This window comes from Streptomyces sp. NPDC042371, assembly GCF_056437465.1.
Genome location: NZ_JBWKAP010000003.1, coordinates 344976 through 460318, shown reverse-complemented (window position 1 = coordinate 460318; position 115343 = coordinate 344976). Strand labels below are relative to the sequence as shown.

99 protein-coding genes (2 of these 99 cut by a window edge) are annotated in these 115343 nt (G+C 71.6%); 58 read left to right on the top strand and 41 right to left on the bottom strand.

Features of this window, described 5'->3' with window-relative positions:
- The 7 genes in view from AC068B_RS11585 to AC068B_RS11555 are tightly spaced (at most 29 nt apart) and all read left to right on the top strand, a layout consistent with a single transcriptional unit that may run on beyond the window.
- Nucleotides 1-367, top strand: partial view of a hypothetical protein gene (locus tag AC068B_RS11585; protein WP_478670814.1) — the 3' portion only. 14 nt of this gene lie to the left of the window's left edge; 367 of the gene's 381 nt are visible here — the last part of the coding sequence; its start codon lies off the left edge, out of view; it ends in the stop codon at nt 365-367.
- Entirely contained in the window at nt 360-791 is a 432-nt protein-coding gene (locus AC068B_RS11580) for a nucleotide exchange factor GrpE (protein WP_478670813.1), read from the top strand. The genes AC068B_RS11585 and AC068B_RS11580 overlap by 8 nt, the downstream gene beginning before the upstream one ends.
- Complete coding sequence (locus AC068B_RS11575) at nt 788-2929, top strand: Hsp70 family protein (protein WP_478670811.1); 2142 nt, start codon at nt 788-790, stop codon at nt 2927-2929. The genes AC068B_RS11580 and AC068B_RS11575 overlap by 4 nt, the downstream gene beginning before the upstream one ends.
- Entirely contained in the window at nt 2926-4890 is a 1965-nt protein-coding gene (locus AC068B_RS11570) for an Hsp70 family protein (RefSeq protein ID WP_478670809.1), read from the top strand. Before AC068B_RS11575 ends, AC068B_RS11570 begins: the two co-directional genes overlap by 4 nt.
- A gap of 29 nt (nt 4891-4919) precedes the next feature.
- A complete protein-coding gene (locus tag AC068B_RS11565; protein WP_478670808.1) occupies nt 4920-6386 on the top strand; it encodes a DUF5585 domain-containing protein in 1467 nt (488 codons plus the stop codon).
- Nucleotides 6383-6880, top strand: coding sequence for a hypothetical protein (locus tag AC068B_RS11560; RefSeq protein WP_478670806.1), 498 nt, complete (start codon nt 6383-6385; stop codon nt 6878-6880). The genes AC068B_RS11565 and AC068B_RS11560 overlap by 4 nt, the downstream gene beginning before the upstream one ends.
- A 3-nt stretch (nt 6881-6883) precedes the next feature.
- Nucleotides 6884-9010, top strand: coding sequence for a hypothetical protein (locus AC068B_RS11555; protein ID WP_478670804.1), 2127 nt, complete (start codon nt 6884-6886; stop codon nt 9008-9010).
- A gap of 25 nt (nt 9011-9035) precedes the next feature.
- Here the strand turns inward: AC068B_RS11555 and AC068B_RS11550 are convergent, their stop codons facing one another.
- The 4 genes from AC068B_RS11550 to AC068B_RS11535 all read right to left on the bottom strand — a co-directional run bounded on the left by AC068B_RS11550 (nt 9036) and on the right by AC068B_RS11535 (nt 14701).
- Nucleotides 9036-10385 carry a protein kinase domain-containing protein gene (locus AC068B_RS11550; protein ID WP_478670803.1) on the bottom strand — a complete coding sequence of 450 codons (1350 nt, stop codon included), beginning with the start codon at nt 10383-10385 and terminating at the stop codon, nt 9036-9038.
- Nucleotides 10379-11344, bottom strand: a complete 966-nt coding sequence (locus AC068B_RS11545) for a protein phosphatase 2C domain-containing protein (RefSeq protein WP_478670801.1) — start codon at nt 11342-11344, stop codon at nt 10379-10381. Before AC068B_RS11545 ends, AC068B_RS11550 begins: the two co-directional genes overlap by 7 nt.
- Nucleotides 11341-12000 carry a vWA domain-containing protein gene (locus AC068B_RS11540; protein ID WP_268775858.1) on the bottom strand — a complete coding sequence of 220 codons (660 nt, stop codon included), beginning with the start codon at nt 11998-12000 and terminating at the stop codon, nt 11341-11343. The genes AC068B_RS11545 and AC068B_RS11540 overlap by 4 nt, the downstream gene beginning before the upstream one ends.
- Nucleotides 12001-12139: 139 nt before the next feature.
- The gene (locus tag AC068B_RS11535) at nt 12140-14701 is read right to left on the bottom strand and encodes a GTPase-associated protein 1-related protein (RefSeq protein ID WP_478670799.1); all 2562 of its coding nucleotides are present in this window, start codon (nt 14699-14701) and stop codon (nt 12140-12142) included.
- Between the two features lie 203 nt (nt 14702-14904).
- Here AC068B_RS11535 and AC068B_RS11530 point away from each other — a divergent pair, with 203 nt between their 5' ends.
- From AC068B_RS11530 to AC068B_RS11495, 8 genes are all read left to right on the top strand, one after another.
- Nucleotides 14905-15681: an alpha/beta fold hydrolase gene (locus AC068B_RS11530; protein WP_478670798.1), complete on the top strand. Its 777-nt coding sequence runs from the start codon at nt 14905-14907 to the stop codon at nt 15679-15681.
- A complete protein-coding gene (locus AC068B_RS11525; RefSeq protein WP_478670796.1) occupies nt 15678-16982 on the top strand; it encodes a cytochrome P450 in 1305 nt (434 codons plus the stop codon). Before AC068B_RS11530 ends, AC068B_RS11525 begins: the two co-directional genes overlap by 4 nt.
- Before the next feature lie 318 nt (nt 16983-17300).
- Nucleotides 17301-18329, top strand: coding sequence for a LacI family DNA-binding transcriptional regulator (locus tag AC068B_RS11520; RefSeq protein ID WP_478670794.1), 1029 nt, complete (start codon nt 17301-17303; stop codon nt 18327-18329).
- On the top strand, nt 18326-19876 hold the full coding sequence (locus tag AC068B_RS11515) for a sugar ABC transporter ATP-binding protein (RefSeq protein ID WP_478670792.1): 1551 nt from the start codon (nt 18326-18328) through the stop codon (nt 19874-19876). Before AC068B_RS11520 ends, AC068B_RS11515 begins: the two co-directional genes overlap by 4 nt.
- Entirely contained in the window at nt 19866-21812 is a 1947-nt protein-coding gene (locus AC068B_RS11510; protein WP_478670790.1) for an ABC transporter permease/substrate-binding protein, read from the top strand. The genes AC068B_RS11515 and AC068B_RS11510 overlap by 11 nt, the downstream gene beginning before the upstream one ends.
- A 134-nt stretch (nt 21813-21946) precedes the next feature.
- On the top strand, nt 21947-22876 hold the full coding sequence (locus tag AC068B_RS11505) for a ribokinase (protein ID WP_478670788.1): 930 nt from the start codon (nt 21947-21949) through the stop codon (nt 22874-22876).
- Entirely contained in the window at nt 22873-23262 is a 390-nt protein-coding gene (rbsD, locus tag AC068B_RS11500) for a D-ribose pyranase (protein ID WP_478670786.1), read from the top strand. Before AC068B_RS11505 ends, rbsD begins: the two co-directional genes overlap by 4 nt.
- A 218-nt stretch (nt 23263-23480) precedes the next feature.
- Nucleotides 23481-24779, top strand: coding sequence for a M28 family peptidase (locus AC068B_RS11495; protein WP_478670785.1), 1299 nt, complete (start codon nt 23481-23483; stop codon nt 24777-24779).
- 82 nt (nt 24780-24861) lie between these two features.
- Here AC068B_RS11495 and msrB read toward each other — a convergent pair whose 3' ends face one another.
- From msrB to AC068B_RS11475, 4 genes are all read right to left on the bottom strand, one after another.
- Nucleotides 24862-25269 (bottom strand): peptide-methionine (R)-S-oxide reductase MsrB, encoded by a 408-nt coding sequence (gene msrB / locus AC068B_RS11490; protein WP_356249433.1) that lies wholly within the window; start codon nt 25267-25269, stop codon nt 24862-24864.
- 23 nt (nt 25270-25292) lie between these two features.
- Entirely contained in the window at nt 25293-26696 is a 1404-nt protein-coding gene (murC, locus tag AC068B_RS11485) for a UDP-N-acetylmuramate--L-alanine ligase (protein ID WP_478670784.1), read from the bottom strand.
- A gap of 128 nt (nt 26697-26824) precedes the next feature.
- Nucleotides 26825-27307, bottom strand: a complete 483-nt coding sequence (locus AC068B_RS11480) for an indole-3-glycerol phosphate synthase (protein WP_468558542.1) — start codon at nt 27305-27307, stop codon at nt 26825-26827.
- A 132-nt stretch (nt 27308-27439) separates the two neighbouring features.
- On the bottom strand, nt 27440-28240 hold the full coding sequence (locus AC068B_RS11475; protein ID WP_478670781.1) for a pyrimidine reductase family protein: 801 nt from the start codon (nt 28238-28240) through the stop codon (nt 27440-27442).
- Nucleotides 28241-28276: 36 nt separating this feature from the next.
- On the opposite strand from AC068B_RS11475, the gene zapE reads away from it, so the two are divergent.
- The 4 genes from zapE (at nt 28277) to AC068B_RS11455 (ending at nt 31844) form a co-directional block, all read left to right on the top strand.
- Nucleotides 28277-29368 (top strand): cell division protein ZapE, encoded by a 1092-nt coding sequence (gene zapE / locus AC068B_RS11470; protein ID WP_468558546.1) that lies wholly within the window; start codon nt 28277-28279, stop codon nt 29366-29368.
- Nucleotides 29369-29505: 137 nt separating this feature from the next.
- The gene (locus AC068B_RS11465; protein ID WP_478670780.1) at nt 29506-30867 is read left to right on the top strand and encodes a PhoX family protein; all 1362 of its coding nucleotides are present in this window, start codon (nt 29506-29508) and stop codon (nt 30865-30867) included.
- 57 nt (nt 30868-30924) lie between these two features.
- Nucleotides 30925-31491, top strand: a complete 567-nt coding sequence (locus AC068B_RS11460) for a DinB family protein (RefSeq protein ID WP_478670778.1) — start codon at nt 30925-30927, stop codon at nt 31489-31491.
- Nucleotides 31488-31844: a DUF4180 domain-containing protein gene (locus AC068B_RS11455; protein WP_478670777.1), complete on the top strand. Its 357-nt coding sequence runs from the start codon at nt 31488-31490 to the stop codon at nt 31842-31844. Before AC068B_RS11460 ends, AC068B_RS11455 begins: the two co-directional genes overlap by 4 nt.
- A gap of 21 nt (nt 31845-31865) precedes the next feature.
- Here AC068B_RS11455 and sph read toward each other — a convergent pair whose 3' ends face one another.
- The gene (gene sph, locus AC068B_RS11450; RefSeq protein ID WP_478670776.1) at nt 31866-32852 is read right to left on the bottom strand and encodes a sphingomyelin phosphodiesterase; all 987 of its coding nucleotides are present in this window, start codon (nt 32850-32852) and stop codon (nt 31866-31868) included.
- A gap of 320 nt (nt 32853-33172) precedes the next feature.
- Here sph and AC068B_RS11445 point away from each other — a divergent pair, with 320 nt between their 5' ends.
- Nucleotides 33173-33934: a class I SAM-dependent methyltransferase gene (locus AC068B_RS11445; protein WP_478670774.1), complete on the top strand. Its 762-nt coding sequence runs from the start codon at nt 33173-33175 to the stop codon at nt 33932-33934.
- On the opposite strand, the gene AC068B_RS11440 is transcribed toward AC068B_RS11445, so the two are convergent.
- The 6 genes from AC068B_RS11440 to AC068B_RS11415 all read right to left on the bottom strand — a co-directional run bounded on the left by AC068B_RS11440 (nt 33931) and on the right by AC068B_RS11415 (nt 39179).
- On the bottom strand, nt 33931-34983 hold the full coding sequence (locus AC068B_RS11440; RefSeq protein WP_478670772.1) for a cytochrome P450: 1053 nt from the start codon (nt 34981-34983) through the stop codon (nt 33931-33933). The two genes, AC068B_RS11445 and AC068B_RS11440, sit on opposite strands and share 4 nt — an antisense overlap.
- 117 nt (nt 34984-35100) lie before the next feature.
- Nucleotides 35101-35181 (bottom strand): tryptorubin family RiPP precursor, encoded by an 81-nt coding sequence (locus AC068B_RS11435; RefSeq protein ID WP_223828759.1) that lies wholly within the window; start codon nt 35179-35181, stop codon nt 35101-35103.
- A gap of 183 nt (nt 35182-35364) precedes the next feature.
- On the bottom strand, nt 35365-35943 hold the full coding sequence (locus tag AC068B_RS11430; protein ID WP_478670770.1) for a TetR/AcrR family transcriptional regulator: 579 nt from the start codon (nt 35941-35943) through the stop codon (nt 35365-35367).
- A gap of 53 nt (nt 35944-35996) precedes the next feature.
- Nucleotides 35997-37181: a Cmx/CmrA family chloramphenicol efflux MFS transporter gene (locus tag AC068B_RS11425; RefSeq protein ID WP_478670769.1), complete on the bottom strand. Its 1185-nt coding sequence runs from the start codon at nt 37179-37181 to the stop codon at nt 35997-35999.
- 107 nt (nt 37182-37288) lie between these two features.
- Nucleotides 37289-38452, bottom strand: a complete 1164-nt coding sequence (locus tag AC068B_RS11420) for a methyltransferase (RefSeq protein WP_478670766.1) — start codon at nt 38450-38452, stop codon at nt 37289-37291.
- A gap of 208 nt (nt 38453-38660) precedes the next feature.
- Nucleotides 38661-39179 carry a hypothetical protein gene (locus AC068B_RS11415; protein ID WP_478670765.1) on the bottom strand — a complete coding sequence of 173 codons (519 nt, stop codon included), beginning with the start codon at nt 39177-39179 and terminating at the stop codon, nt 38661-38663.
- 194 nt (nt 39180-39373) lie between these two features.
- Here AC068B_RS11415 and AC068B_RS11410 point away from each other — a divergent pair, with 194 nt between their 5' ends.
- The 3 genes from AC068B_RS11410 to AC068B_RS11400 all read left to right on the top strand — a co-directional run bounded on the left by AC068B_RS11410 (nt 39374) and on the right by AC068B_RS11400 (nt 41264).
- Nucleotides 39374-40066, top strand: coding sequence for an alpha/beta fold hydrolase (locus tag AC068B_RS11410; RefSeq protein WP_478670764.1), 693 nt, complete (start codon nt 39374-39376; stop codon nt 40064-40066).
- A gap of 141 nt (nt 40067-40207) precedes the next feature.
- Nucleotides 40208-41083 carry a polysaccharide deacetylase family protein gene (locus tag AC068B_RS11405; RefSeq protein WP_478670761.1) on the top strand — a complete coding sequence of 292 codons (876 nt, stop codon included), beginning with the start codon at nt 40208-40210 and terminating at the stop codon, nt 41081-41083.
- Nucleotides 41084-41093: 10 nt separating this feature from the next.
- Entirely contained in the window at nt 41094-41264 is a 171-nt protein-coding gene (locus AC068B_RS11400) for a hypothetical protein (protein WP_478670760.1), read from the top strand.
- A 34-nt stretch (nt 41265-41298) separates the two neighbouring features.
- On the opposite strand, the gene AC068B_RS11395 is transcribed toward AC068B_RS11400, so the two are convergent.
- Nucleotides 41299-41967, bottom strand: a complete 669-nt coding sequence (locus tag AC068B_RS11395; RefSeq protein ID WP_478670759.1) for an ABC transporter — start codon at nt 41965-41967, stop codon at nt 41299-41301.
- Nucleotides 41967-42881, bottom strand: coding sequence for an ATP-binding cassette domain-containing protein (locus AC068B_RS11390; protein WP_478670757.1), 915 nt, complete (start codon nt 42879-42881; stop codon nt 41967-41969). The genes AC068B_RS11395 and AC068B_RS11390 overlap by 1 nt, the downstream gene beginning before the upstream one ends.
- A 189-nt stretch (nt 42882-43070) precedes the next feature.
- Here AC068B_RS11390 and AC068B_RS11385 point away from each other — a divergent pair, with 189 nt between their 5' ends.
- The 16 genes from AC068B_RS11385 to AC068B_RS11310 all read left to right on the top strand — a co-directional run bounded on the left by AC068B_RS11385 (nt 43071) and on the right by AC068B_RS11310 (nt 61535).
- Entirely contained in the window at nt 43071-43739 is a 669-nt protein-coding gene (locus tag AC068B_RS11385) for an HAD family hydrolase (RefSeq protein WP_478670755.1), read from the top strand.
- A gap of 131 nt (nt 43740-43870) precedes the next feature.
- Nucleotides 43871-44929, top strand: coding sequence for a monodechloroaminopyrrolnitrin synthase PrnB family protein (locus AC068B_RS11380; protein ID WP_478670754.1), 1059 nt, complete (start codon nt 43871-43873; stop codon nt 44927-44929).
- Between the two features lie 9 nt (nt 44930-44938).
- Nucleotides 44939-46012, top strand: a complete 1074-nt coding sequence (locus tag AC068B_RS11375) for a GHMP family kinase ATP-binding protein (protein WP_478670752.1) — start codon at nt 44939-44941, stop codon at nt 46010-46012.
- Nucleotides 46009-46746 carry a class I SAM-dependent methyltransferase gene (locus tag AC068B_RS11370; protein WP_478670751.1) on the top strand — a complete coding sequence of 246 codons (738 nt, stop codon included), beginning with the start codon at nt 46009-46011 and terminating at the stop codon, nt 46744-46746. The genes AC068B_RS11375 and AC068B_RS11370 overlap by 4 nt, the downstream gene beginning before the upstream one ends.
- Nucleotides 46739-49189: a pyridoxal-dependent decarboxylase gene (locus AC068B_RS11365; RefSeq protein WP_478670750.1), complete on the top strand. Its 2451-nt coding sequence runs from the start codon at nt 46739-46741 to the stop codon at nt 49187-49189. Before AC068B_RS11370 ends, AC068B_RS11365 begins: the two co-directional genes overlap by 8 nt.
- On the top strand, nt 49186-50760 hold the full coding sequence (locus AC068B_RS11360) for a glycosyltransferase family protein (RefSeq protein WP_478670747.1): 1575 nt from the start codon (nt 49186-49188) through the stop codon (nt 50758-50760). The genes AC068B_RS11365 and AC068B_RS11360 overlap by 4 nt, the downstream gene beginning before the upstream one ends.
- Before the next feature lie 66 nt (nt 50761-50826).
- Nucleotides 50827-51969 carry a hypothetical protein gene (locus tag AC068B_RS11355; protein ID WP_478670746.1) on the top strand — a complete coding sequence of 381 codons (1143 nt, stop codon included), beginning with the start codon at nt 50827-50829 and terminating at the stop codon, nt 51967-51969.
- On the top strand, nt 51966-52985 hold the full coding sequence (locus AC068B_RS11350) for an ABC transporter ATP-binding protein (protein WP_478670745.1): 1020 nt from the start codon (nt 51966-51968) through the stop codon (nt 52983-52985). Before AC068B_RS11355 ends, AC068B_RS11350 begins: the two co-directional genes overlap by 4 nt.
- The gene (locus AC068B_RS11345) at nt 52982-53812 is read left to right on the top strand and encodes an ABC-2 family transporter protein (RefSeq protein WP_478670743.1); all 831 of its coding nucleotides are present in this window, start codon (nt 52982-52984) and stop codon (nt 53810-53812) included. The genes AC068B_RS11350 and AC068B_RS11345 overlap by 4 nt, the downstream gene beginning before the upstream one ends.
- A 13-nt stretch (nt 53813-53825) precedes the next feature.
- Nucleotides 53826-54671, top strand: a complete 846-nt coding sequence (locus AC068B_RS11340; protein ID WP_478670742.1) for an ABC transporter permease — start codon at nt 53826-53828, stop codon at nt 54669-54671.
- Nucleotides 54672-54789: 118 nt separating this feature from the next.
- Entirely contained in the window at nt 54790-55557 is a 768-nt protein-coding gene (locus tag AC068B_RS11335; protein ID WP_478670739.1) for a DUF4142 domain-containing protein, read from the top strand.
- A gap of 92 nt (nt 55558-55649) precedes the next feature.
- Nucleotides 55650-56969 carry an MbnB/TglH/ChrH family RiPP precursor modification enzyme gene (locus tag AC068B_RS11330; RefSeq protein ID WP_478670738.1) on the top strand — a complete coding sequence of 440 codons (1320 nt, stop codon included), beginning with the start codon at nt 55650-55652 and terminating at the stop codon, nt 56967-56969.
- A gap of 4 nt (nt 56970-56973) precedes the next feature.
- Nucleotides 56974-58062: a TIGR04222 domain-containing membrane protein gene (locus tag AC068B_RS11325; protein WP_478670737.1), complete on the top strand. Its 1089-nt coding sequence runs from the start codon at nt 56974-56976 to the stop codon at nt 58060-58062.
- A gap of 167 nt (nt 58063-58229) precedes the next feature.
- Nucleotides 58230-58985, top strand: coding sequence for a DUF4142 domain-containing protein (locus AC068B_RS11320; RefSeq protein WP_478670735.1), 756 nt, complete (start codon nt 58230-58232; stop codon nt 58983-58985).
- 116 nt (nt 58986-59101) lie between these two features.
- A complete protein-coding gene (locus AC068B_RS11315; RefSeq protein ID WP_478670733.1) occupies nt 59102-59854 on the top strand; it encodes a TIGR04222 domain-containing membrane protein in 753 nt (250 codons plus the stop codon).
- Nucleotides 59855-59933: 79 nt separating this feature from the next.
- On the top strand, nt 59934-61535 hold the full coding sequence (locus AC068B_RS11310) for an alpha/beta hydrolase (RefSeq protein WP_478670732.1): 1602 nt from the start codon (nt 59934-59936) through the stop codon (nt 61533-61535).
- Between the two features lie 29 nt (nt 61536-61564).
- Here AC068B_RS11310 and AC068B_RS11305 read toward each other — a convergent pair whose 3' ends face one another.
- The 3 genes from AC068B_RS11305 to hemG form a co-directional block, all read right to left on the bottom strand.
- The gene (locus AC068B_RS11305; RefSeq protein ID WP_356249502.1) at nt 61565-61939 is read right to left on the bottom strand and encodes an RNHCP domain-containing protein; all 375 of its coding nucleotides are present in this window, start codon (nt 61937-61939) and stop codon (nt 61565-61567) included.
- A 195-nt stretch (nt 61940-62134) separates the two neighbouring features.
- On the bottom strand, nt 62135-62854 hold the full coding sequence (gene hemQ, locus AC068B_RS11300; RefSeq protein ID WP_468558610.1) for a hydrogen peroxide-dependent heme synthase: 720 nt from the start codon (nt 62852-62854) through the stop codon (nt 62135-62137).
- Nucleotides 62855-62858: 4 nt separating this feature from the next.
- Entirely contained in the window at nt 62859-64340 is a 1482-nt protein-coding gene (gene hemG, locus AC068B_RS11295; RefSeq protein WP_478670730.1) for a protoporphyrinogen oxidase, read from the bottom strand.
- 123 nt (nt 64341-64463) lie between these two features.
- Between hemG and AC068B_RS11290 the strand changes: the two genes are divergently transcribed.
- Together AC068B_RS11290 and AC068B_RS11285 are read left to right on the top strand one after the other, a co-directional pair.
- Nucleotides 64464-65429, top strand: coding sequence for a DUF4349 domain-containing protein (locus AC068B_RS11290; protein WP_478670729.1), 966 nt, complete (start codon nt 64464-64466; stop codon nt 65427-65429).
- A 33-nt stretch (nt 65430-65462) separates the two neighbouring features.
- Nucleotides 65463-66863: an FAD-dependent oxidoreductase gene (locus AC068B_RS11285; RefSeq protein ID WP_478670726.1), complete on the top strand. Its 1401-nt coding sequence runs from the start codon at nt 65463-65465 to the stop codon at nt 66861-66863.
- A 118-nt stretch (nt 66864-66981) separates the two neighbouring features.
- On the opposite strand, the gene hemE is transcribed toward AC068B_RS11285, so the two are convergent.
- Nucleotides 66982-68055 (bottom strand): uroporphyrinogen decarboxylase, encoded by a 1074-nt coding sequence (hemE, locus tag AC068B_RS11280; protein WP_478670725.1) that lies wholly within the window; start codon nt 68053-68055, stop codon nt 66982-66984.
- A gap of 85 nt (nt 68056-68140) precedes the next feature.
- On the opposite strand from hemE, the gene AC068B_RS11275 reads away from it, so the two are divergent.
- From AC068B_RS11275 to AC068B_RS11255, 5 genes are all read left to right on the top strand, one after another.
- Nucleotides 68141-68800 carry a DUF3000 domain-containing protein gene (locus tag AC068B_RS11275; protein WP_478670723.1) on the top strand — a complete coding sequence of 220 codons (660 nt, stop codon included), beginning with the start codon at nt 68141-68143 and terminating at the stop codon, nt 68798-68800.
- Between the two features lie 290 nt (nt 68801-69090).
- Nucleotides 69091-69753: a response regulator transcription factor gene (locus AC068B_RS11270; protein ID WP_016643199.1), complete on the top strand. Its 663-nt coding sequence runs from the start codon at nt 69091-69093 to the stop codon at nt 69751-69753.
- Between the two features lie 78 nt (nt 69754-69831).
- Nucleotides 69832-71097: an HRDC domain-containing protein gene (locus AC068B_RS11265; protein WP_478670722.1), complete on the top strand. Its 1266-nt coding sequence runs from the start codon at nt 69832-69834 to the stop codon at nt 71095-71097.
- A gap of 1007 nt (nt 71098-72104) precedes the next feature.
- A complete protein-coding gene (locus tag AC068B_RS11260) occupies nt 72105-73331 on the top strand; it encodes a thiolase family protein (protein ID WP_356249517.1) in 1227 nt (408 codons plus the stop codon).
- On the top strand, nt 73328-75460 hold the full coding sequence (locus AC068B_RS11255) for a 3-hydroxyacyl-CoA dehydrogenase NAD-binding domain-containing protein (protein WP_478670719.1): 2133 nt from the start codon (nt 73328-73330) through the stop codon (nt 75458-75460). Before AC068B_RS11260 ends, AC068B_RS11255 begins: the two co-directional genes overlap by 4 nt.
- 73 nt (nt 75461-75533) lie before the next feature.
- Here AC068B_RS11255 and AC068B_RS11250 read toward each other — a convergent pair whose 3' ends face one another.
- Nucleotides 75534-76613, bottom strand: a complete 1080-nt coding sequence (locus AC068B_RS11250; protein ID WP_478670718.1) for a PLL family lectin — start codon at nt 76611-76613, stop codon at nt 75534-75536.
- A gap of 94 nt (nt 76614-76707) precedes the next feature.
- On the opposite strand from AC068B_RS11250, the gene AC068B_RS11245 reads away from it, so the two are divergent.
- Entirely contained in the window at nt 76708-77076 is a 369-nt protein-coding gene (locus AC068B_RS11245; RefSeq protein WP_306338569.1) for a PIN domain-containing protein, read from the top strand.
- A gap of 19 nt (nt 77077-77095) precedes the next feature.
- Here the strand turns inward: AC068B_RS11245 and AC068B_RS11240 are convergent, their stop codons facing one another.
- The 4 genes from AC068B_RS11240 to AC068B_RS11225 are packed head-to-tail and all read right to left on the bottom strand — an operon-like array spanning nt 77096 to nt 82443.
- On the bottom strand, nt 77096-78166 hold the full coding sequence (locus tag AC068B_RS11240; RefSeq protein ID WP_478670715.1) for a C40 family peptidase: 1071 nt from the start codon (nt 78164-78166) through the stop codon (nt 77096-77098).
- A 15-nt stretch (nt 78167-78181) separates the two neighbouring features.
- Nucleotides 78182-78664, bottom strand: coding sequence for a poly-gamma-glutamate biosynthesis protein PgsC/CapC (locus AC068B_RS11235; RefSeq protein ID WP_356249525.1), 483 nt, complete (start codon nt 78662-78664; stop codon nt 78182-78184).
- The gene (pgsB, locus tag AC068B_RS11230) at nt 78661-80193 is read right to left on the bottom strand and encodes a poly-gamma-glutamate synthase PgsB (RefSeq protein WP_478670714.1); all 1533 of its coding nucleotides are present in this window, start codon (nt 80191-80193) and stop codon (nt 78661-78663) included. The genes AC068B_RS11235 and pgsB overlap by 4 nt, the downstream gene beginning before the upstream one ends.
- Nucleotides 80194-80199: 6 nt before the next feature.
- Nucleotides 80200-82443, bottom strand: a complete 2244-nt coding sequence (locus tag AC068B_RS11225) for a cache domain-containing protein (protein ID WP_478670712.1) — start codon at nt 82441-82443, stop codon at nt 80200-80202.
- A 203-nt stretch (nt 82444-82646) separates the two neighbouring features.
- On the opposite strand from AC068B_RS11225, the gene AC068B_RS11220 reads away from it, so the two are divergent.
- Complete coding sequence (locus AC068B_RS11220; RefSeq protein ID WP_478670710.1) at nt 82647-83648, top strand: hypothetical protein; 1002 nt, start codon at nt 82647-82649, stop codon at nt 83646-83648.
- 20 nt (nt 83649-83668) lie between these two features.
- On the opposite strand, the gene AC068B_RS11215 is transcribed toward AC068B_RS11220, so the two are convergent.
- The 9 genes from AC068B_RS11215 to AC068B_RS11175 all read right to left on the bottom strand — a co-directional run bounded on the left by AC068B_RS11215 (nt 83669) and on the right by AC068B_RS11175 (nt 95710).
- Complete coding sequence (locus AC068B_RS11215) at nt 83669-85168, bottom strand: ArnT family glycosyltransferase (RefSeq protein ID WP_478670709.1); 1500 nt, start codon at nt 85166-85168, stop codon at nt 83669-83671.
- Nucleotides 85169-85252: 84 nt separating this feature from the next.
- Nucleotides 85253-86779, bottom strand: coding sequence for an amino acid permease (locus tag AC068B_RS11210; RefSeq protein ID WP_478670707.1), 1527 nt, complete (start codon nt 86777-86779; stop codon nt 85253-85255).
- 114 nt (nt 86780-86893) lie between these two features.
- A complete protein-coding gene (gene dxs, locus AC068B_RS11205; RefSeq protein ID WP_478670706.1) occupies nt 86894-88834 on the bottom strand; it encodes a 1-deoxy-D-xylulose-5-phosphate synthase in 1941 nt (646 codons plus the stop codon).
- 175 nt (nt 88835-89009) lie between these two features.
- Nucleotides 89010-90311 (bottom strand): sugar ABC transporter permease, encoded by a 1302-nt coding sequence (locus tag AC068B_RS11200; protein ID WP_356249536.1) that lies wholly within the window; start codon nt 90309-90311, stop codon nt 89010-89012.
- The gene (locus AC068B_RS11195) at nt 90308-91108 is read right to left on the bottom strand and encodes an ATP-binding cassette domain-containing protein (protein ID WP_356249538.1); all 801 of its coding nucleotides are present in this window, start codon (nt 91106-91108) and stop codon (nt 90308-90310) included. The genes AC068B_RS11200 and AC068B_RS11195 overlap by 4 nt, the downstream gene beginning before the upstream one ends.
- A gap of 193 nt (nt 91109-91301) precedes the next feature.
- Nucleotides 91302-92396, bottom strand: coding sequence for a substrate-binding domain-containing protein (locus AC068B_RS11190; RefSeq protein ID WP_478670703.1), 1095 nt, complete (start codon nt 92394-92396; stop codon nt 91302-91304).
- A gap of 122 nt (nt 92397-92518) precedes the next feature.
- Nucleotides 92519-93718, bottom strand: coding sequence for an ROK family transcriptional regulator (locus AC068B_RS11185; RefSeq protein ID WP_478670702.1), 1200 nt, complete (start codon nt 93716-93718; stop codon nt 92519-92521).
- Nucleotides 93719-93867: 149 nt separating this feature from the next.
- Nucleotides 93868-94806 (bottom strand): DMT family transporter, encoded by a 939-nt coding sequence (locus AC068B_RS11180; protein ID WP_478671266.1) that lies wholly within the window; start codon nt 94804-94806, stop codon nt 93868-93870.
- Between the two features lie 76 nt (nt 94807-94882).
- Entirely contained in the window at nt 94883-95710 is an 828-nt protein-coding gene (locus AC068B_RS11175; protein WP_478670700.1) for a helix-turn-helix domain-containing protein, read from the bottom strand.
- Nucleotides 95711-96009: 299 nt separating this feature from the next.
- On the opposite strand from AC068B_RS11175, the gene AC068B_RS11170 reads away from it, so the two are divergent.
- The 8 genes from AC068B_RS11170 to AC068B_RS11135 are packed head-to-tail and all read left to right on the top strand — an operon-like array spanning nt 96010 to nt 105529.
- Nucleotides 96010-97911 carry a non-ribosomal peptide synthetase gene (locus tag AC068B_RS11170; protein ID WP_478670699.1) on the top strand — a complete coding sequence of 634 codons (1902 nt, stop codon included), beginning with the start codon at nt 96010-96012 and terminating at the stop codon, nt 97909-97911.
- A 2-nt stretch (nt 97912-97913) separates the two neighbouring features.
- Nucleotides 97914-100916, top strand: a complete 3003-nt coding sequence (locus tag AC068B_RS11165; RefSeq protein ID WP_478670698.1) for a beta-ketoacyl synthase N-terminal-like domain-containing protein — start codon at nt 97914-97916, stop codon at nt 100914-100916.
- Nucleotides 100909-102051, top strand: a complete 1143-nt coding sequence (locus AC068B_RS11160) for a MupA/Atu3671 family FMN-dependent luciferase-like monooxygenase (protein ID WP_478670696.1) — start codon at nt 100909-100911, stop codon at nt 102049-102051. The genes AC068B_RS11165 and AC068B_RS11160 overlap by 8 nt, the downstream gene beginning before the upstream one ends.
- A gap of 3 nt (nt 102052-102054) precedes the next feature.
- Nucleotides 102055-102618: a gamma carbonic anhydrase family protein gene (locus tag AC068B_RS11155; RefSeq protein ID WP_478670695.1), complete on the top strand. Its 564-nt coding sequence runs from the start codon at nt 102055-102057 to the stop codon at nt 102616-102618.
- Entirely contained in the window at nt 102608-103369 is a 762-nt protein-coding gene (locus AC068B_RS11150) for a transporter substrate-binding domain-containing protein (protein WP_478670694.1), read from the top strand. The genes AC068B_RS11155 and AC068B_RS11150 overlap by 11 nt, the downstream gene beginning before the upstream one ends.
- Nucleotides 103356-103886: a flavin reductase family protein gene (locus tag AC068B_RS11145; RefSeq protein ID WP_478670691.1), complete on the top strand. Its 531-nt coding sequence runs from the start codon at nt 103356-103358 to the stop codon at nt 103884-103886. The genes AC068B_RS11150 and AC068B_RS11145 overlap by 14 nt, the downstream gene beginning before the upstream one ends.
- The gene (locus AC068B_RS11140; RefSeq protein ID WP_478670690.1) at nt 103883-105166 is read left to right on the top strand and encodes a homoserine dehydrogenase; all 1284 of its coding nucleotides are present in this window, start codon (nt 103883-103885) and stop codon (nt 105164-105166) included. Before AC068B_RS11145 ends, AC068B_RS11140 begins: the two co-directional genes overlap by 4 nt.
- 60 nt (nt 105167-105226) lie before the next feature.
- A complete protein-coding gene (locus tag AC068B_RS11135) occupies nt 105227-105529 on the top strand; it encodes a putative quinol monooxygenase (protein ID WP_478670689.1) in 303 nt (100 codons plus the stop codon).
- 62 nt (nt 105530-105591) lie between these two features.
- Here AC068B_RS11135 and AC068B_RS11130 read toward each other — a convergent pair whose 3' ends face one another.
- The 6 genes from AC068B_RS11130 to ngcE form a co-directional block, all read right to left on the bottom strand.
- Nucleotides 105592-106473, bottom strand: coding sequence for a carbohydrate ABC transporter permease (locus AC068B_RS11130; protein ID WP_468558656.1), 882 nt, complete (start codon nt 106471-106473; stop codon nt 105592-105594).
- Nucleotides 106473-107420: a carbohydrate ABC transporter permease gene (locus AC068B_RS11125; RefSeq protein ID WP_478670686.1), complete on the bottom strand. Its 948-nt coding sequence runs from the start codon at nt 107418-107420 to the stop codon at nt 106473-106475. Before AC068B_RS11125 ends, AC068B_RS11130 begins: the two co-directional genes overlap by 1 nt.
- Nucleotides 107421-107446: 26 nt before the next feature.
- Complete coding sequence (locus AC068B_RS11120) at nt 107447-108709, bottom strand: extracellular solute-binding protein (RefSeq protein ID WP_478670685.1); 1263 nt, start codon at nt 108707-108709, stop codon at nt 107447-107449.
- A 150-nt stretch (nt 108710-108859) separates the two neighbouring features.
- Nucleotides 108860-109753, bottom strand: a complete 894-nt coding sequence (locus tag AC068B_RS11115; RefSeq protein WP_478670683.1) for a carbohydrate ABC transporter permease — start codon at nt 109751-109753, stop codon at nt 108860-108862.
- A gap of 21 nt (nt 109754-109774) precedes the next feature.
- Complete coding sequence (locus tag AC068B_RS11110) at nt 109775-110737, bottom strand: carbohydrate ABC transporter permease (RefSeq protein ID WP_478671265.1); 963 nt, start codon at nt 110735-110737, stop codon at nt 109775-109777.
- A gap of 177 nt (nt 110738-110914) precedes the next feature.
- On the bottom strand, nt 110915-112348 hold the full coding sequence (ngcE, locus tag AC068B_RS11105; protein ID WP_478670682.1) for an N-acetylglucosamine/diacetylchitobiose ABC transporter substrate-binding protein: 1434 nt from the start codon (nt 112346-112348) through the stop codon (nt 110915-110917).
- Between the two features lie 518 nt (nt 112349-112866).
- Here ngcE and AC068B_RS11100 point away from each other — a divergent pair.
- Together AC068B_RS11100 and AC068B_RS11095 are read left to right on the top strand one after the other, a co-directional pair.
- The gene (locus AC068B_RS11100; protein WP_478670681.1) at nt 112867-113637 is read left to right on the top strand and encodes a phytanoyl-CoA dioxygenase family protein; all 771 of its coding nucleotides are present in this window, start codon (nt 112867-112869) and stop codon (nt 113635-113637) included.
- Between the two features lie 178 nt (nt 113638-113815).
- Nucleotides 113816-115343, top strand: partial view of a GH92 family glycosyl hydrolase gene (locus tag AC068B_RS11095; RefSeq protein ID WP_478670679.1) — the 5' portion only. It continues 2405 nt past the right edge of the window; only the first 1528 of its 3933 coding nucleotides appear in the window; its start codon is at nt 113816-113818; its stop codon lies beyond the right edge, outside the window.

The following is a 115343-nucleotide window of genomic DNA, read 5'->3' as shown; positions in this document are numbered from 1 at the left end:
TTCCGCGAACGGGGCAGGAACCGCCGGGCCCGCCCGGCCCTCTCCCTACGAGCTGCTCGCCCCGGCCGGTGTCACCCCCTGGACGTCCCACAAGGACATGCAGGAGGTGTCCTTCGAACTGCTCGCCCGGCATCTGATGACGCCGGTCACCCAGCAGGCGTGGGACGAGCTGCGGGGCGTACGCCGCCGCCTCCTCGTCGACCTGCTGCACTACGACGTGGACCTGGCCGCCGAACTCCCCCTGGCCATTGAGGAGATCGACCGCGCGCTCGCCGCGGCTCCCGACCCGCTCACCCGGACCGACGCGCGCCCGGACGACCTGACCGACCTGACCGGCCTGACCGACCTGATCCGGTTCGATGTCTGACCCGACGGCCCGGCTCGCCTACGAGCACGCCCGCGCCCTGGCCGCCCGCGACTCCGTCCACCGGGCGCTCACCGAACGGCTGTTGCTGCGCTGCGCCGACGCCCTCGACTCCTTCGACCGGCTCCTCGCCGAGGGCGCGGCGGGCGATGTGGACACGTATCGCAGGAGCCTGGCACTGATCGCCGGGCAGCTGGAGAGGGACCTGGCCGAGGAAGGGCTCGAACGCGTCGGGCAGGTAGGCGAGCGGGCCGAACCGGCCACGCACCACATCGAGGCCGTCCGCACCGCACCGCCCGGAACGGACGGCGACGAGGTCGTTGAGATTCTGCAGCGCGGGTATCGATACCGGGGGCAAGTGCTGCGCGCCGCCCGGGTGGTCGTCGCCGTCGGCGGCGGCACTGAGCAAGGGACGGAGCGGGAATGAAGGCCATCGGCATCGACCTCGGCACCACCAACAGCGCGGTGGCCGCCCACGATCCGCACCGCGCGGACATCGCCGTGCTCACCAACAGCAAGGGCGAGCGGCTCACCCCGTCCGTCGTCGGGGTCGCACACCGCGACGGCAAGGACCAGCCACTGGTCGGTGAGGACGCGCTGAACTGGGCGATCAGACAGCCCAAGGAGACCGTGGTCTCCGTGAAGCGCCTGATGGGGCGGGACTTCGCCGACGCGTCGGTGCTGCAGGCGCGCGACCGGATGAGCTACGAGATCGTGCCGGGGCCCGACGAGGACCCGCGCGCCCACGTGCTGCTCGGCGGGCGCGCCCGCACCCCGGCCGAGATCTCGAGCGTCATCCTGGACAAGCTGGTCAGGGACGCCTCGCGGGTCCTCGGCGAGCCCGTGACGCACGCAGTGATCACCGTGCCCGCCTACTTCCGCGACGCCCAGCGGGCCGCCACGCGCGAGGCCGCGGAGAAGGCGGGCCTCGTGGTCAAGAAGATCGTCGACGAGCCGACGGCGGCGGCGGTCGCCTTCGGCCTGCACAAGCCGGGCGGCGCCCGCAGCCGGGTGCTCGTCTACGACCTGGGCGGCGGCACCTTCGACATCTCGGTCCTCAACGCGGTCAAGGACCGGGAGGGCAGGAGCCAGTTCCAGGTCCTGCGGGCCGCCGGTGACATCTGGCTGGGCGGGGACGACTTCGACCTGGCGATCGTGGAGCGGATCATCGCGTGGATGCGCGAGGAGCACCATGTGGACCCGGCGGGCGACAAGGCGTTCCTGTTCCAGGCGAAGAAGGCCGCCGAGCGCGCCAAGCGCGAGCTGAACGACATGCCGGAGACGTACATCGTGATCCCGGCCGCGTACCGCAGCGAGAACGGCGTGCTCGACGTCGAGATGAAGCTGACCCGCAGCGAGTTCCAGGGGATGATCGCGCCGCTGGTGGCCAGGACGATGATCCTGGTCCAGGAGTCCCTGGCCCGCTACGAACTCTCCACGGACGACATCTCCGACGTCCTGCTGGTGGGCGGCGGCACCCTCACCCGCCCCGTGTACGAGGCGGTCGAGGCGTTCTTCGGCGCGGAGAAGGTCCGCAGGAACATCAACCCCATGGAGTGCGTCGCCTTCGGCGCGGGCGTGCTCGCCGAGACGCTGCGCGGTGTGGAGTGCTCGGACCCGGAGTGCGCCAAGGTCAACGAGTACGGGGCGGACGCCTGCGCGGACTGCGGCCGCAGCCTCGCCGACGGGCGCTCCAAGGGCGACACGGGGCTGTACGAGTCGACGCCGATGGCGATGGGCATCGCGGCGATCAAGGGCAGCCAGCGCGACGTGTTCGTCGAGATCATCGAGGCGGGCTCCCCCTACCCGCTCTCCGAGCCGCGCCAGCGCACCTTCCACGCCACCGACAGCCGCCGCATCCGCGTGCCGGTCTACGAGGGCGACAGCAAGGTGGCGAGCGAGAACCACGAGCAGGGCGTCGTCGAGTTCGAGCTGCCGCAGGAGATCGAGATCAACCGCCAAGTGGACGTCTCCTTCAACTACTCCGCGGACCGGATCATCACGGTGAAGATCTCCGTGCGCGGCACGGACATGGTCCTGGAGGCGACCCCCAACCGGGAGAAACCGCGCACGCCGCCGCCCGAGCCCGTCGAGGTCCTCGACAGCGCGGCGCTGCGCGAACAGCTGGGTTACGCCGAGCGGGAGGCCGACAACTTCCTGAAGCGGTACGGGCCCTACATCGAGCCCCTGCAGGCGATGAAGGTGCGCCGCGACATCGAGCAGGCGCAGCGGGCGGCCACGATGGGCGACAGCGGCGAGTACAAGCGCCTCACCGAACTGCTGCTCGACGACATGTACCGGCAGTGCGGTCTCGCGAGCCAGTTCCGGCAGGCCGAGCTCGCCTCGGAGGGCGCGCCGCCGGAGACGGTCCGGCGGATCAACGAAGCGGTCGAGTTCGTGAAGCAGGCGCACCGGCAGGGCAACACCGTCGGACGCGCCCAGCAGGCGCGCAACCTGGTGAACCTGGTGGCGGTCGCCCAGTCCGAGCGGGCCGTGCCGATGCTCCCCGACCGGCCCGACTACGAAGGCATCCTCCGCTTCGCCGAAGAGACGGCGGGCGGATGACACAGGCGCGCCCCGCGCGGGGGGCGGCGGCCCCCGTCAGCCTCGGCATCGACTTCGGCGCCACGGGCATCCGTGCGCTCTACGCACTGCCGGACCGGCCGGGGCGGCGCCTCGAGGCGGAGTGGGGCGACGGCCCGTGGCTGCTGTGCGAGCAGGCCGACGTGGGCGAACTGCCGGTGACCTTCCCGAGCCTCAAGAGCCGTCTGGGCAGCGGGCGTCCGGTGCACATCGGCAGCAAGCCGGTGGACGCGGACCAAGTCGTGGTGCGGCTGCTGCGGTCGGTGCGGGAGCGGGTGGAGGCGGCGGCGCCCGGCCGGGTGGCACAGACGGTGATCAGCGTGCCCGCGCGCTTCGGCTCGGCCCAGCGGGCGGCGCTGCGGGACGCGGCGCGCGAGGCGGGCCTGGACCCGACGCGGCTCGTCAGCGACTCCATGGCCGCGGTCATCGGCCACATGACGGAGCGGGACAGCGGTACGTGCCTGGTCTACGGCATGGGGTACGAGGGGTTCGAGATCGGCCTGATCCGCAGCGTGCGCGGGCACTTCCGCTCGCTCGGCTACGAGGGCGGGGCGACGTCGGGAGGCCGGGCGTTCGACGCGGAGGCGCTGTCGTCGGCGGTGCGGCTGCTGCGCAGACACCGTGGCGCGGGTTCGGTGCACGGGGTCGACGCGGCCGTGTGGCAGGGCCTTCGGGCGCGGGGGCAGGAGGCGCGGGAGGCGCTCGGGTCACCGGGTGGCCCGGAGGCGGCGGTGCTCGATCTGGAGCTGGGGGCCGGGCCCGCGCTGTGGGTGCGGTTCGCGCGGCCCGACCTGGACGCGTATCTGGAGCGGCACGTGGGGCGCACGCTCGACCGGGCACGGGCCCTGCTCGACCAGTCGGGGATGACGCCGACGGACGTCGACACGCTGCTGCTCGTGGGCGGCAACACCCGGATGGAACAGGTGCGTTCGCGGGTCGCCACACTCGGCAGGGAGAGCGTGCAGGCACCGCCCGAGCTCCTCGCGCTGGGCGCCCTGAAGCACGCGGTGCGACTGGCGGGCGGTGCTGCGTCCTCCGGCCCGGCGGCCTTGGAGGAGGGCCCGCTGGAACCGGCCACCGCCGCCCAGGACACCCTCTCCGACGCGCCTCCGCTCACGGCGACGCTGGTGGGCGCGGAGGGGCGGGGAGTGGAGGAACGGGGGCCGGAGCAGGGGGGTGTGCGGGAGGCCGGTGCTCATGGGGATCCGCGGGACGCGGGTGCGGTGCGGGGCGTGGGGCCGGGCGCCCGGGATGTGGAGGAGGCGCGGCGGCTCGTACGGCAGGGGCGGGAGAAGGAGGCGGCCGCGCTGCTGCGCGGGATCATCACCGAGGCGCAGGAGCTACTGGACGCCCTGAACCACCGCCCCTCACCACCACCGCTGCCTTCACCACCGGCTCTCCCCGCACCTGCGCATCCCCCTTCGCCCGACCCCATGCCGTCCGCCACGGCAGGGACCGCCCCCTCTCCCGCGTTCGACTACACGTCGCGGCGCCAGATCACCCGCGCCCGCGCCCTCCTCTCGCTCGGCCGGTACGACCACGCCGTGCAGGCCGCGCACATCGCCTGGCAGGACGCGGCGACCAGGCCCACCGGCGCCGACATGCTGGACGCGATGATCGACGTGCACTGCGCGGCCGCGATGGCGGACATGGCGCCCGAGCACTTCGCCGCCGCGGAGGAGTGGCTCAACTGTGCGTACAACCACGATCCGACGAATGTTCGGGTGCGGGGACTGCTCGCCGAGCGCACCTACCGGCACGCCGTGGAGCTGGACCGGCGCGGGGAGCGGGATGAGGCCATTGAGGCCCTCGGGAAGTGCTTGACGTGGGATCCTGAACACGCCGACGCGGATGCGCTGTTGCGGCGATTGAACCGTGACGGGAGGAACCGGCGCGGCAGGGGGGACGTCCTCGGACAGAGGCCCCTCGAACCGCCCCCGTGAAGCATCCCGCAAGTCAGGGAGGGAACCGTTTGACGCCCGCACAACTGCTCGACAAGGCCTTGATCGTCAAGGAGTTGCGGCGGCTGGCGACCCTGCCCGCACTTGCCCCGCGCTCACCCGAACTCACCGTGCTGCACCAGGACTTGGCCGGGTCGAACCAGCTCGACCGATGGGCGGAGATCGACCTCGTCCAGGCCTACGTACGCCCCGAGAGCGTCCGCGCGCCCGCGAACGGGGCGTCGGGGCGGCACGACCGCCTGCTGGAGGCCGCACTCGGCGTCCTCGTCTTCATCCCGCTGCTGATCACCTGGTTCGGCCTGCGGGAGGCCGTGCGGGCGTACGGGGAGCTCGCCGACGAGGACCCCAAGCAGGCCACGCGCCCCTTCCTGCAGCTGTGGCAGTCGGGCTTCGGCGGGCACCTGTCGTCGTTCGGGCGCTTCGAGAACGTGGCCCTGATGGCGGTCCTCCTGATCGCCCTGCTCGTGGGCCTCTCCGTGTGGCACGCGCGGGTGCGGGTGCGCACCGAACGCGCCGAGGACACCCAGGAGGCGGAGCAGGACCGGCTCCTCGCCGAACTGGCGTCGGTGCTCACACGTACGCAGATGCTGCTCGCGTCGCACCGCAGCGCGGCCCCGCAGCAGTTCACCGCGGAGCTCACGAAGGCCGCGCTGAAGATGCAGCAGGTGACGGTCAAGGCGGAGCGCAGCCACAACGCGCTCACCGGCGCCACGACGTCGGTCGGCCAGGCCACCGACGCGCTCAAGCTGGCGGCCCAGTCCCTCACGAAGGAAGTGCCGAAGCTCGGCGACGCGGCGGACCGCCTCAACACCACGCTGCGCACCGGCACGGAGGAGACCGCCAAGGCGGGCCGGGCCAACGCGCTCGCGGCCCGCGGCATCGTCGACCGCGTCAAGACGGCGGGCGACACGGTCGAGGCGTCCCTGAAGGCCCTGGTCGCGGCCCAGCAGTCGCTCGTCGCGAAGTCCGAGGCGGTGGCGAAGGCGACCGAGCTGGCCTCACAGGCCCTGGTGTCGAGCACCGGCCGCACGGGCGACGCCGTGGACGGCATGCGCGAGGCGACGGAGCGGTGGGACGCGGCGGCGGCCCACTGGCAGGACGCGGCGGCCCGGCTCGACGCCCGGATGGCCACGCTGGCGGGGGCACTGCCCGCGTCGGCACCGGTGAACGGGGCGTACGGCGCGGGCGGTGGGGCGTACGGCACGAGCAGCGGGGCGTACGACACGAGCAGCGGGGCGTACGGCACGAGCACTGGCACCTACGGCACGAGCGGCGGCGCCTACGACACCAACGGCGGCTCCGTGAGCGGCGGCCGCCCCCCTGAAGAGCCCTCCGGAAACAGCCGCACCGCCGCTCCGCCCGAGACGGGCCCCGTGCCCGCGCAGAGCCCGCCCGTCGAACCCCCGACGGACACGCCGCTCGACACGAGGACGACACGCCTGCCGCCGCCCAGCCCACGGAGCGGAGGGACCGCGTGAGCCGAGGGCGAGAGCTGCGACGGCGGCGCGGCGGCCGACTCGGGGTGGTCGTGCTCGCGGGCTGGCTCTTCGCCGATCTGCTGCTCGTGCTCGCCCTGGTGTCGATGGCCGACCGGCCCGACCCGAAGGCGGACGACCGGCCCAAGCCGGAGCCGTCCAAGAGCAGGTCGACCTCGCCACCGCGTCCGACGGGGCCGCGGTCGGTGGACCGCAACCCCCAGGAGTTCGAGGTACGGGGCCGCAACAAGGGTGACCTCGTCAAGCAGATCTCGAAGGACACGCGCGAGTGGTCGGGACGCGAGGCCGCGCTCGTCCTCACCTTCGGCGGCAGCTCGAACGGCACCGTCTACGCCCACCGCGTCAACGGCCTGCTCGACAAGGCCCGCCCGGAGATGTTCACCGACAAGACGGTGACGGACGACTACCACGCCCTCGGCGAGCGCGCGGAGACCGCCGTGGTCCGCGTCTACTTCTACACGGCGCCGGGCGGCTGAGCCATGGCGGTACTACGTCCCGGCGAGCACCCGAAGGCGAGCGGCGCGCGTCCGCCGCTGCCCACCCTGCCGCGCTGCCCCGGCCTGCGCGGCTACGTACAACTCCACGACACCATCCGCCGGTTGAAGTTCCGGCACGCGGCGGACGCCCTGCGCGCACCGGTCCCCGCCCCCGCGCACGACACCGTCTTCGGCACACTCCCCAAGGCCGCCACGGACGACGGTTTCCGCGTCCTGGACGGCCTCTGGTTCCCGGGCCGCGGCGGCATCTGGCACCGCGTCGACCTGGCGTACGTCCGGCAGGCGCGCGGCCGGTGGCTGTCCTCGTCGGATCCGCGCGCCGACTCGGCGGCGGCCGTGGTGGACACCCTGGAGACCCTCGTGCGGGACGACGCGATGGGGCTGCGGCGACTGGTCCTGTGGGAGGTGTGCTGCCTCCTCAGGGACGGCGGCGAGCACCCCGGCGAGGCCGAGGCCGTCGCGCTCGGCGTGCACCGCAGCGAGGCGGGACTGCTCACCTCCGCGCTCGCGGAGGGGTTCCCCGCGACCGGCCCCGCGCGGCATGCCGCGGAGACCCTCAATGACATCTGGCCCGGGGTGCGGCTGCGCGAGGCGCAGCGGCTCGTGACGCGGCTCCCGCGCGCCTCCGCCTACCCCGACGGACCCGACGACCACCGCCTCGCCGCACTCGTCGACGGCATCCGCGCGCGGGCCGCCGAGGTGGACCGGCTGACCGCCGACGGCGCCGCGGCGGAGGCCACCGGCGCGCTGCGCGCCGCGGCCGACGCCTGGCTGGGTGCGCTCCGCATCGCACGGGACGATCCGCGGGCCCAGACGGGCCTGCTGCGCGTGGCCGCCCTCCTCGCCGACGCCCCCTTCACGCCGGTGGACTCCGAGGTGACGGCCGTGCCGGACGACCGTGCCGTCCGCCTGTCCTGGTGCGCGCCAGAGCCTCGGGAGCACCGCCGCGGCCGCCGCCAAGAGCTCACGTACCGAGTCCTGCGCTTCCCCGACGGCGCGCCCGACCTGGCCGTCGAGACGGCGGCGGCCGAGCCGCGGCCCGGTGCCGTCGACGCGGACGCGCCCGTCGGACGCCCCCTGCGGTACGCCGTCGTCCCGCTGCTCGGGGAGCGCATCGCGGGGGTGCCGCGCGTGACGGCGCCGGTGCTGCTCACGCCGGTGGTGACGGGGCTGCGCTGCGCGGTCGTGCCGGGCGGGCTGCGGCTGCGGTGGCGGTCCGACCCGGCGGCGGCCGAGGTGCGGGTGACCCGGTCGGGTGCCGGGGCGGACACCGGCGGCTGGGGCGAGTCGTCGCTGGTCCGGGTGGCCTGCCAGCACGACGGGGTGCTCGACGTGCCGCTCGCCCCGGGGACGTACACGTACGAAGTGCGCTGCGGCTACCGCGATCCGGACGGCGACCTGGTGTGGTCCCGCGGCGTGACCGTCGCGGCCCGGGCCGAGCAGTGGCCGTCGCAGGTGGAGGAGCTCAGCGTGCGGCGACACGAGGACGGCGAGCGGGTGACGGTCGCGTGGCGGCCGCCCGCGCTCGGCGACGGTCTGCTGCTGCCGTGGACGACGGCGCCGGTCGCGCCGGGCACGGACGTGTCGGACCTCGTGGGCGGCGTGGACCGGATCCCGGCGACCGCGGTCGGCGCCGAGTCCCGCGCCGAGCTGACCCCGGAACCCGAGCGGCGGGTCCGCGTCACGGCGGTGAGCGTGCTGGGCGAGCGGGCGGTGTCCGGGCCGAGCGTCGTCATCGAACACCCGGCTGTCATAAGGAAGTTGCATGTACGGAGGGTCGGTGCGGACCGCGCCGAGCTGCGCTTCGACTGGCCGGAGCCCGCGGTCCTGGTCTGCGCGGCATGGACCGACGGACAGCGCGGCGGCGAGCGGCGCATCGCGCGCAGCTCGCACCGGGCGGGGCGCCCCGTCGACCTCGCCGTGTCGTCCGAGGAGTGCGTCATCACGGTGACGCCGCTCCCCCGCCCCGACGCCGTGTCGATCCTCCCGGAGCCGACCCGCGCGACCCTGCCCGCCGCACCTCCGCCACCGCCCCCGCTTCCCCAGGCGCCACCCGCGCCGCCCCGGTGGGGCACGTGGTGGCGTCGCTGGCGCCGGTGGTGGACCTGAACCAGCCCGCCAGCTGAGGGAGTTGCTACTCCTTGACCACCGCCTCCGTACCCCCGCCGAACTCGATCAGCAGCCCCGACCGCAGGGCGATCGTCTTGCCCGGGTCCACGTCCCGCACCGTCCCGTCGTCCTTGCGGGCCGTCCACACCGACTTGGTGCGGTTGGTCAGGCCGAACCGGCCGCGCTGCTGGGGGTGTTCGGTCACCTCGCCGACCACGGCGGTGAAGTCGTGGCGGTCGGGGTCGTCCCGCAGGTGGTGGGCGTAGACGCGGGCGCTCGGGGCGAGCCTGATGCCGCGCCTGGTGCGGAGGGTGCCGGTGCCGGTGACCAGTTCGAGGCGGGGCGGCAGCGTCAGGACCGTGCGGCACTTCCAGCAGCTGGGGGGCGCGCCGTCGGGCTGGGTCAGGTTCTGCTTGCCGCAGGCGCCGCACTGGGTGATGGCGTCGAGGACCTGGCTGAGCGCGTCGCGCCACTGCGACTCGCGCACCCGCAGCGTGGGGTTGCGCAGGCCGTCCGTGAAGGTCTGGACGAACAGGTCGCGCAGGATCTGCGGCAGCGCTCCCCACGTCGCCTCGACGGTCGGCTGCTCGCCGGGCACGGGGCGGTTGCGGGTGTCGGTCGGGTCGTAGACGAAGACCGGATCGGTGCCGTACAGGCGGCGCTTGGCGGCCTCGTCCATGCAGCGGATGCTGAGGGCGAGGGCGCCGTTGAACGGGTGGTCGTTCATCAGGAGCAGGAAGAGCAGCACGGCGAGGGAGTGCAGGTCGCTCTGGGTGCCGGGCTGGGTGCCCTTGTCGCCGCGGACCAGCTCGGGCGCCATGAAGTCCATGGTGCCCGCGACGGCGGCCTCGGCGCCCTCGACGACGGCGTTGTCGTTGTCGCAGACGAGGACGTCGCCGGTGCGCGGGTCGAAGAAGATGTTGCCCCAGTTGATGTCGCGGTAGGCGATGCCCCGGGAGTGCAGGGCGCGGTAGGCCTCGACGGTGTGCAGCGCCACGGTCACCAGGGTCCGCATCGTCGCGGACGCCACCGAGGGGTCGCGGCGGAAGAGGGCGGGCAGATCGCAGAAGCGTGCGGGCCGTACGTCCATGAGGTACCCGAAGCCGGGCTGTTTGCCCTCGGGGTCCATCACGATGGAGCAGGGCCACAGGAAGCGGGGGTCGTCCCAGCCCTTGGCGATGAGTCCTTCGAGGATCTCCCGCTGGCGGGCGTCGGCGAGCTGGGGGTAGTACCACTTGACCGCGCGGTCCCCGGTGGGCGTCTGGACGCGGTAGACCTCGCCCTGGCCGCCGGAGCCGAAGAGATCGGCGACCTTGAGCTTCTCCCCCGACTCGGCCACCAGGGTCTTTCCGGCGGCGAGCATGCCGTTCACCATTCTGTTCCTCTCTGCCCGTGAGGGTTCTGGTCGTGCTGGTTCCGCTCGCACGAGTCCTGCTCGTGCGGTTCGTCGCTGCGCTGTGCGGGCACCGCTATGGCGCCCACGAGGGTCGTGTCGTCCCCGGAGAACTTGGCGGCCCGCCCCAGCCAGTCCGGGAGCTGGGCCTGGACCGCCGCCACGCCCTGTCCGGCGGCGCGCTCACCGAGGCCGGTCGCGAAGTCCAGGAACCCCTGGTGGTCGGCGAAGCTCTTGGAGAGCCCGTCGGTGGACAGCAGCACGCACGGCGGCATGCCGCCGGTGAACGGCTGCCAGTGCGCCCGCATCTTGCGCCAGGGCTCCGGCTCGCAGAGGGAGTCGGTCTCGTCACCTATGTCGGGCCCGGTGGAGAGCGGCAGGTGCGGGGTGCCTTCACCGTCGACGAGCACGATGTCCCCGTCACCCAACTGCCAGCAGAACAACGTGTGTTCGGTCAGCACGGCGCCGACGAGGGTGCTGCCGTAGGCGGCGAGGTCCGGGGCCTCCGGGCGCTCGCGGGACCCGGTGCGCTCCGCCGCGGCGAGCCGACGAGCGCCGTGGGCGGGCGAGTTGGCCTCGTACAGCAGCGCCCACTCGTGCCAGCGGTGACCCACCTGCTGCGGCAGCCGCCGCGCCTCCTCGCGCAGGGCGGGCCAGCCCGCCGCGTCGCCGCCGACGCGCGCCGCCTCGCGCGCGAAGGCCTGCGCGCACACGGTGAACTCCGCCACCGCCCAGTGCGCCCCGAGGTCGCTGCGGAAGTGAGCTGCGCTGCCGTGTCCGTCGGCGACCGCGAGGACGACCGCACGGCCCCCGGCCACGGGCAGGGCCGCGCTGCGGTCCTGGCTGAACTTCTTCGCCACTCCCTTGACCGCGCCGCTGAGCAGCGCCCAGGGCCCGGCCGCCGCGGGACCGGGTCCGGTGGTCGTCTCCGGCCCGGTCACCAGATGTCGTCTTCGCCCTTGGTCATCGACGGCACGTCGATCGGCGTCGCGGGCTTCGCGCCGTCGTCGACCTTGGGAGTGGAGGCGTCCTTGACGACCGCGGTGGACATCCAGCGGATGGCGGCGGCGAGCTGGCGGGGGTTCTTCGCCTGCAGGGGCTCCAGTTCGGGGTTGCCGAGGAACTCCTTGAGCATGCTCTTGTCCGCGTCGTCGCCGATGGCCACCGCGACGCGCACGGCGCGCTTGCCCCACGGCGTGCTGTCGATGGCGCGCAGCCCGGCCCGCCAGTCGTCGGTGGGCTGCCCGTCGGAGGCGAGCGCGAGCACGGGCGGCAGGGCGCGCTGCGGCATCGGCGGGGTCTGCAGCGCACCGGCCGCCAGCTTGAACGCGGCGCCCATGTCCGTGCCGCCGTAGATGTGCACGTCCTCCCAGGAGAACCGGTCGACCGGGGTGGGCTCGCCGACGTGCCAGCTCGCGCCGCTGGCGAAGGTGATGGCACGCACCAGCAGGGACGCGGCGGGGTTGGACTGGGCGGCCTGCTGCATTTCGGGGATGGCTTCACGGATGGCGAAGTTCAGCTCGCCGATCTTGCCGTTCACGCCCATGGAGCCCGAGCAGTCGAGCATCCAGATGAAGTGCACGGGGCGGCTCGCCATGCTGCCACCGGGGAAGTTGTCGACGATGGTCTCGCTGGTATCGCTCACGCTGGTCCTTTCGTGGGGAGTTCAGTGGTGGGGTGCGGCGAGTCCGCAGGCGGTGGGCCGCCCCGCACCCGCGGGGTTCGGCGGCCGTCGGTCAGCTCCGCTCCTGGCCTGCCCGATGACGCCACGCTGTCCATTCCGGTACGTCCTGGCCCTCCCGGCGGAGGACGGTGGCCACCTGCCCGAGGTGATGGTCGTCCAGACGCACGACGATGGGCGCAAGCACTTGGTCGAGCAGTTCGGCGGCGACCCCGGACCATGCCGCGGTGACGCCGTGCCGTCGCCGGGGCCGCCAGATGTGGTAGTACGCGGCCAACTCGGCGGGCTTTCCGGGAAGTTCGCGTTCGAGTCGGTCGCACGTCCGCTCCTCCAGGAGGTGCGCACGGTAGGCCCCGAGGAGGTCCGGCCCCGCGGCGACGAGGATCTGCAGCCCGTGCGACTCGCAGATGTCGAGCGGGTTCGCCCCGGCGAGGGTGCGGCCCACCCGCTCGTCGATGCCCCTCCGCAGTACCGTGCCGAGCGGCGACACCTTGCGCCCCAGCTCCCTGAGCCGCCCGACGGAGGCCCTGCTGACGGCGAGCCGCCCGTCGACGAGGTCCTGGGCGATGACGAGGAGCTCGGCGGTGTCGCGGTCCTGGGCGCCGAGCTTGGCGTCCTTGCGCATCTCCCGTGCGAACTCGACGAGTTCGAGGTCGCAGTGGTCCGGCTCCCTGAGCCAGCCCATGATGCGGCGGCCGAGGTCCGCCTCGATGATCAGGCGGGGGGTGCAGGCGCGGGCCACCCGGGGCTGCTCGGCACGGTCCGGCGGGTCGTTGCGCCACACCATGCGCCACAGCAGTCTGAGCGTCCTGACGTCCTCGACCCGCTGTCCGGAGAGGAGTTCGGTGAGCCGCTCGAAGAGCTCGGCGCCCCGCAGCCGGTCCGGCGGGCCGCTCCAGTGCGCGGCGGCCGCGGCGAGGCGGACGGTGAGCGGCGCGTCCTCGATGTTGCGCCGCAGCCAGTCGCCCTGGGGCGAGTCGGCGAGGGCGCGCAGGCGGTCCAGTTTGCGCTCGTTGAAGCCGACCAGGAGGAGCCGGAGCACCCGGCGGGTGAAGCCGACGTGGTCGAGTTCGGAGAGGACCTGGACGGCTTGTGCGCAGTCGCGCAGCTCGGGGTGGAGCAGGGCGTCCGCGAGCCGGTCCATGGCCTCGGCGAGGCCGGGCCCGCCGTCGGCGCCCACGGCGAGGGCGAGGCGCAGCGGCGCCGTCCAGGTGGTGATGGGGTCGCGGAGCCGGGCACGGAGGGCGCCGTCGGCGCGGTCGCCGTACTCCTCGCGCAGTTCCCGCCAGGCCTCCTGACCGAGCGGCAGACCTTCGAAGGCGGCCAGGTCGGGGAGTGTGCCGCGGCCGCGGGACGCGTCGAGCCGGTGCTTGACGAGGGCGAGGGCGAGGGGCCGGGCCGCGAGGGCCTCGTCGCCGTCGAGCCCCCGGCAGAGCCTGTCGAGTTCGTCGAGGGCGCGCGCGTCGGCCTCGCCCCTGGTCACGGAGTGGGCGAAGGCGTCGAAGACGGCGTGCAGGGTCTCGCCGCTGAGGCCTGAGAGGCCGGTGAGTTCGTTGAGGCCATTCGGTTCGTTGAGGCCGGTGGGTTCGGCCTGTTCGGTGGTGTCACTGGTGCCGCCTGTGCCGCCTGTGCCGCCTGTACGGTCTCTACTACCTGTAACGCCTGTGCTGGCCGTACCGGCAGTGCATTCGACCCGTTCGGTGGCGCCGGAAGCCCTCTTCCCTCCACCACCCCCGGCCCCCAGGAACGCCCCCGAGACCAGCGGGATGAGCGCGAAGGGACCTTCGGGGCGCGCGGCCGCCCCCGGCGCGGGGCGCGGCGGGTTCCCGGCGAGCCACCGCTCGGCCGTCAGCCGGGCCCAGGCGTCGAGCTCGGCGGGCGGGCTCTCCGGTCCGCCGGTGCCGTCGTGCACGCGGTACAGGTACTCGACCGTCGCGTCGTCGGACCGGTCGAACTCCGCGTCCGGGCCGATGCCGATGATCTGCTGCGGGGCGCGGCGCGGGTCGGCGGTCCAGGTGGTGAACGTCAGTGCGGGAACGTACGCCTCGGGAAGCGAGGCACAGGCGAGCGCGACCCAGCGGGCCACGGTCTCGGAGTCCTCCTCCACGAGGACGATCTGCCGCCCCGCGGGGTCCTCGAAGAGCCTGCGCACATCGGCGAGGAAGGGCGCGACGCGGTCGGCGTGCGTCCGGGCGAACGCGACGAGCAGGTCCCGGTCGAAGTGGGCCTCCGGCACGGGCAGTTCGGACTCGACGAACCCGGCGCCCAGCGCCTGCGCCCTCTCCGGTTCCCAGGACTCGGAGCGCCAGGTGTCGATCGGCCAGACGGGACCGGGCCCGGGGGTGTCGGCGCTCAGGTGGAGTGCCTCCACGCGCTGTCCCGGGAGGGCGGCGCACAGGAGCCGTCCACCGTCCGGGAGCAGGCTGTAGCTCAGCTCGGTCCCTGTTTCCCCGGCACGCGGGACGCCTATGACGCGCGTGACGGTACTCGTCAACTCCCCTGTTTCCTCGTGCGGTTGGTGCGCCGTACCGCCCGCATCCGTATCCGGAAGGAACAGGCGGAGGGCTCCGGTGTCCGGCTCCTGGCCGAGCCGGTAGCTGAGGCGACGGATGGCCATGCCACATTCTGACCAACCGCGGCACCGCACCGCAGGCCGTCCGCCAAGTTCACCCCCGCCTCGGCACCCGCCCTTCACACCTGGTCGAACAGGGGCACGGAGCGCCGCACGCGCCCTTGCGCGGCACCGCGGTCGGGGGACACCGTTGTCAGGGTCCCGCACCGCCCGGTGCCGCCCGGACCCCGCCGGCGATCGGAGCCGCTGTGCCCCCTTTCCTCCTCCCCCACACCCTGCTCGGCGAAGGCCCGCATAAGGTGATCGCGGTCCACGGCTGGTTCGCGGACCGGTCCGCGTACGCGCCCGTGCTCGCGGACCTCGACGCCACCGCCTTCCAGTACGCGGTGGTGGATCTGCGCGGCTACGGCGAGGCCAAGGACGCCGTCGGCGCGTACACCACGAGCGAGGGCGCCGCCGATGTGCTGGACCTGGCCGACCGGCTCGGCTGGGAGCGGTTCTCGCTGGTCGGGCACTCCATGGGCGGCAGCGTCGCCCAGCGCGTCCTGGCCGCGGCCCCGCACCGGGTGCGCCGCCTGGTCGGGGTGTCGCCCGTTCCCGCGTCCGGTCTGCACCTGCCGCCCGAACAATGGGAGTTGTTCGCCTCGGCCGCGCACACTCCACAGAACCGCCACGCCATCATCGACTTCACCACGGGTGGTGTACGTCCCCGGGCCTGGCTCGACCGGATGGTGCGCCGCTCCCTCGCGGTCAGCGACGTCAAGGCGTTCCGCGCCTGGCTGGACTCCTGGACGGGCGACGACTTCCACACGGAGGTCGACGGCTCGCCCGTGGCGGCGCTCGCGGTCACCGGGGCGCTCGACCCGGCGCTCTCGGCCGACCTGATGCGCCGCACCTGGCTGCGCTCGTACCCCCACGGCGAGCTGGCGGAACTGCCCGGGGCCGGGCACTACGCGATGGACGAGGTGCCCCTCGAACTCATCCGCACAGTAGAGGACTTCCTGCACGGGGACACCGCCGCGTGAGCCTGCGCGGTGCGCCGCCCCGGACGCCGCCCGTCCCCGACGTCTTCGATCCCCGCCTGTACGCGGAAGGCGTCCCCCACGACCGCTACCGCGTCCTGCGCGACCACCACCCCGTGGCGTGGCAGGGCGAGCCGGAGGTGCTTGGCTGGCCCGCGGGCCCGGGGTTCTGGGCGGTCACCCGGCACGCGGACGTGGTGCGCGTCCTCAAGGACGCGGCGACGTACTCCTCGCACCTGGGTGCCACCCAGATCCGTGACCCGGCCCCGGACGACCTGCCGTTCATCCGGCGCATGATGCTCAACCAGGACCCTGTTGCCGCCACGGGCGGGGCAGGACCCGCCGGGCACGGCCGGTTGCGCAGGCTGGTCAGCCGCGCCTTCACCCCGCGGCGGATCGAGCGCTTCGAGGCGCGGGTGCGCGAGCGGGCCCGGACGCTCCTCGCGGCGGCCGTGGAGCAGGCGCGCGCCGGGGACGGCACCTTCGACGTCGTCACCACCGTCACCGACGACTACGCCCTGCTCAACCTCGCCGACCTGCTGGGCGTGCCGGCCGCCGACCGTGGCCTGCTGCTGCACTGGACGCAGCGCGTCATCGGCTACCAGGACCCGGACGAAGCACCCCCAGCCGCGCTCGGCCCCGACGGCGAACCGGTCAACCCGCGCTCCCCCGCGATGCTGGGCGACATGTTCGCGTACGCGCGGACGCTGGCCGCCCACAAGCGCGAGCACCCCGGCGACGACGTGCTCACGACGCTCGCCCACGATCCCGAACTCACCGCTGCCGAACTGGAGATGTTCTTCTTCCTCCTCACCGTCGCGGGCAACGACACCGTGCGCAGCGCCGCACCCGGCGGGCTGCTCGCGCTCGCGGAGAGCCCCGGCGAGTACGAGCGGCTGCGGGCCGGGGCGGTCGGCGTCGCCCCCGCCGTGGACGAACTGCTGCGCCGCCATCCTCCGGTGCTCACCTTCCGGCGCACGGCGGCCCGCGACACCGAGCTGGCGGGCACGCGCATCGCGGCCGGCGACAAGGTCGTCGTCTTCCACGCCTCCGCCCACCACGACGAGCGCGTCTTCGCCGATCCGCACCGCCTGGACCTGGCCCGCTCGCCCAACCCCCACGTGGCGTTCGGCGACGGCCCGCACGTCTGCCTGGGCGCCCACTTCGCCCGGCTCCAACTGCGCGTGTTCCACGAGGAGGTGACCCGCGCCCTGCCGGTCCTGCGCCTCGCGGCGCCGCCGCGCCGTCTGGTCTCGCACTTCATCAACGGCCTGAAGTCGTTGCGGGTCGAGGCACCCGCGTAGGGTGCAAGATCGCGAGAACCAGCGCAGCGCACACGGCTGGCGTGCTGCCCCGCCCGCACCCCGCCGTCGTCTACGAGTACGTCACGCTGGACTCCCTCGCCCGGGGCTGCGTCTCGGGGCCATGGGCCAGATCGGCAGCCGCAACCTCACGTACGTAGGGGTCGCGGCACCCCCTCTCGCCCCGCCTGATGCCCGGATCCCCTGATCATCACGATCAGGTCTCACTCGCACCTCCCGCCCCACCCACCCCTTGCCACGCCCCCGTGTAATCGTTTCCAATCCTCCGTGTAATCGATTCCACAAGGAGGTGGACCGACGATGACTCCGAGCTCGGTGGGCATCAAGGACGTCGCGGCCGAGGCCGGGGTGTCCGTCGCCACCGTGTCGCGCGTGCTGAACGGGCACCCCTCCGTCAGCCCCGCGTCCCGCACCCGGGTCCTCACCGCCGTCGAGGCGCTCGGCTACCGGCCCAACGCCGTCGCCCGCTCCCTGCGCACCGACCAGACGCGGACACTCGGCCTGGTCATCAGCGACGTGCTCAACCCGTACTTCACGGAGCTGGCCCGGTCCGTCGAGGAGGCCGCCCGCGCACTCGGCTACAGCGTGATCATCGGCAACGCCGACGAGCGCCCCGAGCTGCAGGACCACCACGTGCGGACCCTGCTCGACCGGCGGATCGACGGACTGCTCGTCTCCCCCGCCGACGGCGGCTCCCCGCTGATGCTCGACGCCGTGCGAGCCGGCACCCCGATGGTCTTCGTGGACCGGTGGATCCCCGGCGTGGACGTCCCCGTGGTCCGCTCCGACGGGCGCCGGGCAGTCCGCGACCTCGTCGCCCACCTGCACGGACTCGGCCACCGCAGGCTCGCCATCATCGCGGGCCCCGCGGCCACCACCACCGGCAGCGAGCGCGTCGAGGCCTTCCGGGAGGCGCTGCGCGAGCACGGCACCGCCCTGCCCGACGCGTACATCGGACAGGGCGACTTCCAGGCGGACAGCGGCCGCCGCGCCACCGAGCGCTTCCTCGCCCTGCCCGAGCCGCCCGAGATCGTCTTCGCCGCCGACAACCTGATGGCCCTCGGCGCCCTCGACGCGATCCGCGCGCACGGCCTGCGCGTCCCGGACGACATCGGGCTCGCCGCCTTCGACGACATCCCGTGGTTCGTGCACACCGATCCGCCGGTCACCGCGATCGCCCAGCCGACCGCGGAGCTCGGCCGGGCCGCCGTGCAGGCGCTGATCGACCGCATCGAGGGCAGACGCCCGCAGTCCGTGACCCTGCCCGCCCGGCTCGTCGTCCGCCGCTCCTGCGGCGAGAACACCCCCGTACGAAGGAGCAACCCGTGAGCAACCAGGACGAGTTGCTGCGCATCGAGTCGATACGCAAGACGTTCCCCGGCGTCGTCGCGCTCGACTCCGTCGACTTCGATCTGCGCCGCGGTGAGGTGCACGTCCTGCTCGGCGAGAACGGCGCGGGCAAGAGCACTCTCATCAAGATGCTCTCCGGCGCCTACCGGCCCGACAGCGGCCGGATCTTCGCCGAGGGGCGCGAGGTCCGCATCAACGGCGCGCAGGACGCCGAGCGGCTCGGCATCGCCACGATCTACCAGGAGTTCAACCTCGTCCCCGATCTGACCGTCGCCGAGAACATCTTCCTGGGGCGCCAGCCCCGCCGCTTCGGTCTGGTCGACCGGAGGAAGATGGAGGCCGACGCGGAGGAGCTGCTCCAGCGGGTCGGCGTCCAGGTCTCGCCGCGCGCCAAGGTGCGCGAACTGGGCATCGCCCGGCTGCAGATGGTCGAGATCGCCAAGGCGCTGAGCCTGGACGCGCGCGTGCTCATCATGGACGAGCCCACCGCGGTCCTCACCTCCGAGGAGGTCGACAAGCTCTTCCGGATCGTGCGCACCCTGCGCGAGGACGGCGTCGGCATCGTCTTCATCACCCACCACCTGGAGGAGATCGCCGCACTCGGCGACCGCGTCACCGTCCTGCGCGACGGCCGCAGCGTCGACCAGGTGCCCGCGTCGACCGACGAGGACGAGCTCGTACGCCTCATGGTGGGCCGCAGCATCGAGCAGCAGTATCCGCGCGAACGCCCGGACACCGGGGAGCCGTTGCTCCGCGTCGACGGTCTCACCCGCGACGGCGTCTTCCACGACGTCAGCTTCGAGGTGCGGGCGGGCGAGGTCGTCGGGCTCGCGGGTCTGGTCGGCGCGGGCCGCACCGAGGTGGCGCGCGCGGTCTTCGGCGCCGATCCGTACGACGGCGGTTCCGTCGACGTACGCGGCGAGCGGCTGCCCCGGCACGACGTGAACGCGGCGATGGGCGCGGGCATCGGCCTGGTCCCGGAGGACCGCAAGGGGCAGGGGCTCCTCCTCGACGCCTCCGTGCGGGAGAACCTCGGCCTGGTGACGCTGCGTTCGGCGACGCGCGCCGGGCTCGTGGACCTCAAGGGACAGCAGCGGGCGGCCGCGCGGATCGCCGAGCAGCTGGGGGTGCGCATGGCCGGGCTCGGCCAGCACGTCCGCACCCTGTCCGGCGGCAACCAGCAGAAGGTCGTCATCGGCAAGTGGCTGCTCGCCGACATCCAGGTCCTCATCCTCGACGAGCCGACACGCGGCATCGACGTCGGCGCGAAGGTCGAGATCTACCAGCTCATCAACGAACTGACGGCCTCCGGGCACGCGGTCCTGATGATCTCCAGCGATCTGCCCGAGGTGCTCGGCATGAGCGACCGGGTCCTCGTCATGGCACAGGGCCGGATCGCCGGTGAACTCACGGCCGAAGAGGCCACTCAAGACGCCGTGATGGCACTCGCCGTCAGCACCGCGGCGGTACGGAACGAAGAAGCGGTACGGAACGAAGAAGAGGCGGAGGTCTCCCGTGGCCACTGAAACCCTGAAGCGCGACGCGGGTGGCACGGCCTCGCTCCGCCGCGTCCTGCTCGACAACGGCGCGCTGAGCGCCCTGATCGTCCTGGTCGTGGCGATGTCGCTGCTCTCCGGCGACTTCCTCACCACGCAGAACCTGCTCAACGTCGGCGTCCAGGCCGCGGTGACCGCGATCCTCGCGTTCGGCGTGACCTTCGTGATCGTGTCGGCGGGCATCGACCTGTCGGTCGGTTCGGTGGCCGCGCTCTCGGCCACCGTCCTTGCCTGGTCGGCGACTTCGCAGGGGCTGCCGGTGTGGCTCGCGGTGGTGCTCGCCGTCGCGACCGGCATAGCCTGCGGTTTCGTCAACGGACTGCTCGTCTCGTACGGGAAGCTCCCGCCGTTCATCGCGACGCTCGCGATGCTCTCGGTGGCCCGCGGCCTCTCCCTGGTGATCTCGCAGGGCAGCCCGATCGCGTTCCCCGACTCGGTCTCGCACCTGGGTGACACCATCGGCGGCTGGCTGCCGGTCCCGGTGATCGTGATGGTCGCGATGGGCCTCGTCACGGCGCTCGTCCTGGGGCGCACGTTCATCGGCCGCTCCATGTACGCGATCGGTGGCAACGAAGAGGCGGCCCGCCTGTCCGGCCTGCGCGTCAAGCGGCAGAAGCTGGTCATCTACGCGCTCGCCGGTCTCTTCGCGGCCGTCGCGGGCGTCGTGCTCGCCTCCCGGCTGGTCTCCGCGCAGCCGCAGGCCGCGCAGGGCTACGAGCTCGACGCGATCGCCGCGGTCGTCATCGGCGGCGCGAGCCTCGCGGGCGGCGTCGGCAAGGCGTCCGGCACGCTCATCGGCGCGCTGATCCTCGCGGTACTGCGCAACGGCCTCAACCTCCTCTCCGTCTCCGCCTTCTGGCAGCAGGTCGTGATCGGTGTCGTCATCGCGCTCGCGGTCCTCCTGGACACGCTGCGGCGGCGCGCCGGATCGACTCCGGGTGCGTCCTCCGGTGCGGCCGGGGGCGTACGCGGCAAGGGGCCGCAAGGGGTGAAGTACGCGGTCGCCGCCGTGGTCGTGGCGGCCGTGGTCGGCGCGGTCTCCTTGTTCAACTCGGGCTCGTCCGGCCCGAACACGAAGATCGGCATGTCGCTCTCCACCCTCAACAACCCCTTCTTCGTCCAGATGAAGGAGGGCGCGCAGGCCGAGGCCGACAAGGCCGGGATCGACCTGACGGTCACCGACGCGCAGAACGACGCGTCCCAGCAGAGCAACCAGCTGCAGAACTTCACCGGCGAGAACGTGAAGTCGATCATCGTCAACCCGGTGGACTCCGACGCGGCGGGCCCGGCCGTGCGGGGCGCCAACAAGCAGGACATCCCGGTGGTCGCGGCCGACCGCGGGGTGAACAAGGCGAAGACCGCGACGCTCGTCGCCTCCGACAACGTCGCGGGCGGCAAGCTGGCGGCGAAGACGCTCGCCGAGAAGCTGGGCGGCAAGGGCAAGGTCGTCGTCCTCCAGGGCACGCCCGGCACCTCCGCGAGCCGCGAGCGCGGCCAGGGCTTCGCCGAGGGCATCAAGGCGTACCCCGGCATCGACGTCGTCGCCAAGCAGCCCGCGGACTTCGACCGCACCAAGGGCCTGGACGTCATGACGAACCTGCTGCAGTCCAACAAGGGCGTGTCCGGCGCCTTCGCCGAGAACGACGAGATGGCGCTCGGCGCGGTCAAGGCGCTCGGCGACAAGGCGGGCAAGTCGGTCCCGGTCGTCGGCTTCGACGGCACCCCGGACGGTCTCAAGGCGGTCGAGGCGGGCACGCTGTACGCGTCCGTGGCGCAGCAGCCCAAGGAGCTCGGGAAGATCGCCGTGCGCAACGCGGTGCGGGCCACCCAGGGCAAGCAGGTCCAGGAGATGGTGAAGGTGCCGGTGAAGGTCGTCACGTCGAAGAACGTGCGGGACTTCTCCTGACCCGACTGTCCCGACTGTCCCGACGGCCCGATCGACCCGACGGCCCGACTGTCCCGACCGACCCGACGGCCCGACCGCCGCGCCAGGTACCGTCGCAGCCGGACCTCACCGTACGAAAGCAGGCACAAGCACACATGAACGACGACTACGAGCTGCTGGTCGTGGGCTCCGCCAACGCCGATCTGGTGGTCGGCGTGGAGCGCCGCCCCGCGCCCGGCGAGACGGTCCTCGGCTCCGACCTGGCCGTCCACCCCGGCGGCAAGGGCGGCAACCAGGCGGTCGCCGCGGCCCGCCTCGGGGCCCGCACCGCGCTGCTCGCCCGGGTCGGCGACGACGCGCACGGCGTGCTCCTCCTGGACGCGCAGCGGGCGGCAGGCGTGGACACGGTCGGCGTCCTGGTGGGCGGCGCGCCCACCGGCGTCGCGCTGATCACGGTCGATCCGTCGGGCGACAACAGCATCGTGGTCTCCCCCGGCGCCAACGCGCGCCTCACCCCCGAGGACATCCGCGCGGCGGGCAGCCTGCTGTCGGCGGCGCGGGTGGTCTCCAGCCAGCTGGAGATCCCCTTGGAGACGGTCGCCGAGGTGGTCCGCACCCTGCGGCCCGGCGCCCGCTTCGTCCTCAACCCCTCGCCGCCCGCCCCCCTGCCCGCCGAGGTCCTCGCGGCCTGCGACCCGCTGGTGGTGAACGAGCACGAGGCCCGCGTCATCCTCGGCGACGACGCGGGTGAGGCCCCCGAGGACTGGGCGCGCGGGCTGCTCGCGCTGGGCCCCCGCTCGGTGGTGATCACGCTGGGCGCCGAGGGCGCGCTCACCGCGGACGCCTCCGACGGGGCCGCCGTACGGGTCCCGAGCCCGAAGGTCGACGCGGTGGACACGACGGGCGCGGGCGACGCCTTCACCGCCGCGCTCGGCTGGCGCCTCGGCCTCGGCGAGGACCTGCCGACGGCGGCCGCGTACGCGGTGCGGGTGGGTGCGGCCGCGGTCACCCGCAAGGGCGCGCAGGACTCCTACCCGACCGCGTCGGAGCTCGCCGACGCCGTTCCGGAGGTCCCTTCCCGGTGAAGAAGTCGGGCATATTGAATCGTCATCTTGCGGGCGCGCTGGCCGAGTTGGGGCACGGCGACACCGTGCTCGTGTGCGACGCGGGCATGCCCATCCCGGCGGGCCCGCGCGTGGTGGACCTGGCGTTCCGCGCCGGGGTCCCGTCCTTCGCGGAGGTCCTCGAAGGCCTCCTCGACGAGCTCGTGGTGGAGGGCGGGACGGCGGCGCTGGAAGTACGCGCGTCGAACCCGTCGACGGCCCAACTGCTGCACGAGAGCCTCCCGTCCCTCGCCCTCGTCCCGCACGAGGACCTCAAGAGCCTCTCGGCGGCGGCCCGTCTGGTGGTCAGGACGGGTGAGGCGCGGCCGTACGCGAATGTGCTGCTGAGGTGCGGAGTCTTCTTCTGATCGGCTCCTGACGGCGAAGGACCACCGGAGAGCTGTCCGGTATACGGACGTGGCTGACCGTCATGTGACCGGTTTCCGCCCTTGACCGGTGGTCGTCCGGCCCTCAACATCAGGCAACGCACAGCACGCACAGCTCCAAAGGCGCCCCGCGGCACCCGCGTCGCAGGGCGCCTCGCACGTTCCGTCCCTCACGCTGTTCGGAATACGGAGCCCCACACATGAAGCTCTTCAGACGTGCGGCCGTCGGTGCCGCCACCCTGGCCATCGGCGGCCTGCTCGCCACCGCCACCCCGTCGGCCGCCGCGCCCTCGCCCACCCTCGCGGCGCCCGACATCCCGCTCGCCAACGTCAAGGCGCACCTCTCCCAGTTCCAGTCCATAGCCTCGGCCAACGGCGGCAACCGTGCCCACAATCGCCCCGGCTACAAGGCCTCCCTCGACTACGTGAAGGGCAAGCTGGACGCCGCCGGGTTCACCACCCGCATCCAGCAGTTCAGCAGCAGCGGCACCGGCTACAACCTGATCGCCGACTGGCCGGGCGGGGACGCCAACCAGGTCCTGATGGCGGGCGCGCACCTCGACAGCGTCTCGGCGGGGCCCGGCATCAACGACAACGGCTCGGGCTCGGCCGGTGTCCTGGAGACCGCGCTCGCCGTCTCGCGCGCACAGCTCCAGCCGACGAAGCACCTGCGGTTCGCCTGGTGGGGCGCCGAGGAGCTGGGCATGGTCGGCTCGCGGTACTACGTCAACAACCTGCCCGCCACGGACCGTTCAAAGGTCAGCGGCTATCTGAACTTCGACATGATCGGCTCGCCGAACCCGGGCTACTTCGTCTACGACGACGACCCGACGATCGAGAAGACGTTCAAGGACTACTACGCGGGCCTGAACGTCCCCACGGAGATCGAGACCGAGGGCGACGGCCGCTCCGACCACGCGCCGTTCAAGAGCGCGGGCATCCCGGTCGGCGGTCTGTTCACCGGTGCCGAGCGCGCCAAGTCCAGTGCGCAGGCCCAGAAGTGGGGCGGCACGGCGGGCCAGGCCTTCGACCGCTGCTACCACTCGTCCTGCGACACCACGTCGAACCTCAACGACACCGCGCTGGACCGCAACAGCGACGCCATCGCCCACGCGATCTGGACCCTAGGCGCGGGCACCACGGTCCCGCCCGGTGACGCGTACGAGAACACCGCGGACGTCGCCATCCCGGACAACGGCGCCGCGGTGACCTCGACGGTCAACGTCACGGGCCGCACCGGCAACGCCCCCGCCACCCTCAAGGTGGACGTCGACGTCCGGCACACCTGGCGCGGCGACGTGGTCCTCGACCTGCTCGCCCCCGACGGCACGGCGTACCGCCTGAAGAACTCGAGCAGCAACGACTCGGCGGACAACATCGTCGCCACGTACACGGTCAACGCGTCGAGCGAGACGGCCAACGGCGCCTGGAAGCTCCAGGCCCAGGACGTCGCGTCCCAGGACACGGGCTACATCAACAGCTGGAAGCTGACGTTCTAGAGCGCATCTGCGCGCCTCGGAACAACCGCCCCGGTACCGGCCACCAGCCGGTGCCGGGGCTTTCCGGTCGCTCGCCCCTCGCTCAGCCCTCGGTGGGCGCGAGCCGCAGCGAGATGCTGTTGATGCAGTACCGCTGGTCCGTCGGCGTGGCATAGCCCTCGCCCTCGAAGACGTGGCCCAGGTGCGAGCCGCAGCGGGCGCAGCGCACCTCGGTGCGGACCATGCCGTGCGAGGAGTCCTGGAGCAGCTCGACCGCGTCCGTGTCCTTCGGGTCGAAGAAGCTCGGCCAGCCGCAGTGCGACTCGAACTTCTCCGTCGAGGTGAACAGCTCCGCGCCGCAGGCACGGCAGGAGTAGACGCCCTCGGTCTTGGTGTCCGTGTACTCACCGACGAAGGCCGGTTCCGTACCGGCCTGGCGCAGCACCGCGTACTCCGAAGGGGTCAGCTCCGCTCGCCACTGCTCGTCGGGCTTCTCGACGTCGTACGACATGGGTGGACTCCCCTTACTTCGACTTACTTCGACAGCTCGGCCAGGATCTGCGGGCCGAGGTCCGTGACGTCGCCCGCTCCCATGGTGAGAACGAGATCGCCGGGCTTCGCCATTCCCGCGAGCGTCCGGACGGCCGCCGACTTGTCGGACGCGGCCGCGACCTCGGCGCCCGCCGCACGGGCGGCGTCGACGATCAGGGCGCTGGTGATGCCGGGGATCGGGTCCTCGCGGGCCGGGTAGATGTCCAGGACCACAGAGGAGTCGGCGAGGGCGAGGGCCCGGCCCATCTCGGTGCCCAGTTCCTGGGTGCGCGAGAAGAGGTGGGGCTGGAAGAGGACGAGGATGCGGGCGTCGCCCGCGGCGGAGCGCATCGCCTCCAGGTCGGCCGTCATCTCGGTGGGGTGGTGCGCGTAGGAGTCGATGACCTGCGCGCCCGCGGCCTCGCCCTTGAGCTGGAGGCGGCGCTTGACGCCGGTGTACGACTTCAGGGCACCGGCCAGGTTCCTGGACGGGATGCCGAGCGCGACGCCCGCCGCGAGGGCCGCGACCGCGTTGTTCGCGTAGTGGCGGCCGGGCACCGAGACCGTGAAGGTCAGCAGCTTGCCGTCCAGGAGGACGGTGACCTCGCTGGTCAGACCGCGTGCCGTGATCTTGTGGATGCGCAGGTCCGCGTCCTCGGACTCGCCGTAGGTGACGACCTTGAGCTCTCCGAGGTCCCGGACGCGCCGGGTCAGCTCCACGGCGCCCGGCTGGTCCGCCGAGATGACCAGGGTGCCTCCGGGGACGACCTTGCCCGCGAAGATCTCGAAGGATTCGTAGATCTCGTCCATCGACGCGTAGTTGGCGTGGTGGTCGAGCTCCACGTTGAGGACGATGGCGACCTCGGGCGCGTACTTGTGGAAGCTGCGGTCGCTCTCGTCGGCCTCGGCGACGAAGATGTCGCCCTCGCCGTGCAGCGCGTTCGAGCCCGGCACGTCCAGGTCGCCGCCGATCGCGTACGACGGGGCGAGGCCGAGGGTGGCGAGGGTGACGGCGAGCATCGAGGTCGTCGTGGTCTTGCCGTGCGTGCCCGCGACCGCGATCGGGCGCAGGCCCTTCATCAGGGAGGCCAGGGCGTCCGAGCGGTGCACGACGGGGATGCCGAGCTCGGCCGCGCGGGCCAGCTCGGGGTTGTCCTCGCGGATGGCGGAGGAGACGACGACGCAGGTCGCGTCGGGCGCGAGGTGCGCGGCGTCGTGGCCGATGTGGACCGTGGCGCCGAGCGCGCGCAGCGCCTCGGCGGTGGCGGACTCCCGGGCGTCGCTGCCCGCGACCTTGGCGCCGCGCTGGGCCAGGATCTTCGCGATGCCCGACATTCCGGCGCCGCCGATGCCGATGAAGTGCGGTCGGTCCATGTCGGCCATGGACTGGGGCAGGCCGGGTGCCATGCGTGTGTCTCCCCTGGTGGTGCGACGAGTGCGACGGGCACGGTGTGGTGTCGCCCCGTGCGCGTCCGGGCAGGCCCCAGCCTATTGCCTCCGCGGGGCGCGGCCGCCGGGCCCCGCGGAGGGGGCGGCTACGCCTCGTCGGCCGCGCTGTGCGAGAAGAGCTTGAGCACCGGGACGCCCACCTTGTGGCGGGCCCGCGAGGCCCAGTCGCGGTGGAAGAACTCCTCCACGTAGTGCGGGTCCGTCAGGACGATCACCTCGTCGGCCCCGGCCTCCGCGACCAGTGTCTTGAGTGCGTCCAGGGGATGGGCCTCGATGAGCCGCCCCTCTGCCGCGCAGCCCGCCGCCCGCAGCGCCGTCAGCGAGACCTGCAGCGCCCGCTCCCCGAAGCCCGTCGCCTCCTGCCCCTCCGGGGTCTCGCCCTCGCGCGCCGCCTCGTCGAGCTCGCCGAGGGCGACGTCGTCGATGGCCCGCAGCAGGCGGTCCGCCTGGTCGCCCCGCGGCTGGAGCAGCACGTGGAAGGTGATGGGCTCGTCGCCGTGCAAGGTGGTGACGAACTCCACGTCGGCGGACGTCAGGGCTTTCTCGATCATCAATACGCTTGTGAACACGCCAGGCGCCCTTCTCATCCGTGGGCCCTCCTGAGGCCCTTGCGGAAACCATCCTGCCCCGTGGCCGCACGGGGTCTGCGAGATCTAGTGTGCCCAGCCGAAGCCAAACGGAACGACTGATTCCGCCGATTGTCAGGTACGACGGTAGCGGGTGAAGAGGAACCCGGCCTCCTCCAGTACGGACGTCAGTGCGAATCTGTCCGGCGCCGCCAGAGCGGATCCGCCCGCGATCCGCTGCGCGTCCCCCGCGGTGAGCATCGGCGACACCGTCAGACAGAGCTCGTCCAGCGCTCCGGCGGCCACGAACTGGCCCAGCAGGCGGGGACCGCCCTCCGTGAGCAGCCGGGTGAGCCCGCGCTCGGCCAGGGCGGGGGCCACCCGCTCCGGCTCCACGGTCGCCCCGTCGCCCGCGATCACGACGACGGCGCCCGCCTTCTCGGCCGCGGCGATCCGGTCGGCCGGTGCGGAGGCCCCGGTCACGAGCAGCGTGGGCGTCATCGGCGAGGTGAAAAGCGGAACGGAGAAGTCCAGGTCAAGACCGGCGCTGACGACCGCGATGGCGGGCGCCTCCGTCTGCCCTGCGGCGGCCCTGCGCCCCGCGAAGGCCGCACGCGCTTTCGCCGGGCGGTACCCCTCCTTGCGGACGGTCTCCGCACCGACGATCACGGCGTCGGCGAGGGCGCGCAGGGTGCCGAAGATGCGCATGTCCGTGTCGCCGGAGATCGGCTGGGAGCGGCCCTCGTGGTGGGCCGCGCCGTCGAGCGTGGACACCATGTTGGCGCGCAGCCAGGTCGACTCCCCCGCCGGATAGGCGTAGGCGTCGGCCAGCTCGTCGAGGCTCCACTCCCGGTCGGCCGTCTCACCCGTGCGATGGGGCGTCCGATCGTGTGTCCGGTCGGCTGTCTGGTCGGTCACAGGGAACAGGCGTCGCATATCCGCAGTCTTGCACGCCCCTTAAGCTGGGGAACCGTGTCGTCCTCCACCGCCGCCTCCGGGCACCACCCCATAGCCGAAGTGGCTCCGCTGTCGCTGTGCGCCCGCGAGCCCCGCGTCCCCGCCGACCGTCTGGTCGCCGAGATGGTGCCGCCGCCGCGCTTCCAAGCCGCCCGCTTCGACACGTACATCCCGGACCCCGATCAGCCGAGCCAGACCGCGGCGATCGGCGCCCTGAGCGGCTTCGCGGCGGGGCTCGGCGGGGCGCATGCGAGCGGCGCGGGCAAGCGCCGCTGGTTCCAGAAGAAGGCGGCCGCCCCCACGGGCCCCCGCGGCATCTACCTCGACGGTGGCTACGGCGTCGGCAAGACCCACCTGCTCGCCTCCCTCTGGCACGCGACGCCCGCGGCCCCCGAGCAGAAGGCGTTCGGCACCTTCGTCGAGCTGACGAACCTGGTCGGCGCGCTCGGCTTCCAGCAGACCGTGCGCACCCTCGGCGGGCACCGGCTGCTCTGCATCGACGAGTTCGAGCTCGACGACCCGGGCGACACGGTCCTGGTCTCCTCGCTGCTCTCCAAGCTCGTCGGGGAGGGCGTGGCGCTCGCCGCGACCTCGAACACGCTGCCGGGCAAGCTCGGTGAGGGCCGGTTCGCGGCCACGGACTTCATGCGCGAGATCCAGGGCCTGTCCGCCCACTTCAAGGCGTTGCGGATCGACGGCGAGGACTACCGCCACCGGGGCCTTCCGGAGGCGCCCGCTCCGTACTCGGAGGAGCAGGTCACCAAGGCGGCGTACGCGACCGACGGCGCCTCGCTCGACGACTTCCCGCATCTTCTCGAACACCTGTCCAAGGTCCACCCGAGCCGGTACGGCGCGCTGACCGACGGGCTCGGCGCCGTCTGCCTCACCGATGTGACGCCGGTGCCGGACCAGTCGACCGCTCTGCGCCTTGTGGTGCTCGCCGACCGGCTGTACGACCGAGAGGTGCCGGTGCTCGCCTCCGGTGTGCCCTTCGACCGGCTCTTCAGCGAGGAGATGCTCAACGGCGGGTACCGGAAGAAGTACTTCCGTGCCATCTCGCGGCTCACGGCGCTCGCGCGGGACGCCAAGGGACTCGTGGGCGAGTAGCCCGTCGGCAGCATCTGCTGCCACGGGGGCCCGGGACGGCACGCGAAACGGAAGCTACGCGCGTGGTTCCCGTGCACCAGAGCGCGTGGTACACACATCCGGTCACATTCCTGTCCGCCAGCAGGAGGTTGCCCATCATGTCTGCCACTCGACGTCAGGTCCTCGCCCGCTCCGGTGCCGTGGGCGCCGGAATCGCCTTCACCGGCGCGCTCTCGGAACTCTTCGCGGGCACCGCGGCCGCACAGGGAAAAGCCGGTTACGGCCCCCTCGTCCCCGACCCCAAGGGGCTGCTCGACCTGCCCAAGGGGTTCCGCTACAAGGTCCTCTCCCGCGAGGGCGACGAACTGCGGTCGGGTGAGGGCAAGGTGCCCAGCAACCACGACGGCATGGCCGCCTTCCGCGGCAAACACGGCGGCGTCAACCTGGTCCGCAACCACGAGAACCGCGTCACCGGAAAGATCGGCGTACCCACGGTCGAAGGTCTGACCTACGACCCGATGGCCAAGGGCGGCTGTACGGCGCTCGCGCTCGACCGCAGAAACAACGTCGTCGGCGAACGCGTCGCCATCGCGGGGACCGCCGTCAACTGCGCGGGCGGGCCGACCCCTTGGGGCACCTGGCTCACCTGCGAGGAGACCGAGGACAGGGCCGGGACGAACGGCTACACCAAGGACCACGGCTTCATCTTCGAGGTCGACCCGGTCGATCCGCACCGCACCGGCGCGGTGCCGCTGACCGCGATGGGCCGCTTCCAGCACGAGGCCATCGCCGTCGACCCGAAGCGCGGCGTCGTCTACGAGACCGAGGACGCCTTCCTCAAGCCGTTCGGCCTCTTCTACCGCTTCCTGCCCGAGAAGCCCGAGGGCGGCCGCGGTTCGCTGCGCGCGGGCGGCAAACTGCAGGCGATGCGGGTGCCCGGCGTGCCCGACCTGTCCTCGATCCAGGAGACGGGCGCCAGCTTCGACGGCATCGAGTGGGTCGACGTCCCTGACCCGCTGGCGGCCCAGACCCCCATCCGCCTCCAGGACTTCGGCAAGAAGGGCATCACCCACGCACAGAAACTGGAGGGCTGCTACTGGGGCGGCTCGTCCGTCTACTTCGTCTCCTCCTTCGCCCACAGCGCGGAGGGCTCGGCGGCCGACCACTTCGGCCAGATCTGGCGCTACGACCCGTCGAAGCGCCGCCTCACCCTCGTGATCGTCTTCGGCCCGAGCACCGACATCCAGCTGCCGGGCGAGTCCCCCGACAACATCTGCCTCGCGCCGAGCGGCGGCCTGATGGTGTGCGAGGACGGCGGCGGGGCGCAGTACGTGTACGGCCTCACCCGGGGCGGCGAGGTCTACGCGATGGCCCGCGGGCGGCAGAACATCGGCACCCCGGAGGAGCCCGAGTGGGGCGAGTTCGCGGGCGTCACCTTCTCCCCCGACCACGACACGATGTACGTGAACTGCTACACGCCCGGCACGACGTTCGCGGTGACGGGCCCCTGGCACAGGTAGCGGGCGCGGGAACAAAGCACTGGCGGGCCCGGCTCCTCACCGACGACCATGGAAAGCATGAGCGACGAGAGTGACCGCCCCGAGCGATGGAGCCGGGCCACCACCTATCCGGACATGTGGGCCGATCCGGACGACGACCCCCGCGACAGCGAGGGGAACAGTCCGGACGGCGAGCTCCCCACCCTGCTCGACTTCCTGTCGGGGTACCGCATGACCCTGCGGATGAAGTGTGAGGGCCTGGACCCGGAGCAGCTGGCCCGGCGGTCGGTGCCGCCGTCGACGATGTCGCTCCTCGGCCTGGTCCGTCATCTCGTCGAGGTGGAGCGGGACTGGCGCACCTGGATCAGTGACGAACCGGTCCCGAAGCTGTACGGCGAGCGGGGCGCGGACTTCACCGGGGCCGTCGCGGACCAGGGCGTGGTCGACGAGGCGTTCGCGTCGCTGGAGCGCGAGCAGGCCGCGACCGACGCCCTCCTCGCCGCCCATCCGGACCTGGGCGAGCGCCTGGGCAAGGACCGGACCTCGGTGCGCGAGCTGCTGGTGCACCGCATCGAGGAGTACGCGAGACACTGCGGGCACGCCGACCTGTTGCGCGAGTGCGTCGACGGGAGGGTGGGCCAGTGACGGGCACCGGGGAGCAGAGCGCGGTCCTGATGTGCGACGCCGAGGGCGAGCCGATCGCCGGGGAGCGCGACATCATGGACCTCGTCGGCAACGCCGCATGGCAGGGCGCCCAGTGGGTCGCCGTCCCGGCCGAGCGGTTCGACGAATCGTTCTTCCGGCTGCGCACCCGCGTCGCGGGCGACATCATCCAGAAGTTCGTCACCTACCGCGTGGGCCTCGCCGTCCTCGGTGACATCTCCCGCCACACCGAGGCCAGTTCGGCCCTGCGTGACTTCGTCCGGGAGTGCAACCGAGGACGGCAGACGTGGTTCCTCGCCGACGCCGAGGAACTGCACGAGCGCCTGAAGGGCTAGGTCCCTGGACCCCCTCGGCCGCTAGGACGCGGTCACGGGGTAGTGGTCCGACAGGTTCGTGTACGTGTACTCCTTGCCCCAGCTGGAGACCGTCCAGGGCGCGCTCTGCTCCTTGATGACGTTGTTGGTCCAGCTCGCGGGGCGGGCGTGGCCCTTGCGGTGGAGGATGTAGTCCAGGTCTTCGCGGGGGTCGTCCGGGTAGCGCTCGGCGGCGATCGAGTTGTCCCGGGTGTCGAAGGAGTACGGGTGGCCGGTGCGGCCGTCGGCGGGGGCGAAGTCCCCGTCGGCGAGCATCGAGGCGTACTCGGGGCTGTGCGAGTCGACGTTGAAGTCCCCCGCCACGATGACCTGTTCGTCGGCGGGGATGTTCTTGGCGTCCAGGAAGGCGTCCATCTCCTTGAACTGCTTCGCGCGGGTGGCCGCGGCCTCGCCGCTGCCGCAGCCGGGGTCGGTGGACTGGGTGTGGGTGCCCACGACGTGCGTCTTGGTGCCGTTCACGTCCAGGACGGCGTAGACGAAGCCCTTGTTGGAGTACGAGTCGGAGCCGCAGGCGTCCTTGTAGACGTACTGCTCCTTGCGCACGATCGGCCACTTGCTCAGGACGGTCACGCCGCCGTCCTCCGGCGTCACCGAGGAGTACGCGCCGCCGGTGGCGTCCCAGCCGCTCTTGCTGCGGCCCATCACGGGCGTCTGGTGCGGATATCCGGCCGCCGCGTTCGCCTTCAGCGCGTCGGAGGCGGAGTTGTCGAACGCCTCCTGGAGCACGACGACGTCCTGGCCCCGGAAGAAGTCGGCGGCCGGTATCGCCTTGGCGCGGTGGTCCTGGCCCCAGTTCGGGTAGAGCGTCTTGCTGAACAGGAAGGTGTTGTACGTGAGCACCTTGAGCGGCGGCGGGGCGGCCGAGGCGTCGGCGGCGGTCGCGGAGGGGGCGACGGCGGCGAGCGTGGCGGCGGCGAGCACGGAGGTGATCGCGGCCGCGTGGGTCCTGCGCAGCGCTGTGTGCGGCACGGAAGCTCCTTGGGGTGGGGGGTGGTTGCTGCGAGCTCGCACATCCAACCAGCTGTGATTACGCCTGGGGATACGTCGCGTGAACACTCTGTTCGATCCCTTCGGAAAGCCGCGCCGCCGGGGCCCGGAAAACCCCTCTGACGGCCTCCCGCGGGCTCACGAACGCCTCTTGGGTGCGGCCTCGGAGTGCCGGGCCCGGCACCCGCCCACCGACCCCGCAGGCGCTCGCCGAAGCCTTCTCGCGAGCACCCGCAAACCACCTCTGACCTGGGCTTTCCCCTCCTTCGACTCTACAATTGGGGCCTAGGGAAGGGGACTTGATGGATCGCAGCATCCGCACGATCGACGACGTGATGAAGCTCCTGGACGGCCTGTTCGCGCCGGAGGCCGACCGCTGGACCGCCTCCGGGGCCGACTGGTGGGACGGCTTCTACGCGGACCGCGACAAGCCGGTGCCGTTCTTCGCGGCCAAGCCGGACGAGAACCTCGTCTCGTACGCCGAGCGGGGCCTCCTCGCGCCGGGCCGCGCCCTCGACCTCGGCTGCGGCCCCGGGCGCAACGCGCTCCACCTGGCCGCCCTCGGGTACGAGGTGGACGCCGTCGACCTGTCGCGGGCCGCCCTCGACTGGGCCGCGGACCGCGCCCGCGAGGCGGGGGCCGACATCCGGTTCCACCACGGCGACGCCTTCGCGCTCACGGAGACCGACCTGACCGGCCCGTACGACGTGATCCACGACTCGGGCTGCTTCCACCACCTGCCACCGCACCGCCGCATCAGCTACCTCGCCCTCGTCGACCGCGTCCTGGCGCCCGGCGGCCACCTCGCCCTCACCGCCTTCGCGGCGGGCGAGGCGGGTGAGGCGGGCATGGGCTCCGAGTTGTCGGACGCGGACTTCTACCGCGAGGCCCGGCTGCACGGCGGCGTCGCCTACACGGCGGACGCGCTGCGCGGGATCTTCGCGGGCCTGACGGAGGTCGAGGTGCGCCGGATGCGGGACGAGCCGCCCGGTTCGGAGCTCTTCGGTGAGCCCTTCCTCTGGACGGCCCTGTTCCGCCGCGGAGATCCGTCGGAAGGGCGCTAGCTCCCGCGCCGGACGAGTCGCACCTTGTCGACGCCGAGCAGCCCCGCGAGCGGCACCTTCGCGGTGGTCTGCCGCGCGTCGACCGTCGTCCCCTCGGCGCGCAGGATGTCGAGCAGCATCCCGGCCAGCGGCATCACCATGTGGCGCCCCCAGCAGCGTTCGGAGGCATGGCCGAAGGGGAGGTAGCCGGGGTGGTCGTCGGGGTCGAGGGTGGCCCAGCGCTCGGGGCGGAACTCGTCGGGTTCGTCCCAGAGTTCCGGGTCCCGGTGGCTGAGCAGCGGCAGGAGCAGGACGTCGTCGCCGGTGCCGATGCGGTCGTCGAGGGCGGTGTACTCGGGGGACGCGTTCCGCAGGATGTTCCAGGACGGCGGGAGCAGCCGCATGGACTCGTACAGGATGTGCTCGTTGGGCGTCTCGTCGTCGAACGGCGCCCCGAGCCAGTACGCGTTGGCGACGAGCGTGGAGACGGTGAAGCAGACCGGGGCGGCCGCCCGCCGGTACAGGCCCATGGCGTAGCGACGGTCGCTGTAGGTCGCGGCGTTCGCGGTGAGGCCCGCGATGCTGGTGACGGGGGCGCCCGGGCGGAGCCTGCCGGGCAGGGCGGCTCCGGTGGCGATGACCGTCCAGGTCAGCTTGGGCGTCAGCTCCAGGGTGCGGTCCATGAGGATGCGCAGCCGGTACGGGTCGGCGCCGAGGATCAGGTCGCGCAGGTAGACGTGGCCGACGTGCGGCCACTCCCCGGAGAGGTCGAGGCGGCCGGGCACCGGCTTCTTCAGCGCCGCCCGCACGTCACGGCCGATGGCCTGCATGACGCCGGAGGCCTCGGTGCGCGGGATGGAGCGGCCGTGGAGGGGCTTGAAGGTGGGGCGCTCGTGCTCGGTGGCCGGGCGCGCGGCGAGGATCTGGTCGGTCAGGACGGGCCCGGCGACGCCGACGGTGTCGTCGTCCAGGCGGAACACGTCCTGGCCGCGGTGGTCGCGCAGCAGGGCGTGGAGGCGCGGCGTGAAGACGGTGGACCGCGCGAGCCGGTCGGTACCGGAAATCGACATCGGGGATCTCCCAGGGCGGGAGGCCCGGCCCGGCGGCCGGTTCTCGGCACACCGGGCGCGGGCCTCAACGGCGCATTACGTCCCTACGGTCTGGTGCCGGTGGCACCAGGGACTGGCCTAGTACCAGTGGTACCAGGCGTACGCCTTCAGGCTCTTCTCACCGGTGATCTTCTTCTTGAGGGAGCGGACAACCTTCATGGTTCATACCTCCGGTCGTTTCCGTCGGCCCTTGTGGGGCATGGACCTGCGGAGCGTCGCCGTCCGCGATCAACACCCGATAAACGCGCAGGTGATGGGCTATGCCGGGCATGTCGGGAGTGGAGCGTGGCGAACCGTGGGCGGCGGACGTGAGCGGTACGTCAGCGAGCCGCATGCGCGCGGTCACAGGTCGGCGAGTGCGCCGTCCACCGTGGCGAGCAGCACCTCGCGGTCGTCCTGTACGCGGCTGAGGACGCGCAGGCCGTAGTACGTGCTCTGGACCCGGCGGGCCACGACCCTCGCGTCACCGGTGGACCGGATCTCGCCCGCGCCGCGCCCCGCCTCGACGACCGCGCACAGCTCGTCCTCGACCCGGTCGAAGCTGTGCCGCACCGCCTCCCTGACCTCCGGGTCGAGCCCGGCGAGCTCGACGGCGGCGTTGATCGCGAAGCAGCCGCGGGCGCCCGTCTCGTCGAGGTCGGCGTCGACGGCGTGGATCATCATGGTGCGCAGCCGCTCCTTGGCCGGGCCCTCGCCGCGCAGGATCTCGACCTGCTCCGCGGTGGCGGTGTCGTAGTAGCGCCGCAGGGCGCGGAGGTAGAGCTGCCGCTTGCCGCCGAAGGTGTTGTAGAGGCTCGAAGGGCCGAGGCCCGTGCTGTCGCACAGATCGCGCGTCGAGGTGGCTTCGTACCCGTGCCGCCAGAACGTCTCCATGGCCGCGGCGACGACGCGGTCCTCATCGAACTCTCGTGGTCTGGCCATGGGCCCACGGTAGACGTTTTGGAACACATATACAAAACACTGCCCTACGAGGATCAAGCCGCCGCGGCGGATGCGCCCGCACCTCGGCCCTCGCGCCCTCGCTGCAGACGCGCCGCCCACAGCACGCCCGCCACGCCCGCGACGGCCAGCGCGGCGCCGACCCAGGCCACCGAGGCGTAGCCGTGTCCGGCGTCGATGGCCAGGCCGCCGAGGAGCGGGGCCACCGTGTTGCCGACGTTGAACGCGGCCGTGTTGGTCGCGCCGACCAGCGTGGGCGCGCCCGGCGCCAGGGTGAACACCCGCGACTGCAGAGCCGGGTTGGTGACGTAGCCGACGAGGCCGAGCAGGAAGACCAGGGCGATCACCACGGCCGTCACGTGCGCCGTCAGCGCGAGCAGCGCGGAGAAGAGCGCGAGGCCGCCGAGCCCCAGGCCGAGCGTACCGAGGGGGTGCGACTGGCCGGTGCGCCCGCCGATCACGATGCCCGCCATCCCGCCGACGCCGAACAGCGCGAGGACGGCGGGCACCCACCCCTCGGAGACCCCGCTCACCTCGGTGAGCAGCGCCGCCAGATAACTGAAGGTGACGATGACGGCGCCGAAGGCGAAGGCGGTCACGGCGTACGAGAGCCAGAGCTGCGGCCGTGCCATGGCGCGCAGTTCGGCCCCGACCGAGGGGCGCTCGCCCTCGCCCCGGCCGCCGGGGACGACGAGCAGCGTGCAGACGGCGCTGACCGCGGTGGCCGCCGCCACCGCCCAGAACGCGGCGCGCCAGTCGGAGAACTGGCTGAGCAGCGTGCCCGCGGGGACGCCGACGATGGTGGCGAGCGTCAGCCCACCGGCCACCACGGCGACCGCCCGCGCCTTGGCCTCCGCCGGTACGAGCGCCACCGCGGCGGCCACGGCGACGCCCCAGTACCCGGCGTACGCGAGGGCGCCGACCACCCGGGTGACGAACAGGACGGTGTAGCCGGGCGCGAGGGCGCCGACGACGTGGGCCACGACGAAGGCCGCCTGCAGCGAGACGAGCGCCGTGCGCCGCGGCCAGCCGAGCGTGACGACGGCGAGCAGCGGTGCGCCGACGACCATGCCGATCGCGAAGGCCGAGATGAGCAGCCCGGCGTCGGGAACGGACACCCCCAAGTCGTCGGCCATGCCCGGCAGCAGGCCGGACAGCATGAACTCCGAGGTCCCTTGGGTGAAGATGCCAAACCCGACCATGTACACCGCGAGCGGCATGGAGCCGTCCCCCCTTTTGACTTTTGGAGCAAGTGCTTCAGAACTGACCGACGAGGCCGGACGCTAGCACATTCTGAATCACTCGCTTCAAAACGGGGTTGTCGCCCTCACCCCTGGCCGGGCGCCAGCCTCCAGAGCGAGGTCACCTCGGCCGCGCGGGCCGCGTGCAGCGGGTCGGTGGGATCGGCGGCACGCGGATGGCGCGGCGCGATGTCGAGACGGTCCACCACCCGCAGCCCCGCCTCGCCAAAGGACGTCAACAGCGCTTCCCGCGAACGGAGTTGGAGATGTTCAGCCAGGTCGGAGAGGACGAGCCAGCCCTCCCCCGCGGGTTCCAGATGCGCGGCGAGCCCGGCGAGGAAACCGTGCAGCATGGCGCCGCCCGGGTCGTACACGCCCCGCTCGACGGCGGAAGTCGGCCGGGCGGGCAGCCACGGCGGATTGCACACCACGAGTGCGGCCCTGCCCGCCGGGAAGAGACCCGTACCGAGGACGTCCACGCGCCCGGCGAGACCGAGGCGCTCGACGTTGTCGCGCGCGCACGCGACGGCACGCGGGTTGATGTCGGTGGCCACCACACGGTCCACCCCGCGGCGGGCGAGGACGGCCGCGAGCACGCCGGTGCCGGTCCCGATGTCGAACGCCGTACGCGGCCGGGGCGCACCGTCCCGTGGCGCGGCGCCCGGGAGCGGCGCCCGCGCGACCAGGTCGACGTACTCGCCCCTGACCGGCGAGAACACCCCGTAGTGCGGGTGGATGCGGGCGTCGAGAGCGGGGACGTACACCCCCTTGGCCCGCCACTCGTGGGCGCCGATCACGCCGAGGAGCTCCCGCAGGGAGACCACCATCGGCCCGTCGGACGGGCCGTAGGCCTCCCGGCAGGCCGCGCGGACGTCGGGGGCCCGGCGCAGCGTCAGCCGGTGGCCGTCGTCCAGGCGCACGAGCAGCATGCCGAGCACACGGGCCCGGTGGCCGCGGGCGCGGCGGTGCAGGTGGAAGGAGTCGGCGGGGGTGGCGCCCGGCGCGGGCGCCTTCCTGTCGACGCGGCGGCCCAGCGCGCCGAGCAGCTGCCGGGCGCCGTGGAAGTCGCCGCGCCAGAGCAGCGCGGTGCCCTCGCAAGCGAGGCGGTGGGCGGTGGCCGCGCTGGTCGTGTCATCGGCGACGACGACGCGCCGGGGTGGCGCGGAGCCGCTCTCGGAGTGCCAACGGGCGTGCTGGGACGGGCTGTTGGCATTGGTCTGGTCGTTCTCGGTCCACTCGATGCGGGGCATCAAGGACTCCTCGTGATCGCGGGGCGCTGGGGCACGAAGAGCGCTTCGACGCGGGAGGCCTCAAGGGCTACCGGACTACCGGGAGAATGCCGAGTGTCCGGCAGGAAAAGGGCATGCGGAACCCCCGCGTCGCCGCGCGCGAGCGGGAGTCAGCCGACGACCATGCCGAGAGTCACGGGGAACAATCTGCCATACGGGACCCAGGGCGCTAGACCAGATACAGGCCCGCGAAGTGGTTCCAGCCCTCCGGCACCCACTCGTCGCTGTTGCGCGCGGGGTCGTACGTGAGCAGGCGGGCCAGCAGCATCAGCTCGTGCCAGGCCGCGTCGGTCTCGCGGGCCCATGCCGTGCCCGCGTTCTCCACCAGGTCAAGCGCCATGGTCACGCGCAGGTCGAGGGCGGCGAGTTGTTCGTGGGCGCCCTCGGGCAGCAAGTCTCCGCGCCGGTCCATCATCGAGCGCAGCAGCTCGCAGCTCTCCGTCAGGTGCCCCCGCATGGCCCGGATGTTCGCAGCGGAGGGGCGGGGCGGAACGGACTGCTCCATGAACAGCCCGGAGGCGAGCGTGTGCCAGTAGTGCGCTTCGTGGAACAGCGGCGCGCGCTGGTCGTCGGGCACGTCGGCGAACGCGGGCGGCGGCTCGTCGCCGTTCTTCAGCGCGTCGGTCCGAGCCTGGTCCACCCAGCTCTTCGCCAACTGCCGTACGTCGTCGCGGAGTACCGGACGCATAGGGGGTTCCTTCCGTCACCATCGGGCACTTTCGGGGCCGTTCCGAGACTGCCTCGACATGCGCCCCACTTCTGCATTGTGCGTGGACAAGGCCCGTTGCATGCGTCACATCGAGGGGCGGCCACCGGAGCGGAACAGTCCACGTACAAGATCTAGGGGTGCCGCCGGGCGCGTACGAGAAAGGCACCACCACCATGAAGCTGCACACCCACGAGTGGGGAACGGGTGACCGCGTCGCCCTCCTCGTCCACGGGCTCATGTCGGACCACCGCACCTGGCGGCGCGTAGGGCCCGCCCTCGCCGACCGGGGCTACCGCGTCATCGGCGTCGACCTGCGCGGCCACGGCGCGAGCGGGCGCGGCGAGTACGGCGCGCGGATCTTCGCGGACGACCTCGTCGACACCCTGCCGACCGGCGCGGAACTGGCGATCGGACACTCGCTCGGCGGTCTCGCCCTGGCCCTCGCGGCCGAACGGCTCGCGCCCGCGCGGGCCGTCTACTCCGATCCGGCGTGGGCGCTGGGCGGCGAGGGTTCGGTCGACCCCGCGATGTTCGTGGAGTTCCAGCGGATCCCGCGCGACGTCCTGGCGAAGTTCAACCCGCGCTGGGAGGCGGCCGACGTGGACGTCGAGATCGCCACGCTGGCCGACTGGGACCCGGCCACCGCGCTCTCGCTGTCCGGCACGGGCGCCGTCGACCACACCCCCGCCGCGCCCGTCGTGCCTTCGCTGGTGCAGGTCGCGGACCCCAGCGCCGTCGTCCCCGACGCGCTCAAGGAGGAGCTGGCGCGGCGCAACTTCGAGGTGCGCACGGTGCGGGGCGCGGGGCACACCATCCACCGGGACGACTTCGACGGGTTCATGGGGTCGCTGGCGGGCTGGCTGTGACCGTGCGGCACTGACCGGCCGCGGGCCCGTCCGCACCGGCTCGCCCGCACCGGCCCTGCGCGGGCCCGGACGAGTGGCGATGGGCCCGGGTGGGCCGAGCCTTAGTCCGATTTACTACATTCCTCTATATATGTTCGTCGGGTGATCACTCTCGTACGGAGATGCGCCGCGCTCTGCGCCCTCGGCACCCTGACCGCCGCCCTCGCCGGATGCGCCGGCGACACCGCCACGTCGTCCGGTCACGCGGGCCGCCCCGCCCGGCCCCCGGCGACCGCCGCCCCCTCGCCGTCCGCCGCGCCGACGCTCGCGCCCGGCCCCGCCGGTCTCACCCCCGTCTTCGAGAACGGGTCCCGGAAGGGCGGCCGTACCGTCGCCCTCACCTTCGACGCCGACATGACCGCGGACCAGGGACCGCGCGCGAAGGCCGGTGAGCGCTTCGACAACCCCGCGCTGGTCGCCACGCTGCGGCGGCTGAAGGTGCCCGCGACGTTCTTCATGACGGGGCGGTGGGCCGAGGAGTACCCGGCCCAGGCCAGGGACATCGGCCGCGACCCGCTCTTCGAGGTCGCCAACCACTCGTACAGCCACCACGCCTTCACCGGCAGCTGCTACGGGCTGCCGACCGTCCCCGCGGCCCGTATGCGCACCGACATGGAGCGGGCGTTCACCGCGTTCCGCTCGGCGGGGGTCGAGCACCCCGTGCCGTACTTCCGCTTCCCCGGCGGCTGTTACGACCAGCGGTCCCTGCGCGCCCTCGCGCCCGGCGGCGTCACCGCCGTGCAGTGGGACGTGGTCAGCGGCGACGCCTTCGCGACGGACTCCGCGGCGGTGGCCCGGCAGGTGCTCGACGGGGTGCGGCCCGGCTCGGTCGTCGTCATGCACTGCACGCGCAGCGCGGCGCCCGCGACGGAGCGCGCCCTGCGCACGATCGTCCCGAAGCTGCGGGAACGCGGGTTCCGGTTCGTCCGGGTGTCGGAGCAGATCGGGAGGGCGGGGGCCGCCGGGGCGCGGAGCTAGGCTGGTCGGTATGGAGCATGCGGACGAGGGCACGGGCGAGGCCGGGACGACCGGTACGGCGGCCGTCGCCGAGTGCGTGCTGTGCCGCGCCCCCACCGAGTACCCGGAGTCCCGCAAGGGCAGCACGCTCTGCCCGGTGTGCGAGTGGCGGGAGGCGGAGCGGTCGGCCTGCTCGGGGTGAGCCACTCAGGGTGAGCCCCGCCCCGCCACCCGCTTCAGCCCCGCCGCGAACTCAGCGCGCACGCCGCCCACATCGCGGCCGCCGCCACCGCAAGCGCCCCCGCGAGCGCGCCGAGCGACAACGGCACCGTGCCCTCCCGCGACCCCGTGGTCAGGTCGGTGAGGACCGACTTCGCCGGGGAGCCCGTGGTGACGAGCAGCAGTAGCGAGGCGAGCAGCATCGCGGGGACGGCCCGCCCCGCGGAACGCAGCAGCGGCCAGTTGGCGAGCGCCCCGATCGCCGTGCCGAGCAACGCGCTGACCAGCATCGCGAGCAGCCCGGCCGCGCCCGCGGAGAGCCGCGGGACCGGCACCCGCGAGTTGGTGCTCGCCGCATCGCTGATGGCCGTCACGACGAGGGCCGCCGCACCGCCCAGCGCGGAGGCCGCGAGGAACGCGGCGAGCAGCGAGGCGAGGTGGGCCCGCCCTGGGCCGGCGGCCGCGGCGGAGCAACTACGGGCCGCGGGCGGCTCGTTGGACACACAGATGCGCACGAGCCAGGCGGCCACGGGCAGCAGCGCCCCGGCGGCGTACGCGAGCGAGTCCAGGATCGGCTGACCGCCCTGCACACCGATGCCGAGGAAGACGGCGTAGAGGATGACGGGCGGCAGCCATCGCTGGGAGCGCACCAACAGGTCGGTCTGGTAACGCAACAGAGCAGACATCACAGCTCCTCCCCGCCCGACACCGTCGCGGTGTCGCCCGCGTCGTCCGCGTCGGCCATCCTCGCGCTCACCGTCACCACGTGCCACGGCGGCCGCGCCGTCAGGAGTTCCCTCAGGACCCGGTCCGAGTGGGGCTGCGGAACCGCGAGGCGCGTGGTGCCGTCGGGCGTTCCCGGGAACACCTCCACGGCCGCTGCCGCCACCGGCCCCGGAAGCTCCGCGCCCTGCGGCCCCCGGACCTCGATGAGGACGGTCGGCCCCTGCCGGGCGGGCGAAGTGCTGTCTTTCGTACGGCGGTTGAGTGCCGTACCGACGAGCGCGTACGTCTCGTCGGCCACCCCCAGCAGGCGGCGCGGGTCGTGGTCGACGAAGACCACGGAGCCGCCCGCCGCCGTGCGCTCGGCCACCGCGCGGTCGAGTTCGGCGCGGGCGGGCGCGTCCAGGCCCGTCCATGCCTCGTCGAGGACCAGCAGGTCGGGGTCGGCGAGCAGCGCCTGCGCCACGGCGACCTTCTGGCTGCCGCCCTTGGAGAGTTCGGACAGCGGCGTCCGCGCGTATCCGGCGGCGCCGAAGCGCTCCAGCCACTCGGTCGCGCGCTGCCGCGCCGCGCCGCGCGCGAGGCCGTGCACGCGGCCCATGTGCGTGAGGTAGCCGATGGCCGTGAACGGCAGGGCGGCCGGGAACCTTTCGGGGACGAACGCCGTGCGACGGCGTCCGGACACCCGCCCCTCGGACGGTGCGTCGATCCCGGCGAGCACTCTCAACAGGGTTGATTTTCCCGTGCCGTTGGCGCCCTCGAACCGCACCAGGGAACCCGTCCGTATGCCCAGGTCTACGCCGCGCAGCACCCACGTACCGCCCACGCCGTAGCGGCGGCCGACCCCGTCGAGCCGCACCGCAAGATCATGTTCCATGGGGGTCATCCTCGCGCACGGGCCCCTGTTGTACGCAGCGCGACGAGGTCTTTACCACCAGTCCGGATTGACATTCAAGGGCTTGAAGTGCACCTCGTTCCAGGTTACGTTTTTCAGGTCTAGACCAAGGGGGTCCGGAAGTGTTGCCCTGTTCGGGCTGCAATTCCGGAATGGGGGGAGCGTTGCCGCATGTCCATTTCCGGCCGACAAGCTGAATACCCGGCATCGCAACGCCTCATCGTCCTCGATTTCGACGGCGTTCTGCTCGACACCGAACGCATCGCCATCGAGGCGTGGACATCCGTACTCGACGAGGCAGGCATTCAGCTGCCCGACGGAATACCCACGCACCCCGACGGGACACTGGCGCGCGACTCCATGAACGGGACGCTCACATCCGTCCTCGGGCAGGAGAAGGCGCGCGAGTTCTGGGACGTGTTCGAGCGCGCGAACCAGCGGCGCGCGGACGAGGAACCGCTGGCACCGGCCACCCGGTCCTTCCTGGACCACTGCCTCGCCAGGGGCCACCGGATCGCGGTCGCCTCCGGCAACGCGCACACCTGGGTGGCGGGCCACCTGGACCGGCTGGGGATCAGGCCGCACTTCGCATCGGTGACCTGTGCCGACCGCACCCTTGCGCCGAAGCCTGCCCCCGACGTCTATCTCGCGGCCCTGCGGCACAGCGGCTGTGCGCCCCGGCGGGCGCTGGCCGTGGACGACTCCTTCGCCGGTCTGCGATCCGCGCACACCGCTGGAATTCCCGTTGCCTGGGTCACCTCGCAGCCCGCCGCGGCACAGTCTCCCGTGCCGCTGGCCCATCGCATTCACGCGCTCGACGAGCTGAATTCTTCCCTCTGACCCACTTTCACGCATTTCACCGCTCTTCAAAGCTCAACGTCCCCGTCTCTGACGCTTCTTGACGTCTTGACGTACCCGAGTCCGCCACTCCGGCACATATAGAGGTCATTTCCTTGAATCTCGCCACTGACATGAGAACTCTGGACCAGCGCGTGAGCGAACTCGATCCGCTGCGGTTCTCAGAGCACACGGCAGAAATACCAGAGCTCAACAATTCCGCGGATACCGGCGGCCTTGAGCGCCTCGCGCACCGGCTCCTCGACCGCGTCCCCGGCGCCGTCACCGACGACGTCACGGCCAGCGCCGCCCTGCGCGACCTCGGCTTCGTCCTGGCCTCCCTGGAGCGGCACGGCACGGACCACCGGTCCCTGCCCGGCGCGGAGGAGACCCTGCTCAAGCTCGGCGGCCTCGTCGACGAGGTGCCGCGCGACAGCGTCTACACGTACTCCCTGCGCAACCCCGAGGACGCGCTGAGGACCTTCACCGACATCCCCGAGGAAGTCCTATTCATCTCGGAGGTCCGCAGGGCGGGCATCGCGCTGCGGCCCGCCGTCGACCACCTCATGGCCGCGCTGACGCTCCCCGTCCGCGACCCCCTCCTCGAAGAGCATCTGACCGCCGCCACCGAGGCGTTCAAGGTGTTCGCGCAGGCGCTCCTCACGGTGAAGCGGAACATCACGCCGGAGGTCTTCTCCACCCGGATGCGGCCCTACTTCCCGCCGATGACCGTGGGCGGCACGGTGCTGTTCGCGCCGGGCGGCGCCCAGATGACGCCGCTGCTCGTCGACATGGCGGTCCTCAGGCCGGAGCCCGGCGACCCCAGGCACGCGTGGTACGAGCAGTACCTCGACGAGAACCTGCTCTACCTCCCCGCGGCCTATCGCGCCGCGGGCGACACCATCATGGCCAGCCGCCCCCTGCTGCCCCGGATCCTGGACGAGGCCACGGGCGAGGACACCGCGTCCGTGCGGAACCAACTGCGGCTGCTGATGCGGGAGATCCTCCACTTCCGGCTCCCGCACCTGCAGCTCGCCCGCGCCAACATGCGCATCCGCCCGGACGGCTCCCTCGGCAGCGGCGGCTACACCACCGACTCCCTGGACCACCTGGTCGAGCTGACCACCGAACGCCACCAGCGGCTTGCCGACGCCTGCACGGCCGCGCCACCCCTCGACCACGCCACGGCATAAGGCGGATTGATGTTCACGTCCTTCACACCCGGCACCATCCACCACCCGCTGACCGCACCGCTCGGCCCCGTCAAGCCCGCGGACGAGACAGCGATCCGCTACCCCACCCGCCTCAACGCCATGGCGCTCCAGCCCGGCGCCATCGCGGGCGACAACCACCTGATCTACGACGCGGGTGAACTGGTCTTCTCCGTCGCCCGGTTCCACCGGGTGCACCTGCGCAGGCTCGCCCCCGGCGACGGCCTCTCGCTCGACCCGGCCATCGCACGGCCCGCGCTCGTCGAGCACGCCGCCCGCATCATGTGCACCGCCCTCGGCGTCGACTGCGACCTGCACGTGAGCGTCGACAGCGACCCGCTGCCCGTGCACGCGGGCTTCGGCTCCAGCAGCAGCCTGATCGCCGCGGTCGCCACCGCGGTCAACCACCTCCACGGCAACCCGGTGGACCGCGCCGACCTGCTGCCCTTCCTCACCAGCAACCACGGCGAGGAGCACACCGAAGGCAGCGACCTGCTCATGCCCGTCCAGTGCATCGGCGGTTCCGCCGCCTCCGGCCTCTACCCCGGTGGCGTGCAGGTCGTCGCGGGCCGCAGCACCGTCGTCCTCACCGCTTCGGTACCGCAGGAACTCTCGCTGGTCATCGGCGTGCCCACCACGCTGCAGGAGCGGTCGACGGACGAGCTGATGGCCGCCGAGATCGACCAGTTCGACCGCTTCCGCGAGACCGGCGAGCGCTGGGCGCCCACCATCGCCTTCCGGATGCTCCACGAGGCCATGCCCGCCGCGCTCCGCGGTGACCTCGGCCCGCTGGGAGACCTCGTCTTCGACTACCGCTTCCGCATGGGGAGCATCGAGAACTGCTCCTTCTCCCACCCCGGACTGAGCGAACTCGCCACGCGCCTCGAACCGTTGAAGACCGACGGCACGGCGACCGTCCTCGCGCTGTCCTCCGTCGGCCCGGCGTTCTTCGCGCTCACCGCCGACCCGGACACCTGCGAGTCCTTCTTCGCGGAGCAGGGCATGCGGGTCATCCGAGCCCTCCCGTACAACGGCACCTACGAAGAGATCGAGCCCACCCGATGACTCTCCCCGCCACCGCGGCCGAGCGCGCCGCCACCTACTGGAACGCCCCGGAGACGGTCCGCGACTTCGCGTCACTCACCGCCCAGCCCTACCTCGTCGACATCCTCTCCAAGTACGCCGACGACCTCACCGGACCCGCGCTCGACCTGGGCTGCGGCGGCGGGCGCAACACCGTCGCCCTCCTCGAACACGGCTGCACCGTCGTCGCCGTCGACCTGCACCAGGCCATGGTCGATGCGACCCGCGACGCCACCGCGCACTTCGCGGACGGCCTGGTCACCGTCCGGCAAGGCGCGGCCCACGCCATCCCCGCCGACGACGACACCTTCGCCCTCGCCGTCTGCTACGGCGTACTCCACAACGCCCCCACGCCCCATCAGTTCCAGTCCGGCATAGCTGAGTTGGCGCGCGTCCTGCGGCCCGGCGCGGTGCTCGCCCTCAACACCTTCACCTCCGACTCCCTCGACCCGCGGCTGCGCCCCGGGGAGACGGCGGGCCAGTACGTGCTGCCGGACGGCGTCCCCATGACGCTGCTGCCCACCGAGGAGATCCTCGCCGGTCTCGCCGCCGTGGGCCTGCGACCCGAGGGCGAAGTGCACACCTACGTACGCGACCTCGACGTCGGCCCGCGCGCGGTGCTCCGCTGCGAGCTGCGCCACGACGCGGCCACCGGTGTCGGCGTCGGCATCGGCATCGGCATCGGCGGCAGTGAGGACGTGAGCCGGAATGCCTGACCTGTCCGACGGGTCGACCGAGTGCGACCCGTTCCCCGAGACCGCGCTGTCCACGGACGCGCTGGCCGCCGCCCTGGCCGACCGGCTCGCCGAAGTGCCCGACTGGCATTCGGCGACGGACCCGGTGCGCCTCGGCTTCGCGATGAGCGAGCCGCACCCGCTCGCCCTGCACGCCAGCGGCATGTTCGCGGCCCGCAACCCCAACAACGTCGGCGTGCACACCCGCTTCGGCGACGGCGTGCGCGGCACCCGCCGACTGGAGCGGGAGGCGGTCCTCGCCCTCGGCGGCCTGATGCACGCCGACTCCGCCGACGGCTATCTGACCAGCGGCGCCAACGAAGGGACCCTCGCCGGACTGCGGGTGGGCCGCAACGCCCTGCGGGCCGCGGGCTGCCGCCGGGTGCTCGTCATCGCCTCCACCCTGACCCACCACTCCGTGGCGAAGGCCGCCGAGATCCTGGACGTTGACTTCAAGGCGCTTGCCGCCGGGCCGAGTTGGATCCTCGAACCGGCCGCCCTGGAGGAGGCCTTCGACGCGCTGGAGGCCGAAGGCGATGAAACCGGCGTCACCGGCGTCATCGTCGTCTCCACCGCGGGCTACTACAACACGGGACTCGCCGACCCGGTCGACCGCATCAGCTCGCTCCTGGGCCGCCGCGTCGACGGGGCGTCCCGGCTGCGGTTCTTCCACCACGTCGACGCCGCGCACGGCGGCATGATCCTGCCCTTCACCGAGCCGGACATCCCCTTCGACTTCCGCAACCGGTTCGTCCACTCCATGGTCCTCGACCCCCACAAGTCGGGCCTGATGCCCTACAGCTGCGGGGTGTTCCTCTGCCGCAAGGGCCTGCTCGGGCACGGGGCGATCCCGGCTCCGATGAGCGGTTTCGTGGACGAGACGGTCACCGGCTCGCGCTCGGGCGCCACCGCCGCCGCGCTGTGGTCCCTGGTCTTCGGGCTCGCGGCCGAGGGCTACCGCGAGACGTTCCGCGGCTGCCTCGGCCTCAGGGACCACCTGGCCGACGCGATCCGCACGGCCGACCCGGACGCGGTCCTCCTGCCCTCGCCCGGCAACACCGTCCTCGTCGTGGGCTTCTCCACGGAGGGCGGCACTCTCCCCGGCGAACTCAAGGAGCACTACCGCCTCGTCGGCAACACCCTGCCCTGGACGGACGCCCAGGGGCACACGACGGATCGCCTCTTCCACCACTTCTACGTCATGCCGCACATGACGCGTACCCACATCGACACGTTCGCCGCCGACCTGGCTGCCGCCCTCGCCGCGCCCGCCGCGGAGGCCGGACGCACCCCGGCCGCGCCGCCCGTGCCCGCCGAGTTGAAGCACCTGCGCGGCAGCAGCGCGTGTCTGCGCCATCTCGTCGTCCACCCCCCGCAGCGCCGGAACCCGGACGACTACCCGCACGCCTACTCCTTCCACACCTTCCGCAACCGCGCCGAACTCGGCGAGCAGCTGCGGGTGGAGAGCTGGGCGCCGACCGGCGACGGCACCGACGGTGACGGCGAACTGCTCGTCTACGCGCCCGACTTCGACGCGCCCTTCGCCAACGAGCTGTTCGGCGTCCTGTCGCCGCAGAAGTTCTCGCTGGAGGTCCTGGACCGCAACCAGCAGAAGCTGTCCCTGGTCGGCGCCGCCCACCTCTCCGTCTTCGAGGACGCCGAACAGCGCCCGCACACCCCCGTCCTGCTGGCCAACTTCCATGCCGACGGCCGCTTCCGCTCCGCCGAGTACAAGTACGGGGACCGCTGGCACGCCGACGAGCTCCAGGTGTTCGAGGACTCCCTCGTCGTCAAAGTCGGCAAGGACGCCCGCAGCATCCGCCGCACCGGCGACGACTACGCCTTCTCCATCGACACCTCACTTGAGCTCAGGGTCACGCTGGTCGACGGCGACGCCCCGCCGCGCCTGGCACGGGTGGCGCGGCACGCCGACTCCGCGCTGCCGCGCCGCCGCCATCTGCTGCGCGGCCAGTACCGCCGCTTCCCCAACCGCTTCTTCGACGTCATCGTGTCGCTCACGGTCGGGCGCGGCTTCACCGGCACGGTCGGCACGGACGACCTCCTGGGCGAGGCACTGCAGGGCAGCGCGCTGCTCGCCCGCTCCGCCGAGCTCGGCCTTGCGCGCGTGCTGCCGCGGTTCGCGGACGGGCGGCTGGTCACCGGACTCGAAGCGGTCGGGGGCGAGGGCCGGTACGAGCTGTCCGTCGGCCTGGGCCTGGGCGCGCGGCTGCGCGAGGAGCTGCCCGGCATCGACGTCGGCGAACCCGAGAGCCTCGAACCCCGGGACGTGGTCGCCTGGGCCGAGCGGCTCTACCCGGTCGCCCGCCGACTCCAGCTCGCGGGCACCGACCGCGGCGGCGCCCGCAACCTGGGCCCGGGCCTGGACCCGCACCCGCCCGCCGGAGCGAAGGGCGGCACCGCGTGATCCTCGCGTCAACGGTCCTGCTGTGGGCGGTACTCGGCTGGGGCGTCCTCCTCACCGCGCGTGCCGTCGTCACCGCACGCGCGCTCCGGACCGCACGCCGCACACCCGTCCCCGCACCGGGGACGGGAGGGCCGCACGTCGCCCTGCTCATTCCCGCGCTGCGGGAACAGGACCTCCTGTCCGAGGTCGTGGGCGCGGTGGCCCGCCTGGACTATCCGCGCGAGCTGCTGCACATCGTCGTGGTCACCACCGAACGCGAGGAGCGCGACCGGGAGCGCCACCTCGCCGAACTCCCCGGCCTGGCGCGGCGCCTGCTCGCGGCACCGGACGACGCGGCCGCCGCGGCCCAGCTGTCCGGCATCGTGCCGTCTTCCCGCGCGCGCGACGTGGCAGCCCGCGTGCGGTCCGCCACGGACCCCTCGCACGTGCTGCGCGCCGAGGTCGCCGCCACCCCCACCACCCGGGACGTGGCCGCGAAGCTGCTCCCCGACATCGCCGTCCACCACCCCGGAACAGCCCTGCACCACCTGCACTATGACGAGTCGTCAGGCGCGAAGAGCAGCCAACTGGTGTACGCCGTCGAGCAGCTCCGTGACCTGCTGCCCCCGGACGCCGACCCGTCCCGTACCTACATCGGTGTCTACGACGCGGACTCCCAGCCGGACCGCACCACCCTGCGCCATCTCGCCCACGAGACCGACAAGGCCCGCCGCGCGGGACAGGCCCCGCCCACCCTGATCCAGCAACTGCCGCTGCAACTGCGGCGCCCGCACGCGGCCCGCACCGGCATCGCCGACCTGACGCTGCGCGCCCACGCCATGGCCGACCTGCGCCGCCGCATGGGCATCGAGGCACACCGGCTGCGGGCCAGGGCCAGGCTGCGCGCGCTGCGGCTGCCCGACGGGCTGCGCACGGCCCTCGACCCGGTCGTCTACGGAATCGGCGCGGGCCTGTTCGTACGCCACGACATGCTCGTGTCCATCGGCATGTACGAGGAGCCGGTCGACGACCTCCTCATCGGCTACAAGCTGTCGTCCGCCGGGGAGAGCGCCGTCGTGCTGCCGGTCTACAACCTGGTGGACCGCTACGCCCGCGTCGGCGCGCTCGCGAAGGCGTACAGCCTCGTCGCCCTGGGCAGTGTCGTGGGCTGTCTGCGGCTGCTCCGCGATCCGGCGCTGCGCGCCTACGGGCCGCGCAACACCGTGACGCTCGTCAAGGAGGGCCTGGACACCGTGTGGTGGTTCGTCGGGCCGCCCTGTGTGGCCGCCGCCGTCGTGGTCCTGAGCGTGCGGGGCGCCCACCGGGAGCTCCTCGCGTGGGCCGTCGCGGCCGGTGCGTATATGGTCCTGCATGCCCTGATCAGCATGGGCCACGCCACCCGCTTCCTGGACGGCCACGAAGGCGCCCACGAGCGGGCCGAACCACTGGGCGGCGGGGCACCCGCACTGCTGCTCCCCCTGTTCCTCCTGCAACCGGTGCTGCACTGGCTCGGTCCCCTGCGCCTCGCCACCGCCCGCGCCCTCGGCCCGCTCGCCCGGCGCCCGCTCGCCATGGGCAAGACCGAACGCTGACCCCGTCCACCCCACCGCCCCGTCCACCCCGCACAACACCCGTACGACGCAAAGGACCTCCCTACCGTGAACACCCCCACCGACGCCCCCGAGCCGCACGCCCCGGGCACCGACACCGCCGAGATCCACCTGTCGACGGTGGTGATGGCCCACCCGCGGCGCGCGGCCGCCGCCCGCGAACTGCTCGCGCGCCACCCCGAGCTCGACGCCCGCCTGATCACCGACCCGGACCCGGAAGGACCGCCCTCCGCCCTGCGCACGGCCCGGCTCGCCTGGCAGTCGGTCGCGCCCGGCGCCACCCACCACCTGGTCCTCCAGGACGACGCGATCCTCGCCCCCGACTTCGCCGCGCGCGTGCGGGCCCTGATCGCCGACCGGCCCGACGCCTCGCTGAGCCTGTTCACGGAGTGGGGCTCGCGCACCGCCAACGCCGTGCGCGTCGCCGCCCTGCGCGGCCACACCTGGGCCCCCGTCGTCGACGACTACCTGCCCTCGGTCGCCCTCGTGCTCCCCGCCCCCCTCGCCCTCGGCTTCGAGGAGTACGCCGCCGCCAAGACCGCCCAGGAGGACACCGACGACGTCGCGCTCCTCGGCTACCTTGCCGCGGCAGGGACGGAGACCGTCGTGCCGGTCGCGAATCTCGTCGACCACGCCAACCCCGCCAGCCTCGTCGGCAACGACGTGATGGGGCCGCGCAGCGCCGCCTGCTTCCCCGACACGGCCCCCGCTCTCCCCCAGGGCCGACAGAGCCCGCAGGAGCTCGTCCACCTGGACGCCGTGCCGTACTTCTGCTGGTGGGAGCAGCTCGCCGTCGTCTACATACGCGACGCCGCCGCCCCCGACGGCTGGCGGCGCGTCCCCGCCGAGGAAGCCCTCCTGGAGCGCGGCATCACCCGCGAACGGGTCGTCGGGGCGCTGCGTGCGGCACTGGACCGCCTGCCGCACCGCGCCTTCGTGCACGACCGCGTCAGCGACGTGCTGCTCACCGAGATCTGGACGACCGCCTACGCCCTGGGCGTGGTGACCCGCGAGAGCGGCGCCGCCCCCGACTTCACCGCCCCGCTGGCCGGGACCGCGCTCGCCACGCTCGCGCCCGGCGCGCTGCGCCGCGTCGTCCCCGCGGGCTGGCTCCCTGGCGTGGGCGAACTGCTCGCGCCGCTGGTGGCCGACGCGGTGGCGAGCGGCGCGGAAGCGGGCGCGGGCTCGTGAGCACGCGGCACCCGGCCATCCGCGTCGACCACGTCACCAAGACCTTCCGCAGCTGGGAGAGTGCCGAGGGCCGCTCCTGGAAGCGGCCCTTCCAGCGGCGGAAGGCGCGGCGCACGGCGGCGCTCAACGAGGTCGACATGACGGTCGAGCCAGGCGAGTTCATCGGCCTGCTCGGCCAGAACGGCGCGGGCAAGTCCACGCTCATCAAGGTCATGACCGGGCTGCTGCTCCCGGAGTCGGGCACCGCCCGCCTCTTCGGCCTCGACCCCTACGCCGACCGCGAGCGCAACGCCCACGCCATGGGCGTCACCTTCGGGCAGCGCACGCAACTGTGGTGGGACCTGCCCGCGTACGACTCCTTCATGATCCTGCGCAACATCTACGGCCTCTCCGAGACGGAGTTCCGCGCCACGCTGACCGAGCTGGACGACGTACTGGCCCTTTCGCCCTTCTGGGACACGCCGGTGCGGTTCCTCTCGCTCGGCCAGCGGGTGCGCTGCGACCTGGCGGCGGCGCTCCTGCACCGGCCCCCGCTGCTCTTCCTCGACGAGCCGACCATCGGCCTCGACGTCCTCGTCAAGGACCAAGTGCGCACCCTGCTTGCCGACTTGGCGCGCACCGGCGACCACACCATCCTGCTCACCACGCACGACATGGCCGAGGTGGAGGCGCTCTGCAGGCGCCTCGTCGTCATCGACCGGGGCCGTGTCGTCTTCGACGGCGAGCGCGGCGAGCTCGCCGAGGCCGCGCACCATCAGCGCACCGTCGTGGTGGAGTTCGAGACGCCGCCGGGCGCGCTGAGCCTGCGGACCGCCGAGGTCGTCGCTACCGACGGCACGACCGTCCACCTGCGCCCGCACCCCGGTGCCGAACAGCGCGAGGTGACCGACGAACTGCTGGCCGCCCACGCCGTGCGCTCGGTGGTCTTCGACGGCTCGAAGGTCGAGGACGTCCTGCGCACCCTTTACGCGCGCCCGGAGGCAGTTGCCGCGGCCCCCGCGGGAGGCCCGGCATGACGGTCCAGGCGCCCCCGTCCCGGGGGAAGCCGCGCGCCTACCGCCTCGCGGCCCTCGTGCCGCGCACGGAGTGGGCGTACCGCCCGCGCATCGTGGCGACCGCGTTCATCATCGTCACGCAGGTCTTTCTGTACGTCCTGCTGTGGCGCGCCCTCTACGGCGAGGGCGGCGACACGGTCGCGGGCATGGACGTCACCCAGGCCGTGACGTACTCCGTCCTCGCCACCCTGATGGGCACCGGCCGCGTCATCATGGAAGGCGCGTCCCAGGAGACCGCGCAGAGCAAGATCCGGGACGGCTCTGTGGTGTTCTGGTTCACCCGGCCCGTCTCCGCCCGCCGCTACTGCGCCTGGCGGGGCCTGGGCGAGAGCCTCTACGCCACGGCATGGCTGCTCGCGGGCCTGGTCGTCGGCCTGGTGACCGGCCTGGTCGCCCCGCCGCCCTCGGCGGCCGCCACGGCGGTCGCCGCCCTCTCCTACGCACTGGGCCAGGGCGTCTTCTACCACTTGGCGCTCCTGGTGGACCTGACCAGTTTCTGGACCATCACCAGCTTCGGCGTCAACCGCCTCGCGGCGTTCGCGCAGACGCTGATGTCCGGCGCGCTGATCCCCCTGTGGTTCTTCCCCTCGTGGTTCACCGCCGTCGCCGGTCACCTGCCGTTCTCCGCGACCGTGCACGTGCCCGTCTCCCTCTACACGGGCCGCATCGCGGCCTCCGACGCCTGGCCCTACCTGCTCGAACAGGCCGCCTGGTGCCTCCTGCTGGCCGCCGTCGGCCGCCTTCTGTGGCGTCGCGCGGCGCGTCGCCTTCTCGTCCTTGGTGGTTGATCCGATGTCTGCGATGTCCTCCGTCCCGCGCTCCGACGAGTCGGCGCCGCCCGCGCGCCCGGTGGGCCGACTGCGGCTCGCGCTGGTCATCCTGCGTGCCGGTGTCCGCAGCCAGTTGGCCAACCGCGCGGACTTCGCCATGGCCATCGCCAACGGGGTCACCTATCAGGTGACGGTGCTCCTGTTCGCCACGGTCATCTTCGGGCGCTTCCCCTCGCTGGCGGGCTGGGGCGTCGGCGAGGTCCTGCTGATCAGCAGCATCCGCATGCTGGGCCACGGCCTGTACATGCTCTTCTTCGGCAACCTCGGCCTGATCCCCCATCTCCTGCGGGACGGCCGCTTCGACGCCTTCCGCACCCGCCCCGCCCCCGTGCTGCTGCAGGTCTTCACCTACGAGGCCCCGGTGAACGCCGTCGGCGACCTCGTCGTCGCCTGCGCCTCGCTCAGCGTGTGCCTGTCCCTCCTGGACGTGGAGTGGACCGTGGGCATGGTGGCGTTCCTGCTCACCGCCGTCGTCGGGGCGCTGGTGATCGAGCTGGGCCTGAACCTGCACATCGCGGCCCTGGTCCTGCGCTTCAGGGGCAGCGAGTCGCTGTTCTTCTGGCTGGACAGCGTGTCGGGCACCTTCGGCAACTACCCGCTGGGCCTGTTCCCCTGGCTGCTGCAGGGCGCCTTCACCTTCGCCGTGCCCATCGCCTTCGCGGGCTTCTACCCCGCGGCATGGCTGACGGGCCACGCCGACAGCGTGCCCTTCTCCGCCGCCCTGGTCTTCGCCTTCCCCGCCGTGGCGGCCCTCCTGCTGTGGTCGGGGCTCGCGTGGTGGCGGCGGGGAGTGGCCTTCTACGCACGCAACAACTGACCGGACAGCTGACCGGGTGCGGGCGACGGCGTCCGACATCTCGCGCAAGTGAACGCCCCGCCCGTATCTTCCGTACTCCCCGGTACCACGGCGACACCGGAGCACCACGGGAGGCACCTTGCGGCGCGTCAACGGCACGGCTCTGATCATCGCGGCACTCGTCGCCACGCTGGGCGCCCTCGCGTTCCCCGTGTGGTCCTACGCCGACCGGTCGAGCACCGGGCCCGCCAATCTGGCCGCCGGGTCCGTGGCCACCCAGTGGGGGCCGCTCTCCGCGGCCGACCGGGACCTGCTCGTGAAGGTGCGGCTCGCGGGGCTGTGGGAGATACCCGCGGGACAGCAGGCCGTCGAGCGGGCGCCGACCGAGGCCGTCAAGGAGGCGGGCGACCACCTGATCGTCGGACACACCGACCTCGACAAGCGGACGCGCACGGTGGCCGCGCAGCTCGGCGTGGAGCTGCCCAACCAGCCGACCGACCAGCAGCAGGGATGGCTCGACGAGCTGTCGGCGGCGAGCGGCGAGACGTACCAGCGGAAGTTCGCGAACCTGCTGCGCGCCTCGCACGGCAAGGTCTTCAGCGTCATCGCGCAGGTGCGCGACAGCACCCGCAACTCCCTGATCCGCCAGCTCGCCACGGACTCCAACCAGACCGTCCTCGACCACATCACGATGCTGGAGGCCACCGGGCTCGTCGACTTCGACGGGATCGCGAACGGCGCCGCGTCGACCGCGACCGCAAGCCCCACCGGGCCTCCCCCGCCCTCCGGAGCCACTCCCCCCGAGCCCCCGCCCGCCGGGCCGAGCGGCGACGTCTCCACCACGTCCAGGCCCTCGCCAGGCCCTCCCGGCGAGATCAACACGGGCCGCCCGGAACCTCAAATGTAGCTCTGAACGTCTCCACCCGAGGGTTCGCCCGCCCCCGTCCCGGTCATGGTTGTACCGGGGCCGGGGGGCCCGGGGACGAAGGGGGAGTCGACATGGAGCATCTGGAGAGGCGGGTTCCGCAGCAGCGGTTGGGGACCGGGATCGGCTGGCGGCCCGAGATCGCGGACGCCGTGGAGGCGATGCCCGGCATCGACTGGGTCGAGGCCGTCGCGGAGAACCTCTGCCCGGGGCATCTGCCCGAATCGCTGCTGCGGCTGCGCGAGCGCGGCGTGACCGTCGTGCCGCACGGCGTCTCGCTGGGCCTCGGCGGCGCGGACCGCCCCGCAGAGGAGCGCCTCACCGCGCTGGCCGAGCGGGCCGAGGCCCTCGGCTCGCCGCTGGTCACCGAGCACATCGCGTACGTGCGGGCGGGCGGCGCCCTCACCGCGACGCAGCCCCTCGAAGCCGGGCACCTGCTGCCGGTGCCGCGCACCCGCGACGCCCTTGACGTGCTCTGCGAGAACGTCCGGATCGCACAGGACGCGCTGCCCGTGCCGCTCGCCGTGGAGAACATCGCGGCGCTGGTCGCCTGGCCCGGCGAGGAGATGACGGAGGGGCAGTTCCTGTACGAGCTCGTCGAGCGCACGGGCGTACGTCTCCTCATCGACGTCGCCAACCTCCACACGAACCACGTCAACCGCGGCGAGGACCCGGCCAAGGCCCTGGACGAACTGCCGGTCGAGGCGATCGCGTACGTCCACGTGGCGGGCGGCTTCGAGCGGGACGGCGTCTGGCACGACAGCCACGCGCACCCCGTGCCGGAGCCCGTGCTCGCGGTCCTCGCCGACCTCGCGTCGCGCGTGTCGCCGCCCGGGGTCCTCCTGGAGCGGGACGAGAACTTCCCCGAACCGGCCGAGCTTGAGCGGGAGCTTGACGCCATCCGGGCCACGGTGAAGACGTCCGGCGAGGCGCTCGCGGACCTCCCCGCCGAGCGTCGCGACGTACCGGCCGCCTCCGCCGCCGCCCGCCAGCGCACCGCCGTCGCCCAGGCCGCGCTCCTCTCCGCGCTCGTCGCGGGCACCCCGACGCCCGAGGGCTTCGACCACGCGCGCCTGAAGGTGCAGAGCCACGCCCTGGCCGCCAAGCGGGCCGACGTCGTCGCGAAGGTCGCGCCCGAGCTGCCCGAGATCCTCGGCACGGCGTACCGCGGCGCGTTCCTCGCCTACGCCAGGGCCCGGCCCATGACCGGCGGCTACCGCCACGACGCGCTGAACTTCGCCGAGCACCTGCTGCTCGCCGGGTGCCCCGTGGACCCGGCGGCGCGCCGGCGGCTGAGCGACTGGTGGCTGGAGCGCTCGGGCCCGGCCCCGCTGTCGCGGCGGCCCGCCGCGAGACTCCTGCACGCCACCCGCCGGGTCCTGTCGAGGCGGTGACGCCATGAGCCTCCTGGCCATGGCCTACACGCTCGCCGTCTCGCTCGCCTCCGCCGAGCTCATCCGTGGTGTGGCGGCGGCCCGCCGCACCCGGTCCCCGTACCGGGCGAGGCAGCCGCTCGACGCCGAGCACGGGGTCTTCGTCCGCGGGACGCTGGAGGCGGCGTTCCTCTCCGGCGGCCCCGCCCGCGCCGCGGACGCGCTGATCGCGGGCCTGCACGAGGACGGCCGTCTGGTCGTCGCGGGACCCGGCGTCGTCGGGATCCCCCGCCCTGCCGCGAGGAACGCCGGTGAGCAGGCGGTCGTCGACGCCCACGCCGCGGCGCCCAGCGGCGCGCTGCACTGGCTGCGGGCGGCCGTGATGCGCAGCCTGCCGGTGCAGGAGACGGGCGAGGCGCTCGCCCGCCGTGGCCTCCTGGTGCGTCCTGGCCGCCAGCGGAGGTGGCGGCGCTGGGCCGGGGCACAGATCGCCCTGACCTTCTTCGGGTTCGTGGTCTGCACGGTCGTGTCGCTGCTGGTGTTCACCGCCGGTTTCGGGAGTCAGGACGAGTCCGGCGGTCCCGGAACCCCGTTCGAGGACATCCTGATCCTGCTGCCCGGCGCCGTGTTCGGCATCGTGAGCGGCGCCGTCTGCCTCGCGGTCACCTCGAAGCAGCTCACCGTCGCCGGGCGGTACGCGCTGCGCCAGTACGTCGCCTCGTCGCAGCATCTGACGGGCGCGGCGCACCTGGTGGCGACCCGCGGCCTCGCGGCGGCCCACCCGGATCTGCGGGCCCAGTTGATCGCCGCCGCCCGGGTCGGGGTTCCGGCGGCGGCTCCCACGGGCCCGGCCCCCGCTCCGTACCAGGACCCGACTCCGTGGAACTCGGGGAGCGGAACGCCTACTTGGTGCGGGTCGGGCGGCGGGTTCGCCTGCTCGGGCGGCGGCTCGTCCTGTTCCGGGGGCGGCGGGTCGTCCTGTTCGGGCGGGGGCGGGTCCTCGTGCTCGGGCGGCGGGTCCTCGTGTTCGAGCGGGGGATCATCGTGTTCCAGCGGGGGCGGCTCGTCCTGCGGCGGGGGCGGGGGCTCCTCCTGCGGCGGCGGGGGCAGCTGAGCCGGGCCGTTCCGGGCGGGCCGTCCGCCGCCCGCTGCGGCCTTCCGGGGGCGCACGCCGCGCTCATCAACCCATGGACCCGGTACGGCAGGTGACGTACTCCCGGCCGTATCGGACCGTGCGCCTCCCGGGGCGCACTAACGTGCGGTGCCGCACCAGGAGGCACCATGCGATTACGAACCATCAACGGCACCGGCCTCATCGCGGCGGGGCTCGTCGCGACCCTGGCCGCGGTGCTCTTCCCCCTCTGGTCCTACGAGGACCGCTCGGGCACCGCCCTCGACCGGCTCAACGCCGACACCGTGTCCACCGACTTCGGGCCCCTCTCCGCCCTGGACCGGGACTTCATCACCAAGGTGCGCCTCGCGGGCCTGTGGGAGCTGCCCGCCGGGCAGCAGGCCGAGGAGCGCGGCACCACCAAGGCCGTACGGACCGCGGGCAAGCACCTCGTCGACGGCCATACGTTCCTCGACGCGCGCGTACGCGAAGTCGCCACCCGCCTCGGCCTCGAACTGCCCAGCCAGCCGAACAGCCAGCAGCGGGGCTGGCTGTCGGAGCTCAGCGGGGCGAGCGGGGAGACGTACAACGAGAAGTTCGCGAACATTCTGCGCCGGGCCCACGGCAAGGTGTTCTCCGTGGTCGCCCAAGTGCGCGCGAACACCCGCAACTCGCTGGTGCGCACCCTGGCCGACGACGCGAACACGACCGTCCTCGACCACATCACGGTCCTTGAGGAGACCGGGCTCGTCGACTTCGACGGCCTCGCCAGGGACGCTGCGACGACAGGGCCCGCACCCCCCGCGAGCCGCTCCCCGGCCCCGCCGGGCCCCACGGACGCCCCCGGCTCGGCCACGCCGGTCACCCCCTCGCCCTCGTTCCCGCTGCCCCCGGCGGCCTCCCGGCCGAAGCCCGGCAGGGACTGAGAGGGTCGGGGCCGCGAGGACCCGCGAAGGAAACGGAACGTTACCTACCCGTCACCGCGTGTCCACATACTGAAAACACCATGGCGCAATGCGACGCCTTCGCATAGAAAATCGCCATGTTCTGGGTCCCTCTGCTCCTCCTCGCCTGCGCCGCGGCCGGTCTGTCCTGTGGCCGCCTGTGCCTCGCCACCAGCCGCGCCGCCGCCCAGGAGCGGTCCGCGAGCCGCGGCCACGAACTCACCCTCTACGAGACGGCGTTCCTCTCCGGCGGCCCCGCCCGCGTCGCCGACGTGACGCTCGTCGCGATGGCCAGGGCGCGTCGGCTGCTGATCGCGCACACCGGCTGGGCGACCGTCGTCGACCCGGTGGGCCGCGACGACATGGAGCGCTCGGTGCTCGGCGCGATCGGCCCGGCCGGGCAGTCTCGGATAGCGCCGATACGGCTGGGGGCCGCGGCTGCCGACCCGGTGCGGGCGCTCGCCGACCGGCTCGTCGCGGCGGGCCTCGCCGTCCCCGACGGCCTCGGCGCGGGTGTCGCGGCCGCCGTGCGCCAGGTGCGGGCCGCGACGGTGGCGGTCCTCGCGCTGGGCACCGTGGCGGTGCTGATGCCCGCCCAGGAGCACGGGGCCGCCGGTCAGGTGCCGGTCGCGGTCTGGTTCTCGCTGCCGCTGCTGCTGTGCACGGCCTGTCTGCTCATCGCGCGCGTCGAGGTGCATCCGTACACGCGCTGGGCCTCCCCCGCGGGCCAGCGGCTCCTCGGGGCGCTCCCGGCGCACGACGAGGAGCTCACGGCCGTCGCCGTGCGCGGGGTGCGCGCCACGGGAGACCCGGGGCTGCGGGCGGCCTTCGCCCACCGGCCGCGCCCCTGAGCGGCCCAACGGAGTCATTGGGCCGACACCCCCACATCGGTGCTTTACATAGCCAAATACCACAAGATAGACAAGCGCGATGAGAGCAGCCGCCGTCCGCTACGGAACCGCCGGGTCCCTGGTCCTGACCGCCCTCGTCGCCGCCCCCGCGGGAAGCGCGAGCGGCGCCCCGCCCTCCCCCGAGACCCACGGCGTCACCGTCGCCGCCCAGCGCGCCGAGGCCGCCGGGATCCGCTGGGGCACCTGTGCCAAGGCCGAGGGCCTCCCCCCGTCCGTCCGGTGCGGCACCGTCTCCGTGCCGCTCGACTACGCCCGCCCCGACGGCAAGCGGATCGAACTGACCGTCAGCCGCACGAAGGCCACCAGGAAGACCGCGGGCAAGGCGGTCGCACGCCAGGGCGCCCTGGTTTACAACCCCGGCGGCCCCGGCGCGTCCGGCACGTACTTCCCGATGGTCGGCGTCATGCCCGAGTGGAAGCGCATCGCGGCGGCGTACGACCTGGTCGGCTACGCCCCGCGCGGGGTCGGCCGCTCGGCGCCGCTGTCCTGCCAGAACCCGAAGCACTTCTCCAAGGCGCCCTCGCAGTCCCCCACGCACCCCGACGACTCGTACAAGCAGGAGCGCATCGCGCAGGCCAAGGCGTACGCGCGAGGGTGCGCGAAGCGCAACCCCGGCCTGCGCCACTACACGACGCCGAACAACGCGCGTGACCTGGACGTGCTGCGGGCGGCGCTCGGCGAGAAGAAGCTGACGTTCATGGGGGCCTCTTACGGCACGTACTACGGGGCCGTCTACGCGACGCTGTTCCCGTCGCACGTGCGCCGCATGGTCTTCGACTCGGCGGTCGACCCCGACCCCGAGCAGATCTGGTACCGCAACAACCTCGACCAGTCGCTGGCGTTCGAGCGGCGGTGGGCGGACTTCCGCACCTGGGTGGCCAAGCACGACAAGGCGTACCACCTGGGCAAGACACCCGACGACGTCCTGCGCAGCTACGAGAAGGTGCGCGCCGAGCTCGCCCACGAACCGGCGGGCGGCAAGGTCGGGCCGGGCCAGCTGCAGTCCTCCTTCCTCCAGGCCGGGTACTACGACGACTACTGGCCGTCGCGCGCGTCGGCCCTGTCCGCGTATCTGAAGGGCGACCCGAAGCCGCTGATCGAGCAGGCCTCGCCCGAGCCGCGCGCGGCCGCGGAGAACGAGAACGGCAACGCCGTGTACACGGCCGTCGAGTGCAACGACGCGGCCTGGCCCACGGACTTCGGGACCTGGGACCGCGACAACTCGGAGCTCGCGCGCCTGGCGCCCTTCGAGACCTGGGACAACGCCTGGATGAACCTGCCGTGCGCCTACTGGAAGGCGCCCCGGCAGCGGCCCGTCGACGTGGGCACGGCCGACGGCGCGCTGCCCCCGACGCTGATCCTGGCCGCCGAGCGCGACGCGGCGACGCCGTACCGGGGCGCGCAGGAGCTGAACCGCAGGCTGTCGGGTTCGGTCCTGGTCACCGAGCGGGCCGCGGGCACGCACGGCATCGGCGGCGGTCCCAACAAGTGCGTGAACGGGCACCTGGACGCCTACCTCCTGGAGGGCAGGCTCCCCGTGCGGCGCGCCGCGTGCGCACCGCGCAAGGAGCCCCGGCCGTCGTCCGAGGTGCGGGCGGCGGCTCTCCCCAGGGAGCGCTAGGTCCCTAGGGCTCTAGGGTGCCCCGCTCGTCACAGCGCGCCGAGCCGCTCCAGCGGGAACGGCGGCTGGGCCAGCGGGCGCACCGCGAGCCGGGTCAGCGGCAGGACGTTGTCGTCGCCCGCCGTGCGGTTGGCGTGCAGGACGCCGCAGTGGGTGCAGCGGTGGACCAGGATCCACTCGCCGTCTCCTCGTACGGAGATGGCGAGGGGTTCCATCCTGGCGCCGCAGTCCGCGTCCCGGTCGCCAGGGGTGTCGTCGAGGTGACGGCTCCACAGGCAGTTCGGACAGTGGTTGCGGTGGTCGGTGCCGGGGGCGGTCATCGAGACGTCGAGGCCGCACTGCAGGCAGCGGAAGGACTGGGCGCGCGCTTCAGTGCGGGCCCGGCGAGAAGTGTTGCGGGACATGGTGGGAGTGACTCCAGTGCATCGCGGAATGGGCTGGGTTCGAGCTGTTCCGCGGGGCCCTGGGCATACACGCACCGTCTTTCCGTTCTCGGCTTCGGCCTGTCTTCGACCTCTCGATGAAACGCGCACCGGGCGGGCACGGCAACCGAATTACGGCTGCCGTGCCCGCCCGGCGGACGGTGCGGGTGGGGGCGCTTACGCGAGGCCCGCCACGAGCTCGGCCACGGACTTGCGGCGGCCGGTGTAGAACGGGACCTCTTCGCGTACGTGCATGCGGGCCTCGGAGGCGCGCAGGTGACGCATGAGGTCGACGATGCGGTACAGCTCGTCGGCCTCGAAGGCGAGCAGCCATTCGTAGTCACCGAGGGAGAACGAGGCGACCGTGTTGGCGCGCACGTCGGGGTAGCCGCGGGCCATCATGCCGTGGTCCTTGAGCATGCGGCGACGGTCCTCGTCGGGCAGCAGGTACCAGTCGTAGGAGCGCACGAAGGGGTAGACGCTGACGTAGTTGCGCGGCGTCTCGTCGGCCAGGAAGGCCGGGATGTGCGACTTGTTGAACTCGGCGGGACGGTGCAGCGCCATGTTCGACCAGACCGGCTCCAGGGAACGGCCGAGCTTGGTGCGGCGGAAGAGGTTGTAGGCCTCCTGCAGCTCGTCGGCGGTCTCGGCGTGCCACCAGATCATGACGTCGGCGTCGGCGCGCAGACCGGAGACGTCGTAGGTGCCGCGGACGGTGATGTCCTTGGCCGCGAGCTGGTCGAACAGGTCCTGGACCTCTTCGGCGTAGCCCGCGCGGTTCTCGGGCAGCACGTCACGCAGCTTGAAGACGGACCACAGCGTGTAGCGGATGACCTCGTTGAGGTCCTTGGCCTTCTTGCCCGCGTTGGGCGTCTTGGCGGGGGCGTCGTCACTCATGCGGCTATTCTCCTCCGCCGCCGTGCAGACTCTGCACCGGGTTGCGGGTGAGCTCCTGCACACCGCCCAGGTCACCGGCCAGCCCGTCGACGGCGGCGTTGGCGCTCGCGATGCAGGCGGGGATGCCCACGCCGTCGTACGCGGCCCCGCAGACCGCGAGGCCGGGCAGGGCGGCGACGTGGGTGCGGACGCGGGCCACGCGCGCGTGGTGGCCCACCGGGTACTGCGGGAGGCCGTCGTCCCATCGGGTGACGCGGGTGGCGACGGGCTCGGCGGTCAGACCGGTGGCCTCGCGCAGGTCGTGCCGGGAGAGGTCGACGAGCTCGGTGTCGTCCCGCTCCAGGATCTTCGTCTCGCCGTACCTTCCGACGGAGGTGCGGAGGACCATCAGGTCCGGGTCCTGCCGGTCGATCCAGCCCCATTTGCGGCTGGCGAAGGTGGACGCCTTGATCGTGTGCCCGTCGACGGGCGGGACGAGGAAACCGCTGCCTTCGGGGAGGTCGGTTTCGCCGCGGCGGTACACGAGGGTCATGAGGGCCATGGAGGCGTACTCGACGGTGCGCAGTTCGGCGGCGGCCGCGGGCGACTCGGCGGCGAGGAGCCCGGCGGCGGCGGGCGCGGGGAGCGCGAGGACGACGGCGTCGGCTTCGTGGGTCCCGTCCGGGGTCACGACGTGCCAGCCGTGGGGCGTGCGGCGCAGTCCGGTGACGGGGGTGTCGGTGCGGATTTCGGCACCCCGCGCGCGCACCGATTCGGCGACGGCGAGCGGCAGTTGGCCGATGCCCCCGTCGATGCCCATGAAGACGGGCCCGGTCTGCTGGTTCTTCGCGGCGCGCGCCTGGATCTCGCGGACGCCCGCCGTGAGGGAAGTGTGGGTGCGGGCCGCCTCGAAGAGCTGCGGGACGGCCGAGCGCATCGAGATGCGGTACGCGTCGCCCGCGTACACCCCGCCGAGCAGGGGCTCCACGAGGCGGTCGACGACTTCCCGGCCCAGGCGCGCGGCGACGTACTCGCCGACCGCGACGTCGTCGCCGACCTCGGTGGGCGGCAGTTCGCCGTCCCGTCCGATGCGGCGCAGGCCCTCTTCGGAGAGGACGCCCGCGAGCGCGGACGCGTCGCCGGGCACACCCATGACGTGGCCCTTGGGCATGGGGCGCAGGGCGCCGCGGGTCCAGATCGCGGCGGTCGCGGTGGCGGGCGGCCGCAGCCGGTCGGCGAGGCCCACCTCGCGGGCGAGGGCGACGGCCTCGGGGCGGCGGGCGAGCATCGACTCGGCGCCGAGGTCGACGCGGACCCCGGCGATCTCGGCGGCGTGCAGTTTGCCGCCGATGCGGCCGGAGGCCTCAAGGACGGTGACCCGGCGGCCGGGGTCGGCCGTGAGCAGGCGGTGCGCGGCGGCAAGTCCGGCGATCCCGCCCCCGATGACGACGGCGTGGCCGTTCCCCGTGCGGTGGCCGTTCCCCGTACCCGTGTCCGTTTCGCGCATGCCTCCACTCTCTCAGACCGGCGAGTCCCGACCGTGACCGCATCGGGACCGGTCGGCAACCATCGTTCGGGCCTCTCCGCCGTCGAAGGAGCATCAGTTCCCACGTCCCTGGGGGGTACGCCGATGCGCGCGTCCAGCAAGTCCACCCACCGCACGCTCCAGGTCCTCGCGGGCCTCCTGCTGGCGGTCGCGCTCGCGCTCACCGGATGCACGGGCGCCGGGGACGGCGGCAGCGACACCGACAGCGGCGGCAAGGCCGCGGGCATCCAGGCGGAAGGGGACGGGAAGGGCGCGGAAGGCAGCAGGCCCGACGCGCCCGGGGACGCCGAAAGCGCCTCGGGGAAGCGCAAGACGCCCGACCTGACCGGCACCCACATCATCCGCACCGCGAAGCTCACCGTCCGCGTCAAGGACGTGCCCTCGGCGCTCGACGAGGCCCGCGAGGCGGCCGTGGACGCCGGTGGCCTGGTGGGGAACGAGAACACCTCGCGCGACAGCGAGGGGCGCGAGCGCTCCCGTGTTGTCCTGCGGGTGCCGCAGGACAAGTACGAGGACGTGCTCACCGCCCTCGAAGGCACCGGGAAGCTCATCGACAGGGACGCGAAGGCGCAGGACGTCACCGACCAGGTGGTCGACGTGGAGAGCCGCGTCACGTCGCAGCGGGCGAGCGTGGCGCGGGTGCGGGAGCTGATGGACAGGGCGACGAAACTGAGTGATGTGGTGGCCCTGGAGGGCGAGTTGAGCACGCGTCAGGCGGACCTGGAGGCGCTGCTCGCGCAGCAGGCGTCGCTGAAGGACCGGACGAGCCTGGCGACGATCACCCTCTCGCTCACGGAGAGCGGGGCGAAGGCGGCTACGGAGGACGACGACCCGTCGTTCGGCGACGCGCTCGCGGGCGGCTGGGACGCGTTCGTCACGGCGCTGCGCTGGGTCGCGGTGGTCCTCGCCGCGGTACTGCCGTTCGCCGCGGTGGCCGCGCTGCTGTTCGCCCTGTGGCTGCGGTTCGTCCGCCCGAGGCTGTCGCGCCGCCCCACCCCGACCCCGTCCCCCGCTGCCCCGCTCCCCGCCCGCGAGGGAGACGACGACTGAATCCGTCCGTACGTCTCGCCGTAGCGTGTCCGCATGAGCATGAGCAGCACGAGCAGCACACGAGAGCGCCTGGTCATCGTCGGGGGCGACGCGGCGGGCATGTCCGCGGCGTCGCAGGCGCGCAGGCTCAAGGGCCCCGACGAGCTGGAGATCGTCGCGTTCGAACGCGGCCACTTCACCTCGTACTCCGCCTGCGGCATCCCCTACTGGGTGGGCGGCGACGTCGGGGAGCGGGACGATCTGATCGCGCGGACGCCCGAGGAGCACCGGGAGCGGGAGATCGATCTGCGGATGCGCACGGAGGCGGTGCGGCTCGACGTCCCGGGCCGCCGGGTCCTGGCCCGGGACCTGGAGACGGGCGAGGAGTACTGGACGTCGTACGACAAGCTCGTCATCGCCACCGGCGCGCGCCCGCTGCGCCCGGCGCTGCCCGGCATCGACGCCCCCGGTGTGCACGGCGTGCAGACCCTCGACGACGGCCAGGCCCTGCTCGACACGCTGGCCCGGACGGCGGGCCGCCGCGCGGTGGTCATCGGCGCGGGCTACATCGGCGTCGAGATGGCGGAGGCGCTCGTCAACCGCGGCTACGAGGTGACGGTCGTCAACCGCGGCAAGGAGCCCATGTCGACGCTCGACCCGGACATGGGCCGCCTGGTGCACGACGCGATGACGGGCATGGGCATCACGATGGTGAACGACGCCGAGGTCACCAAGATCCTCACGACCACCGAAGGCCGGGCCAGGGCGGTGGCCACGGAGGACGACGAGTACCCGGCGGACGTGGTGGTGCTCGGGATCGGCGTACGTCCCGAGACGGCGCTCGCACGGGAGGCGGGTCTGCCCCTCGGCGAGCACGGCGGGCTCCTCACCGACCTGGCGATGCGGGTGCGCGGGCACGACGACATCTGGTCGGGCGGGGACTGTGTGGAGGTCCACGACCTGGTGTCGGGGCGCGAGCGGCACATCGCGCTCGGCACGCACGCCAACAAGCACGGGCAGGTCATCGGCTCCAACGCGGGCGGGGGCTACGCGACGTTCCCCGGTGTCGTCGGCACGGCCGTCAGCAAGGTCTGCGACCTGGAGATCGCCCGCACCGGCCTGCGCGAGAAGGACGCGCTCGCCGCCGGACTCCGCTTCGTGACGGTGACCATCGAGTCGACGAGCCGGGCCGGTTACTACCCGGGGGCCGCGCCGATGAAGGTGAAGATGATCGCCGAGCGGCGCACCGGGCGGCTCCTCGGCGTGCAGATCGTCGGGCGCGAGGGCGCGGGCAAGCGCGTCGACGTGGCGGCCGTCGCGCTCACGGCGCAGATGACGGTGGAGCAGATGACGGCGCTCGATCTGGGCTACGCGCCGCCGTTCTCCCCGGTGTGGGACCCGGTCCTGGTGGCGGCCCGCAAGGCGGTGGCGGCGGTGCGGTCGGACCGGTCCTGACGCGAAGAGCACGGTCCGGGTGACCGAAAAAGGGTCCCTGTCCGATCGGACAGGGACCCTTTTCAGACATCTTTCAGACGTTCGCCGTTCAGACGTCCGCTGTTCAATCGGTGGCCGTTCAGACAGCCGTACGCGTGTGCACGTACTCCACGAGGCGGGTCAGCGCCTCGGGGTCCGTGGTGGGCAGGACGCCGTGCCCGAGGTTGAAGATGTGGCCCTCCAGGCCGCTCGCGGCGGCGAGGATCTCGTCCGTCTTCCGCTCGACGGCCTCGGTCGTGGAGAAGAGGACGGCCGGGTCGAGGTTGCCCTGGATCGCCTTGCCGGGCCCGACGCGGCGCGCGGCCTCGTCCACCGGCACCCGCCAGTCGGCGCCCACGACATCGGCGCCCGCCTCGCCCATCAGGTTGAGCAGCTCGCCCGTGCCGACGCCGAAGTGGATGCGGGGCACGCCGTACGAGGCGACGGCGTCGAAGACCTTCGCGGAGGCGGGCATCACCGAGCGGCGGTAGTCGGCGGGCGCCAGCGCGCCCACCCACGAGTCGAAGAGCTGCACGGCGCTCGCGCCCGCCTCGATCTGCACCTTCAGGAAGGCGGCGGTGATCTCCGCGAGGCGGTCGAGCAGGTCGGCCCAGAGCTGCGGGTCGCCGTACATCAGCGCCTTGGTGTGCTCGTGGTTGCGGCTCGGGCCGCCCTCCACGAGGTAGCTCGCCAGGGTGAAAGGCGCACCGGCGAAGCCGATGAGCGGCGTCGAGCCGAGCTCGGCCGTCAGCATCCCCATCGCCTCGGTGACGTAGTGCACGTCCTCGGGCGTGAGGTCCCGCAGCTGCGCGAGGTCGGCGCGCGAGCGGATCGGCTTCTCGACGACGGGGCCGACGCCCGGCTTGATGTCGAGGTCGATGCCGATCGCCTTGAGCGGGACGACGATGTCGCTGAAGTAGATCGCCGCGTCCACGTTGTGGCGGCGCACGGGCTGCAGCGTGATCTCGGTGACGAGGTCGGGGCGCATGCAGGACTCCAGCATCGCCGTGCCCTCGCGGACCTTGCGGTACTCGGGAAGTGAGCGCCCCGCCTGTCGCATGAACCAGACCGGCGTGTGCGGCACGGCCTCGCGCCTGCACGCCTTCATGAAGGGGGAGTCGTACGTCGCTGTGTTCTGCCGGCCCAGGGGGCCACGGCTGTCATTGGCACTCACGCGGAAAGTCTCGCACGTCGACCCGGAACCCCCTGACGGGTGTCTCTCCCTGCGCGAAGGCGCCGTTCCCCTTAACCTTCCCCGCATGGCTGCGGCTCAGGGACAACGGTCGGACGGCGCTGGCGAGATGGAGAGTTCGGAGGGGAAGGTGGCGGATTCGGCTCCGTTGCCCTTCCGCGCGGCGGTCGATGCGCTGCGGGGGGCACGGCTGCGGCCGGAGATCGAGATCGATCCGACGCGACCGCCGCAGCGGCTTGCGCCGCACGCGTACGCGTTGGAGGCGGCGGTCGTGGACGGCGAGGAGGACCTCGCCGACGGGCGGCTCGTGCTGCTGCACGATCCGGCCGGGCACGAGGCGTGGCAGGGCACTTTCCGGCTGGTCACGCTCGTACGGGCGGAGCTCGAACCGGAGATGGCGGCGGATCCGCTGCTGCCGGAGGTCTGCTGGTCGTGGCTGACCGGGGCGCTGCACGCGCGGGGGCTCTCGGCGGGCGAGGCGAGCGGGACGGTGACGCGCGCCGGATCGCACTACTTCGGGGGGCTCTCGGAGCGGCCGCCCGCCTCGCAGATCGAGATCCGGGCCTCGTGGACGCCTCGGGAGGGCAGCGGCGGGGTGCCTGACACGGGTGCGCATCTGGCGGCGTGGTGCGATCTGCTCTGCCAGATCGCGGGGCTGCCGCCCGCCGGGCCCGGCGACGGGTCCGTGGTCTCGCTGCCGCAACGGCGGGGGCCGCTGTCCCCTTGACCCGACGCACTTGAGACAACGGACCTGAACCGACGGACACCCGAACACCCATTCCCCGCGGCCCGCGCCGCGGGGTTCGTCTTTTGGGGGGTCACTCGGAAGTGGGCGTGTTCGGTTTGATCTTCGGATGATCGAGCGCATGTCTGAATTGCCCGAATTATTGCTCACCAAATCGTGATCATTCCCTAAAGGAGGCAGGGATCCGTGCCGAAGAGGTTTGTGACCTTGAAAGCACGGTTCGTCCCGGCTTCATCCCCGAGCCGGTCCCGTCCCCCACCCCAGGAGGCCTGGTGTCCGTTCTCCTTGAGCAGCCCGCAAGCCTGGTCGCCTACCGCCCGAACAAGCCGACCGCCATGGTCGTCGTGGCCGACCCCCGCGTCCGTTCCACCGTCACCCGCCACCTGTGGGCGCTCGGTGTACGCGACGTCATCGAGGCCTCGTCGATCGCGGAGGCTCGTCCCCGCATCGGCAACCCCCGGGACATCTGCGTCGCGGATGTCCACCTCCCCGACGGCTCCGGCCTGACGCTCCTCTCCGAAACCCGTGCCGCGGGCTGGCCCAACGGCCTCGCCCTCTCCGCCGCCGACGACATCGGTGCCGTGCGCAACGCCCTCGCGGGCGGCGTCAAGGGCTACGTCGTCACCGGCACTCGCACGAACGTCGGACTCCCCACCCGTCCCGGCGCGGCTCCCATCGGCTCGGCCGCCGCCCGCATGCACCGCCGCCCTCCGGGCACCCCGAGCCACCCCGGCGGCTACCGCGAGCTGTCGGGCCGTGAGGTCGAGGTGCTGCGCCTGGTCGCGGAGGGCCAGTCCAACAAGGCCATCGGCGTCTCGATGGGCCTGTCCGCCCTGACCGTGAAGAGCCACCTCGCCCGGATCGCGCGCAAGCTCGGCACGGGTGACCGGGCCGGGATGGTGGCGGTCGCCCTGCGCACCGGCATCATCCACTGACTGATTTACACCCCCCGCGCGCCCGTCGACGGAACGTTCCGTCGACGGGCGCTGTCCATACACAGATACCCTTGACAGGTGACCGACGCCCAAGAGACCGCAGCAGACAGCTCACTGCGAACCACCGGAGGCGCTCCTCCGGACGACGTCGAAACGGCGCCGACCCCGCTGCTGGAGCCCCGCGACGGCATTCCGGCGGTGATCGCCGACGAGGAGTCCCTCGCCGCGACCGTCGCCGCCTTCGCCGCGGGCACGGGACCCGTCGCCGTCGACGCCGAGCGCGCGTCCGGCTACCGGTACGGACAGCGGGCCTATCTCGTCCAGCTCCGCCGCGAAGGCGCGGGCACCGCGCTCATCGACCCCGTCGCCTGCCCGGACCTCTCCGCGCTCGGCGAGGCCCTCGGCGACACCGAGTGGGTCCTGCACGCCGCCACCCAGGACCTGCCGTGCCTGCGGGAGATAGGCATGGTGCCGTCGCGGATCTTCGACACGGAGCTCGCGGGGCGTCTCGCCGGGTTCCCGCGCGTGGGCCTCGGCGCGATGGTCGAGAGCGTCCTCGGGTACGTGCTGGAGAAGGGGCACTCCGCCGTCGACTGGTCGACGCGGCCGCTCCCCGAGCCCTGGCTGCGGTATGCCGCGCTCGACGTCGAGCTCCTCGTCGACCTGCGTGACGCCCTGGAGAAGGAGCTCGACCGGCAGGGCAAGCTGGAGTGGGCCCGCGAGGAGTTCGACGCCATCGCGTCGGCGCCGCCCGCGCCGCCCCGCAAGGACCCCTGGCGCCGGACGTCAGGCATGCACAAGGTGCGGCGGCGCCGTCAGATGGCGGTCGTACGGGAACTGTGGACCGCCCGCGACAAGGTCGCCCAGCGGCGTGACGTCTCCCCCGGCAAGGTGCTCAGCGACGGGGCCATCGTGGAGGCCGCGCTCGCGCTGCCGCCCAATGTGCACGCGCTCGCGGGGCTCACGGGCTTCGGGCACCGCATGGGGCGGCGCCAGCTGGACCAGTGGCAGGCCGCGGTCGACCGCGCGAAGGCGCTGGCCGACTCCGAGCTGCCCCAGCCCGGGCAGACGGTGAGCGGGCCGCCGCCGCCGCGGTCCTGGGCGGACCGGGACCCCGCGGCGGCGGCGCGGCTCTCCGCGGCGCGGGCGGCGGTCTCCGCGGTGGCGGAGCGGCTGCACATGCCGCAGGAGAACCTGATCACTCCGGACACGGTCCGGCGCGTCTGCTGGGAGCCTCCGGCTCAGGTGGACCAGGAGTCGGTGGCGGCGGCGCTGGCGGCGCACGGTGCACGCGCCTGGCAGATCACACAGGTCACACCAGTCCTGGTAACAGCCCTGGCCTGACGCCCCCGGGTCGGCCACCCTGCCCCCACTGCTGCGCTTGCTCCCACCCATCCGCCTCGTTCACTCCGCCCCGGCGCGGGCGAACGAGGCGGACGTGTAGCCGCCCACCCCGGCGCCACCGCACCCACGCGTCCGTCCCATAGACCCAGGCAGGCCGCCACGCCCCCCGCCGCTCCGCGGCGGATCACTCCCACCCACTCACCCGTTCACCCCGCACCGCACCGCACCGTGAGCGAAGTGGGTGGGTCGTTGCGCGTCTCCGTGCCAGTACGCGGCTTCGTTCTGTGCCCGCCGCTCCGCGGCGGATCGTCCCCACCCCCCACCCACCCGTTTACCCCGCGCGTCCCAGCGCCGTAGGAGCAGGCGGGACGCCGTGAACCAACCCGCGCGCGAGCCGGACAACCCACCCACCGACCTCCTCCACCACTCGACTCACTCCCACCCACTCACCCGTTCCTACGGTGCGGATACGTGCGGGGCCGATGCGCGCAGAGTGCACGGGTGGGTGGGAGTGAGCCGCCGGACGGCGGCGGGGCAGGGGGTCGGCCATGCGCCGGGGCCACGGCGTCCCACCTGCCCCTACTGGGCCGGTACGTGCCGGGCAAACGGGTGGGCGGGTGGGTGGAATCCGCCGCGCAGCGGCGGCACAGGAACAAGCAGCACACCAGCACGACGACATCCCACCCGCCCCTACGGGGGCTATGCGTGCGGGGTGCACGGGTGGGTGGGTGAGTGGGAGCGATCCGCCGCGGAGCGGCGGGACAAGGGCAAGCCACACGCCGGTGCGGCGGTGTCCTAACCGCTCCTACCGTGCGGTGCGGCCGGGTGGGAGTGGGGCGGAGGTCGGGTTCCGGCCTGCGGATGGGGCGGGGCGTCCGCAGGTGGAGAGTGTGACGTTCGCCTCGGCGAGGCGAGGCCCGGCGGGCCTTGGCCGCGTAGTTACCGGCAAGTAGGGTGGGCTGTGGAAGCGCGCCGGCAGGCGCACCGCACCCTGGAGGAGAGCCATCGTGCCTCGTACCGTCAGGGACGTCGTCTTCGTGGACGGCGTCCGCACCCCGTTCGGCAAGGCGGGCCCGAAGGGCATCTACCACGAGACCCGTGCCGATGACCTCGTCGTGAAGGCCATCCGGGAGCTGCTGCGCCGCAACCCGGACCTCGACCCCGCCAAGATCGACGAGGTCGCCATCGCCGCGACCACGCAGATCGGCGACCAGGGTCTGACGATCGGCCGCACCGCCGGCATCCTCGCCGGGCTGCCGCAGTCCGTGCCCGGCTACTCCATCGACCGCATGTGCGCCGGCGCCCTGACCGCCGTGACGTCCGTCGCGGGCAGCGTGGCCTTCGGTGCGTACGACATCGCCGTCGCCGGTGGTGTCGAGCACATGGGCCGCCACCCCATGGGTGAGGGCGTCGACCCCAACCCGCGGTTCGTGAGCGAGAAGCTCGTCGACGAGTCCGCCCTGTTCATGGGCATGACCGCCGAGAACCTGCACGACCGGTACCCCACGATCACCAAGCTGCGCGCCGACGAGTACGCCGTGCGCTCGCAGGAGAAGGCCGCCAAGGCGTACGCCGACGGCAAGATCCAGGCCGACCTGGTGCCGATCTCCGTACGCCGGACGAACGAGGAGGCCGGTGAGACCGGCTGGGGCCTCGCCACCGCCGACGAGCCGATGCGTCCGGGCACCACCCTGGAGAGCCTCGCCGGGCTGAAGACGCCGTTCCGTACGCACGGACGCGTCACCGCGGGCAACGCCGCCGGTCTCAACGACGGCGCCACCGCCTCCCTCATCGCCTCCGAGGAGTTCGCGCGGGAGAACGGCCTGCCGGTCAAGATGCGGCTGGTCTCGTACTCCTTCGCGGGTGTCGAGCCCGAGGTCATGGGCTACGGCCCGATCCCGGCCACGGAAAAGGCGCTCGCCCAGGCGGGCCTTTCCATCTCCGACATCGGTCTCTTCGAGATCAACGAGGCCTTCGCCGTGCAGGTGCTCGCCTTCCTGGAGCACTACGGCATCGCCGACGACGACGCCCGCGTCAACCAGTACGGCGGCGCCATCGCGTACGGCCACCCGCTCGCCTCCTCCGGTGTACGCCTGATGACGCAGCTGGCGCGGCAGTTCGAGGAGCAGCCGGAGGTCCGCTACGGCCTCACGACCATGTGCGTCGGCTTCGGCATGGGCGCGACGGTCATCTGGGAGAACCCGAACCACAAGGACGCCGGAGGCGAGAAGTGAGCACCACCACCGCTGAGCTCCTCAAGGGGGCCGCCGAGCTGTTCCCGGACGAGGTCGTCACGCAGGCGCACGTACGCCACCTCGACCTGCCGCACGGTGCGGGCCGCTTCGCGCTCATCACCCTCGACAACGGCTTCGACCACACCAAGCCGACCACCTTCGGCCCCGGCTCGCTGGCGAACCTCGACGCCGCGATCACCCAGGTCGAGAAGGAGGCGGCCGAGGGCACGATCGTCGGTGTCGGCATCACCGGCAAGCCGTTCATCTTCGCCGTCGGCGCCGACCTCAAGGGCGTCGAGCTGCTGAAGCACCACGAGGACGCGCTCGCCATCGGCAAGGGCGGACACGAGGTCTTCAAGCGGCTCTCCGGGCTCGCCGTGCCGACCTTCGCGTACTACAACGGTGCCGCGATGGGCGGTGGCGTCGAGGTCGGTCTGCACTGCTCCTACCGCACCGTCTCCAAGGCGCTGCCCGCGTTCTCGCTCCCCGAGGTCTTCCTCGGCCTGGTCCCGGGCTGGGGCGGCTGCGCGCTGCTCCCGAACCTGATCGGCGCCGACAAGGCCGTCTCGGTCATCATCGAGAACTCGCTGAACCAGAACCGTCAGCTCAAGGGCAAGCAGGTCTTCGAGCTCGGCATCGCCGACGCGCTCTTCGAGGGCGCTGACTTCCTCGAGCAGTCGCTGATCTGGACGGCCTCCGTCCTCAACGGCAAGACCGAGGTCGTCCGCCCCGAGATCGACCGCGGCGAGGGCTGGGAGGCCGCCGTCGCGCGCGGCCGTGCCATCGCCGACTCCAAGGTGCACGGCGCCGCTCCGGCCGCCTACCGCGCCCTGGAGATCATCGCGGCCGCCAAGGACGGCGACCTGCAGAAGGGCTTCGACGCCGAGGACGTCGCGCTCGCCGACCTCATCATGGGCGGTGAACTGCGCGCGGGCATCTACTCGTTCAACCTCGTGCAGAAGCGCGCCAAGCGCCCCGCGGGCGCCCCGGACAAGAACCTGGCGCGCCCGGTCACCAAGGTCGGCGTCGTCGGCGCCGGTCTGATGGCCTCGCAGCTCGCGCTGCTCTTCCTGCGCCGCCTCGAGGTGCCGGTCGTCCTGACCGACATCGACCAGGAGCGCGTGGACAAGGGCGTCGGCTACGTCCACGAGGAGATCGACAAGCTCCTCCTCAAGGGCCGCGTCAACCAGGACAAGGCGAACCGCCTCAAGGGCCTGGTCTCCGGTGTCCTGGACAAGGCCGAGGGCTTCTCCGACGCCGACTTCATCATCGAGGCCGTCTTCGAGGAGATCGGCGTCAAGCAGCAGGTGTTCGCCGAGGTCGAGGCCGTCGCTCCGGCGCACGCGATCCTCGCCACCAACACCTCCTCGCTCTCCGTCTCCGAGATGGCGTCGAAGCTGAAGCACCCCGAGCGGGTCGTCGGCTTCCACTTCTTCAACCCGGTCGCGATCCTGCCGCTCCTGGAGATCGTGCGCGGCGAGCAGACCGACGACGCGTCGCTGGCCACGGCCTTCGGTGTCGCCAAGAAGCTGAAGAAGACCGCGGTGCTCGTGAAGGACGCCCCGGCGTTCGTCGTGAACCGCATCCTCACCCGCTTCATGGGCGAGATCCAGAACGTCATCGACGAGGGCACCCCGGTCGCCGTCGCCGAGAAGGGCGTCGAGCCGCTCGGTCTGCCGATGTCGCCGCTGGTGCTGCTCGAACTGGTCGGCCCGGCCATCGGTCTGCACGTCTCGGAGACCCTGAACCGCGCCTTCCCGGAGCGCTTCACGGTCTCCCCGAACCTCGCGGCCGTCGTCAAGGCGGGCAAGCGCGGCTTCTACAAGTACGACAGCGGGAAGCCGGAGCTGGACCCCGAGGTCGCCGCGCTCCTGAAGCAGGGCGACTCCGTCCTGACCGAGGAGCAGGTCCGCGACCGCGTCCTGGACGCCGTGGCGCAGGAGATCGGGCTCATGCTCGACGAGGGCGTCGTCGCCGAGGCCCAGGACATCGACCTCTGCCTGATCACCGGCGCGGGCTGGCCCTTCCACCTGGGCGGCATCACGCCGTACCTGGACCGTGAGGGCGTCAGCGAGCGGGTGAACGGGAAGCGGTTCCTGGCGCAGGGCGTGGCGAGCGTCCCGGCGTAACGCGCGGAGCAACGTCGGTGGGCCGTACGGGAGTTGTCCCGTACGGCCCACTTCCGTTCTGCTCGGAGCCGGATCAGACCCGCCTCCACGCCTCCAGCGCAAGCCCCGCCTCCGCCTTCTGACGGGCGAGCCGCAACGTTCCGTCAAGGCCGATCGCCGCCATGACCACGCGGCCCCGCGCGTCGAGCGCCAACGACGGTGAGCCCAGGCACGGTTCGCCGGTCTCGGCCCACCACAGGCCCGCCCCCTCGTCCTCCGTGGGGAACGCGGCGAGTGCGGGGCGGCCCGTGCTCGTGCGGTGCGCGAGGACGGTGCAGTCATGGCCGTCGACGGTCGTGCGGACGGCGGCCGTGGGTCCCGTGCCGGGGCTGCCGCCGAGGGGCAGCGCCGGGCCGCCGTCCGCCGGGCGGTGGGCGAGGACGCCGTCGCCGAGCGCGTCGGCCGCGTAGTACGTGAGGCGGTCGGGGCCGGTCTCCAGGGCCGTGCCCGAGCCGGGGGCCGGGGCGAGCGGTACGTCGTCCGTGCGCTGCAGTTCACCGGCCTGCTTCTCCTGGGCCCAGCGCAGCGTGGCCTTGCCCGCGGGGGCGAGGACCTCGACCCGGCCCGTCGACGTGGCGACCGCGACCGTGCCGTCCAGGGTGTCGCGGACCTTGAAGTCCTTCCACCCCTCCCACTTGCCGCCCTTGCCCTCGCGGCGCATCCGTACGCTGCCCACCGCGTCCCGCACGAAGACGTGGACGGTGCCCGCGGCGTCCACCGCGGCGGCGGGCGCGCCCAGGTGCGGGGCGCGCTCGACGAGCTTGGTGTGCGGGTTGCCGAGCGAGCGCCAGTCCATGAGCGGCCTGCCCGACTGGTACTGGATCGAGTGCACGATGTCGACGACCGGCTTGCCGGGATCGGCCGCGGTGTCCCGCCGCTCCCTGCGGCCAAGGAAGTGCACGTATCCATCGGCCCCCTGGGCGAGGGTGAGGTAGGTCAGGTCGGGCACTTCGAAGAACTCGGGGCCCTCCCAGTCGGGTCCGCCGGGACCGGCCTCCGTCCAGCGCAGGAGGCCGCCATCGGCGCGGGCGTAGGCGGTGAGCCGACCGTCACGGCCGCGCAGCAGCCAGCGGGCGGTCTCGGGGGCACCGGTGCTGGTGGACCTCGACGGCATGAATCGGCGCCAACCCTTCCACGTTCACGGACGCACGGCGTTCTCAGCGTGCTCGGCATGCTCAGCGTGCTGCCTATTAGTTTACGTTTGCCGTATGAGAACTCTCGTCGTCGTGGATGCCGCGAACGTCGTCGGGTCCGTGCCCGACGGATGGTGGCGGGACCGCCGCGGGGCCGCCGAGCGGCTGCGGGACTCCCTCGTCCCGTACGCGACGGACGGCCTGCCGGGACATCCGGGGCCGCTGGAGGTCGTCCTGGTCGTCGAGGGCGCCGCGCGCGGTGTGGAGTCCGTGCCCGGCGTACGCGTGGAGAGCGCCTCCGGCAGCGGCGACGACCGGATCGTGGAAGTGGCCGCGGAGGCGGCGGGGCGGCCCTGTCTGGTCGTCACGGCCGACCGTGAACTGCGCCGCAGGGTGGGCGAGACGGGGGCCGAGTGCGCCGGTCCGCGGACCGTGCGCCCCTGACCCCCGTCGGGGACGTGCCTCAGAGCCGCTTCGCGCTGCGCAGCGTGGAGGCGTAGTAGCCGTTCCCGTCGAGGCGCGACGTGCCGCCCTTGTCGCCGATCGTCGGGCCGTTGACCTCTTCGCGGCTGGAGATGAAGATCTTGTGGCCGTCGGCGTCGTGGCCGAGGAAGATGCCGACGTGGTCGAGGCGGTCCTTGGTCCGGTTGTCGAGCTTGAAGAAGACCAGGTCGCCCGGCTGGACCACGTCGATGGACTTGGGGCGGTCGGCCGCGGTGACGCCGTTGAGCTTGATGACGTTCGTACCGACCTTGCCGCGCGCCATGCCGTTGGCGGTGCGGGGCAGGCCGTCACCGCCCTTGTCGGAGGACATCAGCGGATAGCGGGCGCGATAGCCGAAGACCGTACGGATGAATCCGGAGCAGTCCATGGAGCGGGCCCGCATCGCCTCCGGCTGGATGGTGGTGCCGTCGCGGAACGTGTACGGGATGCCGAGGTAGTCGAAGAAGTCGGACTCCTCCAGGCGCAGGTCGTTGCCCGAGCTGCCGGTCGGGTTCAGCGGGCCGAAGTTGGCGTCGCCCGCGTACTCGATGCCCTCGTCGTCCTTCTTGGCCGGTGCGCCCTCCACGTACTGGAACGCCATCGCGAAGATGTCGTCCTGCTCGCTGCCGGAGAACTCCTTGTACCAGTCCTTGAACCACTTCTCCTTCTCCGCGCCCGCCCGCCAGGTCTCCGGCATCAGCCGCACCCAGTCGTTGGTGACGACCCGGGACTTGGTGTGGGTGGGCTCGGTGAAGGTGCGGCCGGGGCCGGTCAGCGTCGCGGTGCGGGCGCCGTCCGTGAAGGTGGCGAGGACCTTGCCGCCCTCGGTGCGCAGGACGGAGCGCTCGGGGTTCTTCAGGCGCTCCCACTTCTGCTTGCCGCCGTCCTGCCCGGTGCTGTTGTGCAGCCCCGGGGCGTCGGTGACGGCCTGCACCTTGGGCGTCCTCGCCTCCTCCTCCTTGCGCAGTTCCACGGTCAGATAGGCGCTGCCCGCGAGCAGGGCGAGCACGGTCGCCGCGTGCACGGCGGGACGCTTCTTCTTGGGTGGCATGAATGGCTCCTGGAATCAGGCGGACGGCATGAAGCCGAGGAGGATCCCGGCGGTGAGGACGACGTAGGCCATGAGCGTCACCGAGCCCGTGGCGAGCAGGGTGGGGCCCTTGGGCTGGCGCACCAGCTGGTAGGCGATCAGGCCCGGCACGATGAAGCCGAGGGTCTGGTTGCTGTACATCAGCGGGAACTCGAGCGAGAGCACGATCATCACGGTGGCCTGGAGCACCACGCCGGTGAGGACGACCGCGGCGAACAGGCGCTTTCCGTAGAGGATGATGAACCGCTGCATGAGGAGCGTGCAGACGTAGGTCAGGACGGTGACGCCCACGACCATCGCGGCGCGCTGCAGGTCCTCGACGAGGGTGAGCGCGAGCCAGCCCGGCGTGATCATGCCGCCGGGCGAGAGGTTGGTCGTCAGATAGCAGACCAGGGAGAAGAGCAGCCCGAGCGCGATGCCGACCGCGGCGATCTCGGGGGTGAGGACGGAGGGAATCAACGGGGCTCTCCTGGACTGTGCCACTGCTGGGGGTCGTCTGCGGCGTGCGGTGCGGGCGGCACCCGCGGCTCGAACAGGCCGCGGGTTCTCGGGGGCTCGGACTGGGGCTGCGGTTCCTGGGGCGCGTACGGCTCCTGCGGCGCGTACGGCTCGTGGGCCTGCCGCGGCGCGTACGCCTCGTACATCCCGTGGCTGCCGTACGCGGCCTGGGGCACGGGGTGCGGCTCCGTGTACCGCGTCTCGTACGCCTGCGGGTAGTGCTGGTAGGGGTCGATGCGGGGTACGTACAGCTGCATCGTCTCGACGGGGTTGCTCGCGGGCGCGGTGGCCGGTGCGGGCTCCTCGCTCTCGTCGGCGGGCAGTTCGGCGAGGCGCTCCAGGAGCAGCTCGCCCTGGCCGTGGATGTTGCCGATGGCGACGAGCGAGGAGTCGGGGCCGAGCTGCGCGAGCATCTGGCCCATGAACTCCTCGGGGTCGCGCCGGTCGCCGCCGAGGTCGACGGCGCGGGAGCGCCAGTCGGCGGGGATGGCGTCGATGGCGGACTTCGCGGGGTGGCCGATGACGAAGACCTTCTCGGGCTGCAGATCGGGGATGATCTCGCCCATCTGGCCGTTGCGCTCGACGCGGTCGGGGCGGCAGTTGATGACGACGTTGAGCGGGCGGTTGATGGCGCCGAGGTCGAGCAGCTGGTTGATGTTCATCAGCGTCGACTCGGGGTCGTTGGCCGCGAAGACGTTGGCGAAGCGGAGCTTCTTGCCGTCCTCGGTGGCGTACCGCTCGACGGAGAGGACACCCGGGTCCGGCGGGGCGTCGTACATGCCCTGCAGGGCGACCTCGCGGCCGACGCCGAGGAGCTCGGCGACCTTCAGCGCGATCGACACGTTCTCCTTGAAGGTGAACCAGCTGAAGCCGCGCAGCTCGTCGTCGGTCACCGTCTCGGGGTCGGCGTAGATCAGCTCGCAGTTACGGGCGTCGGCCTCCTCCTGGAGGATGTCGAAACGATCCTTCTCGGCGGTGACGCAGATTCCGTTCTCCGGCATGGAGCGGCACAGCGAGCGCGCCACGTCGTCGAGGGTCGGGCCCATCTCGGCGAGGTGGTCCTCACGGACGTTGCAGAGCACGCCGATGGTGGAGCGGATCAGCTTGGACTGGTTGATCTCCTGGAGTGCGGGCATGACGGCCATGCACTCGATGACCAGGGCGTCCGGGTCGTAGGCGGCGGCGCGCCGCACGATGCCGATCTGCTCGACGACGTTGGCGATGCCGAACTTTCGGTAGACGGGCTCCTCGGTGGCGTCGGGGTGGATGAAGCGGGCGGCGGTGCCGGTGGTCTTGGCGACCGTGTTGAGTCCGCCGCCGCGCAGCGCGCCCGCGCACAGGCGGGTGATGGAGGACTTGCCGCGGATGCCGTTGACGAGCACGCGGGTGGGGATGTGCTCCAGGTTGGCGAAGTGCCGCCGCTGTTCGACGACTCCGGCGACCAGCAGGATGGCGCAGCACACCACGAGAACGGTGAAGAGGAAGAGCACGGCGGTTCAGTTCCTTCCGGCGAGCCCGGCCGTGGCGCCGTCCCGCTTGCGCTGCGTGCCCGTCGGCAGCTGTTGCCTGATGAGTTCGAGGCTGCGGGTGACCGCGCCGACCTCGTCGTGGTGGCGCGGATACAGGACGGTGCGGCGGTCGCCGTCGGCGAGCGCCTCCGCCTGGTCCGCGAGGTGCCGCAGCGGTCGTACGACGACGATGTGCAGCCAGCCGAGGCAGGCGGCGGCCGCGGTGATGCCGAGCATGCCGGCCAGGACCGTGCGGTTCTGGTAGGTGTACTCGGGGATGGCGAGGCCTGAGACGGGCTGCCAGCTGACCACGGTCCAGCCGAGCGCACGGGCCGCGCCGCCGCCGTCGAACGGGGCGGCCGCGGCGATCCGCAGGTCGCCGCTGTCGCGGTAGAGGATCCCGCTGGGCGTGACGCTCTGGTCGGGTCCCGTCTTCTTGGCGCTCTTCGCCGCGAGCTCCTCGAGACGGCCGCCGGGCAGGTCCTCGAATTCGAGGTAGCCGGTGTTGGCGCCGATCACCCGGTGCTTGGTGTCGACGACGCGGACCTCGCCGAGGCCGGGGCGCTTGAGCAGCGAGTTGAGGAACTCGATGCGGAACTCGCCCACCACGGCGGCGCCGTGCCTGCCCTGCATCTCGGCGGTGCCGATGATCACCGGCTCCTTGCCGCCCTCGTCGATGACGTGGATCAGCTCCCGGGAGGGGCCCTTGCCGGACGGGCTGCGGGGGTCGCCGCCCGCCTTGGCGAGGACCTTGCCGTCGGCGTCGAGGACGTAGAGGGACTTGTAGCGGGTGTGCTGGTTCAGGGTGCTCTCGAGGACCTTGGCCATGTCCGAGGCCTCGGTGCGGTCGCCGATGAGGGAGGCGACCGAGGTGAGGTCGGCGTGGCCCTCGTTGAGGGCGCGGCGGACGCGGTCGGTGAGGGTGTTGGTGCGCTCGCGCTGGTCGCTGACCATCTGCTGCGGTACGTCGACGGAGTCACCGGCGCGGTTGAGCAGCAGCAGGAGCGGTGCGGACCAGGCGAGCAGCAGCACCGCGCAGACGGCGATGAGGGTGCGGGAGCCGAGGCCGCCGCGGCGGGTCCTTCGCTCCTGCGGCGCCGCGGGCTCTCCGGTGAGCTGGCGGCGCAGGCGTTCGAGGGCGGCGCCGATGCGGGCGGCCTCGCCGTGGCGCGGCACGGAGACCGGTCTGCCGAGGTCGCCGCGGGTGAGGCGGCGGCCCTCCAGGAAGAGCCGGATCAGCGGGCGCTGCACGGTGCGTACGAGGAGGTAGACGGTGAGCCCGCCGATGAGCAGCAAGGCGCCCGCCGCGAACAGGCCGAAGGCGGAGTCGCTCTTCGCCTTCGGGTTCTCGGCGACCGGGACCATCGCGACGACGCTGAGGCCGAGCCGGGTGGCCGCGGTGGACTCGCCCGGCTCCGATCCCGCGAGGTTGGCGTATCCGGCGACGGCGCGCTGGCCGAGGTAGCGGTCGCCGGTGAGGCTGCCGCTGACTCCGGCGAAGCCGCCCGAGCCGGGCTCCTTGGCCATGAGCGGGTGGGTGCGGGACTTCTTGGCCGCGGTGGCGGCGAACGACTTGAGCTGCCCGTCGGCCTGCTTGACCTCGGCGCGCTTGCGGTCGCTGTCCACCTGCTCGGGTCCGGGGATGCCGTCGGTGCTGAGGACGTCGCCGCCCTCGTCGACGACGGCGATGGCGCGGACCTTGCCGAGGCTGATGCCGGGGAAGCGCAGGCTGCTGGAGGCGACGAGGAGCTGCTGGGGCTGTCCCTTCCAGGTGAGCAGGGCGAAGGAGAGCAGCCGGGTCTCGCCGTTCTCCATGCGCACCATGCGCGGGGCGAGTCCGTCCTTGTCCGCGAGGCCGCCGCGGTCGATGGCGGTCAGCGGGAGGTTCTCGCCGCGGGCGGCGAGGAGCTTGCCCGAGGAGATCTCGACGACGGCGGTGCCCATCCACTTCTGGTAGACGCTGCCGATCTTGTCGAGGACGGCGTCCGCGGGCACCGGGTCGCCCGCGCTGAAGAGTTCGGCGCTGCGGGTCAGGTCGGTGACGGATTCGTCGATGGAGGCGCGCAGGGCGATGGCGCCGTCCTCGGCGAAGTGCTGCTGGGACGTCTTGACCGCTTTGGGGACGGCTTCTTGACCGGCCCTTCCAAGAGTGAGGGCCGTGACGGCCGCGAGGGCGAGGAGCAGGACCGACAGCACGGCGATGGGGGGACGTATGCCGCCCAGCAGAGACATGTCGGTCCTTCGGCGGACCTTGTGCCGCCGCTTCTGACGCGAAGCGGCCAAGGGGGGCTCCTCTCATGGAGTGACGCGGGGGGATAGAACTGGGGTGGAGCAAGGGGTGGTGCGAGGGGTGGAGCGGGGGGGGAGCAGAGCGCACAGTGATGCACTCCGGAAAGGTCTGACACATGAACCCCGGAGAGGGATGTGCGAAGTAAGTGAAATGTGAGCTAGATCGCGTCGGCGGTGCGTTTAGCCCTCGTCGCGGTCGCCCGGAATCCCGCCTTCCGAGGCGCGGATTCAGGACGTTCGCCCTGGTCAGCACGGCCGTCCTCGCCCTTGCGCAGTGCAGCGGGGGATCTTCCGGCGACGATGCCGGTGACGGGTCCGGACCGCGGGTTCGCGGGAACCTCACGGAGCTCGTCGGCGCCTACACCGCCGGTTTCGGCACGGACAGCGGGTACCGCCGCCCCTCGCGGGCCGACCGGCGCGCGGTCGCCGCGGGTGTCGGGCTGCTCCTGGACGACCGGCGCTCCCAGGCCGAGCGGCGGCTCTCCGATGTGGATCTCACGGTGCGCACGGTCACCGACCGGGCCGCCGGGCGGCGGTTCGCGGAGATCGCCGACCGCTCCGAGGGCGGCGCGGCCCCGCGTGGCTGGGGCCGCGTCTACATCGACCTCGAAGGACCGGTCCGCTGGTCGGTGCAGGTGCCGCACCCGGTGGCCGACCGCGACACCGAGCGGCTCGGCACCGAGCTGATGCGCCGCTCCCCCGGCGGCGTCCTCGTGCTCGCGGGGGCGCACCGCGACGCCGGGCGCGGGGACTCGGCCGATGTCGCGCACCGCAGGGACACCGTGTTCCACGCGGTCTGCGACGAGCTGGTCCGCCGCGGCCTGCCCGGCATCCAGCTGCACGGCATGACCGACGAAGCGGCCCCAGGACACGACGTCGTCGCCTCCACGGGCCGGGGCAGGGAGGCCGTCACCGAGGGCCGCCGCCTCGCGGACGCGCTGCGCAAGCGGGACTACGACGTGTGCCGCGCCTGGGCGAGGTCCTGTCCGCTCGAAGGCCTCGACAACATGCAGGGGCGCTCCGCCGCGGCGCACGACGTGCCCTTCCTGCACCTGGAGTTCGAGCCCCGGCTCCGCGAGCGCCGCGCCGACATCCGGTCGGTCGTGGATGCCCTCGCGACCGTCACGCGCACATGGCAGCGCCCTTGAGGCACCCGCAGATGCGCCCCTTAGGGCACCGCCCGCGGCACCCGTACGTACACCACCGCCCCTTCCGTCCGCGCCACCGGCTCGTACCCGACCGCGAGGATCCGCCGCAGTGACGGGACCCGTTCCGGTGCGAACGGTTTGCCTCGTGAGTCGTCGACGACGACCGCGGGCGGATGGCTGCGCAGCTCCTCGCGGAAGACCGGCCAGGCGCCCTCGACCGCGTACTTCTCCCCCACCTGGGGCCCGTTCCTGCCCCCGCTGTAGTTGGTGAGCAGCCCGGCCGTGAGGAAGCGGCTGGCGGGGGCGCGGTCGGCCAGCCAGTACGCCTCCGGGTGCATCCCCCAGAACAGCACCCGGTCGTCCGGCGCGGTGCGGGCCCTGACGGTCTCCGCGAGCCGCGCGGCGTGGGCCAGTTCGGGGCGCGGCGCGAGCAGACCCCACGCAAGGAACACCGCGCACCCGCACCCGGAGACGACGATCGCCCGCACCGTCCGCTCGCGCGGCAGGATCTGCAGGGCCGCCACCCCCAACAGGGCCAGCGGCGGCATGAGTTGCAGATAGTAGTGGCCGAAGAAGTGGAATCCGAGCAGTACCGCGGCCACCGACGAGGCGAGCCAGAGCCACAGCTCGGTGGCCCCGGTGCGGGCGATGCGCAGGACGCGTAAGACCGGCGCGACGATGCCCGCGCAGGCCGCGGTGAGGACCGCCGCGTTCACCAACCCCCGGCCGAGCACGTGGAGTTCGGAGCCGGTGAAGGAGGCGTAGGCCCCCGAGCCCGTGACCGTCCAGAACACGAAGCCCGTGGGCGTCGTCAGCAGGGCCGCGGCGAGGACGGGCCCGCCGAGGCCGGCCGCCAGGCGCCCCGCACCCCGCCGGGGAGCCCCGTCCCGCCACAGCAGCCAGGCGACCGGGAGCAGCACCGCTCCCCCGGTCTGCTTGGCGAGGAACGCGCAGGCCACCGCGGTGCCCGCCGCTCCCCACCGGCGACGGTCGGCGCACCACATGGCGGCGGCGGTGCACGGCAGCATGAAGACTTCGAAGGTGGCGGCCTGGGCGTCCTCCGGATTGAGGCCGATGGAGATCAGGAGGTACAGCACACCGGCCGTGCGCCCCGCCCCGTCCCCCCAGCGGCGCCGGGCCAGCGAGACGAGGAGCACCGCCGTCAGGAGCTGCGCGGCCGCCGCGAGCACCTTCAGGGGCAGCAGCGAGCCGTCGCCGAAGAGCGCGAAGGTGCCCGCGTACAGCCAGGGGACGAGCGGCGGCTTGCGGTCGACGACCGTGGTGTAGAGCTCGCCGCCGTGCGCCAACATCCGCGCCTGGACGGCGAGATACCCCTCGTCGGGGCTCCACAGCGGCCACCGCAGGGAGGGCAGCCGGGTCACGCAGGCCAGGGCGGCGAGCAGCGGGAGCAGTCGGGCCCAGTAGGGGTTCCGGACGCCGTCGGCGACGTACTCCTTGCGCGGGCCCGGCACCCGGAGGTTGCGTACGGAGCGTAGTGATGCTGAGGGCGGCGCGACCATACGGTGCACGCTATCCGGCCCCGCAGTCCCTATCGGATCGGGACATACGGGGCCGGACAAGAAGGCTCACGGAAGAGCAGGCGACTACCGTGCGTCGTCGGCGTGCGGGTCGCGCAGATGCAGGCGGCTGTGCGAGCGCCCGTACACGAAGTAGATGACGACGCCGAGCACCATCCAGACGCCGAACCGCAGCCAGGTCTCCGCGGGCAGGTTCAGCATCAGCCAGAACGACGCGAGGACCGACAGGATCGGCACGTAGGGCACCAGCGGGGTGCGGAAGGCGCGCGGCAGGTCGGGGCGCTGCCTGCGGAGCAGGATGACGCCGAGGGCGACCACGACGAAGGCGAACAGCGTGCCGATGTTGACCAGTTCGGCGAGCTCGTCGATGGAGGTGAAGCCCGCGACGACCGCCACGATCACACCGAGCAGGATCGTGGAGCGGTACGGGGTGCCGAACTGCGGGTGGACCTTGGAGAACGTCTGCGGCAGCAGTCCGTCGCGGCTCATCGCGAAGAACACGCGGGTCTGGCCGAGCAGCAGGATCATGCAGACGGAGGTGAGTCCGACGGCCGCCCCGAAACTGATCACGCCCGACCAGAACGGGTGCCCGACGGCCTTGAAGGCGTCCGCGAGCGGTGCGTCCGTGGAGAGCTCGGTGTACTTCTGCATGCCGGTGACGACGACGGAGACCGCGACGTACAGGATCGTGCAGATGAGCAGCGAGCCGAGGATGCCGCGGGGCACGTCGCGCTGCGGGTTGTGGGTCTCCTCGGCGGCGGTCGCGACGATGTCGAAGCCGATGAAGGCGAAGAAGACGACGGCCGCCGCGGTGAAGATGCCCATCACGCCGAAGTGCGAGGGCGTGAAGCCGAAGATCAGCTGCACCAGCGGCGCGGTGATGCCGCCGCCGCCCTCGGCGGGCTCGGACGGCGGGATGAACGGGTCGTAGTTGGCGCCCGTGATGAGGAAGGCCCCGACGATGATGACCAGCAGCACCACGGTGACCTTGACGGCGACGATGACGTTGGTGACCCGCGAGGAGAGCTTCATCCCGGCGACCAGGATGGCGGTGAGGACCAGCACGAGGACGCTGGCCAGCAGGTCGAAGCCGAACTGTCCCTCGTGCGTGCCGCTCAGCGCCTGCGGCAGGTGCATCCCGGCGGTGTCCAGGAGCGAGCGCAGATAGCCCGACCAGCCGACCGCGACCACCGCGCAGCCGAGCGCCAGCTCCAGGATGAGGTCCCAGCCGATGATCCAGGCCGGGAATTCGCCGAGTGAGGCGTACGAGAAGGTGTACGCGGATCCGGCGACCGGCACGGTCGAGGCGAACTCGGCGTAACAGAGTGCCGCAAGGGCGCAGACGAGCCCGGCGACGACGAAGGCGAGGGCGACCGAGGGCCCCGCCGTCTCCTTGGCGATCTTTCCGGTCAGCACGAAGATGCCGGTGCCGATGATGACGCCGACGCCGAAGACCGTGAGGTCGAGGGCGGACAGCGACTTTTTGAGCGCGTGCTCCGGTTCCTCGGTGTCCTTGATGGACTGCTCGACGCTCTTCGTCCTGAAGAGGGTGCTGCTCACGGGCGTACCTCCCACGCTTGTCGTCCCCGACATGATCGAGAGGCCGAGTACCCCGTAAGCCCCGGGACGGGCCCATTCACGCGAATGGGCCGGTTCCACCACCCGTACAGGGTGGGGGGACCGGCCCATCGGCGGTGCGTGTTGACGTCAGTCGCGGGCGGGCTCCACGGAGTCCACCGCGGAGGCGGCATTCCTGTCGTGCCGCTCGTACCTGCCGTCGAGCTTGGCGACCAGGCCCGTCACCTGACGGGAGATGTCAGGGGCAGTCAGGCCGATCTCGGCCATGATCTCCTTGCGCGAGGCGTGGTCGAGGAAGCGCGGCGGGATGCCGAAGTCGCGCAGCGGCACATCGACGCCCGCGTCGCGCAGGGCCTGCGCGATCGCCGACCCGACACCGCCCGCGCGGGAGTTGTCCTCGACGGTGACGACGACGCGGTGCTGCTCGGCGAGCGGCGCCATGGCCTCGTCGACCGGCTTGACCCAGCGCGGGTCGATCACGGTCGTGGTGATGCCCTGCTTGTTCAGCAGTTCGGCGATCTCCAGGCACATGGGCGCGAGCGCGCCGACGGAGACGAGCAGGACGTCCGGCTTCTTCGTGCCCGCGTTCCGCAGCACGTCCATGCCGCCGACCTTGCCGACGGCCTTGACCGCCGGGCCGACCGCGCCCTTGGAGTAGCGCACCACGGTCGGGGCGTCGTCGACCTCGACGGCCTCGCGCAGCTGGAGACGGACCTGGTCGGCGTCGCGCGGCGCGGCGATCCGCAGCGTCGGCACGCACTGCAGGATCGACATGTCCCACATGCCGTTGTGCGAGGCGCCGTCCGTGCCGGTGACACCGGCCCGGTCCAGGACGAAGGTGACGCCGCACTTGTGCAGGGCCACGTCCATCAGGAGCTGGTCGAAGGCGCGGTTGAGGAACGTCGCGTACACCGCGAAGACGGGGTGCAGGCCGCCGCTGGCCAGGCCCGCGGCGGAGACGGCCGCGTGCTGCTCGGCGATGCCCACGTCGTAGACCCGGTCAGGGAACTCCTCGGCGAACTTCTTCAGGCCGACGGGCTGCAGCATGGCGGCGGTGATCGCGACGATGTCCTCGCGCTCCCGGCCGAGCTTGACCATCTCCTCGCCGAAGACGGACGTCCAGTCCATGCCGGAGGCGGCGATGGGCAGGCCCGTGTCGGGGTGGATGGGGCCGATGCCGTGGAAGTGGTCGGCCTCGTCCTGCTCGGCGGGCTGGTAGCCGCGGCCCTTCTCGGTGAGGCAGTGCACGATGACCGGGCCGCCGAAGCGCTTGGCGCGCTGCAGGGCGGACTCCAGGGCCTCGATGTCGTGGCCGTCGATCGGGCCGACGTACTTCAGGCCGAGGTCCTCGAACATGCCCTGCGGGGCGATGAAGTCCTTCAGGCCCTTCTTGGCGCCGTGCAGGGTCTCGTAGAGCGGCCTGCCCACGACGGGCGTGCGCTCCAGGAAGTCCTTCCCACGGGCCAGGAACCGCTCGTAGCCGTCGGTGGTGCGCAGCGTGGCCAGATGGTTGGCCAGGCCACCGATCGTCGGGGCGTACGACCGCTCGTTGTCGTTGACGACGATGACCAGGGGGCGGTCCTTGGCGGCCGCGATGTTGTTCAGCGCCTCCCAGGCCATGCCGCCGGTGAGCGCGCCGTCACCGATGACGGCGACGACGTGGTCGTCCTTGCCGCGGACCTCGTTGGCCTTGGCGAGGCCGTCGGCCCAGCCGAGGACGGTGGAGGCGTGGCTGTTCTCGATCACGTCGTGGTCGGACTCGGCGCGCGAGGGGTAGCCGGAGAGGCCGCCCTTGGTGCGGAGCTTGCCGAAGTCCTGGCGGCCGGTGAGCAGCTTGTGCACGTAGCTCTGGTGACCGGTGTCGAAGAGAACCTTGTCCTGCGGGGACTCGAAGACGCGGTGCAGGGCGATGGTGAGCTCGACCACGCCGAGGTTCGGCCCGAGGTGGCCGCCGGTCTTGGCGACAGCGTCGACGAGGAAGCTGCGGATCTCTCCGGCCAGCTGGTTCAGCTCCTCCGGGCTGAGACGGTCCAGATCGCGCGGTCCCGTGATGCGGGTCAGCAGCGGCACCCGTGCCTCCTTGCAGTAGAGCTGAGATGTGCTGTTCGAGCGTTGCCGGGTCTGTCGAGTCTAATGTTCCGCCACTGACGCACGCGTCCGGGAGGCGTTTTCCCGGTCACACGAACAGACGCACCGCCACGGGACAAACGTTCCCGTGGCGGTGCGTCTGGGGTGGGTGGCTGACTCAGGCGCGACCTGCGGACTTCTGGGTGCGACGGGAGACGGAGTCGATCACCACCGCGGCCAGGAGGACCGCCCCGGTGATCATGAACTGGATCTCGCTCGCCATGCCGAGCATGTTCAGGCCCTGCTGGATCGACTGGATCACCAGCATGCCGAGCAGCGCGGACCACACCTTGCCGCGGCCGCCGAAGAGGCTCGTGCCGCCGATGACCGCCGCCGCGATCACCATCATCAGCGTGTTGCCGCCGCCCAGGCTCTTCGTGGCGCCGCCCGAGAGGCTGGCGATGAAGAGGCCGCCGAAGGCGGCGAGCATGCCGGAGATGCCGAAGACGATGATCCGGATCCGGTCGACGTTGATGCCCGCGCGCCGCGCGGCTTCCGCGTTGCCGCCGACCGCGAAGACCTGGCGGCCGAAGGTGGTGCGCCGGGCCACGAAGTCCGCGATCACCAGGACGGCCAGGAAGAGCACCAGGGCCAGCGGGAGGCCGCGGGCGCCCTGCGGCTCGTTCAGCTCGTACGCCGCGCCGCCCGCCAGGACGGCCACGACGACCGTGCGCAGGACGATCTCGCTGACCGGCCGCGACGGGAGGTCGGCGGCCTTGCGGCGCTTGCTGTCGAGGAGCAGGGAGCCCGCGTACGCGATGATCGCGACGGCCGCGAGGCCGTAGGCGGCGCCCTTCTCCGCGAAGAAGTGCCCGGTCAGGTCCTCGACGACGCTGCCCTCGGGCGTGTTGATGCTGCCCTCGCCGCCCATCAGCCAGATCTGCAGACCGCTCCAGCCGAGGAAGCCCGCGAGGGTGACCACGAACGCGGGCACGCCGATCTTGGCGAAAAAGAATCCGTGGAGGCAGCCGATGACCAGGCCGGACGCGATGGCGATGAAGACCGACAGCCAGTCGTTCAGCTCGTGTGTGACGCTCAGCACGGCCCACACCGCCGCGCCCATGCCCGCCACCGAGCCGACCGAGAGGTCGATCTCGCCGAGCAGCAGGACGAAGACGATGCCGACGGCCATGATGCCGAGGCCGGAGGTGAAGACGGCGATGTTCGCGAGGCTGCTCGCGTCCAGGAAGTGCTCGTTCTTCATCTGGAAGATGATCGCGATGGCGATCAGACCGACGACGACGGGCAGCGAGCCGAGCTCACCGCCGCGCATCTTCCGCTTGAACTCGGTCCAGTAACCGGCCAGGCCCTCCTCGCGGACGAGCAGGCGGGGGTCGACCGCGGCGACCGGCGCGGCCGAGGGCTGGGCCTCGGGCGGCGCGTCGGAAGGTGCCTTGGGGGTCTTGGCGAGGTCGCTCACTTTGCGTCCTCCTTCGTCGCCGTGGCCGTGCGCGCCCTGCGGCGGGTCACGGCGTTGTCCGTGGCGCCGGTGATGGCGGCAATGATCTCTTCGTTGGTGGTGTCGGCGACACTGAAGGTGCCGTTGTTGCGGCCGAGACGCAGCACCGCGACCCGGTCGGCGACGGCCTTCACATCGGCCATGTTGTGGCTGATGAGGATGACTCCGTGGCCGCGCTCGCGCAGCCGCTCGACCAGGTCGAGGACCTGGGCGGTCTGCTCGACGCCGAGGGCCGCGGTCGGCTCGTCGAGGATGACGACCTTGGGGTCGCCGACCAGCGCACGGGCGATGGCGACGACCTGGCGCTGACCGCCGGAGAGCGCCGCGACCGGGATGCGGACGCTGGGGATGCGGATGGAGAGGGTGTCGAGGAGCTGCTTGGCCCGCTTCTCCATCTTGATCTCGTCGAGGACGGAGGCCGTCTTCAGCTCGCTGCCGAGGAACAGGTTGGCCACGACGTCGAGGTTGTCGCAGAGCGCCAGGTCCTGGTAGACGGTGGCCACGCCGAGGTTCTGGGCGTCGTGCGGGCGTCCGATGCGGACCCCCTTGCCCTCCCACTCGATGGTCCCGTCGTCGATCGGGTGAACGCCCGAGATCGTCTTGACGAGAGTGGACTTGCCGGCGCCGTTGTCGCCGACCAGGGCGACCACCTCACCGGTGTGGATCTCGAGGTCTACGTCCGTGAGCGCCTGGACGGCGCCGAACCGCTTGGAGACCCCGCGCAACGCCAGCACGGGCGTAGCGGACACGTGAATCATCTCCTTCGCCGCCTGACCGGCGGGGAATGGTGGTGCAGCAAGGGCAGGTCCGGTGCCCGCCCCCCGTTTGCGGGGCGGTGTGATGGGGCGGGCACCGGGCCGGTACTGGAAGCCGTCACGTACGGGGGCCGGGGAGCGCTCTCGCGCGTCCGCGGGCCTCGTCTCGTAGAGGCGGATTTACCGCAAGCGGGGGTTACTTGATACCCGCGGCGTCGCACGCCTTCTTGTACTGGGCGGTGCAGATCTCGCTGACCTTGTAGACCTTGTCCTTGACGATCGTGTCCGCGACCTCGTCCTTGGTGATCGCCTGCGCGTCGTAGAGCTTGGCCGGGATGCCCTTGACGTCACCGCTGAGCGAGTCGACCTTGCGGTCGGTGATCGCGTCGATGTCCTTGCCCTGCAGCAGGCGGACGGCGATCTCGGCGGTGGTCTCGGCCTCCGGCTTGATCTGCTTGTAGATCGTGTAGTCCTGGTCGCCGCTCAGCATGCGCTGGATGCCCGCGAGTTCGGCGTCCTGGCCGCCGACGGGGACCTTGATGCCGCGCTGCTTGAGGGCGGTGATCACGCCGCCCGCCATGCCGTCGTTGGCCGCGTAGACGCCCTGGATGCCGTCCTTGCCGAGCTTGTCGATCGCGGAGGCCATCTTGCGGTTCGCCTCGTCCGGCGACCAGTCCGGGATGTCCTGCTCGTAGGCGATCTTCTTGACCTTCTTGTCGAGCACCGAGTGGGCGCCCTTCTTGAAGAAGGGGGCGTTCGGGTCGGTCGGAGAGCCGTTGATCATGACGACGTTGGCGTTCTTGGCGTCCGAGCCGAGCGCCTTGACCATCGCACCGCCCTGCAGGCGGCCGATCTTCTCGTTGTCGTACGAGACGTAGGCGGCGAGCGGGCCCTCGGCGAGGCGGTCGTACGCGACGACCTTCACGCCCTGCTTGTCGGCCTGCTTGACCCACGACTTGGTCGACTTGAAGTCGACCGCGTCCAGGATGATGACCTTGACGCCCTGGGTGACGAGGGCGTCGAACTGCTTCTTCTGGGTCTCGATGTCCTGGGCCGCGTTGTTGTACTTGACCTTGCAGTCCGAGCAGAGGTCCTTGATCTTCGCCTCCATGAAGGGGCGGTCGAAGGTCTCGTAGCGCGTGGTCTTGTTCTCGGGGAGCAGCAGACCGATGGTCTTGTTGTCGCCGCTGCCCTTGTCGTCGTCGTCGCCTGCCTTGCCGCAAGCGGTCATGGCGAGTGCCATCGAAACCGCGGCCGTGCCTATGACGACGCGACGCGTCAATGCGTTCATGGTGGGGTGCCTCCCTGACGAGGCCGCGTCGTTGCGGCCGAGGTGGCTCGAAGTCAACTCGGCCGCCACACCAGCGTCAAGGAGTAAATCCTTAACGAGATGACAACGGTGCCATGCGTTATCTAAGTGAAGGCAGGTGCGCTCGCAGCCATCGTTCCATCCAAAAGGGTCGAATCGCCCATCTCGCTCAGTGCGAGGGCCAGTGCGCCGAGCACTTCGGCGCGCCCGCCAAGTGCCCCGGGCAGCACGGACAGTTGGCGCGCGGCGCTCGGGATCGCATACCGCCCGACCGACTCCCTGATCGGCCCGAGCACCAGCTCCCCGGCCTCCGCGAGGTCACCGCCGAGCACGACACGGGAGGGGTTGAGGAGGTTGCAGAGATTCGCGACGCCACTGCCGATGTGCCGCCCGACGTCGGCGATCACGCGTCGGCACCCCGGGTCCCCCTCGCGCGCGAGGCCGACCACGCGCTCCATGGTCAGGTCGGTGCCGTGGCTCGAGGTGAGCAGCGGCAGGACATAACGGGCGGCGGTGAAGGTCTCCAGGCAGCCGCGGTTGCCGCAGCGGCAGACCGGGCCCGACTCGTCGAGCGTGATGTGCCCGATCTCCCCCGCGGTGCCGCCGGGCCCGCGGTAGATCCGCCCGCTGATCACGAGGCCCGCCCCGACACCGCTGGCGACCTTGATGTACGCGAGGTCCTTGACGCCCCGGCCGCTGCCCCAGACCAGCTCGCCGAGCGCGCCCAGGTTGGCGTCGTTGTCGACGTGCACGGGCACCCCGAGGCGGCCGCCCAGCTCCTCGGCGGGCTTGGTGCCTGTCCAGCCCGGCAGGATCGAGGTGGAGCCGAGGGTGCCGGACTCCACGTCGATGGGGCCCGGCACGCCGAGCCCGACTCCGGCGATCTTCGTACGGTCCACTCCGGTGGCCGCGATCAACCTGCTGACCAGCTGTTCCGCCCGGTCGAAGCCCTGTGCGGCGGACGCGTCCACGTCCAGCGGCTCGGACTCCTCGGCGAGCACCTGGTGGGCGAGGTTGCCGACCGCCACGCGCAGGTGCGTGTGGCCGAAGTCGACGCCGATGACGATGCCCGCGTCACCGCTCAGGGAGACGCTGCGGGCCCGCCTGCCGCCCGCCGAGGTGGGCGTGACCTCGACCGTCCCGCCGTCCTTGAGCTCCCGGACGATGTTGGAGACCGTCGCGGCCGACAGGCCCGTCGTCCTCGCGATCTCCGCCTGCGTGAGCGACCCGGCGAGGCGCACGGCGCGTACGACCCGCTCGAGATTGGCCCGGTGCAGAGACGACTGCGACCCCGGAGTCTCCATTGACTCTCACCCTTTGCCCTCATTCGGGCGGCCCGTGGCCCCCCGTGACGCCGGCCTCTGAAACGGGTACCGGGCCATGTACAAGTTGTGAACTCCAAACTCCGCTGAAGGAGCTGCCGCAGTCAAGTCGTTGAGGGAAACTGGGACCTCTACCGAGCGGACTCCGCCGACGCCTCGGCCTCCGCGGTGACGGGCCCCGCCACCGGGTCCACGGGGGCCTGCTCGCGCACCTTCCCCCTCATGCGTGACACCGCGACGCCGGACAAGCAGAGGAGACCGCCGAGGAGCGCGAGCCAGCCGGGGACCTCGCCGAGGAACAGCCACGACATGAGGATGACGATCACCGGCACCGCGTATGTGGTCGAACCCATCTTTCCGGCGGTGCTGCGGGATATCGCATAGGCCCAAGTACTGAACGCGAGGGCGGTCGGGAACACACCCAGGTACACCACCTGAGCCGTCGCCGAAGCCGGGGCCTTACCCACCTCCGACACGAACTGTCCGGCGAACGGCGAACACACCACAGCTCCGGTGAGCGCACCGAACGTCGTCACCTGAAGGGGTGTGGCGTGCTTCAGCGTCGGCTTCTGCAGCACCACGCCGACCGCGTACACCACCGCGGCGACCAGGCACAGCAGCACGCCGAGGAGGGAGGAGCCGCCCCCGCCGGACGTGGCGAACCCGACGACCACGGCTCCGGCGAAGGACACCGCCATGCCCGCCATCAGCTTGGGCGGGAAGCCCTCCTTGAGCAGCCAGCCGCCGAGGAGCGCCATCAGGATCGGCCCGACGTTGACGATCATGGAGGCCGTACCGGCGTCCACTTCCCGCTCGCCCCAGTTCAGCGCGACCATGTACGCGCCGAACCACAGGGCTCCCGAGGCGCCGATGCCGAGCCACGCCTCACGGGGCGGGAATCCGCCGCGCCTGACCAGCAGGATGGCGACCAGGACGAGGGACGCCACCGCCAGCCTGCCGAAGGCGAGCGCGCCCGGTCCGAAGTGCTCGCCCGAGCTGCGGATCGAGATGAACGACGACGCCCAGAGCACCACCGTGACGGAGGCGGCGGCGAGCACGCGGCCACCGATCTTGTTCCGCTGCCCGGAATCGCCGTCCACCACTGTTGTTCCCACCTGCCGGCTCACGATCGCGTCCTCCTGGAAATCACAGGGCTTGGGCCCGGGATTGGGGCTGTACTCGGGTTCCGTCCTGCCGTGCCGAGGTGTCCGACGGCAGGAGCAGTACGTAACGGATCTCCTGACGGTACGCGGGAAGCAGTACCTGTGAGGTGACGGTGATCTCCTCCGCCGAGACGTGCGGGAGGCGCAGCCTGAAGCGGTGCCCCTGCCGGTAGGCGATGACGTTGAGATCCTGGCCCCACAGGCTCCGGCACTCGTGGTCGTCGAGCACTTCGTCGAGGAGCGCGGCCAGCGGGCCCTCGCCCCGGCTCGTCACCAGGGCGAAGCGTAGCTGGGCCAGATAGACGGCGGCGTGCGCGGGCCACTCGGTGAGCTGCTCGCGCGCCTGCGCGGAGGTGAGGACCCAGCGCAGGAGATTGGCGCCGGGTTCGAGGACCCAGGGGAACCAGGTGGCCATGGTCCCCGTGTGGTCGAGGATGTCCCAGGACTGGTCGACGAGGTAGGCGGGGAACTGCTCCTGGGTGGCGAGCAGTTCGGCGAGCGCGCACCGGGGTTCCGTGCCGTCGCCGGGGCCGACGCCGGGCGTCGCCGGGTCGGCGTGCGCGTGCACGTTTCCGTACAGGGCCAGGCGCTCGTCGGGACCGAGCGCGAGCGCGGCGGAGAGCCGCGTCAGTGCGTCGGGCGTGAGAGGTACACCGGCATCGCTCTCCAGATTGCGGTACCAGCGCTCGCTCACTTCCATGCGCTCGGCGACTTCTTTCTGGGGCAGCGGCTTGCCGCGCTGCAATTTCTTTCCCGCGGTGACCCGCCAGGCACGCAACAAGTCCGGGAGCCTCGCGGTGTGGTGCACCACCTGGAATACCTCTCAGTTGCGTCATACATGGGCACGAAATAGGAAACCGGCCCGCCAGCACAAGATCATCGCGGCTCAGCCCGCATACTACCGTCACTCAAGGAGTACACAGTGTGATCTCCGGCACCTGTGCCTGCGGGTTCATCGATGCGCGGGCGCGGCAGCGGGTCCCGCCCAACAACCGGCAAATATTTGCCGGTTGTGCCTTCGAGCGGCAGATATTTGCCGCTTGACGGTGATCGATTTCGGCTGGAAGCATCGGCGCCAGATGCCACGGAGAGCCTTTCCTCTTCCGTTTCGTGCCAAATTCCCACCCCCATGGAGAGTTATCCGTGCAGGCGGTCGACACCCTTTTGAAGCGGGCGTGCGAGAAATTCTCCGACGCGACCGCAATCACTTCCCCCACCGATTCGATGTCGTATTCCGAGCTGCTTTCACGCGCCCAGAAGGTGGCGGTCGGCCTGCGGGCGCAGGGCGTCGGCGGCGGTGACGTCGTCGGCATCCTCGGCAGACGCGGCGCGTCGGCGGTCGTGGCCGTCCTCGGCGTGTGGATGTCCGGGGCGATCGTCATGCTCGTGGACGAGGCGCTGCCGGAGGTGCGGCGCGAGACGATGCTGGGCTCCGGTCCGGCGCGGGCGACCGTCGACTGCGCGGACGGTCACCGGATCGCTCTGCGGCCCGCCGTGCCGGGAGAGGAAGGCGCCGCGGCCGCGGTCCTCGACAACGAGGACTACGCCTATATCGCCTTCACTTCGGGTTCCACCGGGCAGCCCAAGGCGATCGTCGGCAGCCACACCGGCCTGTCCCGGTTCCTGGAGTGGCAGTCGGACGAATTCGGCATCGGCCCGCACGACCGGTTCGCGCACCTCACCAATCTCTCCTTCGACGTCTGGTTCAGGGACGCCCTGACGCCCCTGCTTTCCGGGGCCACGCTCTGCGTTCCCGACGAGCGGCACCTCGACGCCGACGGAGTCCTCGAATTCCTGCGGAGCAACGAGATCACGGGTTTCCATCTCGTGCCCTCGCTCGCCAAGGTGTGGCTGTCCGGCGCCGCGCCGAGCGAGCCGATATCCAGCGTCCGCCTCTCCTTCTTCGCGGGCGAACCGCTGGACGGCGCCCTTGTCGGCGCGTGGCAGGAGCTCTTTCCCGACTGCCAGGTCGTGAACCTCTACGGGCCCACCGAGACGACGCTGGCCCAGCACTTCTACCGCGTCCCCCGGAATCCGGCCGCAGGAATCCAGCCAGTGGGCCGGAGCCTTCCCCATGCGCGGTCCCATGTCCTGGACGAGAACGGGAAGTTGTGCCCGGACGGCACCGCCGGTGAGATCCACATCGCGGCCGACCATCCCTCGCACGGCTATCTGGTCGACGGCCGGATGGTCTCGCCTTTCGTCGAGGTCACCATCGGCGAGGAGCGCGTCGTCGCGTACCCGACGGGCGACCTCGGACGCCGCAGCCCCGACGGCGGCCTGGAGATCCTCGGCCGGGCGGACGACCAGATCAAGATCGCGGGTGTCCGGATCGAACTGCAGGAGGTCCGCTCCGCGATCCAGTCCCACCCGAGCGTCCGCGACGTCTTCGTCTGCGCCCAGGAGGACCGCTTCACCAAGGTCATCATCGCGGTCGTCGAGGGCGACGCGACGGCCGAACGGGAGCTGCGCGACTACGTGGGCAGCCGCCTGCTGAGCGTCATGCTCCCGTCCGCCTTCCTCTTCCTGCCCGAGCTGCCGAAGCTCCCCAACGGCAAGGTGGACCGCAAGGCGCTCTCCGAGGTCGCCCGGCTCCACGTCGAGGAGCGGGCCCGGCGCGCCGAGGCCGAGCGGGCCGCGGCGGCGGCCGAGACGGGTCGGCCGGTGGCCGAGCGGCTCGAACGCATCTGGCTCGACGTGGCGGGCGGCGGGGCGGGGTCCCTGACCGACCGCGAGGCCAACTTCTTCGACGTGGGCGGGACTTCGCTGACCATCGTGGTGCTCCACGCCGAGCTCCAGCGCGAGTTCGGCGTCCGCTTCCCCCTCGTACGCCTCTTCGAGCACGCCTCCTTCAACGCGCAGCGGCGCTTCCTCACGACCGTGACGCAGGCGCCCCGCGACCCCGCGCCGGACGCCTCGACGGCCTCGGGCCGTGCCGCGCGCGGCCGCGTGCTCTCGACCCGGCGCGCCCGTGGCCGCCAGCAACCCACTCCCGCACCGGACCAAGGATGAACATGGAAAGTGACGACGAGCTGATCGCCATCGTGTCGATGGAGTGCCGCCTGCCGCAGGCCGACGACGTCGACGAGTTCTGGCGGAAGCTGGTGGACGGCGAGAGCGCCGTCCGGGACCTCACGGACGAGGAGGTCGCCGCGGCCGGTGTGCCGGAGGGGCGGCGGTCGCGCGCGGACTATGTGAAGCGGGCCGGGGTCCTCGACGGCGTCGCCGAGTTCGACTCCACGTACTTCGGCTACTCCCCGCGCGAGGCGGACATCCTCGATGTCCAGCAGCGCCTGATGCTGGAGTCGTCGGTGTCGCTCCTGGAGCGCGCCAACATCGACCCGCACCGCACCCAGCAGCGCATCGGCGTCTTCGCCGGCTCGGGGATGAGCACCTACCTCTTCGGCGCCCTGCGCCGCCGCGATCTGGTCGAGTCGCTCGGTGAGATGGTCATCAGGCACGGCAACGACAAGGACTTCCTCGCCACGCGGACCTCGTACAAGCTGAATCTGCGCGGCCCCAGCGTCAACGTCCAGACCGCGTGCTCCACCGGTCTGGTGGCCGTCCACTCCGCCGTGCAGAGCCTGCTCCTGAACGAGTGCGACGCGGCCATCGCGGGCGCCGTGCACGTGCGGCTGCCGCAGCACGCCGGATACCGGTACCAGGTGGGCGGCGTGCTCTCGCCGGACGGCGTCTGCCGCCCGTTCGACTCCGGCGCCAACGGCACGGTCTTCACCAACGGCATCGGGCTCGTCCTCCTGAAGCGGCTGCGCGACGCGGTGGCCGACGGCGACGAGGTGCACGCCGTGATCGCCGCGTCCGCGGTGAACAACGACGGCGCGGAGAAGGTGAGTTTCACCGCTCCCAGCGTGTCCGGCCAGGTCGACGTGTTGAGCGACGCCCTGCAGATCTCGGGCGCCAAGCAGACGGACATCACGTACATCGAGGCGCACGGCACGGGGACCGCGCTCGGCGACCCCATCGAGATCGAGGCGATCAAGCAGGCGTACGGCCTCGACGGCGACCCCTGCGGCATCGGCTCGCTCAAGGGCAACTTCGGGCACCTCAACATCGCCGCGGGCATCATCGGCCTGATCAAGACCGCCCTGGTCCTGAAGCACGGCTACGTGCCGCCGACGGTGAACGTCGACGAGGTCAACCCCGCCCTCGAACTGGACGACTCACGCTACTTTGTCACCACCGAAGGCCTGTCGCTCGACCGCGACGCCGAGAACTGGGCCGGTGTGAGCGCCTTCGGCATGGGCGGTACGAACGGCCACGTCATCCTCAAGAGCTTCGCGCCGACGCCCGCCGAGGAGCCCGCCGACGACCCGGCCACCGCGGGACCGAGCATCCTCACCTTCTCGGCGCGCTCCGAGGACGCCCTGCGGGGCCAGGCCGCCGCGCTCGCCGACCGCCTCGCCACGGACCCGGCCGCCTCCCTCGCCGCGTACGCGCACACGCTGCGCGAAGGCAGGACCCTGCACCCCTACCGCGCCTCGCTGGCCGCCGTCGACCGGGCCGAGGCGGTCACCCGGCTGCGGGCCGGGCGCTACCACCGGGGCGCCGAGGCGGGCACGAACGACATCGCGTTCGTCTTCGCGGGCCAGGGCACACAGCGCCAGGCGATGGGCGCCGCGCTCGCCACGAAGAACGAGCACTTCGCCCGCCGTCTCGCCGAGGCCGTCGACGCCGTGAACGAACACACGGACTTCGACGTGCGCACCTACCTCGGCCCCGAAGGGCCGGTCGACGGCATCGACACCTCGGTGGCGCAGCCGCTCCTGTTCGCCGTCGAGTACGCGCTCGCGACCGCGCTCATCGACTCGGGCGTACGGCCCCGGTACGTCCTCGGGCACAGCCTCGGCGAGGTCGTCGCGGCGACGGTCGCGGGCGTCTTCGACCTGCGTTCGGCGGCGGCGCTCGTCGCCACGCGGGCGCGGCTCATGGGCGGTTGCCCGACCGGCTCGATGCTCGCGGTGGACCGCCTCGACGAGTTCAGAGACCTGCTGGACGGCGGGGACCTGGTGGTCGCCGCGACCAACTCCCCCGCGCAGTTCGTGCTGTCCGGCACCCACGAGGCCGTCGGGGAGGCGGTGGCGCGGGCCGCGGACGCCGGGGTGCGCCACCAGCGCCTCGCGACGTCGCACGCCTTCCACTCGCCGCTCATGCGGGGCGCCGCGGAGGAGTTCCGCGCGTTCCTGCACACCGTGGAGTTCCGGGCGCCGCGCATCGCGCTGGTCTCGAACATCACCGGCCGCGTCCTCACGGAGTACGAGGCGAGGAGCCCGCACTACTGGGCGGACCACCTGCTGCGCACGGTCGACTTCGCCGAGTCGATGGAGACGCTGCGCGAGGCGGGCGTGCGCAGGTTCATCGAGATCGGCGCCGGCCGGTCGATGAGCAACCTGGTGCGGGCCAACCTCGCGTCGGAGGCCGGTCTGACACCCGAACTCGCGCAGACACTCGGCGAGTTGGAGCACGAGGAGGAGTCCTTCGCGGACGCCGTCGCGCTCGGCTGGGCCGCCGACCCCGAGGTGCCCGTCGAGGAGTACGCGACCGCCGCACGGATGGTCTCCCTGCCCACGTACGCGTTCGAGCGGCACGTCCACTGGGTGGAGCCGACGCTCGGCTTCGGCTCGGACGACGGCGCGGATGTCCTGGCGGCCGCACCGGTGTCCGCACCTGTACCGGCTGCTGTCCCCGCGGCCGCGGCATCCACTGCTCCGGACGAGGGGTCCGGCGACCTCGACGGGCCCACGGAGGAGATCCGCCAGATCGTCGCGAAGATCTTCGAGAGCTTCCTCGGCACCCAGGCCTCGGCCTCCGCCGCGGACCACGAGCGCGAGTTCTTCGAGCTCGGCGGGAACTCACTCATGGCCATCCAGCTGATCAACAAGCTCCGCGAGACGTTCGAACTGGACTTCTCCGTCCGGGACTTCTACGAGAACAGCTCGGTCTCCGCCACCACGAACGTCATCACGTCACTGCTGCTCCAGGAGCCCGCCTATGTCTGACAGTTCCTTCCTCGAAGCCGGACAGCTGGCGAGCCTCAAGGCGAAGCTCAAGTCGGGGACCACCGGGGCTCCCTCCCCCGACGCCTCCTCCCTCCCCGACCTCGGCGTCATCTTCTTCTCCGGGCTGAGCGGCGACAGCGACCCCTACGAGCTCCTGCTCGAAGTCTCCCGCTACGTCGACGGCGCCGGGTTCGGCGCCGTCTGGACCCCGGAGCGGCACTTCACCGACGCGGGCGGCGCCTACCCCAACCCGGCCGTCCTCGGCGCCGCCCTCGCGATGATCACCGAGAACGTACGGATCCGGGCGGGCAGCATCAACCTCCCCCTCCACAACGTCCTGCGCGCCGCCGAGGAGTGGGCGCTCGTGGACAACCTGTCCGGCGGGCGCGTGGACCTCGCGGTGGCGCCCGGCTGGCACGCGCGGGACTTCGTCCTCAACCCCGACGCGTTCCAGGACCGGGCGCAGGTGCTCAACCGCTCCCGCGAACAGCTCCAGGACCTGTGGCGCGGGAACACCGTCCAGCGCACCGACGCCCTGGGCGAGAGCCACGACATCCTGACCTTCCCGCGGCCCGTGCAGCCGGAGCTGCCGGTCTGGCTGACCTCGTCGAAGAGCGAGGACGCGTGGCGGTTCGCGGGCGAGAACGGCTTCAACGTCCTGTCCGCCCTCATCAACTTCGGCCCTCCCGAGCTGAAGAAGCGCATCGACATCTACCGCGAGGCGCGGGCCCGGGTGGGCCTCGACCCCGACACCGGCGTCGTGTCACTGATGCTGCACACCTATGTGGGCGCCGATATGGACGAGGCCGTGGAGACGGTCAGGCCCGCCATGATCGAGTACCTGAGCTCCTTCGTGACGCAGCACGAGACCTCCGGCCAGAGCGAGTCGCGCGACAAGTCCGAGACGCTGCGCACCCTCGACCGGGACCGGGCGGACTTCCTGGAGATGGTCTTCCAGCGGTACGTCACGTCGAGCTCGCTCATCGGCGACGCGAAGCAGGCCCGCGCGACCCTCGAGGGTTTCCACGACATGGGCGTGGACGAGGTGGCCTGCCTCGTCGACTTCGGGCTTTCCAAGGACGAGGTCCTCGCGAGCCTCGCCCGCCTCTCGCCGCTTCTGCAGAACGGAGCCTGACCCGTGAAGACGTACAGCTTCCAGGGCATCGAGCCGCGCATCCACCCCAGCGTCTACGCGTTCGACGACGTGGTGGTGATCGGGGACGTCGAGATCGAGGAGGGCGTCAGCCTGTGGCCCGGCGTGACGATCCGCGGGGACAAGGGCGGTGTGCGCATCGGCCGCGGCTCGAACGTCCAGGACCACGCGATGCTCCACTCGGATCCCGGGCAGCCGCTGATCATCGGGCGTGATGTGACGGTCGCCCACAGCGCGGTGCTGCACGGCTGCTCGGTCGGCGCGGGATCGGTCGTCGGCATCGGCGCGGTGCTCCTGAACGGTGTCTCGGTCGGGGCGAGTTCGCGCGTCTCCGCGGGCGTAGTGCTGAGCGCGGGGCCCGTCTACCCGGCCCGGAGCCTCATCGCGGGCAACCCCGCGACCGTACTGATGACGCTGAGCGACAGCGATGTGGCGGTGCTCGACGAGACGGCCGCCGAGTACCGCGAGCTGGCCGAGCAGTACCGCACGGGCCTGCGCCCGCTGGGCCCCCGGGCCACCGTTCCCGAGGCGGCCGCCGTTGTCGAGTAGCGCGCTCGCCCGCGGGACCCTCCGCGTGGGGCTCCAGCGGAACACTCCCCCGTTCTCCTACGCCGCGGCGGGCACGGCGGCCTTCGAGCCCATCGGCTACTCCGTGGACCTGGCCCGCCTCGTGCTCGCCAAGGTCTTCGACGGTACGCGGCCGTCCCCGTCCCTCGAAGCCGTCGAGGTCACCTCCACCACGCGCGAAGGCCTCCTCGCCGAGGGCCGCATCGACATCGAATGCGGGTCGACGACGATCACCGAAGCACGGCTGCGGCGCTGCGCGTTCAGCGCGCCGATCTTCCGGACCTCGCACCGGATCGCCGTGAAGCCCGGCGCGCCGGCGGGCCCGCGGCGCGTGGTCGGCATCCAGGGCTCGACGAGTCAGGCCGCGCTCGAAAGCGCGCCGGATCCGGGGTTCGCCTTCACCTTCGTCGGGGTGCCGTCCATCGGGGCGGCCCTGGACACCTTCCTCGACGACCCGCTCGTCGACGCGATGGTGGCGGACGAGGTGATCCTCCGGACCCTGCTGCGCGGCGACCGGACGCCGGACGGCGTCACCCTGCTCGACGTGCGGCTCGGCGAGGAGAGCTACGGATTCATGATGCGCAAGGACGACCCGGAGTTCGTCCGTGCCGTCGATGCCGCGCTGGCCGACGTGTTCGCCTCCGACGCGTACCCGAAGCTCCTCGACACGTGGTTCGTCGACGAGTCGCCGATGAGCTCCCCGAACGGAACAGGCACCCATGAAAAGCTCTGAGACCATCGCGTCCACCCTCCAGGACACGTTCAAGGACGTCATGGCCTGCGTGGCCACGCCCGTCTCGATCGTGACGGGTCTCGCCCACAACGGCGCGCCGTGCGGGGCGACCGTCAGCGCCTTCTCCTCGCTCTCCGTCTCCCCGCCGATGATCCTGGTCAGCCTTGACCGGCGCTCGCGCACCCTTGAGGTCATCCGCGAGTCCGGCCGCTTCGGGCTCAACGTGCTCGGCGCCGACCAGGACGACCTGGCGATGTCGTTCGCGTCCAAGGGCGGGACCGACAAGTTCCGCGGGACGTCCTGGAGCATCGAGCACGGCCTCCCGCGCATCGCCCGGGCATCGGCGTGGATCGCCTCGACCGTGGCCGACTTCGCGGACGGCGGCGACCACGTCATCGTCCTCGGACGCGTCGACGCGGCGGAGGCCACCGCGAGCAGCGCCCCGCTGGTCTACCACCGGCGCAGCTTCGGCACCCACCAGCCGTACCGCGAACCCGCCCGGGGGGTACCGGCATGACGCACCGGGTCAGGATCGGGCTGCTCGGATGCGGCACGGTCGGGGCGGACTTCGCCGGGCTGCTGGTGGAGCGGCGCGCCGCGATCGAGTCCGTCACGGGCCTCTCCCTGGAGCTCGTACGCGTCGCGGTCCGCGATCCGCGCAAGCCGCGGCCCCCGGCCCTGGACGCGGAGCTGTTCACCACGGACGCGCACGACGTGGTGAAGGCCGACGACGTCGACCTCGTGGTGGAACTGATCGGCGGCACGTCGGCGGCTGGCGAGCTGGTGATGGCTGCCCTGGACGCCGGGAAGCCGGTGGTGACCGCCAACAAGGAGCTCATCGCGAGCACGGGCCCCGAGCTGTTCGCCGCGGCCGACCGGGCGGGCGTCGACCTCTTCTTCGAGGCGGCCGCGGTGGCCGCCGTCCCCATCCTGCGCCCCATGCGGGAGTCCTTGCTGGCCGAGGACGTGACGCGGGTGGTCGGCATCGTCAACGGCACCACCAACTACATGCTGACGCGGATGATGGGCGACGGCCTCGGGTTCGACGAGGCGCTGGCGCGGGCCCAGGAGCTCGGATACGCGGAGCCCGACGCGAGCGCCGACATCGAGGGCGCCGACGCGGCGTCCAAGGTCGCCATTCTCGCCTCCCTTGCCTTCAACAGGTCGGTGGTCGCGGAGGACGTCAGCAGGGAGGGCATCGTCGGCCTCGACCGGGAGGACTTCGAGCTGGCGGACCGGTTCGGGTTCGACATCAAGCTCCTCGCCGTGGCCGAACGCTTCGCCGACGGCGGGGCGGTGGGCGCGCAGGTCTTCCCCGCCCTGATCGAGCGTGACCACCCGCTGGCCAGTGTCCGGGACAGCTTCAACGCGGTGTTCCTGACCACCTCCGCCGCCGGTGAGCTCATGTTCTACGGGCATGGCGCGGGCCCGCGCCCGTCGGCCTCCGCGATCCTCGGTGACGTCACGGGCGCGGCGGACCAGCTGGTGCGCGGCACGCACCGCCGCGTCCCGGTGGGCCCGCCCGCGGTCCTGCGGCCGACGCGTGACCTGGTGCACTCCTACTACGTCCGCGCCGACGTCGACGAGGCGCCGGGCGTCCTGTCCGAGGTGACGGGGGTGTTCGCCCGGCACGGCGTGTCCATCCGCAAGGTGGACCAGCACGGCTCGGAGTCGCAGGCCCGCATCGTGTTCATCACGTTCCCCGCGCCCGAACACGCGCTGCACGGCGCGCTGGAGGAGCTGCGGAGCCTCGGCCAGGTGCGGGAAGTGGGCCGGGTGCTGCGCATCCACAAGTGACCCGGGGCCCCGAGCCCCACACACCGAGACCAGTTCACGACACCAGTACGGAGTTCCACCATGTCCCAGCCGATTCAGCTCGTCATCCAGATCACCACGCAGCCGGGCCGCGGGAAGGAGCAGATCGCCGCCTACGAGCGCATCGCGCCGCTCGTGCGCGCCGAGGACGGCTGCCTGCGGTACGACCTGCACCAGGTGAGCGGCGAGCCCGACCGCTTCGTCCTCATCGAGCGGTGGGCGTCGCAGGAGGCGCTCGACGCGCACGACGTCACGCCGCACATGGTCGAGGCCGACGCGGAGAGCCCGGCGTTCCGGGCCGGTCCCGCGGTGGTCGTGCGCCTCGACGCCGAGCCCCTGGCCTGACACATACGTATGCCCTGCTCCCCTTGTACAGGGGGGGGGCAGGGCATACGTATGTCTACTGTCTACTTGACGGAGCCCGCCGTGAGCCCCGACACCACATGCCGCTCGATGAACGCGAACAGCACGATGACCGGCACGATCGCGACCACGGACGCGGCGAAGAGGTAGTTCCACTGCACCGTGTAGTTGCCGATGAAGTTGTTGATGCCGACCGTCAACGGCTGCTTGTCCGGCTGGGTGGTGAGCGTCAGGCCCATCACGAACTCGTTCCAGGACGTGATGAAGGTGAAGATCACGGCCGTCACGACGCCCGGCAGCGCGAGCGGCAGCGTCACCTTGATCATGGCGCCGAAGCGGCTGGTGCCGTCCACCATGGCGGCCTCCTCCAGCTCCGGCGGGATCGAGCTGATGTAGGCCGTCAGGATCCACACCGCGAAGGCGAGGTTGAACGCCGCGTTGGTGAGGATCAGCGTCCAGACCGAGTTGAGCATGTCCAGCTCGTGGAACTCGCGGTACAGGCCGACCAGGAGCGCCGTGGGCTGGAACATCTGGGTGACCAGGACCAGGAGCAGGAAGAGCTTGCGGCCGCGGAACCGCATGCGGGCCGTGTAGTACGCGGCGGGCAGCGAGACGAGCAGGACCAGCAGGGTGGCGCCGCCCGCGACGAGCAGCGTCACCTGGAGGTTCTGGCCGAGCTCCGACTCCTTCCAGACGTCGATGAAGTTGGCCCACTCCAGGTCCTTGGGCAGGTACGTGCGGTCCCGCAGCTCCTCCTTGGGGCGGAGCGCGGTGACGATCATCTCCAGGTACGGCGCGAGGAAGATCGCGGCCAGGAGCCACGCGCAGGCCGTGATGACCAGGGTGCGGGGCCGGAAGGTGCGTTTGGCCTTCTTCGGCCCTTCGTCCTTCCGGGGCGCGGGGCGGGTCGCCGTCGCGGTGGCCATCAGTCCTCCTCGTTCCACCGGCTGACCTTCAGGAAGATCAGCACGAGCACCACGACCATCAGGAAGTTGACGACCGACATGGCCGCGGACTCACCGATGTCGGTCTCCTTCAGCTTGTACATGAACACCATCGACGTGGAGGTGTCGTAGCCCGGACCGCCCTGGGTCATGGCCCAGATGATCGGGAAGGAGTTGAAGACGTTGATGAGGTTGATGACCACGCCGACGAGGAAGGCGGGCCGCAGCATCGGCAGCGTGATGTGGCGGTAGGTCTGCCAGGGGCTCGCGCCGTCGATGCGCGAGGCTTCGTAGACGTCCTGCGGGATGGTCTGCAGTCCGGCCAGGAGCGTGTACGTGGTGAAGGGGAGCGACACGAAGACGGCCACGCCCATCATCCACGGCCAGGCGGTCTCCGCCTTGCCCAGCCAGTCCTTGGAGCTGTCGATGAGCCCGAGGTCCAGCATGAGCGTGTTGAGGACGCCCGCGGTCTGGTTGAGCATCCACTTGAAGCCGATGGCGGTCATCAGGACGGATGCGGCCCAGGGGGCGATGAGCGCCCAGCGGACGTAGCGGCGGCCGGGGAACTTCTGGTTGAACAGCTGGGCCAGGGCCAGCGAGAGCAGCATCGTCACGGTGACGACGACGACCGTCCACACCACCGTCCAGGTCAGGACGGCCCCGAAGTCGCTCTCCTCGAAGAGCTTCTTGAACTTGTCGGTCCCGGCGCTGCCACGCACCTTGCCGGAGATGGAGATGTTGAGGAACGAGGTGCGGATCAGCTCGACGACGGGCCAGACGACCACGGCGAGGATCAGCAGGATGACGGGCGCTATCCAGGGCAGCGGACCGAGCCGGGCCAGACCGCTGCGGCGGCTCACCGGCCTGGGTGCGCGCCCGCCCCGCCCCCGGCCGGACTCGACCGGGGGCGAAGGGGCTTTGAGCGACACGAAGACTCCCTTACTTGCCTACTCGCTTACTTGGCGTCGGCCGCCGCCGACTCCGCCTTCTTCTGGAGGTCGCCGAGGACCTGCTTCGGGTCGTCGGAGACGGCCTTGCCGCCGGTCTTCTTCATCTCGGCCGAGACGACGTCCCAGGAGGTGTCGCCCAGCGGGTAGAACTTGGCGTTCGGCAGCACCTGGAAGAAGGGCTCCAGGTCCTTGTGCTTGCCGCTGTCGGTCATCTGCTTCAGGGCGTCCTTGGTGACCGGCATGAGGTTGTACATCTCGTCGAACTTGAGCATCTTCTTGGAGTACGTGAAGTCCAGGAACTTCTTCACGCCCGCCTTCTCCGCGCCGCCGTCCTTGAACGCCATCATCCAGTCGGCCACGCCGAGGGTGCTGTTCAGCGGGCCCGTCTTGCCGGGGATGGGCACGACGCCGTAGTCGACCTTGCCGTCCTTGGCCATCTGGATCAGGCTCGGGTGGCCGTTGAGCATGCCGACCTTGCCCGCCGCGAAGTCCGCGAAGGCGGTCTTGCGGTCGGTGGAGGCCGGGTTGGGGTAGGTCAGGCCGGGCTTGACCAGGTTGGTCTTGAGCCAGTCGAAGGTCTCGACGTTCTTCGCGCTGTCGAGGGTGTACTTGCCGTCGGCGTCGGTGTAGCCGCCGCCGTTGCCGAGCTCCCACATCATCGACTCGCCCTGGGTCTCCTCGGGGCCGAGCGGCAGGGCGTAAGGGGTGTCGGCGGCCTTCTTTGCCTTGATCTTCTTCGCGGCGGCGGCGAGTTCGTCCCACGTCTTCGGCGGGGTCTTGACACCGGCCTTCTTGAAGACGGCCTTGTTGTAGAACATCACGCGGCTGGAGGAGACCCACGGGATGCCGTACTCGGTGCCGTCGACCTCACCGGCCTTGGCGAAGGACGGGATGAGGTTGTCGCGGGTCTCGCGCGAGAGGACCTCGTCCGCCTTGTACAGCAGGTCGTCGGCGACCTTGTCGGCATAGCCGCCGGTCTGCAGCAGATCGGGCTCGTTGCCCGCCTGGATCATGTTCTTGACGGACTTGTCGATCTCGTTCCAGTTGATGACCTGGACGTCGACCTTGTAGCCCTTGTTGGCCTGCTCGAATTCCTTCTTGACCTCGTTCCAGTACACCTTGGAGGCGTTGGAGGCCTTGTCCCCGTAGTCGGCGGCGACGAGCTTGATCGTCTTGCTGTCCCCGCTGTCGCTGTCACCACTGCAGGCGGTAAGTCCCAGAGCCATGGCGAGCGTTGCCGCACCGGTGGCGACTATTCGATTCCTCATGCTGATTCAACCCTTCGACATCGGTGTCGACTTGAGCGCGTCCAGTCCGCACCCCGCGGCTCCGTGGCGCCGACACTACTCACGGCCCGATTCGCCTCGACAGGCCTAGACCACTTTCGTAGCCAACCTGAAATACCCTGCTCCACCTGCTCACTTGATGGCTCCCGCGGTCAGACCTGCCTGTACCTGTCGCTGGAACACGGCGTAGACGACGAGCACCGGAAGCATGGCGATCGTCAGGCCCGCGAAGAGGGCGCCCCAGTCGCCCCGGTAGCCCTGCGAGACGGCCAGTGAGGCGAGTCCCTGGGGCAGTACGTAGCTCTTCTCGTCCTCGTTGTTGAGCAGCAGCGGAAGCAGGTACTGGTTCCACTGGCCGAGGAAGTTGAAGATCCCGATGCTGACGAGTCCCGGCTTGGCCATCGGCAGCATGATCTGGAAGAAGGTACGGGTGTGGGAGGCCCCGTCGACCATCGCCGCCTCCTGCACGCCGGTCGGCAGCGTGCGGAAGAAGGAGGTCAGGAAGAAGGTGGTGAAGGGCAGTGAGTACGCGATGTACGCGATCATCAGGCCGGGCCGGGTGTCGAGGAGGCCGAAGTTCTCCATGACCGCGAAGAGCGGCACCAGGGCGAGGATGACCGGGAACATCATGCCGCCCGCGAAGAGCATGAAGATGAAGCGGTTGCCGGGGAAGGTGAAGCGGGCGATGACGTAGGCGGCCATCGAGCCGAGCAGCATGGTGCCGGTCAGGGAACCCGCGAGGATGATCAGCGAGTTGAGGGTGTACTGGCCGATGTTGGCCTTGTTCCACGCGTTGGAGAAGTTCTCCCAGTGGAAGGAGGCGGGCCAGCCCATCGGATCGCTGAGGATCTCCGCCGAGGGGCGGAGCGCGGTGAGGGCGACCCAGATCAGGGGCCCGGCGGCGAGGATCACCCAGAGGACGAGGAAGGCGTGCGAGAAGACGTTGAGGGCGCCGCCCGTCTCCTTCTCGCGCCGGGGCGCGGAGGCGGTCTTCTGCTGAGGAGCGGTGGTGGTGGTCGTGGTCATGATGCAGTGACTCCCGCGGTCTCAGTATTCGATCCGGTCGCGGTTCCCGACCCGCATGACGATCAGGGAGAACGCCATGCTCAGGCCGAGAAGGACGACGCCGATGGCGGTGGCGTAGCCGTACTGGCCGTCCCGGAACCGTTCGTAGAGGAAGACCGGGGTCACCTTCAGGACGTGTGGCGGCACCATGACCAGGCAGATCGCGAAGGTGTCGAGCGCCTGGATGCCCATGTAGATCCAGCCGGTGCGCACCGTGTCCCAGATCAGCGGCAGGGTCACGTTGAAGAAGGTGCGGGCGCGGCCCGCGCCGTCCAGGAGCGCGGCCTCGTAGATGTCCTTGGGGATGGCGCCCATCGCCGCGGAGAACAGCACGACGTAGAAGCCGATGAAGCTCCAGCTGATCACGGTGATCAGTGAGATGAGGCCGAGGGTCTGGTCGCCGCCGAGCCAGGCGGGTCCGTCGACGCCGAACTTGTCCAGACCGCCGTTGATCAGGCCGCTGTTGGTGTTGAAGACGCGGCCCCACACCACGGCGATGATGGCGACGGACAGGACCTGCGGGAAGAAGTAGACGACCTTGTAGACGGAGGAGCCCGCGACGCCCGCGATGGCCCGTCCCCTGCGATGCCGTCCGCCCGAGGTGATCATGTAGGCGAAGAACATGCCGAGGACGAGGGTGATGGCCGGGGCGATGACCAGCAGGAGCGTGCTGATCTTCAGGGACTCCCAGAAGCGGTCGTCGTTCCACATCTTCTGGTAGTTGTCGAACCCGACGAAGTTCGCGACGGGGCCGCCGGACCAGTCGGTGAACGAGTAGTAGATCGCCTGGATGAAGGGCGAGATCACGAACAGCGCGTAGAACGCGAGCGGCACGGCGAGGAAGCCCACGATGAAGCGGTACTTGTCGAGCGTGCGGTAGCGCCGGTCGTAGCGGACGCGCTCGGGGGTGAAGCGTGGTGGCAGCAGCACCGCCACCACGAACATCAGCAGGTTCGGTGGGCCCGGTGGGGGCTTGCGTTCGGCCTGCTTCTTCGGAGGTGGCGTCTTGTCCACCTGAGTGTCGGTCTTCACGCTGATCAGCCCCGCCCGCTCTTTCCCATGCCTACACGTGCTCGGTTACGTGCCGGGGGCCGGGGCCGGTGGAGGCCCCGGACCGACAGGTCAGGCCTTCTTGATCTTGGTGATGTCGGGGTCCTGCATGATCCGGTCGGAGGCCTTCTGCATGGTGTCCATCGCCTGCTTGGGTCCGATCTGACCCTGCATGAACTTGTGGATCATGTTGTTGAAGTCCTCGCGGAACAGCTCGTTGTACCAGTCCATGAACTGGGGGATCACGATGTTCTCCCCGGCCGCCTTGATCGCCGCCTGGGCGCTCGCCGCGCCCGAGGGCAGCTTCTGCCCGTCGATGGCGCCCTTGACGACGGGCATCGAGCCGATCTCCTTGAAGAGATTGAGCGCGGCTTCCTTGCTGTACATCATCCGCAGCCACTCCAGGCCGCCCTGCCGGTTCTTGGCCTTGGCCGGGACGATGAAGGGCTCACCGGCCGGGGAGTAGAGCGTGCCGAACGGCATCTTGTCGCCGGAGTCGAGCGAGGGGGTCGCGCCGACCTGCATCGCGAAGTCCTTCGGCGTGGTGTCCTTGGCCTCGTTCTCCACCCAGGAGCCGTTGGGCACGAAGAGGCACTTGCCTTCCTTCGTCCACGCGGTCTGCATCTCGGTGTGCGCCTCGGTGCCGTCGAAGCCGGTCAGGACGTACTTCTTGGCGACCAGCTCCTCCCAGGCCTCGAAGACCTCCTTGACCGCCTCGTGCTTCCAGGCGTTCGGCTCCAGGTAGTCCATCGCCGTGGTGACCTCGCGGCCGCCGCGCTGCGCGAACATCGCGTACATGCTGAAGAACATGTAGCGCGGGTGACCGCCCGGGTAGCTCCAGCCGTGGATGCCCTTGGCCTTGGCCTTCTTGCAGACGGCGAGCATCTCGTCCCAGGTCTTGGGATACGAGGAGTCGAGCCCGTCCTCAAGGAGCTTCTTGGAGTACCAGTTGCCGTACACGGTCAGCGCGATGTTGAGCTGGTAGCACTCCTTGCCGCCGAAGCGGCCCATCTGCTCGACGACCGGCACGAGCGTCTCGCGCACGGTGACGTTCGGGTCGTCCCACGAGGGCGCGTCGAGCACCTCGCTGAGGTCGGCGACCTGCTTGTTGTGCACCAGCTTGCCGGGGTTCATCTGGTCGGCGCCGGAGTTGTTGACGACGTCGGCGGTGGGCTTGCCGCGGACGATCTTCGGCTGGACCTGGGTGGCGATCTTCTCGGTGGGCTTCTGCTCCGGATCGGCCTTGGGGTACTTCTTGTCGTACATGTCCGTGACGAACTGAGCGTACTTGTCGCCGTACCCGCCGTTGAAGATGTAGACGGTGAGTCCGGCGTCCTCCGCGACACCGAGCGGATTCTTCTTGCTCTTGTCGCCCTTTTCGGCCTTGTTCTCGTCGCCGCCGCCACTGGCGCACGAACTGAGTGCCCCCACGGCGGGCACCGCGAGCAGCCCCGCGACCGCGGCCCTCTTCATGACATCACGACGGTTGACGCTGGTGGATCCCATGCTCAAGTCCTCGCCTTCTCCAGGACTCAGGCGGTGAACCGGACCCTCCCCGGCACCGCGGTGGTGTGAAGCTGGGCTCGTGCGCCGGGTTCTCTGACGGGAAAAGGCAGTTGACGTTCGACGCCCCCGCCCCAACACCCCCGGGCCTGCGGCCGGTCGGACGGCCGGGCAGACGCGGACAGGTATAGTCCACTCGCGGCCGGGTGGGCAAGATCGAATACGACTTTGGACTGCAGCCTTTTCCGAGTTGAGACCTGCGACGATCCCCGGTCGGGGCCAGTGAAGATCCCCGTCCGAACCTCTCGCACATCGCCGCCGGAACCCGTGGACTTTCGCGCCGGTTTCCATGGACTTTCCCTCGTGCCACCCGAGTGGCCGGACGGGGCGGCACCGTGCGGCGCTCCCCGCCGGGGCCGAAACCGGGCCGCTGCCATCACGCCACCCCGAGGCGATCACCCGACACAAGCGGTGCGGAGGATGTCGGGTGAGCGGGGCCCGTGCCGCCGCACGATGGGCCCATGGACGACACGACCTTGGTATCCCGCTTCCTCCGCGACGGCTTCGTGAAGCTGGCGGGCGCCGTCGCGCCGCGCGTGGCCGCGGACTGCGCGCGGCTGCTGTGGCGGGAGACCGGCTGCGACCCGGACGACCCCTCGACGTGGACGCGGCCCGTGCACTGGGTGCCCGGCATGGCGCAGGGGCCGTTCGCCGCCGCGCCCAACTCCCCGTCCCTGCACCACGCCTACGACCTGCTCGTCGGCGCGGGCCGCTGGGAGCCGCGCTACTCGCTGGGTACGTTCCCGCTGCGCTTCCCTCACGCGCAGGAGCCGGACGACGCGGGCTGGCACATCGAGGGGAGCTATCTGCCGGAGGGCGAGAGCTGGTACTTCACCAATCTGCGCTCCCGGGGGCGGGCACTGCTGATGCTGTACCTGTTCAGCGAGGTCGGCGAGGAGGACGCCCCGACCCGGATCCGGATCGGCTCCCACCTCGACGTGCCGAAGGTGCTGGAGAAGTACGGGGAGGACGGGGCCAGCGGGCTGGCCCTCGCGTCCGATCTGGTCGCGGCGTCCGACCACCGGCCGCTCGCCCTCGCCACCGGATCCCCGGGCGACGTCTTCCTCTGCCATCCGTTCCTGGTGCACGCGGCGCAACCGCATCACGGGGTCCGGCCGCGCTTCATGGCCCAGCCGCCGCTGATGCCTGCCGCGCCGTACGAACTGGAGCGGGCCGACGGCGCGTACTCTCCCGTGGAGATCGCGATCCGCCGGGGCCTGGGGCTCTTCTGACGGATTCCCCACGAAGTCGCGTCGCCCGGGACACCCCTGCTCCGGGCGACCCCCACCCCTCTCCTACACCATCCCGACCCCCGTCAACAGCCTTGACACCACTCGCCACTTGCCTCCCTACTAGACCTTGCGCAGCGACCGTGACAACGTTGTCCAACCCGCAAGGAGGGGCTCGGGGATGCCGCACTCGGTACGCCAATCGGCACGCAATACGGCACGCAGACCTCGTTTCAGACACCAGCGTCCGCCCGGTCAGGGGCCCCGCTCGGCCGTGGCCGTCGGGACGTTGGCGTTCGCGCTCGTCGTGGCGGCACAGGGGGCCGCCGTCGCCGGGCCCGAGCGGCCGCCCCGGACGGACCGGGAGTTCTCCTCGTCCTTCGAGGAGGGCCAGGCCCTGCCGGACTGGCTGAACACCGTCGAGACGGGGTCCGACGGCAAGAAGAAGTCCGCCGGGGTGAACGGCGAGTTCAGCTCCGGGCTGCCCGGCAGCGTGAACGACCACGTCACCGAGGTGCGGGCCAGCGGTGAGAACGCCGGGTCCGGCGAGGTCGCGGCGAACCTCGTCGACGGCGAGGCGACCAGCAAGTGGCTGACGTTCGCCAAGGACGGCTGGGCCGAGTTCGACCTCGACGAGCCCGCGAAGGTCGTGACGTACGCGCTCACGTCGGCCAACGACCACGCCGAACGCGACCCGAAGGACTGGACCCTCAAGGGCTCGACCGACGGCAAGGACTGGAAGGTCCTCGACGAGCGGAAGGGCGAGACCTTCGACGGGCGGCACAAGACGAAGAAGTACGACTTCGCCAAGCCCGACGACGCCAAGGCCTACTCCCACTTCCGCCTCGACGTCACCGCCAACAACGGCGCCGACGACGCACTCCAGCTCGCCGACGTGCAGTTGTCGGTCGGCGGCACGGAGGCGCCCGCCCCCGAGGACATGCTGAGCCTGGTGGACCGGGGCCCGAGCGGCTCCCCCACCGCAAAGTCCGGTGCCGGGTTCACCGGGAAGCGCGCGCTGCGCTACGCGGGCAGCCACAAGGCGGACGGCCGCGGCTATTCGTACAACAAGGTCTTCGACGTCAATGTGAAGGTCGGGCGGGACACCGAGCTCGGGTACCGCGTCTTTCCCGCCATGGCCGAGGGCGACCTCGACTACGCCGCCACGAACGTCTCCGTGGACCTCGCCTTCACCGACGGCACCTATCTGAGTGAGCTGAGCGCCGTCGACCAGCACGGATTCCCGCTGACCCCGCAGGGGCAGGGCGACTCCAAGGTGCTCTACGTGAACCAGTGGAACAACGTCGACTCGCGCATCGGGCAGGTCGCGCGCGGCAAGACCGTCGACCGCGTCCTCATCGCGTACGACGCCCCCAAGGGCCCGGCGAAGTTCCGCGGCTGGCTCGACGACGTGTCGCTGAAGGAGAAGGCCCCGGCGAAGCCGAAGGCGCACCTCTCCGACTACGCCGACACGCGGCGCGGCACCAACTCCAGCGGCGGCTTCTCGCGCGGCAACAACTTCCCCGCCACCGCGGTCCCGCACGGCTTCAACTTCTGGACGCCGGTGACCAACGCGGGCTCCCTGAGCTGGCTGTACGACTATGCGCGCAGCAACAACAGCGACAACCTGCCGACGATGCAGGCGTTCAGCGCGAGCCACGAGCCGAGCCCGTGGATGGGCGACCGGCAGACGTTCCAGCTGATGCCGT

Coding starts and splice junctions, on each gene's coding strand:
- ngcE (WP_478670682.1), bottom strand. CDS start 112,348: ATGGGATCCACCAGCGTCAACCGTCGTGATGTCATGAAGAGGGCCGCG.
- AC068B_RS11325 (WP_478670737.1), top strand. CDS start 56,974: ATGAGCCTCCTGGCCATGGCCTACACGCTCGCCGTCTCGCTCGCCTCC.
- AC068B_RS11340 (WP_478670742.1), top strand. CDS start 53,826: ATGTCCTCCGTCCCGCGCTCCGACGAGTCGGCGCCGCCCGCGCGCCCG.
- AC068B_RS11375 (WP_478670752.1), top strand. CDS start 44,939: ATGTTCACGTCCTTCACACCCGGCACCATCCACCACCCGCTGACCGCA.
- AC068B_RS11520 (WP_478670794.1), top strand. CDS start 17,301: ATGACTCCGAGCTCGGTGGGCATCAAGGACGTCGCGGCCGAGGCCGGG.
- AC068B_RS11330 (WP_478670738.1), top strand. CDS start 55,650: ATGGAGCATCTGGAGAGGCGGGTTCCGCAGCAGCGGTTGGGGACCGGG.
- AC068B_RS11225 (WP_478670712.1), bottom strand. CDS start 82,443: ATGTCTCTGCTGGGCGGCATACGTCCCCCCATCGCCGTGCTGTCGGTC.
- AC068B_RS11435 (WP_223828759.1), bottom strand. CDS start 35,181: ATGAAGGTTGTCCGCTCCCTCAAGAAGAAGATCACCGGTGAGAAGAGC.
- AC068B_RS11290 (WP_478670729.1), top strand. CDS start 64,464: ATGCGCGCGTCCAGCAAGTCCACCCACCGCACGCTCCAGGTCCTCGCG.
- AC068B_RS11575 (WP_478670811.1), top strand. CDS start 788: ATGAAGGCCATCGGCATCGACCTCGGCACCACCAACAGCGCGGTGGCC.
- AC068B_RS11120 (WP_478670685.1), bottom strand. CDS start 108,709: ATGAGGAATCGAATAGTCGCCACCGGTGCGGCAACGCTCGCCATGGCT.
- AC068B_RS11160 (WP_478670696.1), top strand. CDS start 100,909: ATGTCTGACAGTTCCTTCCTCGAAGCCGGACAGCTGGCGAGCCTCAAG.
- AC068B_RS11460 (WP_478670778.1), top strand. CDS start 30,925: ATGAGCGACGAGAGTGACCGCCCCGAGCGATGGAGCCGGGCCACCACC.
- AC068B_RS11475 (WP_478670781.1), bottom strand. CDS start 28,240: ATGCGACGCCTGTTCCCTGTGACCGACCAGACAGCCGACCGGACACAC.
- AC068B_RS11430 (WP_478670770.1), bottom strand. CDS start 35,943: ATGGCCAGACCACGAGAGTTCGATGAGGACCGCGTCGTCGCCGCGGCC.
- AC068B_RS11395 (WP_478670759.1), bottom strand. CDS start 41,967: ATGTCTGCTCTGTTGCGTTACCAGACCGACCTGTTGGTGCGCTCCCAG.
- AC068B_RS11535 (WP_478670799.1), bottom strand. CDS start 14,701: ATGGCCATCCGTCGCCTCAGCTACCGGCTCGGCCAGGAGCCGGACACC.
- AC068B_RS11540 (WP_268775858.1), bottom strand. CDS start 12,000: ATGGCGAGCCGCCCCGTGCACTTCATCTGGATGCTCGACTGCTCGGGC.
- AC068B_RS11135 (WP_478670689.1), top strand. CDS start 105,227: ATGTCCCAGCCGATTCAGCTCGTCATCCAGATCACCACGCAGCCGGGC.
- AC068B_RS11215 (WP_478670709.1), bottom strand. CDS start 85,168: ATGGTCGCGCCGCCCTCAGCATCACTACGCTCCGTACGCAACCTCCGG.
- AC068B_RS11245 (WP_306338569.1), top strand. CDS start 76,708: ATGAGAACTCTCGTCGTCGTGGATGCCGCGAACGTCGTCGGGTCCGTG.
- AC068B_RS11185 (WP_478670702.1), bottom strand. CDS start 93,718: ATGGAGACTCCGGGGTCGCAGTCGTCTCTGCACCGGGCCAATCTCGAG.
- AC068B_RS11390 (WP_478670757.1), bottom strand. CDS start 42,881: ATGGAACATGATCTTGCGGTGCGGCTCGACGGGGTCGGCCGCCGCTAC.
- AC068B_RS11465 (WP_478670780.1), top strand. CDS start 29,506: ATGTCTGCCACTCGACGTCAGGTCCTCGCCCGCTCCGGTGCCGTGGGC.
- AC068B_RS11370 (WP_478670751.1), top strand. CDS start 46,009: ATGACTCTCCCCGCCACCGCGGCCGAGCGCGCCGCCACCTACTGGAAC.
- msrB (WP_356249433.1), bottom strand. CDS start 25,269: ATGTCGTACGACGTCGAGAAGCCCGACGAGCAGTGGCGAGCGGAGCTG.
- AC068B_RS11195 (WP_356249538.1), bottom strand. CDS start 91,108: ATGATTCACGTGTCCGCTACGCCCGTGCTGGCGTTGCGCGGGGTCTCC.
- AC068B_RS11140 (WP_478670690.1), top strand. CDS start 103,883: ATGACGCACCGGGTCAGGATCGGGCTGCTCGGATGCGGCACGGTCGGG.
- AC068B_RS11505 (WP_478670788.1), top strand. CDS start 21,947: ATGAACGACGACTACGAGCTGCTGGTCGTGGGCTCCGCCAACGCCGAT.
- AC068B_RS11550 (WP_478670803.1), bottom strand. CDS start 10,385: ATGGTGAACGGCATGCTCGCCGCCGGAAAGACCCTGGTGGCCGAGTCG.
- AC068B_RS11445 (WP_478670774.1), top strand. CDS start 33,173: ATGGATCGCAGCATCCGCACGATCGACGACGTGATGAAGCTCCTGGAC.
- AC068B_RS11320 (WP_478670735.1), top strand. CDS start 58,230: ATGCGATTACGAACCATCAACGGCACCGGCCTCATCGCGGCGGGGCTC.
- AC068B_RS11130 (WP_468558656.1), bottom strand. CDS start 106,473: ATGGCCACCGCGACGGCGACCCGCCCCGCGCCCCGGAAGGACGAAGGG.
- AC068B_RS11305 (WP_356249502.1), bottom strand. CDS start 61,939: ATGTCCCGCAACACTTCTCGCCGGGCCCGCACTGAAGCGCGCGCCCAG.
- AC068B_RS11310 (WP_478670732.1), top strand. CDS start 59,934: ATGAGAGCAGCCGCCGTCCGCTACGGAACCGCCGGGTCCCTGGTCCTG.
- AC068B_RS11440 (WP_478670772.1), bottom strand. CDS start 34,983: ATGTCGATTTCCGGTACCGACCGGCTCGCGCGGTCCACCGTCTTCACG.
- AC068B_RS11580 (WP_478670813.1), top strand. CDS start 360: ATGTCTGACCCGACGGCCCGGCTCGCCTACGAGCACGCCCGCGCCCTG.
- AC068B_RS11315 (WP_478670733.1), top strand. CDS start 59,102: ATGTTCTGGGTCCCTCTGCTCCTCCTCGCCTGCGCCGCGGCCGGTCTG.
- AC068B_RS11425 (WP_478670769.1), bottom strand. CDS start 37,181: ATGCCGCTCGCGGTGTACATGGTCGGGTTTGGCATCTTCACCCAAGGG.
- AC068B_RS11380 (WP_478670754.1), top strand. CDS start 43,871: ATGAGAACTCTGGACCAGCGCGTGAGCGAACTCGATCCGCTGCGGTTC.
- AC068B_RS11420 (WP_478670766.1), bottom strand. CDS start 38,452: ATGCCCCGCATCGAGTGGACCGAGAACGACCAGACCAATGCCAACAGC.
- AC068B_RS11415 (WP_478670765.1), bottom strand. CDS start 39,179: ATGCGTCCGGTACTCCGCGACGACGTACGGCAGTTGGCGAAGAGCTGG.
- AC068B_RS11400 (WP_478670760.1), top strand. CDS start 41,094: ATGGAGCATGCGGACGAGGGCACGGGCGAGGCCGGGACGACCGGTACG.
- AC068B_RS11240 (WP_478670715.1), bottom strand. CDS start 78,166: ATGCCACCCAAGAAGAAGCGTCCCGCCGTGCACGCGGCGACCGTGCTC.
- AC068B_RS11555 (WP_478670804.1), top strand. CDS start 6,884: ATGGCGGTACTACGTCCCGGCGAGCACCCGAAGGCGAGCGGCGCGCGT.
- AC068B_RS11110 (WP_478671265.1), bottom strand. CDS start 110,737: ATGTTCGTGGTGGCGGTGCTGCTGCCACCACGCTTCACCCCCGAGCGC.
- AC068B_RS11250 (WP_478670718.1), bottom strand. CDS start 76,613: ATGCCGTCGAGGTCCACCAGCACCGGTGCCCCCGAGACCGCCCGCTGG.
- AC068B_RS11570 (WP_478670809.1), top strand. CDS start 2,926: ATGACACAGGCGCGCCCCGCGCGGGGGGCGGCGGCCCCCGTCAGCCTC.
- AC068B_RS11285 (WP_478670726.1), top strand. CDS start 65,463: ATGAGCATGAGCAGCACGAGCAGCACACGAGAGCGCCTGGTCATCGTC.
- hemG (WP_478670730.1), bottom strand. CDS start 64,340: ATGCGCGAAACGGACACGGGTACGGGGAACGGCCACCGCACGGGGAAC.
- hemQ (WP_468558610.1), bottom strand. CDS start 62,854: ATGAGTGACGACGCCCCCGCCAAGACGCCCAACGCGGGCAAGAAGGCC.
- AC068B_RS11115 (WP_478670683.1), bottom strand. CDS start 109,753: ATGACCACGACCACCACCACCGCTCCTCAGCAGAAGACCGCCTCCGCG.
- AC068B_RS11495 (WP_478670785.1), top strand. CDS start 23,481: ATGAAGCTCTTCAGACGTGCGGCCGTCGGTGCCGCCACCCTGGCCATC.
- AC068B_RS11410 (WP_478670764.1), top strand. CDS start 39,374: ATGAAGCTGCACACCCACGAGTGGGGAACGGGTGACCGCGTCGCCCTC.
- murC (WP_478670784.1), bottom strand. CDS start 26,696: ATGGCACCCGGCCTGCCCCAGTCCATGGCCGACATGGACCGACCGCAC.
- AC068B_RS11365 (WP_478670750.1), top strand. CDS start 46,739: ATGCCTGACCTGTCCGACGGGTCGACCGAGTGCGACCCGTTCCCCGAG.
- AC068B_RS11145 (WP_478670691.1), top strand. CDS start 103,356: ATGAAAAGCTCTGAGACCATCGCGTCCACCCTCCAGGACACGTTCAAG.
- AC068B_RS11100 (WP_478670681.1), top strand. CDS start 112,867: ATGGACGACACGACCTTGGTATCCCGCTTCCTCCGCGACGGCTTCGTG.
- AC068B_RS11210 (WP_478670707.1), bottom strand. CDS start 86,779: ATGTCGGGGACGACAAGCGTGGGAGGTACGCCCGTGAGCAGCACCCTC.
- AC068B_RS11165 (WP_478670698.1), top strand. CDS start 97,914: ATGGAAAGTGACGACGAGCTGATCGCCATCGTGTCGATGGAGTGCCGC.
- AC068B_RS11190 (WP_478670703.1), bottom strand. CDS start 92,396: ATGAACGCATTGACGCGTCGCGTCGTCATAGGCACGGCCGCGGTTTCG.
- AC068B_RS11345 (WP_478670743.1), top strand. CDS start 52,982: ATGACGGTCCAGGCGCCCCCGTCCCGGGGGAAGCCGCGCGCCTACCGC.
- AC068B_RS11385 (WP_478670755.1), top strand. CDS start 43,071: ATGTCCATTTCCGGCCGACAAGCTGAATACCCGGCATCGCAACGCCTC.
- AC068B_RS11275 (WP_478670723.1), top strand. CDS start 68,141: ATGGCTGCGGCTCAGGGACAACGGTCGGACGGCGCTGGCGAGATGGAG.